Raw genomic sequence first — 115,343 nt, forward strand, 5'->3', positions numbered from 1 at the left:
TACCGCCAATGCCGTAGCCGGCGTTGTTGATCACCACATCTATGCGGCCAAAGGCTCTTTTGGTTTGATGCATAGCGCAGCCAACGCTATCTTCATTTGCAAGATCCACCTCAATTGGCAGGAAATTGTCAGCGGTAGAACCAACAGCAATCACCAGTTCGGCAAGGTGGCGCGACGTGGCAGCAACGTTTTGCCCGGCAGCAAGCAATTGCTTTACCAGGCTGAGCCCCAAACCCTTAGATGCCCCGGTAATGAACCATGTCTTTTTGTTGTTTGTAATATCGGCGTTTTTCATATTACAAAATTAAAACATAAAGCCCCCTAACCGTTTGCATTATTCAAACAAATGATTGCATAATTCAAACAGATCTGAAAGAAGACGGGGTTGAACTGGTTTGTTTTTTGAAAAAGTTATTGAAATGGGCGGGCTCTTCAAAGCCCAGGCTATAGCTAATTTCAGACACGTTCCAGTTGGTGTGCCTTAATAAAGCCTTGGCTTCGCTGGTGAGGCGTTCAGAAATATGGTGGGTAGTGGTTTTACCCGTGGTTTGGCGGATGGCCCTGTTCAGGTGGTTTACGTGGACGGATAACCTGTCGGCAAAGTCCTTAGCCGACCGCAGGTTAAAGCGTTGCGAAGGCGTTTCTATCGGAAACTGGCGCTCAAGCAGCTCGGTAAATACCGATGTGATGCGCGAGTTGGCATCCGGATGCTGATAAATGATTTCCTGTGGCTGCAGCTTTAACGCGTAGTGCATCAGCTCGGTAACGTAGTTGCGCAGCAGGTCGTACTTAAAACGATAATCAGAATTGATCTCGTCCAGCATCTTCTTGAAGATCTGGCCGGCGTACTCATCCTGCTCGCTGTTAAGGGCATAGGTAGGCTTGCCGCTTAACGCGAACATAGGCAGTTCGTATACATTAGCGCGAAGTGCATCCGTAAAAAAAGCCTCTTTAAAGATACAGAAAGCTCCCGATTTATCATCGCTTTTGTGCTCGAAGGTATAAGGTACGTTAGGGTTAAAAAAGATAAGCGTGGCACCATCCACCTCAATACTTTTATCAGCATAGTGGATCACATTTTTCCCGCGTATCAGGCTGATCTTATAGAAATCCCTGCGGGTATAAACAATAGGCTTGGCCCCGGGCGCGTAACAATCCTCCAAACGGAAAACATTGAAGTGCCCTATCTCCTGCCCAAGGTTATCCGGCAGGTAATTAAACTTCTGCCTGTAAAAATCTTCTATTGTTTCTGTAGCAGCCATAAGGCAAAGTTACATAATTCAAACAAAATTTAACAAAATCAAGCGATAAATATGACCTAAAACCGACCTCCAATCACCAAATAACGCCTTCAAAACGACTTTAAAAGGCAAAAAGTCGCCAAAAAATGGATAAAAAAGCTTCAATAAGACTTAAAAACGCCTATCCGAACATCATAAAATCGATCTAAAACAGCCCTTAAAACGTCCATATATATATATACCCAAAAAAATCACCAAAAAGCGGATTTAAATCGCCTAAAAACTATCTCGGAAAAGACAAATTTTTACCTTGTACCTTCTATCAACGTACCATAAAAATCGGTAACGCTCATGCCCGCCGCCCGCACCTGCTGTGGAATCAGGCTATTGGCGCTTTGGCCCGGGGTAGTGTTGATCTCGATGAAATAGAACTCCTGTGTGCCTTCCAGCAAAATAAAATCTACACGTACCATACCGCGGCAATTAAGGCGCAGGTAAACCTGGGTTACAATCTCGGCTATCTCGTGGTTTTTAGCTTCGGGCAGGTCGGCGGGAGTAATTTCTTCGGAAACGCCGGGGGTGTATTTGGCTTCGTAATCAAAGAAGTCCTTAGAGCTAATGATCTCTGTAGCAGGAAGCACTACAATTTTGCCATTTAGCCGGGCAATGCCTATACTAAATTCGCGCCCTTTGATGAACTCTTCTATCAGGATCTGGCTATCTTCTTTAAACGCCTTTTCTATCGCCTCGTGCAGGCCGCCAACGTTGTAAACCTTGCTCATGCCTACGCTGCTGCCTCCATTGTTTGGCTTAATAAAAAGCGGAAATTTTAGCGCAGATGCGATAGTAGCCGTATCATGATCGTCGTGCTGGTGCAGTTGGATGGACTTTGCAGCGTGCAGCCCGTGGATACCATTCACAATAACCTTGGTGTAAGCTTTGTTCATGGTAATGGCCGATGTGGTAGCATCGCAAGTATTGTACGGGATGCCCACCAGGTCGAAATAGCTTTGCAATTTGCCGTCCTCGCCGGGGGTGCCATGCACGGTAATGAACGCGAAATCGAATGTTATCTTTTCATCATTAAGGGTTAGGCTAAAATCGTTTTTATCAATATCAATGGCTTTACCATCGGCTTCGTAAACCCAGTTGTGGCGGTTTATCAATATGGTATAAACCTTGTATTTACTGGCATCCAAACTGGCGGCTATGTTTTTGGCGCTGTTAATAGATACTTCGTACTCGCCGGTAAAGCCACCGGCCAAAAGGGCTACGTTTATGGTTTTCATGATAGCCAAAGATAGTTTTTGATTTTGAATGTGGAGATTGGATGTGATTTTAGGCAATACGCGGAAAATTTGACTGGAGACGCGAACTGATTTGTAACAATAATCCACAAATTTAATCTCATTTGCAGTTTAAACCTAAACATTCGGCAATGATCAGGAAATATTCGGTTTTAATAGGGATAGTAATTTCATTGATCTTAATACTGATAGCTATAGCTGTTTACCCCGGTGGCAACATGCTTAATGAATATGCTGCTGGATATGATTGGACTAAAAACTTCATGAGCAACCTGTTTGGAACGCGAGCGCTTAATGGTGCCGAAAACCCTTCAAGAGTTTGGGCGTGCTTAGGGATGATAGTTCTGCCAGTTACCTACGCCATCTTTTTCATCAATATGTCGAAAAGATACCCGATACGAATGCCGCAATTATCCTCAAGTACGGTGGCATAGCCAATATCTTTTTCACGTTTTTAACTGTAACGGCTTTACATGATGTGATGCTGATTGTATCAACTTCCGTATTCTGGACATGCATAGTTATCATCACAGTTTTTATCCTAAAAACAAAGCTTCATTTATTTAAGTTCTTTTGCATCATTAGCCTTTTAGTGTTTTATTATAGTGTTTACTTATGGGGCATTAGCGATTGGCGTTTACTGCCCATCATGCAAAAAGTAAATTTCGCAAATTCTACCCTGTTGATCTTAGGGCTCGAATATTTTACTAAACAGGAGGATTTTGCTCATATTAAAACAAAGGCCAATATTAGTGATCAGTGACTGGAGAGTAGAGATAGTTTAAAGTCATAAATCAAATCTCTTCCTTCGCAAATCCCAAATCTTAAATTCGAAATCCAAAATCAAATCCCTATGTTTGATTTATTTTTCCTACGCAAAAACATGAGTAATTTTTGGGCTTATTTAAAAACCAGGCAATTCAGAAACACTATATTATTGGTTATAGCCACGGTTATCAGCATTGTTTTGATAGCTTTTTTCAGCCTTAGCTCGTACACCCGCCACGGGCAGGGAATCCCTGTTCCAAAACTTAAAGGCCTTAATGTTGACAGAGCTATGGAACTGCTTAAAGAGCAGGGTTTCAACTTTAAAATAGATTCGGTTTACGTGCCCGACCAGGCACCCGGTACCATTGTGGAGCAAGACCCGGATGCCGGCACCAATGTTAAAGAGAACCGTACCATATACCTTACCATGGTTACCCAATTGGCGCCAAACGTATCCCTGCCCGACCTTACTACCGAGCAAAGCATTTACCGCGAAGCGGTGGCTGTATTATCAAACTACGGTTTAAAAGTTGGTGATACTACCTACCGTTCGGACATCGCCCGCGACCGCGTGCTTGAAGTGCGCTTTGGCGGCCAGATCATAAAACCGGGCACCAAACTACCAAAAGGCTCTAAGCTGGACCTGGTATTGGGTAATGGCGAAGGCGCAAGTGAGGTGGAGATACCGGAGTTAATAAACCTTGACCTTGATGCGGCCAAGTTTTCGATAAAAGGCGCCGGCTTAACTGTGGGCAACATTACCTACGAGGGATCTATAAGCGACTCTACCAATGTAATTGTGGTTTCGCAATCGCCAATGCGGAGCGATTCGCTGAGCAAAACGAGTATTGGCACACGTATTAATTTAACGGTATCGCAAGGTAAAGCAGATAATGCCCCAACAAATTAATGCAGCCCAGTTACAGCAACGTTTGCAGGCAGGCGAAACTTTAAACCTGCTTGATGTTAGGGAGGTTATTGAATACCATACCTATAACATTGGCGGGCAAAACATCCCGGTAGGGAAACTAAAACAGCACATCAAAAACATTGATTACAACAAAACCGACAAGATAATCGTTATTTGCAGTGCAGGTATCAGGAGTGAAACGGCACAGGCTATTTTAACCGAAAGCGGTTTCACGAATGTATTAAACCTTAAAGGCGGCCTTAAAGCCCTGCAAAAACTAAATATTAACAATACTACTTAGCCTCACCCTGCCCTCTCCGAAGTAGAGGGTTCTGAAAAGAGGAATTAGGTGAGGCTTAAAACTAAATATTAACAATACATCTTCCTAAACATAGCATGAAAAAATTTTGGATAGCGCTGGTGGTCATCATCCTATTATCATTAGCCGGTACAGGTATATTTTATTACCTGCGCTTTTTTGGGCCAAACGTTACCGATAAGCAGGAATACCTTTACATTAAAACAGGTGCTACGCTTGATGACGTTTACAAGTCGATAACCCAGCAGGGCATCGTTAAAGACACTACTTCGTTCCTGCAATCGGCTCAAAGCATGAAGTTTGTAAAGGTAAAACCGGGTAAGTACCGCCTAAAAAGCGGCATGAGTAACCGCAATTTTATCAACATGCTAAAATCGGGCAACCAGGAGCCGGTTACATTTGCCTTCCATAACATCAGGCTGAAGAACCAGTTCGCGGGTTTTGTTTCCAAAAAGATCGAGGCCGATTCGGTTTCGGTATTGCGCCTATTAGATTCTTCCAAGTTTGCCCAGCAATACGGTTTTACTACCGGTAATATTTATACCGTTTTTATACCCAATTCTTACCAGCTATACTGGAATACATCGGCAGAAAAACTATTTACGAGAATGTATGCCAACTACCAAAAGTTTTGGACGCCCGAGCGGAAGCAAAAAGCCGAAACCTTAAAACTTACACCCCAGGAAGTTTCTGTTTTAGCATCAATAGTTGATGCCGAAGCTTTGCATGACGATGAAATGCCCACCATTGCAGGCCTTTACCTTAACCGTCTTAACAAAGGCATGAAGCTACAGTCCGATCCTACCGTTATCTTCGCTTTGAATGATTTTACCATTAAACGCGTGCTTAATCGCGACTTAATTACTAATTCGCCATACAATACTTACTTTTATAAAGGTTTGCCCCCCGGCCCTATCATGATGCCATCGGTAAACGCCATTAATGCGGTGCTTGATTATAAGAAAAACAACTACCTATATATGTGCGCTAAGGCGGATTTTAGCGGCAACCATGCTTTTGCCACTAACGAGGCTGAACACAGAGTTAATGCCAAAGCATTTCAGCAAGCCCTTAACGACAGGAATATAAAGCGCTAATGTTTCAGAACGCTACCAAATTGAGAGTGCGCTACGGCGAAACCGACCAGATGGGCTACATGTATTACGGCAACTACGCCGAGTTTTTTGAAGTGGGCCGTGTAGAAATGCTGCGCAGCCTTGGCCTAACCTACAGCGGTATGGAAGCATCGGGTATTATGATGCCCGTACTTGAACTGAAATGCAAGTACCTTAAACCCGCCCGCTACGACGAGGAGATCACCATTAACGTTATTATGGATAAGATGCCCGGCGTTAAGATCCATTTCCGTTACGAGCTGTTTAACGAGCGTGAGGAACTGATCCACCTTGGGGAAACTTTGCTGGCCTTCGTTAATATGAAGAGCAACCGCCCCTGCCTGCCCCCTGCCGATTTTATTGAAAAACTAAAGCCTTTTTTTGAGTAATTTTAGCCATAATGAAATGGGCCCACAAATTTTTACTGCGTTTTAGATTTTACCAATACCTTACCGACTGGGCCAAAACCGTTTACATCCCGGGCTTTAGGCCGCTGCCTTTGTACACAGTAGTGGTGTTTTTTATCTTCGAGATACAAAAAACGTCGCTGGCTAACCGCGCGGCTGCCCTGGCTTATAATTTTATGCTGGCGTTGTTCCCTGCCATTATCTTTTTATTTACGCTGATAGCTTATATACCCATTAAAGGATTTCAGAAAAACCTGTTAGATCTTTTCTCTTTGATCATGCCTACAAATGCTTATGCTGTTTTTGAAAGCACCATTGTAGATATTGTTTCCAGGCATAACGGAAAATTACTTTCTGTAGGGTTTTTAACGGCATTATACTTTGCAACCAACGGAGTGAGCAACCTGATGCAGGCGTTTAACAAATCGTCGTTAATACTGGAGACCCGCACCTGGCTGAAACGCCGCTTTGTAGCGCTGTTACTTACTATTGTAATAAGTATATCCCTCCTCATAGCCATAGTTATCATGACGGCCGGTCAATCGGTAATATATTTTATTATGCACGAACTGGATAGCAAAGCGGCCTTTTGGACATGGCTTATAGCCCTCACACGCTGGTTAATTATCCTGGTGATATTCTTTACCACCATTTGCATATTATACCGCTACGGGCCTTCAAACAAGCGCAAATGGAAGTTCATCAACCCCGGCTCTATCCTGGCAACATCTCTGGCTATATTAACTTCGATTGGGTTTACTTACTACACCAATAACTTTTCATCATACAACGCGGTTTATGGTGCCATTGGTACACTCATCGTAGTAATGATATATCTGTACCTAAACTCCATGATTTTGCTCATCGGGTTCGAATTAAACGCCAGTGTTGACCTTTCCAAGCGCGCCATCCGCATCCAAAAACCAAGGTTTAACGCCTTCCGAACCAAAAAAACCAACAATTTGGCTAAATAAGCCAATGACAGTCAACCCATTACAATTAGTTTAAAAAAAGTTAACATCAAGTTTGGCAATTCGCCCCGGATTTGTACTTTTGTCCCCGGAGAGCTGGCAGAGTGGTCGATTGCGGCAGTCTTGAAAACTGTTGACTGTAACAGGTCCTGGGGTTCGAATCCCTAGCTCTCCGCTGATTACATTAACAAAAATATTTAAAGCCCCTTAATTGCGAAATTAAGGGGCTTTTTCTTTTACAGAATAGGGTTATGTATTTAGTTCTGATCTCCAAACCATTGATCACCATCTGATTACAAATAGTTCAAATTAAATTTTATGCCTTAAGAACAAAATTATACCTTTAAGAACAAAACCTAAATTTTAATAACGAGCTATGTACTGTTTGCCTATCACAAATCGCTCCCGATCTTTCAAAAACAAAGTTTTCCTGATCAGTTTAATTTTGACTATCGGCCTTGATTCCTGCAGGCAGTTGCCTAAAGAAAACCCCAATCATACTGCTCATGCCGACAGCCTCATTTGGCGTGCCGATGAGTTGCAGAACAGCGATCATCCCCTGCGATCCCTGGTTTATCTTGATTCCGTTTACCGGGTTTTTCCTTACCCGGGCCCGGTAGATCTATGGAAAAAATACCGGCAAAAAAGTTATTATTATTTAAACTATGATTTTAATCCGAATAAAGCCCGGTTTTACGCGGATAGTATGGCCTTGGTGTTGAATGGTGAAAAAACAGCCCCTGATGAACATTATGCCTACGCCTGGACACTTTTTACCATGGGAAATATACTCCTGGCCGAAAAGAAATATGCCGAGGCTTTTAAAAACTTTTATGACGGTCGGGTATCCGCGAAAAAGAACTTGGACAACTGCAATTACTGCCAGTTCAGCTATCAGTTGGGCCTGGTCAGGTTTAGGCAGGGACAATACGGGAAAAGTATGCCTTATTTAAAACAGGCACTGGCCGAAAATGGCCAGTGCAAAGCCAGTCCAGGTTCCTATAATGCCTTTTATTTCCCGCAGACCACGCTCAATACGATTGCCTTGTGCTATGAACGTATAAACCAGCCGGACAGCGCGGTAGCTTATTACCGGCACGCACTTGACCTGATCGATCGACAGTCTTCCGTATCTACTCAAGGGCAGCGGTTTACAGCAACAGCCAGAGGCGTGGTCTTGGGTAACCTCGGCGGTGTTTACGTCAAATTAAATAAATACCGGGAAGCTGAAAAATACCTGAAGGAAAGTATCCGGATCAATGACCGGCCCGGCTATGCCGTCGATGATGCACAGACGGCTAAGCTCAAGCTGGTTGATCTTGATATCCGGTCAGCGCATTATCCCGCAGCTGACTCTCTATTGAGGGCACTGGAAGCAATCATTGCCCACAGGCCGGAGCAACACATGCGCGGTGAAGATATCCGCATCAAATGGTTGCGGCTCAAATGGGCTTATTATGACCGGACTGGGAAATCCGCCCTGGCCTATGCCTATGTGCAAAAATATGATGTTCTCCGCGACTCGGTGGCCGATGCCAATAAGGGGCTGGATAACGCCGATATGGAAGCGGCCTTTAAGAGTAACGAACAACAATACCAGGTGGCCCTGCTCAACAAAGAAAACCAGACCAAAAAAATATCCCTGCTCAGTATCATCGTGTTTGCCGTGATGGCCTGCGGCATCCTGATGTGGCGGAGCCTTAAACGCTCCCGGATGGTCAATAAGCTGATCCTTGCGCAAAACAAAGAGATCATCACGCAGAATGAGCAGCTGCAAAAGGCGCTCAGCGCCCTTGAACAGAGCCAGGCAGACAATACCCGGATGATGAAGATCGTGGCTCATGACCTGCGCAATCCCATCAGCGGCATGTTTTCCATCGCATCCATGATGCTTGATGATCCGAAACGCGCGGAAGAGGATAAAATGTTGCTGGAACTGATCACAATCTCCGGGCAGAATTCCCTCGAACTGGTGAGCAACCTGCTCCAGGTGCATATGAAAGTGGAGGAATTAAAAAAAGAACCGGTTGACCTCGGCCAGTTGTTACATTATTGCGTTGACCTGCTGCGTCATAAAGCGGAAGCGAAAGGACAGCAAATCTATTTACAGGGAACTGCTGTTATGATACCCGTCAACAGGGAAAAGCTATGGCGGGTCGTCAGCAACCTGATTGCAAACGCCATCAAATTCAGCCCTACAGGGGCTATTATACGTGTGAGCTTACAGGAGGAAGCGGACCATGTACGAATTACCGTGGAAGATCATGGTATCGGGATCCCGCAGGAAATAGGGTCAAAAATATTTGATATGTTCACCGAAGCAAAAAGGGTCGGTACAGGCGGGGAAGAATCATTCGGTCTGGGGTTGGCGATCGCCAAACAGATCGTGGATGCCCATGGCGGTAAAATCTGGTTTGACAGCAAACCGGGAAACGGGACGACCTTCTTTGTCGAACTGCCGCTGTAATGGATATAGCAATTAATTGACCATTTTAAAAAAAGTTTAAAAAACCTCATTTATCGGGCGGCCTGTTTAGGCGTACTATACAGGCATTTGTAACAGTGTAAAAATACCTCCTTTGTAATGCGCGGGAAGATCTGGGGTGTAATTAATACTGGTATTTCCAATAAGGGTAAAACCACTGTTTACATAGTAGTTTATGAGCCTGTCGTTTCCGCTACCCGTATCTATACGGATGTATAAAAGATGGTTGGCCCCGGCAAATTCCCGTGCCCAATCAATAATATGTTTAAGCAGGTTATGCCCGCGGAAGGATTGGCTGTTAGCTATACGGTGAATATAAATAGCAGGCGTAGTGGCCGAATCTTTCCAAATAAGCGGGTCACTGAGGGTGATGCAAAAAGTGGCGACTATTTCACCATCAGCTAAAATTTTAAAATGCCGATTTTCGTCTATTTCTTTTGCTATCAGTGCCGGTTCAAACCCCAACCAATGGTTATTACCAACCTTTTTCTGGTAGACAATAGCATCATCATAAAGCGCGAAAATTGTTTCTGAGTCGTTTTGTTGGGTGTGTTTTATTTCTATTTGCATGGGGCTATTTAGGGTTAATGCTTCGCCCTCAAAAGTTATCCCCTTCCAACCGTTTATCATAAACTGCCTGATGTTTTGGTGGTCTGTTGCATCGGGCGTATTTAAAACAGCCTGGTAATGCTCTGCAAATAATTGAAGTGTATCTGCTTCGTTCAAATTATTCAATTGCGCGAATGTGAAAACCTTCGCGCTTCCCTGGTTTTGGGTAGCTCCATTATAAGCCTCACCATTTTTAAAGGCGGTTGGCTGGTGGTTGTAGTAAGTTTCGATAAAACCGATAACATCGGTAAACTTAGCGGTATTGTTTTTAAGGGATGTAATCAGGCCAGATAATTCGTTTTTCATTAGTTTATTCTATCCTTCAAAAGTAATAAATCTATCTTAAACTTGTCGGTTACAGTCGCCAAATGTTCACGTTCACGCTTGTGAACACACATCAAACATCCTTTAATAACTGATAATCAGAAAATTGAAAAATATTGTGCTGACAAAACGCTGCCACCATCAGTTATGTAAAATTGCTTATAGTTGCTTAATCCGCATTGTGTAAACAGGCGATGCCCAAGCCATTCCATAGCACTTGAATAGGTAACACCTGCGTTATTTTATCACCGAAAAACGACTTTATAACGCCTGTAATAAAAATAATTAGATAGCAAATGCATGTCGAAATATAATTTTTTTCAGTTGAAGCAACGTTTGTCGTATTTTCGCCGCACTCTTTGGATTAAGTCTAGATAAAAATAATGTTAAAGATACTCATCGCCGATAATCAGATACTTACCTACAAAGGCATTGTTGCTTTAATTACCGATGTTAAAGATCTTAAGGTTATTGGCAGGGCTAAAAACTTTAAAGAACTGGAGTTGATGATAGGTAAACACCAGCCTGATGTTATTATTATCGATCATCACCAGGGCGACGATCTTGAAGCGAATTTTTTGCAGGACACCCATATTCCATTCAATCATACCCATATTGTTCTTATCTCTAACAAACAAAACCGCAACGAAATAATTGAACTGGCCGACCTTGGCCTTAAGAACTATGTAAGCAAAGAATGTACTCACGACGAATTAATACAAGCTATCCGCAGCGCGGCAAAGGGCGAACAGTTTTATTGTGAGATAACCATGCATACTATTTTTGGTAAAAGCGTCCCCACAAAAAATGGCGACGCCGTGCCTGTTTTATCTGTTAGGGAAACCGAGATAATCAATCTCATTGCCGAAGGTTTAGCCAATAAAGATATTGCCGAACGCCTTTTTTTAAGCGTGCATACCATTAAAACACATCGTAAAAACATCATTAAAAAATTGGGCTTCACTTTTAAAAACGCCTCCGAATTGGTTTTATTTACCGATTATCTTAAGTAAATTTATTTAGACTAATTATAAATTACCCCCGAGGGGGTATTGCCCCGCCTTGCCATACCCCATAGTTTTGTAGCCAGAAACAATACTCAAATCCTGCAAAATGAAAAGATCCTTTACCGTACTAACCGTACTATCTGCGGCATTGTTATTTACAGCAAGCTGTACAAAAAATGATGACTTGGTTACAGCACCTGTTGATGAAGCAGTTACCCCATATGATGTACCAACTACTTACAACTTTGCTAACGCCGATTTTTTAAAAGCAAGCCAGCGTGTTAAAATGGGTGCCGAATTAAACAGCTACCTTGGCACTGCAAACAACGCGGTTATCACATCTGCAAAAGCAAACGATTATTTCGATAATAAAAACAACCTGTTTACTACTGATGCTTCTTTAAATGCATCGGGCGTTACACTTGCCGAAAAAACTTCTGATGCTGCTTACTTCAGAGGCCACTTTGCTACACTAGCAACAAACAGCTTAAGCAATACGGTTACTGCTGCCGATGGTACTGCAGGTATTATAGTTGTTGGTACTACCAAAAGGTTAGTAGGCCCAACCGGTTTAGAATCTAACCAGGCAGTTGCTAAAGGTATGATGGGTGCTTTATTTTTTAAAGAAGCTGTTACGCTTTTAACCAACATCCCTAACGATGATAACAAAACAGTAACCAACGGTACTACTTTGGCACAACGCCACTGGGATGAAGCTTTTGGCAACTTAGGCGTACCTGTTAATTACGACCCAACCGTAACTTACGTTAATACTGATCCTCTCCGCCCTTTATTATGGGGTGGTTACCTTGCGGAGCGTGGTAAAGAGATCCTTGCCGGTAAAACTATTTTTGATGCATTCCTGAAAGGCCGTGCTGCCTTAGGTGGCCATGATAAAGTTGTTGTTGCCGCACAGGCTAAGATCATTATTGATAAATGGGAGCAATTAAACGCTGCTGCTGCTTTAGAGTATTCAACCATCCCAACCCGTTCGGTTAACGTTGGTAACCTGGCAACTCAGTTCCACGCTTTATCAGAAGGTTTCGGTTTCATTCATTCTTTACAGTTCCGTGCTACAACAAGCAAACTTAGCGCTGCTGATTATGCTACGTTGAAAAGCATCTTCGCAACCAACTTCTACACACTTATCAACGAGCCGGGCTTTACCAAATTGGTACAAGCCCAAACCATTCTTAAAACAACTTATGGTTTGTAATTAACCATATTTTAATAAAAAATTACCCAGTAAGCTCTTTGGTTTTAAACACCAAAGAGCTTCTGATATAAAAAAAAACACCATTATGATGATCATAAACAGATTAAGGGCCGGGATATTTTTAGGAATAGCCGCGTTTGCAATTGGATTTGTAGCCTGTTCAAAATCAGACAATTCAACAACCAAGCCCGACCCAGCCGAGAACGGTTTTGATAAGGCGGCGATGTTAACCAACTATGCCGATAATCTTATCACCCCCGCCTACACCAGTTTACAAACACAGTTAGGCGTGTTCGAAATAGCCGCAAACAGTTTCCTGGCAGCGCCAACCTTTGCCAACAAACAGGCGCTAAAGATTGTTTTTAAGGATACCTACCTGAAATTTGAGCATGTTTCGGTTAACCAGTTTGGCCCTGCCGAAGCTGCATTGTTCACCAACTTTACCAACACCTTCCCTACAGATTCTATCGCGATAGAAGGTAACATCACCCGTGGCACTTACAGCCTTACCGCAAACAGCGCTATAGGCCAACAGGGGTTCCCGGCGTTAGATTATTTATTGTTTTCATCTAACCATTTAAATGAGTTTAGCGCTAATGCAGTTAACCGTAAAAAATATGTACAGGATGTAATTGCCCGTTTAAAAACGCTTACCGGCACGGTATTAACCAGCTGGCAAAACACCTATCGTGCAAGCTTTATAGCCAACACACGGTCAGATTCGGGCAGCCCTATCGCTTTCCTTATCAACCAGTTCGCGTTTGAGATGGACCAGCTAAAAGGGCCGCGCATTGGCTGGCCTTTTGGCAAGCAATCGGCAGGTGTTTTGTTTCCAAATAACTCCGAAGGTTTTAACGCGGGGATCTCTGTGGCCCTTGCTACCGAAAACCTGATAAGCCTTAAAGCCATGTTTAATGGTAATGGCAGCGGCAAAGGCATGTCAGATTATTTGATTGCCCTTAAAAAAGACAAGTTGAGCAGCGATGTTTTGACCCAGTTTGATAAAGCCATTAACGCTTTAAAGGCCGTGCCTGACCCTTACGCTACTTCCATGTCGTTACATAAAACCGAGATCGAGGCCGCTTACCGCGAGATCCAGATCCTGCTAACGCTGATCAAAACAGACGTAGCATCGGCAACAGGCGTGCGCATTACTTACCAGGATACCGACGGCGACTAACAGCATACATTGAAAACATTCTTAAAAGCGCAACTCAAAAACCTGCAACGGCCGGTATCCATTGCCCCATTGGCAACCTTTAGGGTGTTGTTTGGGCTGATGATGCTTGCCGGTACCATTCGTTTTTGGATGAATGGCTGGATAGCCCAGCAGTACGTTACGCCCAAATTTCACTTCACCTATATGGGGTTTGATTGGGTGCACCCATTGGGCAATACCGGCATGCACCTGGTGTTTGCTTTGATAGCGCTTTCCACTCTATTGATAGCTGCCGGCCTTTTTTACAGGTTGGCGGCTATTGTGTTTTTTGTGGCCTTTACTTACGTGGAGTTGATAGATGTTACCAACTATCTTAACCATTACTATTTCATTAGCCTGGTTAGCTTTCTGCTCATCTGGCTGCCTGCCAACAGGTATTTTTCGCTCGATGTCCGCATCTGGCCGAATTTGAAACGTACGCATATCCCCTTGTGGGTTATTGGTGTTATTAGGCTACAAATTGGTGTAGTTTACTTTTTTGCGGGCCTTGCCAAGCTAAACCCCGACTGGATGCTGCAAGCACAGCCCATGAAGATCTGGCTGCCGGCAAAAAGCCATCTGCCTGTAATTGGCAGTTTTATGTACAAAGAATGGGTAGCCTACCTGTTTAGCTGGTTCGGGGCTTTTTATGATGTGTTCATCGCTTTCTTCCTTATCAACTGCAAAACAAGGCCTGTGGCATATGTTTTTGTATTGGGTTTCCATATTGCTACCGCGATAGTTTTCCCGGGGATAGGCCTGTTCCCGTATGTGATGATCATTAGCAGTTTTGCTTTCTTCAGTTCGGGCTATCACCAAAAATTGCTTAACCGTTTCCAAAAAAGCAACCTGAGTAACGGGGTTAAAATTTATAACTACGCCCCTATCCTGCAACCCATACTGGCTATTTGTATAGGCATTTATTTTTTAATTCAGTTCATCGTGCCTGTACGGTTCCTGTTCTACCCCGGCCATTTATTTTGGTACGAAGAGGGTTACCGTTTCTCGTGGCGGGTTATGCTGATGGAAAAATCTGGCAACACTTTCTTCACTGTAAAAGAGCCATCAACCGGCAAAACTTACGAGGTAGAGAACCGTGAGTTCTTAACCCCTTTACAAGATAAAATGATGAGCACCCAGCCAGATATGATACTGCGTTACGCGCATTATTTGGCTGATGTTTACGCTAAACGCGGATTGAAAAAGCCCGCGGTTTATGCCCAATGTTTTGTAGCCTTAAACGGCGAACGCTCCCGGCCGTATGTAGATACTGCCGTTAACCTTGCTGTACAGCCGCTTAGCTGGCAGCATTATAACTGGGTTTTACCCTTTACCGATCATGAAAAATAGACTATTACTTTTTATATCTACCATTGTATTTGTGCTGATAACCGGCACTGCTTTCGCGCAGCAATTGCAGATAAGCGGTACTGTAAAAACAGGCAATAAGGTAATTGAAGGCGCAACAGTAACGTTACTGCCCGATACCTTAAAAACTGCAAGCGATGCCGCCGGGCACTTTGCATTTAACAGTTTAAAACCCGGCAGTTACGAAGTATTGGTGACCTATTTAGGTGCCGAAACTTACCGCAAAAAAGTTAACCTTAAAGGCCAAAGTATCACCCTATCTGTCAATGTAAAACAGGAAGATACCCGCGAGCTTTCGGAAGTTAATGTGCAGGATACCGCCTTTAAACAGGCATCGGGTAATTTGCGCCAGATAGAGGGCACCGCTATTTACGCCGGTAAAAAAACCGAGGTGATCAATATAGGTAGCCTTAATGCTAACCTGGCTACCAATAATACCAGGCAAATTTATAGTCGCGCGGCGGGTATCAACATTATAGAATATGATGGCGGCGGCCTGCAATTAGGTATTGGCGGGCGCGGGCTAAACCCAAGCCGGGTATCCAACTTTAATACCCGCCAAAACGGTTACGACATTAGTGCCGATGCGTTGGGCTATCCGGAGAGTTACTACACCCCCACTACCGAAGCTGTGGACCGGATCGAGATCATCCGCGGGGCGGCAAGTTTGCAGTACGGTACACAGTTTGGCGGCCTCATAAACTTTAAAATGAAGCAGGGCCCGGCTAATAAACCTTTTGAGATAACCAGCAGGCAAACCGTTGGCTCGTTTGGGTTCTTCAATACCTTTAACAGTATTGGTGGGTCTACCAAAAAACTAAATTATTACGCTTACTACCAATACAAACGCGGTGATGGCTGGCGACCAAATAGTCGCTTTAGCCAGCATGGCGCATACATCCACCTGGATTACGCCATAAGCGACAAGCTAAAAATAACCGGGGAGTATACCTATATGGATTACCTTGCGCATCTGCCGGGAGGATTAACTGATCAGCAATTTGCAGAAGACGCACATCAATCTGTACGCGCCCGTAACTGGTTCAAGGTAAACTGGAACCTGGCCAGCATCAGCCTCGATTATAAATTTAGCGATAACACAAAACTTAATTGGCGCACCTACCATTTGGATGCAGGCCGTACGGCACTTGGCATACTCGATTTTATTAACACTGATGATGATGGCGGCCCGCGCGATATGCTTAAAGACCATTACGATAATTATGGCACGGAGTTGCGCGTGTTACATCAATACAAATTGGGTGGCACACAAATTAATTCGTTACTTACAGGCGTGCGTGTTTATAAGGGCAAAACCCTGCGCAGCCAGGGCGCGGCAGATGCCGGCAGCGGCCCTGTATTTGAGTATAGCAGTGCTTTCCCAAGCAGTTCGCAGTATACTTTCCCGGGTATAAACGTAGCCGTATTTACCGAAAATATCTTCCAGATTACCGATAAATGGAGCGTAACGCCGGGCGCGAGGTTCGAGTTTATTTCAACCAAGGCCGATGGGTACTATACAAAACGATCAAGCCCATACCCGGATTACTACCTTATTCAAACCCCCGAAACCAAAGTCAACAACCGCTCCTTCGTATTCTTTGGCATAGGTACATCCTACAAACCGGCCAAAGGGGTTGAGGTATATGCCAACATCTCGCAAAACTATCGCTCTGTAAATTTCAATGATATCCGCGTGCTTAACCAGAATGCCCGGGTAGACTCAAACCTAACCGACGAGCGTGGTTATACCATTGATGGCGGTGTGCGTGGTAATATCAACAGCTTTATGCGTTACGATGTAAGCGTATTCTATTTAAAATATAACCGCCGTATAGGCTCTGTATTTACGGCCAGCGATGATTATACCGTTGCCTATCGTTTCCGCAAAAACATTGGCGATAGCCGCAATATAGGTTTAGAAAGCTTATTGGAAGCCGATCTGCTGAAAGCATTTACACAAGGCACAAGCAAATACAAACTATCAGTTTTTACCAACTTTGCCCTAATAGATGCAAAGTATGTGAACAGCCTGGATAAATCTGTTTTAAAAGGCAACAAGGTAGAGTTTGTACCACCGGTGTTGTTCCGCACGGGCCTGTCGTTCGGCAATAAGCGCTTTGATGTGAGCTACCAGTTCTCGTATGTAGGCAAACAATACTCTGATGCAACCAATACAGAGTACTCTCCAAGGGCAGTAGACGGCGTGGTACCTGCTTACAAAGTGATGGACCTAAGTGCCAGCTATAACTGGAAATGGTTTACCCTATCTGGCAGTATCAACAACCTGGCTAACGAAAAGTACTTTACCCGCCGTGCGGATGGTTACCCCGGCCCCGGTATTTTACCATCAGACCCACGGGGATATTATATGACCCTGCAAATCAAATATTAAGTAAACAATAAAGGCGAACCAAATGGTTCGCCTTTATTGTTTGGATGTTATACTGCCCATTCCGGCCGTTCCCAATGGCAGGTATAACCGTAAGGGTTTTTCTGCAGGTAATCCTGGTGCTCGGCTTCGGCATCCCAAAAATCGGTTGCGGGCACTACTTCAGTCACAATTTTACCCGGCCATTTGCCCGATGTATCCATCTCTGCAATTAGCGTGTTCGCTGTTTCACGCTGCTCTTCGCTCAGGTAAAAAATTGCCGAGCGATAAGATATGCCAACATCGTTTCCCTGCCTGTTGCGGGTAGTAGGGTCGTGGATCTGGAAAAAGTATTCTAATAGTTTGCGGTACGATGTTTTATCAGTGTCTAAAGTTATCGCTATACCCTCGGCATGTGTGCCATGGTTACGGTAAGTAGCATTGGGCACATCGCCCCCGGTATAACCCACTACGGTTTTTATAACGCCCGGTTGCTGTCTTATCAGTTCTTCAACGCCCCAAAAGCAACCGCCGGCCAATATGGCTTTTTCAGTATTCATATAAATGTTATTATTAGTTTATCAGAGTATTAATCCTATTCGTCAATTATAAATAGAAGTGGTGTAAGGCGCAAATTGTTTTTTACAAACAGAGGGTAAAATTCGTCGCCCCCCAATATTTACCGTCGGAACAAAGCACACAAACGCCACTACCATTAAATTGAATGTACCTGCTAAATTATTAATATTAGGCTTAAGCTCTATCATTGCCTTGTCATCGTTTACGGGCAAGCTAAAACCAAGGGTTAAGCTTAAAATAGTTAACATCGTAAATCTCATTCGCCTGCTGTTACCGAAGATGTTTTGTACCAAACGGAAAGCAGGTGCAGATCATGAACAAATATAAACTGCGCGGCACGTTCCTGTTGCAGTACGATGCGCTGATGGATGCCCGTTATCAAAAATTACTTAAAAGCCTTGCTCCCGGTTCTTTTGAGATGGGCGGCTGGTGGGAGATCCCGCAGCCAATTGGTTTTTAGACCTCAATGTAGCCCCGAAAGCGGAGTTGCCATTTATTGCGGTTAACAAAACTGATATCAGCAGCAAATTTCATGGGTTGAATTATGAAGTAACCACACCCGATGGGGAATTTTCAAAACCGGATAACTGCAAGGTGTTCCGTATAAAGCCCGGCAAAAACACGTTAACGCTAAATTTTGCCACAGGCAAGTAGCCTTATGATGCGATATTATGTTGATAGTTTTCTGTCTCGCATGATAGCATTTATTTTACTTTTGCAGCATGACTGATGAGGAGCTGATCGCTTATTTTGAACACGCTAAATTACCCGAAACTATACGTTTAGATAGGGCTACCACCCAACATAACCTACCGCAGGCCGTGCAAAATAATATAGAGCTAATGAGCGACCCGGCTAACCACCGTTGCAGGCACCGTTTACGCAGGATTGCCGCCGCATTTGAGAAACCTTACGACGGACCGGAGATCCCAAGATTTTAATATAAAAAAAGCCTTTAGAAATACATCTAAAGGCTTTTTACTTTTGAAAAGAGATCCAACTATAAGTTTAAGCTTTCAATCTTCTTTACATATTCGGTTGGGATATCTTTAGGGTTTATCTCTATAGCGATGATCACCGGGCCATCCTTATAAGCAAAGGCCAGTTCAAGTGTCTCGTAAAATTTATCGGTATCGTTTACCCTAAAACCTTTACCGCCGCCAAAAACCTCTGGGAAATTCTCATACTTCCAGCGGTTAAGGGTATTAAAGCCGATAGACGGCGTAGATGGGTCGGTGTAGAATTTCTTATCCAGCAAAAACTGCTCAATCCCATACAAACCGTTATCAATAACCGCTATAATGGATGGAATCTTATATTTCACCATAGTAGAGAACGTTTGCGCTATCATCTGGAAGCCGCCATCACCGCTAACAATTATCGGTCTTTTGCCGGTGGCCAAATGCGCGCCTATGCTGGCAGGTGTGCCCTGCCCAATGGAAAGCCATACCGGGTTTGCCAAAAACATTTTGGTTGCCGGCATTTGCAGGTCTGATGCAGGGTAACTGCTTAAACAGGTATCGGCCACCATCAGCATCTGATCACCTTTATCGCTCAGGAATTTATTGATGGCTTTAAAAACACCATCGTGCGTTGGCCTTTCGGTAGGTTTACGCATAAGTTTTTGATTGTCAATTCGTTTAGATCTATTGACTATTAATAATTGGGCTTGCTTATGCGATAAAATGCCTTCCAAAAACCCTTTCAACACCACGCCTTCAAACGCTGTTGATGCTATCCGGGCTTTGCCGTAAGACACATCAACCATCGTTTTATACTGGGTTTTTACCAATGAGCCATGGTCTATCCCGAAGATGCAGCCAAGCGCGATAAAGCAGTCCGAAGCTTCGGCGTAGCGGCGCGGTGGCTTGTTTACCAGGTCGCTGTCGTATGTGCCGATGAATAATTCGTGCCCTTCATCTATTACCGATTTAGACAGCAGCGTGGTGCAAAACGGGATCTTCAACTTCTCGATAACCGCCAGCGCTTGTTTGGCAAGCCCCCTCCTGCAGATCTCTGATCCTAACAAAATAACAGGTTCTTTCGCGACCGAAATCCGCTCAAAAAACGCTTTTAAAACGTCCTCGTTAGCTATAATTTCTTCCTTAGCCGGTTCCTCTTCTACAACTTCAATTTCTTTATCCCAAAAGTTGTTGGCAACCTCCAAATAAACCGGGCCGGGTGTTTCGGATGCTTTTTTGAACAAGCCGGATATCAGCGCCTGCGCGGTCGACAGATCGGTTAGCATATCGGCAGCCACGGTAACATTTTTGTAGATCTCCAGATCGGCGTTGCGTTTACCCGTGGAGTGCGAGAACAGGATGCCGTAATCGTCCTGGTCAGCCTGCTCGTTTGCGGTTGGGCCACCGTTCAGCACGATCATGGGTACCTTCTCGGTATAGGCACTGGCTATAGCGTTGATCATGCTCAGGTTACCCACCCCGTAAGAAACCGCCACTGCCGACATAGGCGCGAACCGCCCGTAACCATCGGCAATGTACCCTGCTTCCAGTTCGTTTACGGTAACCAGGTATTTCATCTCCGGGTCGTTATCAACCGCGAAGTAAATGCCCGCGCATGATGTACCGGGCACTCCAAAAATATGATGGCAGCCATGTTTCTTCAGGCATTGCAATATGTATTGTGCTACAGTCATGATGGGTAAGGCTTAAGAATTGTTAACAATATAGGTACAGGCATCAATGGTAGATTCCAGCGAGCCCTGGATCCAAGAATGGGTAAGGGAACAATGCTCGCCCGCGAGCAGCACCTTGCCATCGGGTGTTTTCAGTTCCTTATATAAAAACTGGTGCTCGCCCGGGTTAAAGAACGCGAACGCGCCCGAGCTCCAGGGGTGGGTTGTCCAGCTCCAGCGCCTAAGGCCTATAATATCTTCATCTAATACGTAAGGATGCACTTTCCTTAATTCTTTTAGCACAAAGGCTTTCAAAGCTTCTTCCGGCAGGGCATCCACACGCCTTGCCTGCTGCCCCCAGGTGTATGATGCCAGCAGGAAAGATGGCGAATTAGAGACTTTAGGGTCGCGGGCTACGCTGTTATCTGATGGGTACCAGGTATGCCCGGCTGGGCCGTCGTAAATGGTACCGCCGCCAAAAATACCATCCTTTAGTTCCCAAAAGCGGTTACGGGTTTTTACTACAATTTTGGTTGATGAATCGTAATTCACCCTGCGGATGGCCCGGATCTTTTGTGGGGATAATGCGCCGCCCACATCCATTTTTGATACCAGGCCAAGCGGCGCGGTACAAATCACCCAGTCGCCCGTAACTTTAACCTCCTTGTCCGCTGCATCTTTATAATATACATCGGTAGTATTTTCATTCTGATGGATCTTAAATACTTTGGCCGATATGATGGTCTCCTTTTTCAAGTGCTCGTAAACTGCGGTAGCGAGGCTATCGGTACCGTTCTCCAGTTCGGCAAAATCTGTGGGGTCCCAGGTGGCATCCATCTCCTCGCGGATGTGCTCGGCCAGTGAGGTTTGCAGGTAAGTTTCCAGCCCAAAATGCGTTAGCACATATTCAGACGCCTCTTCGCTCAAACCAGCTTTTTTAAAGGCATCGTTCAGGCTGCTGCGGTCGAGCTGTTTGATCTTATCAGTAGTAGGTGTTACGCTGAAAATATCCTCGCGTTCTTCCTTGGTAAAGTTGCTGATGATACCTAACACGGCCTCCGTCCACAGTTCCGATAAATTTTTACCCTTTTCAACATCCGACAGGTTAAACAACCGCTTTGATGCCTGGATACCTTCATCGGTACGCTGGAAACGATGGCCGCGGATATAAGAAAACGTTTTTTTACTATCCTGCACAAAAGGTCGCAGTTTTAACCCTTGCTCGCTAATGTAAAGCCGGGTAAGCGTATGGCTTTTAGGGATGCGCATGGCGCCCAATTCGGCATGCAGGTCGCCTTCGCGCCAGGTGCGTAAGCGTCCACCAATATGGTCGTCCTGTGCTTCCAACAGGGTTACATTGTAGCCAAGTTTTTTCAGTTCGTGCCCTGCGCTAAGGCCGGCAATACCCGCCCCTATGATAATCACTTTTTTGCCTGCCTCAACTTTTGATTTACGCAGTTCTTTAAGTTTTTCGATATACTCATCCCCCCTGAATTTCGCGGGGTCTTCAACGGATGATTTGAATAATAGCGGGGCCGGTTTAAAACGATAAAATCTCATGGTGTGGGTTTGGATTAGGTTGTTGTATTCGCATTAATAACTAATGCACAGCAATTTAGCACAAAAAGCAATAAAAAGGAAAAGAGTATTTACTCTCCTCTGCTTATTTTTATAAATACTATTGATAAAATGGGTTTCCGTCGGGGGGGGTGTCCATCCGTTACCCTATAGATCACGTCTGTTAGGGTATTAAAAATATTTTCAGCACCATCCACCATATAGTGGTAAAGATCTTCGAATGCTTTGCCGATGTCGTCAAAAATGCTCATGATAGTTAGGGTTGTGGCTTAGTAAATATATAATTTAAAAAGCACTAAAGTACGTGGACAGGCAAAAGCTGCCAAGGCCAGTTTGGGCTTATTAAAAGGGGGTATCTCAGCTTTTTTAATGGTAGAATTAATACGGACCATCAACCTGCACAGTAACCAGGTCGAGGCTTTCGAAAGTAAGGTTAACCGACCTGTTCCCGTTTGGGCGGGTGCGATGTATTGTATATTTAGGAATGGTAAAAAGCTGATTTTGGAATAATTCGATTGTTTTATCTTCCAAATCGATGAATATAGAGCCCGCTATCACCAGGAAGCTCTCATCTTAATTTGGATGGAAATGCCAGTAGTAGGCCTCTGTCATCACACTCATCCTCACAACATGGTTGTTTACCAGCGCAACCGGGAAATTCTTGTAAACATTTGTCGCGGAGTTTTGGGCGATATCAATTACGGTAAGGTTTTGGGCGTCCATGGCTTGAGGGATCTAATCCTAAAGGTCGACAAAAACCGATAATTAATATGGCAGTAAGAGAGAATAATTAAGCTTATGGATTATATTTCCAGCATCCGGTGCTGCAAAATACCAACTACGTAAGGCGATACAATTTTGATAGTATGCTCTACATTAAGCGGAATTTCCAGAAAGCTGCCGCCATACAGGTGAAAGGTATCCTCACCAACAGTACACACGCATTCGCCTTTCAGGATGAAGAAACTTTCGATCAGATCGCCGTGGGTTTCCTCGGGAACATCACATTTGGTTACTACCAATACTTGTGATACTAGCGGCGAATTAGTTAAAACCTCGGCAAAAATATCCTGATCAGGATTTTCCGGGATCAGGTGCTTCAATGCTTCTATCCATTGCAGGTGGTTGGCATCCGCATTGGTTAAAGGAAGGTTATTCAGATCTAAAGCAGGTAAGGCATCAGCAAAACCAAGGGAAGCAAGCAACCTGTTTTTTGAATGATCTGATGGAGCGATGGCAGTTAAAGCGGCTAATTTTTCAACAGCAACTTCAATAGCGTTTAGTTCCGCTTTTACTTCGGGATATAGCAAGCTCAAGCGAACAACATCTTGCTGATCTTCGCTGTTTAGCAACCCTAGGATATACTCCTCCAGGATGCCACTTTCTATATATCGTTTAATCTCCATTAATTACCAAGGTACGCCAATGTTATATTGATACAAATATAAGTATTTGGCAATTAGTATTTTTTTCATTCTTAACCGTTTTAAGAGTAAATTATTCGAACAAGTTGTGCCGGTTTTATTCGCAAAAAAACCCCGGAAATAACTCCCGGGTCAACCTAAACCAATTATTACCTGTAAACTATCCTTCATCATCATAAAAGCCCGGCGCAATGGCTAGGGCCGCGCTTACACCACCAAAAAAATTAGCGGTGTGCAATGGATCGCCATCGTAATAAAAGACCCCGGCACCTGCATCAAATATGGTGGCATTTGTGTTCAGGAAATTCTCGTTACCTGGTAAGGTGGGGTCAAAGCCGCTGCCGGGGTTAAACTGCCTGCCGTTCAAATTGATGGTCAACTATATCATAAAACACGAAAAGCCGCATGATCATGCGGCCTCTTTATTATAGTTTCTTATAAAAAGATCAATCTATCCCCTTCCAAACTTCCTCATCACCCATTGCAAACTTGTATACACATAACATCCCACACAAAACCCACTGAACGATTCCAGGAAGGCGAAAATGCATAACAACACAGTAAGGGGCAACAATACTACCGCCCACTCTGCAATAGTAGCTATTAGGATAATGGATACAAAAGTTAAGCCCATCCCGGCTGCAAAACGTTTTGGGCCGCGGTCGGTAGGTTTGTAGGGGATCTTGAAACGGAATACCAGCCTGTCGGCTAACCAGCCCAGCGGGCTGTATTTTTGCTTGTTAAAGGTCCGTGTGAAAAAGTCGAACACCAATAGGATGATGAGCAAACTATAGCTTGTAAACAAAAAGAACAAGCCCAGCACCAATACCAGCAAGGCAATCATTCTAACTTTATTTTCGTTCACTTTTACATGGTCTACCGGGCATTGCAGGTCGTTATTCATTATATTTAATTAATAGGTACTAAACTTAGCGTAAAAATAAACATATGTGTTTATAATGTTAAATAATGTAAAATAAGTGTGTCATTTTTGTAACACATTTATTAGTTAGTATATTTATCAGATAATGCTTTGCAATGGTTGGCAAAGTGTTTACTTAACCATATTGTTGTTGCTTATAGGATTTCCCCCGCCTAAACTCGTTACCTTATCAATTCACAATATTAAAAAATGAAAAGCACAACACAATCTATTTTATTTAAGCCGATACTTTTAGTACTGCTCATCATCAGCAGCTTTACAACAGCCCGTGGCCAATTATCGGCATCTATGCCATACCGCGCCCCAAGGCCAGATACCACCACCCAGCCCCTGCCATTTACCGAAGCTAAAGAAACTGCCTACGCCGCCACTACCGCCACTAATATTTTTGATGACGATGATGATAACAAACTACAAAAAACCATCTCGCTAAACCTGAACAAAACCCAGGAACGCAAGCAGCTAATGGGTTACCTAAAACAGCTTGAATTAGGCAACTCCGTAGCCGAGAACGAAAAAAACAATAAAGCACTATACCGCTTCGCAAACCTTTTTGCAAGGTTAAAATTGTACCCGCTGGCTATGAAATGCTTTTTTAAAACCATTGATAAGGCAAATAAAAAAGCAAGAAAAACCGAGATCCATTTAGCTGATGGCGATGATGATGTTAATATTAACGAATTGCCCATTAACGCCAAAGATGATTCGCTGCTTAACGCGCAAAACGAAGTTTTAAAAAGATCGAAAAGCAAATACACAAACTATAAACGTATTGCGGGCACCTTTAACGATGGTAAGCCAACTGTGGCTTACGCCTTACTTTTCCACGTAAAGCAGCCGGTATCGGGTAAACCACAAGTGTTTAAATTCAGCAATACAGGGCATACTTTTATTACGCTGATAAAATATAATTCCGATTCTACCTATGTATCATGCTCTTTCGGTTTCTATCCAAAAAAAGAAAAAATACTGTTTGCCACTCCGTGGGACCCATCTGCCGAAGGGCAACTGAAGGATGATGCCAGCCACCAATGGGATGAAGTGGTTGGGAAATTTATTTCTAAAAAGAGTTTTGAACGAATCCTGAACCTCACCAAAAAATACAGCGACTTAGATTATCATCTGAGTAATAACAACTGTACAGATTTTTGCCTGCAGGCCGCTTCTATGGCCGGTTTAAATATCACCAAAACCAAGGATAAATGGCCTTTAGGTTATGGTGCCAACCCGGGTACAACGGGCCAAAGCATTATTAATGGCGGCTATAACAATACCGATAAGCAGCCCAGTACCAATATATTCAAAAGCCTGAATATTGACGCTCTGATAAAATAATTACCTCCCCGCCGCCCAAAAAATAGCGTTGCTGAACAGCCTGGTGTAAGCCGGGTTATTAAACAGGTTTGGCGAATGCCCCATAAAAATATAAACGTTTCGTGCGTTATAATGCTCATTCGTCCACACTATGGGATGGTCGCCCATGGTAACTTTGGTTTGTTTGGGCTGATAGGTTGCTTCATCCACACTGGCCAGCACATGTACGTTTGGCCTTGGGCTTTTATCATAAGTGTACCACTCCTCCTGCTGGATAATAAACGATTGGGGTACGCCTTTCATCACGGGGTGTTGCTTGTCTTCTACATTCACAGTTCCTTTCGCAAAAGTTTCGATATAATCCTTCCACCTTATGCCACCCATAAATTGCGAGAACCAATCCCACATAGGGTAGCCATCAAACTCGCCCAGTAATGTAGCATGATGAAAGCCTATCCATCCCCCCCTGCCCTCGTTAATGTATTGCTCAAACGCGGCGGCGGCTTTCGGTTTCCAGGCGTAAGGGGCATAATCCAGTTGGATGAAGAGTTGGTAATTGGCTAAGAAAGCGCTGTCGATCTTATCAGTATTCTGAATATAATTGATAGTAAATCCCTTTTTGGCTGCGAGTTGATTTAGCCACAGTTTCGCGTGTTTGGAGTACTCCACGTGGTGGCCGCCGTTCTCGTACAATGCAAGCACTTTAAACGGTTTAATTTTTTGCGCGCAGGCAACAAGGCCAACACAAGCGACACACAAAAGCAGGATTATCTTTTTCATTCCCGAAATTTAGAATATTCCGAGGAACTTCTTGCGCTTTTTCTTTATGGGAACGACAGGTTTTATAATGGAAGAATCTGTACCGGCAGCAAGTATCGCCCTGGTTGCGGCAGCTCTTTTCGCGGCGTTCAACTTGCGGTTATACGCCCTCATAACACTATCATGCGCATAGGGCCTTAATATCATAGGCGGTTTCAAATAATTTGTAGGGCTTATGTATACCGTTTTAACATTCACAGACGCGGGCTTATTAAAATAGGAATACACAAACAATGCGACAAACACCAGCGCCACCATTACAATACCCGCAAGTGCTTTCTTTGGCAGAAATACCAGTGAATTGTTCCGCTCGTACACACCTTTAGCTTCGTTGAAACGTGCACCGGTTTCGTTGGCGTAATGTTTAAGGGAGAATAGTTGCTCTTCCTTTTTAACCTCATCTTGCTGATACTGGGCTACTATCATTTCAAGTCGCTCATTCTCTACCTGTATAGCCGCGGTACTTACTTTACCATCTGCAGATAGGCTTCCGTTAACGATTGCGTCATGCAGTTCCATCCCGTTTTTAAAACGGGCATTGGGCAATTTTTGCAGGCATTTATCAATCACATCCAGTAGCCATTGGGGCACTTGCAGTTCCTGGGTTTGTTTCAGGGTTGTCCAGGCATCGGTCATGCTCTTTTTACGGGCCTCGCGCAGGTCGGGCACCAGGGCTTCCATATGGGCAAGCATAATAGCGTTGCGGCCTGTTTCTCCATTGCCCGTAAGGGGGAACGGAACTTGACCTGTTAGTAATTCGTACAGGATAATGCCGTAGCTGTAAATATCCGTCTGCAATAGCATCGCGCCGTCATGCTGCTCGGGCGCCATAAATTCTATTGCTCCTGCGTGGCGGATGCTGCTGCGGCGTTCCTCCTCGCTCATGATGGCCAGGCCAAAATCCAGCAGTACATAATTACCTGTGTGGATATTGTATTTTACATTATTGCTTTTAACATCGCCATGCTTTACACCTACTTTATGGCAATGCGCCAAGGCACCCGCAAGCTGGTCGGCAACACGGATAGCTTCTTTCAGCATAAAGATCTTTTCGTTCGGTGGCTGCAATAACTCGCAAAGGTCCGGCCCCTCAATGTACTCCATCTCGATATATGGCAGCGAGCCGCTTTCGGTTATGCCCGAGCTTAAGATCTTTACAACGTTGGGATTTGGTTCTTCGTTTACCTTTTTCAGCTTGGCAACTTCGTTACTAAAGTTGCGGTAATTTTTATCATCTTCACTTTCGGAGTGGATAGGCGTTGGCAACAGTTTTACAGCCGTTAGCACAGGCCCCATGCGGCGGCCTTTATATACTGAGCCCTGCCCGCCGGTACGCAGCGCGCCAAGGTTCTCTAAGCCTTCTGTAATGGTAAAAACTTTACTCATTTGCTGCCGGTTGGTAACTAAACTCTAACACTGCCGATTCGCCCAGTATAATCTGGTCGCCTTCCTGTAACTGGTGGCCAATATGGGTAGATGTCAGTTTGATAATATCTTCACTCTTTTCTGAACGGATCTTGATCTTATTTCGTGGTGGTACGCCGCCTTCATCCGCAAAAAGCATAAACCTGCCCGCGTCATTATTCCATTCGATGCGTGCATGCTGGCGGCTCACATATTTATTGCCATCGCTTTGGCTTTCGCTGGGGAACGCGATATGATTGGTGCGGAAGAACCCGTCATCGCCCTGCGCTTTTTTATCCCTGCCAATGTGGATCTTCTCCCCTTCGGACGTTAACTGATATTCTTTTTGCTCGGTCTCTCCGCTTAAAGGGCGGATATAAGCAGTAGCGCTTTGCTTAATAAAATTCTTACTTGTTTTGATAAAAAACGCGGCGTCAAGCTTGGTAGCCCTGATCGCCTCCGGCGGAAATTCCTCTGTAAAAACCACCTCCATCAGCCACCTTTCGGGCAGGTTTACGGCATAATCATCTGCAATGCGCTGTACCTCGTCTTTAAAAACTTCGGGTTCTTCAGTATAAACAGAAGCCTCGTACATGGGGATGTCAGACGCAGGAGCGTTCACGTAAAGGGTTAATCCTTTAATGTTGCCGCCTTCTCCGCCTTCGGCCTTTTGCAGTTCCTGTTTGATAAATTGTAACAATTCATAACGGATGCTTTTCACATCAGCAGGCCTGTCGGCTTTATCACTTTTAAACAAATTGAACATAATGCTGCGCTGTACTACTTATATTGAACCCTAAAAACCATTTTATATTATGTTAAACCCAAGCCTTATTCACTTGTTTGCTCTTTAATACTTTTAATGTATCCTTTTTCTTTCAGGAACGGAATTACGTGCTTTGCAGCCAATCGTACTGCATCTGATGACCCTTTTGTCGATTCTATCCGCACACAAACCACCACATTTCCGCTTCCATCCGCCTTCGGCGCAAAGAAAACGTACCAGCCATCATTTATCTGCTGTTTCTTCCAGATCCTTTCGGGCGTACCGGTTTTACCTGCTACCGCAAGGCCCAGGATCCATTCCTTTGGCGCGCTTTGCTCTATCATATATTTGCGAAGCAATGCCGCGTATTTAGGGTCGTTAGTCAATTTAATCCCTGGCTTAACCGTGGTTGCCGAATCAGCTACCTTTAACACATACCTGTTCGGCAGAATAGTACCATGATTGGCAATGCCTGATGCCATCCGCGCGACAGATGCCGGTGTAGCTATCAACTCACCCTGCCCCCATGCCATACCCGAGATACCCTTAGCACGTGTTTTACGGATATTGTCCGGGTTGTATTTCGGTTTGGTGTTGAACTCCGTTTTACGCCATAGCTCGCGCCATTTTTCTTCCTGCGCGGCGTTCTCTTTACCGCGGCCATAATAATAACCACCCACCCCATGCAGGAACATGCCCGTTTTTAAATATACGGTAGCCATATCTTCCTGCAAGTGCTCCTGGTTGGCGAGCTTAATGAAATATACGTTGTTTGATTTGGCAACGGCACGTTCCAAGGTGATCAATCCCGTTTCATCAGGCTCCAAACCTTTGGTACGGATGCGCTCGTAACTTTCTACATTGTACTTTTTATCGGCAGCTGCCAGCCCCAGTTTATTGAACGATGCGATAGATGTAGCCAGCTTTGCTGTTGAGCCCGGTTGCGTTGCGAGGGTAAAACCAAGATCTTGCGTGGTTGTCCATTGCGAAAGCTGGTTTTGATCGTAATAACTCATGGTAAGCTTTTCCCAATCATGCACGGGCGGCAACGGGTAATTGGCGGATGTAAGCACATCGCCCGTGTTAGATTCCATCACCACAACCGACACGCGGTTATCCAACAGAGAAGTATCCGTTGCCATAGAGGTTTGAATACTGGTTTGCAGGCCGGCATCCATCGTCAGCTTAACATCCCTGTTACGGTTTTTAAAGGCTTCCACCTCCTTGCTGTTGATGCCCGCGATGAGTAATGGCGCTATCTCGCTGTAGTCTTTCTTCACCACTGCCATTTCTTTTACGCCACGCGCCAAAAAGCGATCTTCTCGGTAGTGGTTGGCAGTCACGTTGTATTTCTCTGTCGGCATTTTAAAGCCGCGCAGTTCGGCTGCGTGTTCGTACTCGGCAAAGTAACCGTTAGGGCTACCGTTGAAAACGCCCGTATTGGCATCGCCCGTCCAAAAGAACATTTGCGCATCAAACGGGTAATACCTGTTTAACCGCTTGTGCATGGCAGAATCGATATTATAATCCTGCGCTCCGGCCAATACCAGTTTACGATGCTGTTTTTTAACCATTTCGGGCTTGCTGGTTGCCAGTAGCGTACCGGTACGGTCATACAAATCGCCGGCTTGCAGCCTGTTCATCAATATGGCTATCCGCGGGTTATAACTAAACATTCTGGCGCCGCTTTTATCGGCTACCAAAGCAGGTTGAACCACCCATTTTTTATTATTAGACAAATAGCGCGATACGTTGACCGTTAATAACGTAACCGCAACAAAGGCGGCTATCAAGGCAGGCACCAGGTTTTTATCCTGCTGGCGCGATATATAATTCATTTGAACCGGCGTACCCCTCACCAGTGATGCGGAGAGCAAAAAGCCCGAAGCCATCAAGTTTGCCACCAACGACGACCCTCCATAACTCTGGAATGGCAGCGAAACGCCCGATAAAGGCAATGCACCCGTTGAACCACCCGCAATGAGCAGAAACTGCACAAAGGTGGAAACGCCTATCCCAGCGCATAAATAGAATAGGAACGGTGTACCTGTTCGCCGCCCAATGAGGATGGAACGATGCAGGTAAACCAAAAACAGCACAAAAATGCAGACAATACCCGTCCACCCAAACTCCTCGCCCATGGATGGTAAGATCATATCGGTATGCGCCTCCGGGATGGTTTTGGCAAAGCCCTCACCTACACCCTGGCCGCTTACGCCGCCGCTGCTCATAGCCCAAAGGCCGTTTGCTACCTGGTCGCCACCGTAAACCTCGTTATTCCAGGCATCTTGCCAAATGGCCTTACGATCCACCAACCTTTGTACCGGGCCGGGAAATAGTTTGCCTAAATAAGGGATCTGGTCGATGGTTAAAAATGCGGCCATAATGATGAGTACCATCATTGCCGATTCGCTCAATTGCTTACGTTTAAACAGCATGAATAGCGCCGCGATAGCCGCGGTTATCAATGCCGAAAGCCAAACGTTCTTCACCACCCACGATACAATAACGTACAGCACCACCGCCCCCGCCATGAACATAAAATCGCCACGGGAGAAGGAGAATAGCACAATGAAGGTAAAACACACCACCATCGCCGGGCCCAAATCTCCCAGTAAAAGAAACAGCAGTAGCGTTACCAAAATAGCTATCAGCGCGAAGGAGAAGAAAGACCAGCGTTTGCTCCAGCTGGTGTATTCGCTGATCAGTTTTTCGTTGGCGGCAAAAAAGCCCGCCAGGAAAAGGATGATAAGATATTTTACGATCTCGCTAGGTTGGAAACCAAAGAGGTTAACCTTAACGCCGCTACCTTCGGGGCCTGTACCAAATTTGATGGTCATGGCCAGTAGCGTAGCCGCCAGTACCACCCAAGGCCAGCCGTTTGCCGCGTTGCGGTTGTTTTTAAATATCAGCATGCGGTAGATCCACGAGTCGGGTGTAAAGCGGCGTAGTTTTAATTGCAGCATCACCAGCATGGCTACCAAACCAATACCGAGAAATACCAGCATATCTTTAGCCAAAAACCTATCGCGAAGCGGGTCTTGTAAACTTAATAAGGTGAGGAAAGACAAGCCGGTAAGGATCATCACCACGGGCAGTATCAACTGATCTGACGTGCTAAACTTCCACGACAGTAGGATATGTACAAACAGGAAAGCCCCGATAAACACGCACGAAATAATTAGGAACCACTTATTAAACTCAACCGGGGTACGAATAATGAGGGATTTTTCCTTCTTCAGGATATTAAAATCGCGGGTAGAAAAAAGCCTGATGGTATGCGGCGCCTGGCTAAACGTCAAGCTCGCGTCATCATCCAGATTTTGCACGCCCTGCGATGTACCAAACTGAAAGCCGGGTTGTAAGGGCAATATTTTAAAGGCCTTGCCCTCGGGTAGATTTTTAAATTCGGCAATGCCTTGCTCATTGGTACGGGCATAGGCGGTTAAGGCCTGCAGGCGTTTTTTGCCGGCACTATCGGGCAGGAAAGTTTTTTTATAACCATTACCAGTCTCAGTAACTGGTTTTAATTCGTCAAGTTCTTCATCGGTAAAAATGCTATCCTGCGGCAATATCATATCCATGCGGACCAGCACGCCGGCAATAGGTTGCTTTTTATTGGTGATGACACCGCTAATGCTGTACCCGCCCAGCGCCAGGTTGGTAACATTGGGTGCTTTTATCGGGTTGCTGCGCTCGTTTACAAACAACGTGGAATCCTCACCTGTATATCCTAATAAAGATCGCGAAGCAGCAACACGCGCCTTAAACGACTCGCCGCCTTGCTGGAAGGCGTCATCGGCAGCAATAAAATACTTGCGCTTGTTTAGCTCGCCTATGTTATCAATTTTTTGCCCGGTGCCTATATTGTTGGCAACTGTTTGGGTGATGAGGTTGATGTCGCGCTTATCTTCAAAATAATAGCCTTTGGTTAACAAGGTTTTTAGCTGCCCGGCGGGATCAGGCGCATTCAGGTTGATCATCGTGCCATCCTGCAGGCGCTTATCCACATCGGCAAAACGTTTTTGCACAACGGTATATAGTCTAAAGAAAAGAAATACAAATAATACGCTTATTAGCAACAGGAAAGCCCTCTCCTTCCAGCGGGTTTCCGTTTGGATCTTATCGGGCTCCATTTGGCTTGGCAGGGGTTTGGGGTTTAGCAGTTTGCGGGTTAACTTTTGTGGCTGGGAAATAGGCGGTTACGGGTTTATCTGCAAGCAGTTCGTACTTACGCTGAACCGGCAGGCGGCAGTTCATAAACAGTGTGTTTTTTAAAGAGAAAGCCGTGTTTTGCAGATCGATGGCCGTATCAAAACCCTCAAACTTAAAGTTCTCTAAAACGATGACCTTACTATTCTTACCAATAGCTAAAGCCGGGCCTTTATAGGCCGTATCGCGCTGCAAAACAATATCGCCTTTCACGCGGATGTATAAAGTATCATGGTCGATGTGCAGTGTATCGGTAAGCACTATGGGTTTCTTGAATGATGTATCAGACAATACCAATGTATCTCCTTTAAAGGCATCAATGGCATCCTGCAATTTAACTTCATCGCCGTTGCGTAGCTTTTCTGTAGGCCTACCCGATTGCGCGGTTGGTTTGCCAGCGGGTTGTTTGGACATGTACAGCCAAATGCTGGTAGCTAAAAATACCAGGCACAGCAGCCCGAGCAGAATGGTTAAGCCATTACTTTTATGTTGAGCCATAGGTGGTTCGGTTTGTAGTCGTGATTTGGGTTGGTTACGGGCTGAAGTTATCCCATCATCGGTTTCATCATTCCTCTTTACGGGCGATGATACAGGCATGGTAACCTGCGGGCGTTGCTGCGGTTTATCGTTTTGTACCAATACAACCGTAACGTTATCGCGACCACCGTTATCATTAGCTGTATTGATCAGCTGGATAGCCTTTTCCCGCAAAGGAATATTTTGAGTGATGATATCCAGGATAGCCGTTTTATCTACCAGATCCGTCAGGCCATCGCTGCACAGCAGCAGCATATCGCCCGGCAAAAACGGCGACTGCCCTGTTTCGATAAAACTTTCGTCGGTATCTATCTGGCTGGTAAAACCAAGGGCCTTGTTGATCTCGTTACGTTTAGGATGGTTCATGGCCGCGGTTTCGGTTAACCTTCCGCTGTCTTCCAGGAAACCTACAAAGGAATGGTCTTTAGAGATCTTCACCAACGAATTATCGCGCAGCAGATACAAACGGGTATCGCCAACGTGGGCGTAAAAAAACTGGTTATGCTCCACATCTACCAAAGCAATGGTAGCTACGCAGGCCATACTTTCCAGGTCTTTGTCGCTTGCTTTTTTGTCGGAGATCTGGGCGCTTGCCAGTTTAAAGGCATCTATCATCCCGGGGATGATCTCGCCCTGAAGGCCGCTCAGCCGCTCAATAAAAACATCTTTTGCTATCGCGGCAGCAACTTCGCCGCCATTGTAGCCACCCACCCCATCAATTACCGAAGCCAGTAACATGCGGCCGCCCATCACCTTTTGGGTGATAAAGGCATCCTCGTTATTGGTACGTACCTTGCCGGTGTCGGTTAATCCAAAATAGTTTTCAGCCATTGCGTTTACCAGATTTTTTAATGTCAATAAAATGGGTTACCAACAGGCAAAACCCTATTGCCAACAGGCCTATAGATAATATTTGCGACATCCCTATCATCCTTTAAACAGGTTTAAACCAATGATACCATTCAGCAACATGCGCGAGTTTACGGGCAATTCCACCCATTTTGGCGAATTTATCTCGCTGCGTTCAACCGCAACTTCATTCAATGTAGTTATTTCGCCAAACGATGCCAGGTAAAATTTACCAGCGGCCTTGTTATACCTAATGTGCAAGTGCGGCGCGTTCACCCAATCGCTCGGGATGGTAAAGATGTTAGAATCCTCACGGGTTTCTTCGCTGCCGGATACGATGAGGTCTTCATCCGTCATAAAATATTCCACCTTTTTGCCTGCAAATTGCTGATCGGGTATAATGGTCTCCAGTCGTGCTATATTGGCTTGCGCCTTGGCGGCCTTTTCTTCCTGGGGTTCCAGTTCTTCCTCGTATGGGATCTCGAAATAACCTTCGCTGTAATAAGTAAAGCCTTTTAAAGCTTCCTGGCTTACATCAAAAGTTTGGGCGATACCCGTTTGGCGTGGAATGAATGTTACACGCAGGTTCTGCTCTTTTTGGTTATTGTCCGGTAGTAATTTACCGATGAAGCCTTTATCGCCGCGGGCATAATCCGGGTGCGATACCAAACGGAACACCCATTTAGAGCCCGACGGCTTTACGGTTTTACCCTGCGCGCGGTATTCTTTCAATATCTCGTAGAACTTGGTAACCGTTTCCTGTACGATGAGGCCGAAGATGCCTTGCTTATCGGCGACAAACTCCTTGTAATCATCGGCATTAAAACTGATGATGAACTCGTGGTAAAACACCACCCGGTCGGCAAAAGAAAGGTCTTTGATAGAATCGCGGAACTTCTCTACAATGTAGCTGTAAACCGTATCTGGCGTAAGGGCTTTCGCCTTGGCCTTCTCGGTGCTTTCGTTGGTTAAAAACCAATCCTGGATCCCTATGCGTTGCCAAAAATTTGGTGTTGATGCCATTTATATATCTTAGAAATACTGCCTTACGGCAGATGTTTAATGGTTTAATTACTTATTGTGTCCGGCTCTGTTCTGGTCGTATCAGGCGCGGGCTTTTGCGGTATTACTACCGGCTTTTTAACAACCGTATCTTTAGCTACGCGTATGCTATCCGCTTTTGCAGCATTATCCGTTGGGAATTTGGAGCCGAAGTTTACGCCTGTATCGCCTTTGCTCGCGCCACTGTTCTGTAACGAATCCTGGTTGATCTGTTTTGGCGGGCCTTGCTTTTTCAACAAGGTCGAGTAAACCGAAAAGCCCATGAACAGCACCAGCAATGTTATCACCGTATAGTAATATGGTTTTGACAGCGACACGCGCGATGCATCTTCTACCGGTTCGGCTATAACCTGTGCAGGCGGCGGACCAGCCTGTTGGTAAAGCATCAACTGATTATGCAGGCGTTCGTTCTCGCTACGCAGGGCGGCATTGCTTAACCCTCCCGTCAGGTCGAACCCATCAGATGCGCTGATGCTGCCTTTTATTATGGCGTCATGCAATTGTATACCATTGCTAAACCTATCTTTAGGTGCTTTTTGCAGGCATTTCGCGATCAGGTTTAACAACCATTTTGGTACCTGCATTTCGTGGCCTTTCATTTCATCGTCCCAGCTATCGGGCAACGATTTACGGCGGGCGTTCAGCAGATCGGGCACGGGGGTTTCTATATGGGCAAGCATCACCGCGTTACGGCCCGCATCGCCACCGCCATGAAGCGGGAACGGCACTTCGCCGGTTAGCAGTTCATATAAGATAATGCCATAGCTATATATATCCGTTTCCATCAGCATTTTGCCATCGTGCTGCTCGGGGGCCATAAATTCGATAGCCCCTGCATGGCGGATGCTGGTACGGCGCTGCTCTTCGCTCATTATCGCAAGGCCAAAATCCAGCAGTACATAATTGCCCGTATGGATATTATATTTTACGTTATTGCTTTTTACATCGCCATGCTTTACCCCTACTTTATGGCAATGTGCCAGGGCGCTCGCCAGCTGATCTGCCACGCGGATGACCTCTTTAAGCATGAAGATCTTTTCGTGAGGTGGTTTCAGCAGTTCGCAAAGGTCGGGGCCCTCAATGTACTCCATCTCGATGTAGGGGAAAGAGCCGCTATCGGTAATACCCGAGCTTAATATCTTCACCACGTTGGGGTTTGGCTGCTCGTTTACCTTTTGCAGCTTGGTAACCTCGTTGCGGAAATTACGGAAGTTCTTATCATCCTCACTTTCGGTATGGATAGGTGTTGGCAGCAGTTTTATGGCCGTAAGTACAGGCCCCATGCGGCGGCCCTTGTATACCGAGCCCTGCCCACCGGTGCTCATGGCGCCTAAGTTTTCAAGTCCCTCTGTTATTGTAAATACTTTACTCATTCGTAGATATTGTGCCGTAAATTATATAAACAGCATTTTACAGACTAAAGTACATTTATTACGCCTGTTTGTTGTAGGTTTTTATTAAGATGTTGAGATATATCCACAAAAAAGCCCGCTATCCTTGCAGATGCGGGCAGTATTTTCTGTTAGGTAATTAAGCTATAGGCGCATAAGCCGATGTACGGATAATATCAGCAAAAACCTTATAGGAGTACATGCGGGATTGATGGTCGAAGATATGCGTAGTTGCCATGATCTCGTCGATGCCGGTTTCTTCTACAAAAGCGCTTAATTCTGCCTTGATCTTTTCGGGCCCGCCAATGAACGAGTAGGCCAGCATCTGCATTACGGCTTCTTCTTCAAACACATTCCAAACGCTGTCCATGTGTTTAACTGGCGGCGGCAATAACTGACGCTTACCGGTTACTACACCCATGAAAAATTGCTTAACGGAGGTAGAAAGGTATTCCGCTTCGCCATCGGTATCGGCAGCTACTACGTTTACACAAGCCATTACATAAGGCTTTTGTAAATGTTCCGACGGTTTAAAGTTGTCGCGGTAGATCTGAATAGCTTCTTTAAAGTAAGTTGGTGCAAAGTGGCTGGCAAACGCATATGGTAAACCAAATGCGGCAGCAACCTTTGCGCTATCGGTACTGGATCCTAAGATCCATATCGGTACATCTAAACCCTCGCCGGGGATAGCCCTTACTTTGCTGTTGGCATTATCTGCCGAGAAATAGGTTTGCAGCTTTACAATATCCCTTGGGAAATTATGCGCCGCGTTAAAATTTTCGCCACGGATGGCAAGGGCAGTTACCTGGTCGGTACCCGGCGCGCGGCCAAGGCCCAGGTCTATCCTATCGGGATATAGCGATGCAAGCGTACCAAACTGCTCGGCTACAATAAGTGGCGCATGGTTTGGCAGCATAATACCACCCGAGCCAACACGGATCTTGGAAGTACCACCCGCAATGTAACCGATCAATACCGACGTTGCCGAACTGGCTACGTTCATCATGTTATGGTGCTCGGCAAACCAGTAACGGGTGTAGCCAATCTTTTCGGCAAGCTGCGCCACATCCATGCTTTTTTTAAAGCTCTCTGCGGGTGTGCTGCCCTCGGTTACCGAAGCAAGGTCTAAAACCGAATATTTTATATCTGCTATTTTTTTTGCGCTCATGTTTGTGTAATTCTGTAGATATAACACCCGTTTTTGGCATATATTATCCAATAATACGCCGAATTTGATGCTGTTAGGCCTATTTTGATGTTATATGACGTTGCGGTCACAAAACCAGAAAGGGATGACAAAAAGGGGCCTTTCCCCGGCCCGGCCCGAGGGAGAGGGAGGAAAATACTTTTAAAAGTCCTCTGCTTTGGAGAGGATTTAGGTGAGGCATTTCCCTTCAAATTAATATCTTAGCGCAACAATGATGGATCTGGTTGAGAGCCCCGAGGGTAAATATATTTTAGACAGGCTGCGGAACGAATTGCCCGTGCAGTTCCATTACCATAACATCGACCATACTCTTGATGTATATCGTTCTGCCGCTGCCATCGCACAGCAGGAAGATATAGATGAACCCGATACCAAACTTTTACTTATAGCCGCCCTTTACCACGACAGCGGCTACCTCAAAAGTGTTAAAGACCATGAAATGGCTTCCTGCCATATTGCCCGGGAGGCTTTACCACAGTTTGGTTACGATCAGGATTACATAGAGCAGGTTTGTAAGCTTATCATGGCAACCCAGTTGCCGCAGCAGCCTACCACGCTGTTGGAGCAGATCATTTGCGATGCCGATCTGGATTACTTGGGCCGACAGGATTTTATCCCCACAGGTAATAAGCTTTTTAAGGAGATGCAGGCGCTTGGATCGGGAGATAATATTAATGACTGGGACAAAACACAGGTTAGCTTCCTACAAAACCACCATTATTTCACACCAACATCATTGAAAAATAGGGAGCCGAAAAAACAGGAAAATTTAAGAGATTTACAAACCAAAACTTCCATCGCCGAAATGAATACAGCCACCACCACACGATCTATAATTATAGACACACTTTATGCCATTGTAGGCATTTTGTTTTGTGGGTTTGCCTTAAAAAGTTTCCTGATCCCCAATGCCTTTTTTGATGGTGGGGTAACGGGTATCTCCCTGTTGATCCACGAGCTTTACCATGTTAACATTGCCTACGTAATTATCCTGGCTAACATACCATTCATTATTATGGGCGCGTTGCAGGTAAATAAAACCTTTGCCATACGCACCATGATGGCTATCATCGGCTTAGCGCTATGCCTGCTTTATTTGCCTTATCCCGATAAAATCACATCAGATAAATTGCTGGTATCAATCTTCGGCGGGGTGTTTATGGGCACCGGAATTGGTTTAGCTATACGGGGTGGCTGCGCGCTGGATGGCATCGAAGTATTAGCACTTTATACCGGTAAGCGCATTAGCTTTACCATCAGCGAGATCATATTGGGTATCAACGTGATTATCTTCCTGATAGCTGCCTTAGAGGTCGGCTTTATCACCTCCCTTTACTCTATCATTACTTATTACACCGCATCGCGGATGATCAACTTTGTGATAGAAGGCCTGGAAGAGTATACCGGTGTAACCATCATATCCGGCCAAAACGCATTAATTAAAGAGATGCTGGTGAAGCAGCTTAGTCGAGGTATTACCGTTTACAAAGGCGAGCGCGGTTTCCTGAAAGAAAGCTTTGACGTGAGCCACCCGGTTGATATTGTGTTTACCGTAGTTACCCGTTTAGAGTTGAGACGCCTGCGCAATATGGTGCATGAGATAGACCCTAAAGCGTTCATCTTTACCAGTATTATTAAAGAAGCCGCTGGTGGGGTTTTGAAGAGAAGAGCAAGACATTAAATGCCTTTTTTGTAGAGACGCGATACTTCGCGTCTTATTTAACCATGCCCGGATTTGCATGCGGGAGACGCGAAGTATCGCGTTTATTAAATCATGATCGGATTTGCATGCGAGAGACGCGAAGTATCGCGTCTCTACGGTTTTATTATATCCGAAATCAAATTACTCCACCACCTCGTAAGTATTAACCGGCTTTATCTTATTCTTTAGCGCAAACTCTCCGTTCACTTTGCACTGGAACGATTCTTTTGCTTTGTGGTAAACATCCTCAGTAATGATGATCTGGCCGGCGGTGGCTATGCCCTGCAGGCGCTGGGCAAGGTTTACCGAATCGCCTATCACCGTATAATCCAGTCGTTTTAGGGAGGCCGAACCGATGTTGCCCGATACCATTTCACCGCTATTAATACCCACAGAAATATTTGGTTTAAAGATCTTGCCGTTGCCTGCATCTATCTCCGGCTCGTCAGCCAGGTGGGATTTTACCGATAGCGCCGCATCTATGGCCCTATCCAAATGGAACTCGCCACGGAATACTGCCATGATAGCATCGCCCATAAACTTATCTACGTGGCCACCCTGGGCTATAATTTCTTTTACAATTTTATCGAATAAGCCGTTAAGCAGGTTTACTACCGTGTTGGCCGGGATATGCTCGGTAATGGCTGTAAAACCGCAAACATCTACAAACATAACGGTAGCTTCCAACAGTTCATTTTTCATGAGGCTGCCTTCAAACTCCTTGTGTGCCATAAAATTCAGCACGTTCTCATCCACATACATCTTTAGGATGTTGTTCTCTTTAATGGCCTTAAAGGTTGCCTGCAATTGCCTTACATAGGCAATGGTACGCTGCATGGTCAAGTCCAGGTCTTCAAAGTCCACAGGTTTCATCACAAAATCATAAGCGCCACGGTTCATGGCGGTGCGGATGTTTTGCATATCGCCATAGGCCGATACCACTACCGCTTTTAGCATCGGGTTGGCATCGGGCAGGTGGGTAAGTAGGGTAAGTCCGTCCATCACGGGCATGTTAATGTCCGACAGGATAATGTCCAGGTCAGGGTGCTCTTTGATGCGCACTAAAGCTTCTTCCCCGTTTGCCGCGAAAATAAATTCGTACTCGTTCTCCCTTATTTTACGGCGAAACTTTTGTTTTACCAGCACTTCCAGGTCGGCCTCGTCATCCACTACAAGTATCTTAGCCATTGTGCTATAAGTTTTTAAGTTTTTCTTTCAGTAAATTAAAATCAAGCGGCTTGGTTAGGAAATCATCCGCGCCTTTAGCCATCGCCTGTTGATAGTTTTCGTCGTCGCCATAGGCGGTTATCATCATTACTACGGGTGGTGGCGGGTTTGGGAAATCTTCGCGGATGTGCGTTAGCAACTCTATCCCGCTCATGCCCGGCATGTTGATGTCCGACAGGATGAGCACCACCTCCGAATGTTTGTCCTTTAGGTAGTCCAGCGCTTCCTCGCCCGACTGGGCAAAGTTAAATTCTACTTCATGGTTTTTTATTTCCTTGCGGAATCGCTGTAAAAAAAGCGGCTGAACGTCTGCTTCGTCGTCTACAACTAATATTTTCATATGGTGGTTAAAGATAGATAAATCAATTTTGTGCTAAGTAATTAAATCATGTAGAGCATAACAACGTTACGCCAAAGGCAGGGTAATGATAAATGACGTACCGTCGCCCTCTTTACTTTGGATATTGATATGGCCTTTGTGGGCTTTTACAATAATATCGTAGCTTAAAGATAAGCCCAGACCGGTACCCTCACCTGCCGGTTTGGTGGTGAAGAAAGGCTGCATAATTTTATCCTTGATAGCATCCGGGATACCGCTGCCGTTATCTTTTACGGTGATCTCTAACTCTTTACCATTTGCGGCCGATATAACCCGTGTAGATACCTCTACCTTCGGTTTAAAGTCGCCACCAATCGTTTTTTGTTTTTGATGCACGGCGTAAAACGCGTTGGTAAACATATTAAGCAATACGCGGCCAACATCCTGCGATACGATGTTGATCTCCGGTAAATTCGGGTCGAAATTGGTTACCAGGTCGGCGTTGAACGACTTATCCTTGGCGCGCAAGCCGTGGTACGCCAGGCGGAAATATTCATCGGCAATGGTATTTAAATTCGTAAGCTCTTTTACGTTACTACTGGCACGGCTGTGCTGCAGCATACCTTTAACTATGCCATCGGCACGTTTGCCATGGTGGCGAATTTTTTCGAGGTTTTGTTTGATATCATTGGCAATAGCGGTGGCTTCTTCCATATCGCCTTTGGCCATTTCCTCTTCCATCTCGTCAATCAATTCCATACTCACCTCAGAGAAGTTATTGACAAAGTTTAGCGGGTTTTGAATTTCATGGGCAATGCCGGCGGTAAGTTCACCTAAGGATGCCAGTTTTTCCTGCTGGATCAATTGTGCCTGGGTGGCTTGCAGTTCTTTTACAGTTTCTTGTAGTTCGTTACGTTGCTTGGTGATCTCGGTGGTACGCTCGGCAACTAAAATTTCCAGTTCATCTTTACGCTCGCTGATGCGTTTGAGTTCGCTTTGTTGTTTTTTAGAAGTTGCTACGCGAAGGAAGATCCAACCGAAGGAAGCCAATTGTGCACTCTCAAAAAAGTTATCGTATTTGTTGTAGAACTTAATGTTTATCAGCGCTGTTAAATTGGCTATTAAGGCTATCGCGATTAACGGGTAATGTGCGTTTATCAATACACCAAACCCTTTAAAATCGGGTTCCTTGTTAAAGAAAAGCACCACACCCAATAATACCATGGCGATGATTATACCGTTTATTTCATCCCTCGGAACAAGGTTATTTACCAAAAAATATAAACCAATGGCGCTCAAAGTAATGCCATAGAGCGGCGTATTCCATTTTGGCGCTATAGGTAATAGCTTTATGGACCTGCGCAGGCGTATAGCAAGCAATAACAGCGCGGCATAGATAAAAAAATACATACCTTGATAATGGTTAAAGTTTAAAAACTAAGGTAATTATTATTGCTGAACAACGTAAATGTATCGCTTAAAACTTAACAAAGTGTACCACAACCTGCAGTACAATATTGCCGTACACGCCGGCCAGCACATCATCCATCATAACACCTGTGCCGCCCGGCAGGGCTTCCATTTTACGGATACCCAATGGTTTTACAATATCAAAAAAGCGGAACAGCACCAGGCCTATCAACAGGTAATACAAATTTGGCGGGATAAATAGCATGGTTACCAGCATGCCGGCAACTTCGTCTATCACCACGCGGTAGCTGTCTTTTCCCCAGGCGGGTTCTACTTTGTCGCCAACGTAAATGCCTAACAGGGTTATGATAATGGTAACGCCTAACAAATACAGCGGACTATGCATATCAGACCGCCACAAAAGCCAGATGAACGGGCAGGTAACAATAGCGGCAAGCGTGCCCCCACCCTTTACGTAGCCAATACCAAATATAGATGCGATGAGTTTATTCATTATTAAAAATTAACCATGTCATTGCAAGCGATAGCGCGGCAACCTCATAGGATATGCAGATATGCTGAGATTGCCGCGTCGCTACGCTCCTCGCAATAACATGCTGTTTTATTGTTTAGCCCAATTAGCTTTTATCTAACACGCCCTCGGCCTCTTCGGCTATTTCGGGTTTGATGATGTTCTTTTTAGGGAAATTAAACAGGATTGACGTAATTACCGGAATAATAAACACTGCCACCGTAAATATCGATACAGCGATATCTGCAGTCTCGCCTTCCATAAATTTGGAGAAACCTGCCTCCGGAAAGAAATGCACATACAGTGAAGCCGTAAGCTTGATACCCAACACACCTATCACCATAAAGGCGACTGTTTCCAGGAAGGTAAATTTTTCCATCAGTTTCACAAAAGCCTGCGCTACAAAACGCATAGCCAAAATACCGATGAACACCCCGGTATAGATCAAAAATACGTGATCTGTAAAGGCCACGGCAGCAAATACGTTATCTATCGAGAAGGCTAAATCCATCAGCTCTACCAATGCCACGGTTGCCCAAAAGGTACCGATAAGCCCAACGGTTGATTTGTACAGCCAATTCTTGTTCTTATCTACCGATTCATCGCCGCCATCGGCATGTTTTTTAGCAAGCTTGCCTTTAAAATAATCGAACGCCAGATAAAGCAGATACAAGCCGCCTAATGGCTTTAACCACCAGATTTTCACCAGCCACGCGGCCAGGAACAAACATACCCCACGCAGCACGTAAGCGCCAATGATACCATAACGTAAAGCACGGCTCCGCTGCTCCTTAGGCAGGTCGATAACCATAGTAGCCAGCACCGCGGCATTATCTACCGAGAGCAGGCTTTCTATAACGATCAGGTTTAAGACAATTAGCAAGCCTGCCTTTATATCTTCACCAAGTAAGGTGTGTAAAAAATCCATTGTGTTTAGTTTAAAGTATATCGGTGTTTAACATCGTTTTTAAAATATTAGCCTGCACGTCAAACGCGTTCATGTGTGCCATAAAGTTCACATCAGATATCTTTTTATAGTCCTCGGCCAGCAGGGCCGTAATGTTTTCTGGCAGGTTGGTTTTTATTAAACCGGCCTTGCCTGTTAGCTGCACGTTCTTATCGCGTAGTTCGCGCATTATGCGCTCGCGTTTGCTCACGGTGTTCTTCAGGTCAATATCGCCCAGTTTGGCTACATCGCAAAACAGCAAAACATTGTTCAGCGGCGAAAACAGGAAATATTTGTTTACATCCGCGAAGCGATAAACCTCCAGTACAATATCGTTTGCCCTTACGCCGCAGTAAAACTCGATCTTAAAATCGTACTTGCAAAGGCTGCCCATAAGCTTACGCTGTATGGTGGCATATTCATTTGAGTAAACATCAGCCGGGTTATAAACCAGCAGCTCGTAAACCAGCTCGGTAGAGATGCTGTAAAAGTAATCGGCCGAAAAATGCGCGCTAAACTTATTGATATTTGCCGCGAACGGGTACTCCGCCGAGTTATCTGAAAGTACCTGGAACAGTTTGCGTAACGATTGGCTCATTTTTAGCGCCTGCCGCTGTTTATCGTTCACATAACTTTGTTCGCTATATGCCGAACCTTCCATCTGCTCTATCAGCTGGTGGTTTAGGTGTACTTCATCAAGCAGCAGGTCGGCCCGGGCCTCATTGTTCTTTTTGATCTTCTTAAGCAGATCAATAAGGGTTTGTGTAAACTGGAGATGAAACATCTCCAGTTGGTTAATATCAAGTTCGGGGTTGGTTTGAAACAGCTGGTGCAGAACTTGTGTACGCAGGTAAATCCTATAAATAACGTCGTTATTAAAAAAAACCGATAGCAGCTGTAATTTGCTGATATCACGCGTGGACGCATTTAATATGTTTAGCCTGTTTTCATCCATATGCCAATTAACGTGTATTGGTCACATTCTTTTTCAACTCAGTTTCTAAAGTTTGCAACTCCGTATTAAGCGTTTTCCTGTTTTGTGTCCCCTCGTCATGGATGCGTTTAACCTCGGTTAAAGTCTCAATTAACGATTGTGTGGTACGTTTTAAAGTATCCAAAGATACCACAGTTTTCTCATTTTCGCGGGCAACATCTATGCTGTTTGTTTTTAACAGCTCGGCGTTTTTTAGCAAAATGGTATTTGTAGTGTCCGAGATCTTTTTCTGCATCTCTACATTGGCCTTTTGCCTGTTCAAAGCCACGGCAATGGTGAGCTGGTTTTTCCAAACCGGGATGGTGGTAGATACTATCGACTGCGCCTTTTCTGCAATGGTGGTATTGTTGTTTTGCACCAAGCGGATCTGGGCAAGCGATTGCAGCATAATAAAGCGCACCACCTTTAAATCGGCAAGGCGTTTATCCAAACGGTTCACGTAATCGCGCAGGTCGGCAATCTCGTAATCCTGGTAGGCAGATGGGTTGCCGTCCATTACCGCCAATTGCTCGTTTAGTTCCGCATAGCGTAACTGGCCGGCAATAATAAGCTCTTCCATCTGGTGGATGTAGTCTACATTGCTATCAAACATGGTTTGCAGCGATGCATTATCTTTAATGGAGTTTACGCGGCCCGCTTTTATTTTATTGGTGATCTTGTCAACGTTGTTAACCACCAGGTCGTACTTGGCAAACATCTTTTTGGTATCCATAACCAGGGTACGCAAAAGTGGGATGCGGGATATGATCCTTACAAAAGCGTTTTGCTCCAGTTCGTCCACATCAATATAATTCAGTTCGTGCAGCAGGTCGGTAATTAAAGTACCTACCTCGCCCGAATCAAAGGTACGTACCGATGTAAGGAAAGTATTACTGTAACGCTCCATAGACGCCTGCACATCGGTACCATAATTCAGGATCGAGTTTACGTCGCTTGGGTTTAAGTCCTTGCCTTTTTCACTAAACTTTTTAACCTCATCCGGCGTAATGTTGGTTAGGTCTACGTTGCCTTCTTTATCTAATTTAACCGGGGTGTTAGTGCTTGCCGCAGCCGGTGTAGCTGCAAAATCCGGCAGGCCGGCACCCTCGTTGGTTAGGTTGGTTTCCATTGTTTTTGATTAAAATATATGTTTGGCACATTTTTACGTAGAGACGCGATACTTCGCGTCTCCTTTAGGACGGTGACAAACGTTTTATAAATATATTCAATAAGACGCGAAGTATCGCGTCACTACATTCAATATCGCCGCATTCAATAAGACGCGAAGTATCGCGTCACTACGGTTACAAATAATTACGCATTACCGTGTTCACGGTTTCTTCCAGCTTGCGGTCTTTGGTTGGTTCGCCAATGGCGTTAAACTTCCATTCTCCGTTTTTGTTGTAGAAGATGCCCATCACCATTGATACGTGGCCCTTAAAGTCGGATCCGTTGGCAATATCGTACGTTGCGAAGATCTCGTTCACACGTTTTGGCGTGCCTTCGTAAATACGGATAGACGCGAAAGGTATGGTACCAAAATCCTGGCCTTTGAAGCTATTAAGCACAAATGCCGCGTGTTTAACCGCCGGGTTAAGGCCGCCCAGGTCAAGCGTGATCACTTCATTATCTAAACCATCATCGCCGCCCATATCACCGGTAAGGTCATCGCCACTGTGGCTTACGGCGCTGTCTTTCGATTTTAGGTTACCGAAGTACACTACGTCTATCAGTTTTTTATTCTCATCAAACAAAGCGCAGCTGGCGTCAAGGTCAACCGCTTCTTTGCTGCCACCAAAGCCAAATATGCCCTTTTTCTCTATAGCGCCCCAGTTTATACCCACACAAACGTTTTGCAGTTTGCTGCCGTTAGTTTTTTCGAGGCTGATGCGTTGCCCCTTTTGAAGATTAATTGCCATGATTTAATTTTGTTTATGTTAAGGGTTGTCCATAGTCGATGGTCGATAGTCCATAGCCTGATTTTTACTATGGACTATTGATTATCGACCGTCTTAGTTGTACTTATTTAAATAATCTTGCAGGCCGCCTTTCATGCCGGCGCCTACTGCTTCAAATTTCCATTTGTTATCGCGTTTGTAAATACGGCCAAATTCTACAGCTGTTTCTATCGAGAAATCCTCTTCCAGCTCGTATTTCAAAATATCGGCGTTGGTAGCCGTATCAAAAATGCGTACGAACGAGTTGCGCACCTGGCCAAAATTTTGGCGGCGGCTTTCCGCTTCGTGGATGGTTACTACAATGCAAATTTCGGTTACGCGCGGGTCAATTATGCTCAGGTCTATTTTTACCTGCTCATCATCGCCATCACCTGCACCGGTAAGGTTATCGCCTGTGTGCTCAACCGCGCCATCCGGCGATTTTAGGTTATTGTAGAAAACAAAGTGCTCGTCGCTCAAGATCTTTTTGTTATCACCCATAATAAATATAGATGCATCAAGGTCAAAAGCAGCCCCTGTAGATGAAGTATTGGTATCCCAACCTAAGCCTATGGTAAATTTGGGAGCGTCGATAGCTTCGCGCTGCCCTTTTTGAAGATTAATTGCCATTATGTTGTTATTTTATAATTGTTAAAAAGTAAGTTTTCTTTAATATTTAGCCTCATCCTGCCCTCTCCAAAGGAGAGGGTTCTAAAACCCCTCTCTTTAAAGGCCTCTCCCTTAAAGAGGATTTAGGTGAGGCTAATAATTGTTTTTTTATAAATATAAGGTTCTGTTCGTACGCCTCTATAGTATGGTAACCGTTGCCCAAAGCCATATTGTAAAGCAGTTCTGCAAAATCGGCAGTTTGGTTTTGGATGAACACCCTAAAGCCATCAAAACTATAGTTTAATATGTATTTTACAATACGTGTGTTGATGCAAAAATTGCCGCTTTTGATAATGCCATCCAAATCAAAAATAGATTTTACCTGGTGATAGTTAAGGTGGTTCTCTACATTGGGGTGGATATTTTTATTGATCAGTTCGGCAAAGTACAGCATGTGGATGTCGTTCTTTAGCCCATAAGCATCAACCATCTTCATGATCATGCGCTCGTGGCTGCCGGTGATGCGGATATCATCTAAAAACACCAGCGTTTTACCAATCAGGAACTCCTTATCAATATGGAACTTATCGTTACCTATCAGGTTCATACGCTGCTCGGCATCCAATTCGCCATAATCCTCTTTGTAGGTTATGGTACGGTGTACCTTGGTTTCCTGCACCACGGGTAAGCCCTGCTCTGCCAGCCAATTGTTTAGGCGGTAAACAAACCAGGTTTTCATGGCGAAGGTTGCCGTTGGGATAAACGAATACGGGCTCGAGATTACCACGATCTGTTTGGTGACGGGGTTATTGGTTAAGTACTCATTTATAAAACCATCCGCCAGGGCAATACCAAAATCTTTTGATACAGCGCCATCGCCAAACTTAAAACGGCTATAATCATCGGCATCAAAGCCAAAAGCATCATCGTGGTGGATATGGTGTAATGAATAGGTAGTGGTTATCATGCTTAGTTTAAAAGGCTTAAAATGCTGTTTTGGTTTGAATTAATAAGCATGGAGCTGATGCCTAATTCATTGGCTGGCTTAACATCATTTTTAGGGTTATCGCCAACGTGGATAATGTTTTTCAGCGGGATGTTTTTGCCCCCGTTACATATATCTATGTTGTTTAGCATCGCCTTAAAAAATTCGGGGTTTGGTTTTGACATCCCTGCCTCGTCTGAGTACAGCTGAAAATCGAAATAGGTATCCAGCACATAAAGTGCCAATACTTTTCTTAATGTTTTCCCGGTGATGTATCCTGTGTTGCTCAACAAACTAAAAGTTGCTCCGCTTTTTAGCTTTAGATGCTGCAGGGTATCAATTGTTACATCGGCATACATGCGGGGCGGGTATTTAAAAAGCAACTCCTCCATTTGCAGGTGTAGCGCGGGATAGTCTATATCATCGATATTTAACCGATCGCCATTGATGAGGCTGATTACCATCAGGTACATTTCATCAGCATCAATGTTCTTGCCTGTTTTCTCGTTCACGGCGTTGCACATCAGGTCCACCTTACGGAAAACCCCGGCGACATCATCAACCGATAAGCCTGTATTATTAAACTTTTGGTGGAAGAACCGCGCGCGCTGAATTTTAAATTCGGGGTCGGATTTGATGAGTGTTAACCACAGATCAAAAGAATAGTGCTGGTAATAATAAGGCATTAAATAAATGTATACAGGTTACAGTAAGGAGCGAAACCCGCAACCCTAACTTTATCTAATATATACCTTTTATGCATATTAGTTTTAAAATTAAAATAAAGTTTATGTTAAAGTTAACCTCATCCCAACCCTTCTCTAAAGTAGAAGGCCTAAAAAAGGAAATTATGATTTGATGGTCAAAGTCCTCTCCTTTGGAGAGGATTAGGTGAGGCTTTTACTGCGCCATTTGTGCCGCCCTATAAGCCATAATAGAGCGAATAATGGTTTGCACGATCTGCGCCTGTCCTTCGTCCGAGTTTAGGAATGTCTCTTCTTCGGGGTTATTGATAAAGCCTGTTTCTACAAGCACCGCGGGCATACCGCTGTTAGCCAGCACATAAAGGCTTTGCTCGCGTACGCCAATGGACGGGCGACCGTCAGTTTCTGTAAATTCCTGGTTCAAGAACTCGCCGAAACGAATGCTTTGCTTACGGTATTTTTTGGTAAAGGCATCCAGGATAATGGCATTAGCCGGGTCGGCAGCATCCAACGCTTCGTATTTTGTTTGGTCTTTTTCGATCAGGATAGATGCATTCTCGCGCACAGCCTCCAATTGTTCCCCGGTCCGTTTTGAAGCATAAACCAGCAGCATTACCCCGCTTTGCTTGTGCGCGCGGTAGGCGGTGCCCTCGGCAGATGAATTACAATGGATAGAGACAAACAGGTTGCCCTGCGATTTATTGGCAATATCCGACCGACGCCTCAATTCGATAAAGGTATCGTCAGAGCGTGTCATTACGGTACTCAGATCGGGGATCTGCGCCTTGATGGCGTTCTGCAATTTTTGGGCGATGGAAAGGGTTACGTTCTTCTCAAATGAGGTTAAGCCTTTTGCACCGGCATCCCTACCGCCGTGGCCTGCATCGATAATAACGGTTTTAAGTTTAAAGCCTGTAGCCTGGATGGTATCTGCCGCGGGCGTAAACGAACACAGCAGCAAGTAAAAACACAATATGCTAACCGAAAATATCGGCCCAATACTTTTTTTAATCATTTATTTTATTAAGGAACGCTAAAATAATCAACATTGTATTAATAAGGAAAATAAAGTGCGTTTTTGGGTGATTGAAAGTCGTTTTTTGACGTTTTTTTTGCCGCAATGGTTTAATAGCAATTTTGTTGCAAATCAATTCACTTTAGCCTGTTCCTTTTTACTGCATTTAGGGCAAAGGCCCGATGCATAAAGCGTAAACCCTTGCGCCTCGAAACCCGCGGGCAGGGTAAGCTTTGGCATATTTAGCTCGTTAATACAGTACACGTTTTTACACAGGGTGCAGTTAAAATGCAGGTGTTCGTCGTGGTGGTGGTTCTCCCGGCAATCCGAGTGGCAAACGGCGTAATTGGCCGTACCGTTCAAGTCAAATACTTTATGGATGATGCCTTTTTCCTCGAACGTGTTTAAGATGCGGTATAGCGTAACGCGGTCAATATCATTCATTACGCTCTCCAGGTCGGGCTGCGAAGTGGCCGTATTTTTGGAATACATCATGGACAGCACCCTTAACCGCGGCGCAGTTTTTTTAAGATTATGCTTCTGCAGCATATCTTCAAACTGGTAGTTATTTTTTACTTGTGCCATTTCAATACAAATCTAACAAAAAATGCAATTACGCCGCCTTGTGACTTTCGTGTTCATGTGCATGATTGTGCGCGTGTTTTATGTGGAAAAAGTTATCGCCCGCCCTGCAAGTACCCGCGTATTTGTAATTGATGAAATGCGCCAATGCTATGGTAAAACCGCCCACAGGCACAACAACGGCCTCTATCCAGCCTTTTGTAAATAAATGGCCGATGATGATGATCAGAAAGCCAGTTATTAGCAAAGCCAATGGCAACACGCGGTGATGCTCTTTAAAATAAGAATTACCGATAGATGAGATGCCCACAAACAGGGCGGTGATGATCATGATCCACTCTACCCAGGGGTTAGCCAAAAAGCCGAGGCCCACCAACGGCAAACTGGTAAAAAACACCGGTACCGCCGCGCAATGTATAGCACAAAGCGTAGACGCCGTCATTCCAATATTGTCCAGTTTTATGGTTTTTAACCTCGAGATCATGTTGCAAAGATAATACAAATGCAACATTATTGTATTTAGAATTGTTTGCGATTTGTCAGAAGATAATATTTAACCCCTATTTCATAACAAAAAAAACAGCGATTTTCAGTGCAAATAATTGACCAAAAACCGCATAAAAATAACCAAAAACGCCATCTAATGATTACTAATTATTGTATTTTAACCGCCAATAAACAAATTATGAAATACATCCTGCTGCTATTGCTACTGCCTGTTTTCGCGCAGGCGCAAACCCGGCCGTCGAACCAAAACCTGTTTGATACCATCCCTTTTATACCCGACCATACTACCGACCGGCTGGAACAATTTAAAAAGCAACCCATAACCAAAGGCGGTATCATCTTCCTGGGCAACAGCATTACCGAAATGGGCAACTGGGCCAAACTACTAAATGATACCACTGTGGTAAACCGCGGCATAGGCGGCGATATCACCTACGGAGTACTAAGAAGGCTTGATGATGTAATTATCCGCCAGCCCAAAAAACTGTTTATTTTGCTGGGCATCAATGACATTGGCAAGGATATCCCCGATTCGGTGATCGCTTACAATTACTTCAAGATCATCAAACGGGTAAAAGCGGGTAGTCCGGCTACCAGGATCTTTGTACAAAGCATCCTGCCGTTAAACCCAACGGTCAAAAACTTTCCGCAGCATTACGATAAGGCCGAGCATATCCCGCGGGTAAACGCTATGCTCAAAGCGCAGGCGGCAAGCATGGGGTATACTTATATTAACCTGCATCCGCTCTTCCTCGATAAACAAAACCGACTGGACGCCGGATATACCTTTGAAGGCCTGCACCTTAAACCCGAGGCGTATGTAGTTTGGGTCGCTTACCTAAAAAAAATGAAATACCTGTAATACTCTATAACATGACTAAAACCAAAGTTGCCATACTTGGCGCCGGATTTATATCTGACATCCACGTAGAATCGTACCAGCGCTTTATACCCGAGGCTGAGATAGTAGCCGTTTACGCCCGCAATATAGATAAGGCCAAAGCCTTTGCCGAAAAGCATCATATCCCCGCTTATTTTGATGATGTAGATAAACTACTTGCCGAAACAGATTGTGAAGTAATAGACATATGCGTTCCTAATTACTTGCATGCTGTAAATACCATTAAAGCCGCAAACGCGGGCAAGCACATCATCATCGAAAAACCACTTGCCGTTACTTTAGAGGAAGCCGATGAGATGATCGCTGTTTGCAAAGCCAACAATGTAAAGCTGATGTATGCCGAGGAGCTTTGCTTCGCCCCTAAATACGAACGTGCAAGGCAGGTAGTAAAAGAGGGTGCCGTTGGCGAAGTGTACATGCTTAAACAAGCCGAAAAACACTCCGGCCCACACACCGATTGGTTTTATGACATCAACCTTGCCGGCGGAGGTGTGCTGATGGATATGGGCTGCCACGCCATGGGCTGGTTCCGCTGGATGCTGGGCAATGCTAAGGTTAAAAGTGTTTATGCCACTATGGATACAGTTTTCCATGGTGCCCGTACCAAAGGCGAGGATAATGCCGTGGTAATAGTTGAATTTGAGAACGGCGTTACCTGCGTTGCCGAAGACAGCTGGGCCAAACACGGCGGCATGGACGACCGTTGCGAGATCTACGGTAAAGGCGGCGTTATTTATGCCGACCTTTTTATGGGCAGCTCGGCGCTTACTTATAGTCGGGAAGGTTATGGCTACGCGATGGAAAAGGCAGATACTTCTGCCGGATGGAGTTTTACCATTTTTGAGGAAGTGTTTAACCAGGGCTATCCGCACGAACTGAAACACTTTATAGAATGCGTGCGCGAGGATAAAACCCCGCTGGTAACCGGCGAAGATGGCCGTGCCGTGCTGGAAATGTTATATGCCGCCTATGCATCTGCCGGGCAGGGTAAAAAGATAATGCTGCCATTCGCCCCAAAGGTTGACCGCCCTATTGATTTGTGGCTTAACGCAAAACAAGATTAAAATGAAAATATCAATATACGACACCAACGACGAAATGTCGAAAGCGGCAGCCGAACTGGTTGCCAAACAGTTGGCTCAAAAGCCCGCTTCTGTAATTTGTTTCCCTTCGGGCGATTCACCTACCGGGATGCTCAACTACATCGTGCAATGGGCAAACGATGGCAAAATAGACCTGAACCAGAGCTTCTTTATCGGCCTTGACGAATGGGTGGGCATGGACGAGAACGACCAGGGCAGCTGTAAATATTATCTAAAGCATAACTTTTTTGATAAGCTAAATACCAAACTAACCAACATCACCCTGTTTGATGCCAAGGCAGAAGATCTGGATGCCGAATGCGAGCGCATGAACAACTTCATCAGCAGCAAGGGCGGGCTGGATATCATGATGGTAGGCATTGGCATGAATGGCCACTTAGGCTTAAATGAGCCCGGCACACCTTTCGACTTGTATGCACACAGATCGGAATTAGACCCGGTTACCGTGCAGGTAGGTCAAAAATATTTCACTAAAGAAACCGCGTTGACAGAAGGCATCACCCTTGGCTTAAAACATTTGGCAGAAGCTGGCAAAGCTGTACTGATCGCAACCGGCGCTAAAAAAGCGGATATCATCCACGAAAGTTTGCAGGGTTTGGTGGGTACTGAAGTACCTGCATCCATTTTACAAACGCTATCAAACGCGTTCATTCTACTGGATAAAGATGCCGCTTCGGAACTGGAACACGGTGCCTGATATGGACGAAAAGTTGCAACATATCCAACAAGCGCTTCAAAATGCATCCACCTCATTGGCAAATAAAAAAGTTGCCGCCGGGTTTGATGGCTTTGTAGATTCTATTGTAAAAGTGGTTAACTACAAGAACGACGACGGCACGGTATTCTTCCGTACTATTAGCGAGTTTGGCACTTATATCAGCAGTAAAAGCGGCTCGGGTTTTAGCTTAGAAAGCGAGGAACTGATACAAAAACTTGGCGGCAACATGCCTATTATGGCGAACGCACTGGCAGGCATGGGCATCGGCGTAAATTGTGTTGGCGCATTTGGGGTTCCGACCGTTGCCCCGGCTTTTACAGGCATGCATGCCAATTGCGAACTGCACAGCTATACCAACCCCGGCTTTACCACCGCCATGGAATTTGCCGATGGCAAGATCATGCTTGCCCAAATGACCGATCTGAACCACGCCAATTGGGATACCATTAAACAAACTGTCGGGCTGGATAAACTTACAGCGGTTTTCACCCACGCCGAGCTTATTTGTCTGGTAAACTGGAGCGAGCTTGACCATAGCAACAGCATGTGGCAGGGCTTATTGGACGATGTTTTTACAGGCACACAATCAACCCAAAAGCAATTCTTTTTTGACCTGTCCGATTGCTCTAAACGCAGCGCGGGGGCTATCACATCAGCCATAAAATTGATTGAACAATTTGGTACTTATGGGCAGGTAACATTAAGTTTGAATAGAAACGAGGCCAATATCCTTTACAGAACATTCATAGATGATGTTCTGCCTGAGGATATGCAGTCAATTGGCGAAAAACTGTTTGCTGCGTTGAAAATCGATACACTTGTTATTCACAACTCAAAAATTTCAATTGCCTGGGATAATAATGGCACTTACATTAACGAACCTACCCTTATAACCGATCCGAAGATCTCTACCGGCGCGGGCGATAATTTTAACGCGGGTTATTGTTTGGCTATGTTGTTAGGATTGGCCGCCGAAGCCGCCTTGATGATGGCAAATTCGACATCGAATATCTATATGAATACGGGCAAAAGCCCGGGGATAACGGAGTTGGCTGCTTATTTTAGCGGATAACGTCGGTAGACTTCATTAACTATTCTTGATGTCAAAACATTTCATTCATTGCCGTTGACTTTAGTCAACGGATAATAAACAAACAAATCTTTTTTGTCGCCGCAGGGTCTCACATCGTGGACCCTGCGCTGCCTTGCATACATGCGCAGGGTCTCTTTCAGAAGACCCTGCGAGGACAAAAACGTCGGTAGACTTCATTAACTATTCTTGATGTCAAAACATTTCATTCATTGCCGTTGACTTTAGTCAACGGATAATAAACAAACAAATCTTGGCTTTAGCCAAACTAAGTCTTTGGCTAAAGCCAATGCCTTTTTATTAACTATCCGTCCCATAAATTGGGCGGCAATGATGAGCATGATGGCTTTACCCTCGCAGAATTTACTCACCCCGACTACGCTACGCTGGTCGACCCTCTCTGCTCCGCAAAGAGGGTAAGAACTGCAGCTACACCCTCTTTCCGCGCAGCGAAGAGAGGGTCGCGCACGAAGTGCCGCGGGGTGAGTAAATTCTTCGATTTTTGTCGCAGCAGGGTCTCACATCGTGGACCCTGCGCTGCCTTGCATACGTGCGAAGAGCCTCTTTCAGAAGATCCTGCGAGAACAAAATTTTTACTTTTTCCGATAAATTATTGCATCTTTAGGATACCAAAATTATAAACTTTCATGTCAGCAAATTCTACCGATAAAGGTTCGGGCGCTTTGGCCGCGAACACATTTGATGCAATTGTTATCGGCTCGGGTATCAGCGGAGGCTGGGCTGCCAAAGAGCTTTGCGAACAGGGACTAAAAACTCTTGTATTAGAACGTGGCCGCGATGTAAAACACCTTAAAGATTACCCTACCGCTACCACCCCGCCATGGGAATTTCCCTACCGTGGCCGCATGAACCTGAAGCATAACAAAGAAAACCCGCTGATCAGTAAAGCTTCCGGCTACGGTGATGACTGCGACCATTTCTTTGTGAAAGATGCCGACCATCCCTACGTACAGGAAAAACCTTTCGACTGGATCCGCGGGTACCAGGTTGGCGGCAAATCGCTCACCTGGGGGCGTGCAACACAACGCTGGAGCGAGTTTGAATTTACCGCACCCGAACGTTTTGGTTATGGCATTGGCTGGCCAATTGGCTATAAAGATGTGGCGCCATGGTATTCGCACGTAGAAAAATTTATAGGCATCTGCGGCAGCAAAGACGGCTTAGAAGCTATGCCCGATGGTGAGTTTCAAACTCCGTTTGATATGAACGTGCCCCTGCAGCACATCAAACAATCATTAAAAGATAATTATACCGACCGCCACCTGGTACATGCTCGTTGGGCGCACCTTACCGAGCCGCAACAAATTCACCTTGACCAGGGCCGCGGTAAATGCCAGGCGCGTAATATGTGCGTGCGCGGCTGCCCGTTTGGCGGGTACTTTAGTTCGGTAAGTTCTACCCTGCCCTGGGCGCAAAAAACGGGAAACCTGACCATTCGCCCGCATTCTGTTGTCCATTCTGTTATTTATGACGAAAAACTGGGCAAGGCAAGTGGCGTTCGCGTTATAGATGCCAACACCAAAGAGGTTATTGAATACCATGCCAAGGTGATCTTCATGAATGCCTCGGCACTAAATACCAACCTCATCTTACTCAACTCAAAATCAAACCGTTTCCCTAATGGTTTGGGTAACGATAGCGGTATGCTGGGTAAATACATAGCCTTCCATAATTACCGCGCATCGGTATCGGGCACGCTGGATGGTTATCTGGATAAATACTATTTCGGCCGCAACCCTACCGATCTGATATTGGTGAATTACCGTAACCTGCATAAACGCGACACCAATTATTTTGGAGGCTACACCACCTTTATGAATGCTTATCGCGACCAGCACCCTAACGACAGCGAGCAAGGCCAGGTTGGCGCGCAATACAAGGATGACCTTTGCGAACCGGGCGGCTGGCATGTATTTGCCTATCTACAGGGCGAAACTGTACCTGTTGAGAGCAACCACGTCCGCCTCAGCGAAACTGAAAAAGACCAGTGGGGTATCCCGTTATTGGTGACATCGGTAGAATACCATCCCAATGACGACCTCATGACCGAAGACTTTTTGAATACCACAGCCGAGATGCTGGAAAAAGCCGGTGTAAAAAACATCAGCAAACACAACAATAAGCAATCGCCGGGGTTAGATATTCATGAAATGGGCGGTGTACGCATGGGTAAAGATCCTAAAACATCCTTACTAAATGCCAACAACCAGCTGCATGCCTGCAAAAATGTATTTGTAACCGATGGTGCATGTATGGCAAGTACCGGCAACCAAAGCCCATCAATATTGTACATGGCGCTTACGGCAAGGGCCGCCACTTTCGCTTTTAACGAGATTAAAAAAGGTAACCTGTAAAGATCATTTATGAGAAAACTGAGTTTTGTATTATTAGCAGCTATCGCGATAAGCGGCTGTAAAGGCAAAAGGGCGGCAAATTATCAGGACAGCACAACTGCATCATTAGATAAACCCGGCGAATGGGTAAATCTCTTAGACGATAGCACCATGGCCGGCTGGCACGCCTATGGTAAAAGCGCGGTTGGTAGTGCATGGAAATTAAAAGATGGCGAACTGCACCTAAATGCATCCAAAAAAGCCGACTGGCAAAGCGCGGGCGGAGGCGATATTGTTACCAATGACGAGTATGAAAACTTCGACCTAAAAGTGGAATGGAAGATAAGTCGCGCGGGCAATAGTGGCATTATGTTCTACGTGCATGAGGATACCACCCAATACAAATACCCATGGCAAACCGGGCCCGAAACGCAGATCGCTGATAACAAAGAGAACGAAGACGGTAAACTGATCAAACACCGCGCGGGCGACCTTTACGACCTGATGTCGATAGATAAAGAGATTGTGAACAAAGCCGGCAGCTGGAATAAAACTGAAGTGATAGCCAACAATGGCAGCTTAACCATATTGGTTAATCACGAGGTTGTTTTAAAAACCACGATGTGGGATGCTAAATGGAAAAAGCTAATAGCAGGCAGCAAGTTTAAAGAATGGCCCGGCTTTGGCACTTATAAAAAAGGCCGCATAGCCTTGCAAGACCATGGAGCTGACGTATGGTTCAAAAATGTAGAGATCAAAAAACTATAGAACGATTGAGAGACAAAGCCTTTCCTGCACACAGGGGAGGCTTTGTTGTTTTTATGAGACAGCGGGTAACAGTGTTTATTCGAAAACATTCTATCTTAACCCGATTAAAGCTAACCAAATTTAAACCCATCTTTACGCTATGCGCCTATTTCAGAACATACTGATTGGTACTTTTTTGTCTTTTTCGTTATCAACACAAGCTGCAACACCTGCCAAAGCTATTGGTTTGCGTATAGAATACCTTGTAAACCCAATTGGTATAGATAACACGCATCCCCGTTTAACCTGGATGCTTGCGGATAGCCGCCAGGGCGCAAAACAAACTGCCTATCAGGTTTTTGTAGGCATGGATTCGATAGAGGTTAGTCGCGGTAAAGGCGGCGACTGGACATCGGCCAAAACAGCTTCATCAAATATATTAGCCACTTATAATGGCAAGGCATTACAGCCTTTCAAAAAATACTATTGGAAGGTTGATGTTTGGGATAAGGATGGCGTAAAGGCTATATCATCTGCCGTTAGCAGTTTTGAAATGGGCATGCTTAAAATGACCAACTGGAAAGGCACCTGGATAAGCGACGAGCAAGGTATAAATGTAAAACCTGCACCCTATTTCCGCACCACATTCGGCACGGGTAAAAAGGTAAAATCGGCAAGGGCTTATATTGCTGTTGCGGGTTTGTATGAACTTTATATCAATGGCGAAAAAATTGGCAACCACCGATTAGACCCTATGTACACCCGTTTCGACAGGCGTACCTTATATGTTACTTATGATGTTACCAAGAATATTATGGCCGGTAAAAACGCCATTGGCGTACTGTTGGGCAATGGCTGGTACAATCACCAAAGCACCGCCGTTTGGGATTTCGATAAGGCATCTTGGCGTAACCGCCCAACTTTTTGTTTGGACCTGCGCATCACTTATGAAGATGGCACTTTTCAGATAGTACGCTCGAGCGAGCAATGGAAAACCAGCTTTAGTCCCATTACTTTAAACAGTATTTACACTGCCGAGCATTACGATGCCCGCCTTGACCAGCCCGGATGGAACACCATCAACTTTGACGATACCAAATGGAAACCGGCATTTGCCCGCCCTGTGCCATCGCAAAATGTAACCGCACAGGCATTGCACCCCATCCGTAATGTAGATGAGATCCCCGCAAAAACCATGAATAAAATGGATGATGGCGCTATCGTTTTCGATTTGGGAAGGAATATATCCGGCGTTACAAAATTCACCGCAAAAGGTAAAGAGGGTACGGTTATCCGCTTAAAACATGGCGAAAGACTTTATAAGAACGGCCACGTGGATCTCTCGAACATCGACCTGCATTACCGCCCTACCGATGATAAAGACCCTTTCCAGGTGGATATATTTACGCTGAGCGGCAAAGGCGAGGAAACCTTTATGCCCAAGTTTAACTACAAAGGCTTCCAGTATGTAGAGGTTACCAGCAGCGAGCCTATTGAACTGAGCACCAAAAGCCTTACCGGATATTTTATGCACAGCGATGTGCCGCCGATTGGTAAAGTAAATTCATCGAACACAACCATTAACAAGATCTGGGCTGCTACCAATAACTCGTACCTGAGCAACCTGTTTGGCTACCCTACAGATTGCCCTCAGCGCGAAAAGAACGGCTGGACAGGCGATGCGCACATAGCTGCCGAAACCGGCCTTTATAACTTTGATGGCATCACCGTTTACGAAAAATGGCTGGCCGATCATCGCGACGAGCAGCAGCCAAATGGTACATTGCCATCTATCATCCCAACTGCGGGATGGGGTTACGAGTGGGGTAACGGGCCGGATTGGACCAGCACCATCGCGCTTATTCCGTGGGATATTTACCTGTTTTATGGCGATACCAAGATCCTGAAGGATAATTACGAGAACATCACACGCTACGTAAACCACATTAACGACCTGTACCCTACCGGCCTTACCACCTGGGGCCTTGGCGACTGGGTGCCTGTAAAATCGGTATCGCCCGTGGAGGTTACTTCTACAGCGTACTACTTTGCAGATGTTACCATTGCGGCCAAAGTGGCCGGCATTTTGGGCAACAAAGCCGATAAGCAGAAATACATCGCGTTAGCCAGTAAAATTAAGAAAGCGTTTAACGATAAATACCTGAACGAAAAAACAGGCTCTTATAATAAAGGCCTGCAAACAGAACTTGCCGTGCCGCTTTACTGGGGCATGGTTCCTGATGCTTATAAAGCTAAGATCGCCGCGCGACTTGCTGAGCGTGTAAAAGCTGATAACTTCCATTTGGATGTGGGGATCTTAGGTGGCAAAGCCATTTTAGGTGCTTTAAGCGACAACGGTTACCCAGATGTTGCCTACAAAATTGCATCGCAGGAAACCTATCCTTCATGGGGTTGGTGGATGGTGAACGGCGCTACAACCCTTTACGAAAACTGGAATATAGATGCCAAGCATGACATATCACTTAACCACATCATGTTTGGTAATATTGGTGCATGGCTTTACAGCGGCATTGCAGGTATTAAACCCGATGAAAAACAACCGGGCTTTAAAAACGTGATCCTGCAGCCAAACTTTGTTCCCGGCTTAGACCAATTCACTGCCGAGCATACAAGCCCTTATGGCAAGGTTGTTTCCTCGTGGAAACGCAATGTGGATGCGGTAGAGTATTCGGTAACCGTACCTGCTAATACATCAGCAGATATTACTTTCCCGCTGAATGGTGGTAAAAAAGCATCTTTAGGTGGCAAAGCAGTTGCCAGTGTTTACCATGTGAGTGCGGGGTATTATAAGTTTGTGGTGAAGTAAACGCACACACCTCTCCGCGCGTCATTGCTACGAAACAATCTTTTTAGGACAATTACACACCATGCATGCGGATTTGCTTAAAGAGATTGCTTCGTACCTCCAATGACGATTTTGGATTAAAGTCGTATTTTTACACTATGCCCCAAATTCAAATATTAACCATCGACGATATCAAACTGCTTGTTGATACTTTCTACAAGCGTATTCAGTCTGACGAGTTATTGGGGCCGATATTTAACGAACGAATTGGGGACAAGTGGCCTATCCACCTCGAAAAAATGTACCGTTTCTGGCAAACAGTACTGCTGGAAGAATATACTTACAATGGCAGGCCTTTCCCCCCGCATGCACAGCTACCCGTAGGGCCCGAGCATTTCGCCCTATGGCTTGCGCTCTTCACTCAAACGGTTGATGAACTATTTACCGGCGACAAAGCTACGGAAGCAAAATGGCGTGCAGCTAAAATGGCCGAGATGTTTCAGCATAAGATCGCTTATTTGAAGAATAACCCGTTGAATATTGTTTGACAGCCCTTTGTCATCCTGAGCGATAGCGAAGGATCTAATGTACATCATACATGTCGGTGAATAGATGCTTCACGATGTTCAGCATGACAAACCAAACATGTCAGTATGAGCTTGTCGAAGATTTTTATACTTTGCGAATGGTTCTACAGGCTCACCATGACACATCAGAGCGTTTCCACCTCATTCGGGTGCCTTGGTTGCCAGTAGGCGTAGTAATAAGCCAGGCAAAAAACACCCATTATAAAAGGGATTATAGCCAGGTGTTTGTAGATGATCAACCCATAAACGGAGTGCCCGTAGAAACCCATAAATTCGCTTATCATCCAATAGGAGTTTGCACTGATCCCAGAAAGTGATTGCCAGGTTGTGGCAAAGCTCAGACACCATATCTCGGGTACGGTATGCTATCATGATGTAGATAAACAACGTCGGGATGATCATGACCAGCCCCAGCGGTTTCCAAAAAAGGCACCCGCCTATATCTTTAAAAAGCCAGAAACGATGTGCGGGTTTTCCATCCTGCGTTACTTTAGGGAAAAGGTAAATTGTGATATGGTAGTGCTAAAATAATAAATTATTTTATTTGCAAACCGTGCTATTTAAGCCATTCGTACCAGTTTTTAATGTGGTATTCGTAGCCTAAAAACTTGTCGTTATTTACGCTGAAGATGATCTTCCACTCCTTCAGTTCGGTTAAGAATTGAGGCGCTTCCAGTCCGGCTTTAGCGGCGGCCTGGGTGTAGAAAGCGAATTTAGGTGGGTGATGCGGAGTGCAGGCATTCATAGTATAACCAAAGGCATCCTTATCCATCACCGCAAGGGTAAAGCCTACACAATCCTGTTGATGGATCATGTTTACAGGCGCTAAACCGTTCGGAATATCTTTCTTCCCGGCAAAGAACCTACCCGGTTCGCGGCCGGGGCCTATTAACCCGCCAAAGCGGATAATGGTGGTTTTAAAAGCTTTTTGAAGTTTAAAAAGTTCCTCTGCCTCAAATAAAACCTGGCCTGACGGGGTATTTGGCTTGGGGTCGCTTAGCTCGTTCATTTCATGGTTCTGGTCGGCATAAACACCTGTAGAACTAATGAGGATAACTTTTTTTATCCCATGCTGATCGATGGCCTTAATGACATTCTTTAACTTGGGCACGTAATCCGCCCCTGCTCCCGAGCGGGCTTTGGGCGGGATGGCAATTACCAAAACATCGCAGGTAAAAAATTCAGTATCGTAATTTGAATGGTCGGCTGCGAGGTCTATTAAGAAGGAGTTAATGCCTTCTTCATTAAATATTGGCAGTTTATCCGGCGAAGTAGTAGAGCCGTTAACCGTTACGCCACGGGCAACAAGCGCTTTAGCCAGTGCCAATCCGTACCATCCGCAACCTAAAATACTAACCGTCATACAAGGGCGAAGATAAGGAGCATCAAGCGAATGCTAAAACAAAAACCAATGTTATATTTGTGCATGGATACTCCGCAAACTTTACCTGTTTTAACCGATACCGAACTGCGTGTGCTTGGCTCGCTGATGGAAAAAAGCAAAACCACACCCGATTATTACCCCATGACTTTAAACGGCCTTACCGCTGCCTGCAACCAGAAAACGGCACGCCGACCGGTAGTAGATTATGACGAGAACACGGTAATGCTGGCATTGGATACTTTGAAACGTAAAGGGTTGATCTCTACCGCTACAGGTGGAAGCAGTCGTTCTACTAAATACAAACATAATTTTGGAATTGTGTTCCCGGTTGTACCATCAGAGGTAGCGGTGATCTGTTTGCTGATACTGCGCGGACCGCAAACACCGGGCGAGATCAACACCAACTCGGGCAGGTTATATGAGTTTGAAGACCTGGACGAGGTGCAGGCGATGCTGGAGAAACTGGCTACCGATGAAACGCCATTTATAGTACAATTACCCAAACGCCCCGGCCAAAAAGAAGTGCGCTACCGCCACCTCTTAGGCGGCACAATTATAGAAGACGATGCACAGGACGAGCCAACCCGCAGGGCAAATACATCTGAATTGGAAGGACGCCTGAGCAAGTTAGAAACCGAACTGGCCGAACTAAAAGAGGCCTTTGATAAACTAATGAAAGAACTTAGCTAACATGATAAGCGGCGTTATCGTCGATTAGTTTACGTTCGATGCGTTTATCGGGCACCAGCCAGATCAGCGCCACAATAAAGTACATGCTAAAGGCACTCCACGAGTGAATAAATGAAACCGCGATAGCGGCAGCATAAATACCCGTAGAAATTTTTCCTTTGGTATCGCTACTCATTGTCAAATTGTTTTATTTAAGATCAATAATGGCAATGGCTTCCATATCGGCATAGTCGAGGTTTTCGCCAGCCATACCCCAGGTAAAACTATAGCTTGCCGTGCCACTACCCGAATGGATGCTCCACGGCGGCGAAACGATCGCATTGTAATTATCCATTACCACGTGGCGCGTTTCCTGTACCTCACCAACGTAATGAAAAACCCGTTGTCCCTCGGGCAGGTCGAAATAGAAATAGGCTTCCATCCGCCTGTCGTTTATCCATTAAAAACCGCTCCCTTATCAGTTCGGTTTGGTAAGTTTTAAAATCTTCATGGTGTACAGCATGTAATACTTTCAATGCAAGAATATTTTATACAGCAAAGTAAACAAATAATATTTGCCTGAAAATTCCTTTAGGCTTTCCCGGCGGAGTTTAGGTTGCCAACCGAAATATCAAAAACATCCTTTAAAGCTTTTTTTGCGGCATAATACCCGCACATGCCATGCACGCCACCACCCGGCGGGGTTGATGATGAACAAATATACATGCCTTTCTCAGATGTTTTGTATGGCGAATAACGCAATGCGGGCCGGGTAAAAAGCTGACCAAGGTCTATCACGCCGCCATTGATATCGCCGCCTATATAGTTGGGGTTATACTCTTCCATCTGCGTTGTATCCATGGTGTGTTTGGCAAGGATGGTGTCTTTAAAGCCCGGTGCGTAACGTTCAATTTGCCTTTCGATGATCTCCGTCATATTTTTGGTGGAGCCATTGGGCACATGGCAATATGCCCAGGCGGTATGCTTGCCTTTTGGCGCGCGCGTGTCATCATACAAGCTTTGCTGGGCTAACAGCACGTATGGTTTATCGGGGTGTTTACCGTTCCATGTTTGCTGCTCGGCATCGCGGATCTCGTTTAAGGTATTACCTAAATGAACGGTGCCTGCTTTACGGCATGCTTCGGCCTCGAAAGGGATCTGCTCGCTAAGCGCCCAATCTACTTTATAAACGCCCATGCCATAGCGGTAGCGTTCCAACTGCCACTTGTAAATAGATGAGAATTTATGCCCGGCTATTGCCAATAATTGTTTCGGGGTAATGTCGAACAATATCGCATGCGTGGATGGTAACTGATCTAATGACTTAATGTAAGTATCTGTCTGGATATTCCCGCCTATCGATTCAAAATAGGCAGCCAGCGCGTTGGCTATACTGTTGGAGCCACCTTTAGGTATAGGCCAGCCTTGCAGGTGCCCCGCAGCCATCAATACCAATGCAATTGCCGATGTGGCCAGGTTGGTGATGGGTTGAATAGCATGCGCCGCCATACCGGCAATTAGGGCCTTTGCTTGTTTGGTTTTGAACTGATTTGCCAGCATGGTAGCCGATTTTATGGCATCCAGCCCAAAGCTTGCCAACGCAAGCGGGTGTTTAGGAAAATGCAGCGGGCCTAATATATCGGCATCTATCAAAGGCCAGTTTTTAGTGACTGATCCCATCAATTTGCGGTAAGTCTGCTCGTCCTCTCCTAAATGCTGCGCGGTCAAGTCAATACTCCGGCATAGTATGGCGGGTTTGGCGTGTTCTAACGGGTGGGCAGCATCAATTTCGGGATAGATATAATTCAAACCAAAATCTGCCAGCGGCAAGGTTTTCAAAAATGGCGACGCGGCTGCCAGCGGGTGAATGGCCGAGCAGATATCATGCTTAAAACCGGGTAGGGTAAGTTCGGCCGTGCGTAAACCACCCCCTATCTCGCTTTTAGCTTCGAGCAGTAGAACTTTTAGGCCATTTTGCTGCATGAGTATAGCGGCAGCCAACCCGTTAGGGCCCGAGCCTACTATAATTGCATCAAAATCCCTTTTTTCAAGCACCTTAGTTCAAATTAAAAGTCCGAGTAATCTGTAGGGTATAAAAATGTGATCTCCGCTTTGGAAACACTATTTTGGAACTCCTTACGTGTCGAAAGATCCTTCCATTGCGCATCCTTTCCAAATGCATCCCAATGTTTATCCCTGTCCGCTTTATCGTTAAAAGTGGTGAGGTACATCAGGTTAGGCATTTTACTACCTGCAATAACGTTGCCATAAAATACTGAATTGAAGTTAAGGCGGTCGAACAGATCCGTTTCGCCGCTATTGAACATTCGTACTTTATTAAAGTTTAAGGCTTCTGTCGGGCTCTCATAACTGCGTAGTTCATATACGCGTTTAGCGCGTTCGCCGGTTAATTTTATAGCCGAAGGATGCGGACGGGTCACAAAGGCTGTCAGGATAATGGTTTCTACCCGGCTGTAAGGCGCCTTGTTGTAAGCGGCGTTTGTATAATCCTGGTTGTTGGTTGCAAAAGCATTTGGTTCTTCTGCGGATGCATTGAACGTTTCAAGGGCCTTCCAATTTTTAAAGGGTATAAAAACATAGATCTTCCTGTCGGCAGTATCGGTTTCTACCGGCTTTAGTACGCCAACATTGGTAAATCCTTTTTTGTGCAGCATGGGGAGGTATGCGCTTTTTAGATAGCTATCCAATATACCCTCCTGCACCGGGGTTTTAAAATGGTAAACTTTTATCTCGTAATAATTACCGGTGCCGGCAGATTGTGCTTTTAATATCATTGACGATACCACCAAAAGCAACGTCAATCCCGCGCAGCGGAAAAAGGTTTTATAATATAGCATAATGGGTTAGTTTAAGACTGCTAATTTATTCAAAAATAACGCAGTTGCATCTTTTAGCATGCTGCTTATTTGAACATATTATCAGTACGTTTTAAACAAAAAGCCCACCGTTTTCGCGGTGGGCTAATCTTATATTTTTAGCAGGTTAGCTTATAATTCCCTAACCCAAATATTACGGAAACTAAGCGGTTCGCTTTTGTCGCCATGCGCCTGTAATTTAATTGGCGACGGGCCATGTGCTTTCCTGTAAGCAGGTGTACCTATGTACTGCGTTGGGCCTAACAACTCAATGTTGTTTTCTACCAACACACCGTTAAATAATACGGTTACACGTGCCGGGGTTTTAATTTTATCACCATCAAATGTCGGTGCAGTCCAGATCACATCATAAGTATTCCATGTGCCCGGTGGCTTGGTTGGGTTTGCCAAGGGTATAAATTGCTTGTAGATGCTACCCGCCATACCATTAACGTATGTTTTGTTGTTATACGAATCTAAAACCTGCAGTTCGTAACCGTCATCACCTTTACCAATAGAGGCTAAGAAAACGCCGCTGTTACCGCGTGCCTGGCCTGTACCGCTGATGTTTGCGGGCACTTTCCACTCAATGTGTAACTGGTAACTGCCAAATAATTTTTTGGTTTCGATGTTACCCGATTGTTTGTTAACGGTTAAAACATCGCCTTTAACATTCCATTTTGCTTCGCCGCCACTGGCAACGTCTTTCCATTCGCTAAGGCCGGTTTTGCCGTCAAATAAAACGGTTGCATCAGATGGTGCATCTGTAGTTACTTTACCTGCCGTTACAACTTTAGGAACAGGCTCCCATTTTTCGGTATCTTCCGGTTTGCTTTGCGCATTTGCCAAATAGGCTGTGCCTGTTAACAATGCGGTTAAAATCACTTTATACTTCATAGTTTTTGGATTTGATGGTTGGCTTATAAGTAAAGCTTGTTTTTTAAGTAAGCACTACTTTGCGCGATGCTTTTGTAAGGATCGATATTGGTAAAGTTTTCCTGTTCTACCAGGTAATGTTTAATACCTGCCAGTTTTGCCTTAGCCAAAATGGTTTTAAAATCAATACTGCCCGATCCTATCTCTGTGTTCAATTCAGGGTTGGTTTTGTCCATATCCTTTATGTGTACCATGGCGAAACGGCCCGGGTGTTTTTTAAAGATGGAAACCGGATCATGCCCTGCACGCACTACCCAATAAATATCCATTTCCATGGCTACTAATTTAGGGTCGGTTTTAGCAAGGATGGTATCGTAAAAGGTTGTGCCTTCTACTTTCTCCCACTCAAAATTATGGTTGTGGTAACCTAATTTCAATCCTTCTTTTTTACAAACCTCGGCTGCTTTATTCATCTTGTCGGCTATCGAATTAAAATCGGCAGCGGTTTTGATGAAATCGTGGTTTAATGATGGGATAACGATATAATTTTGGCCGGTTGCATGGGCTGCTTCGATGTAGCTGTAAAACACATCTGTTTTGCCGGTGCCAAAAAATTCGTCCATACCGTAGTGGCCGCTTGGTGTTTTTAAGCCGTTCGCTTTTAATACGGTGCTAAATTCTTTCGCGCTTAAGCCCCAAAAACCGTTTTGTTTTGAGTAGCCAAAAGTTTCTACCTCTTTGTAACCTGCTTCTGCGATTTTTGCTAATACGCCTTTAGGATCTTTTGGTAACTGATCGCGTAAGCTATATAGTTGGATCCCTACGCCATTCACGCTTTTTGCCGATAGTAACGATGGTGCAAGCACCATACCTGCCGACGCTAAGCCCGCCTGCGCTAAAAATGTTCTTCTGCTTGTCATTATATTTAATTGGTTGATGTAAGTGTTGTAGCCCCTCTAAATCTCCCCCGTTAGGGGAGACTTTAAAAAGTTATTTTTAAGTTAAACATCGCAAATATGTACCGCCTTGCGTAAGGATGCCAGCTTGTCTTTTTGCTTAGGGATAAACTCCTGCGCAACAAAGCCTTTATGCCCAACCTCTAACACCGCGCGCATAATGGCAGGGTAAAAAAGTTCCTGGGTTTCGTCAATCTCGTTACGGCCCGGTACACCACCTGTGTGGTAATGTGCAATGTATTGGTGATGATCGCGGATGTTACGGATAACGTCGCCTTCATCAATCTGCATGTGGTAGATATCGTAAAGCAATTTAAAATTCTCTGATCCTAAACGTTTGCAAAGCTCGGCGCCCCATGCGGTATGGTCACACTGGTAATCTTTATGGTCTATTTTGCTGTTCAATAGCTCCATCACCAAAACAACGTTGTGCTGCTCGGCCAGTTTCACCATTGGTTTAAGCCCTTCCACGCAGTTCTTCCATCCTTCTTCATCGGTTTTTCCTCTGCGGCTGCCACTAAAGCAGATGAGGTTTTTATACCCTGCTGCCGCAACTTTAGGGATCATGGCTGCATATTGCTTGTGCAACTGCGCGTGAAACTGTGTATCACCAAAACCATCCGTAAGGTTAATTTCGGCACCATTGCACATGGAAGAGAACAGGCCGTGCTTTTTAAGCGTAGGCCAATCTTCGGGGCCAACCAGGTCGATGCCTTTTATACCTATGTCTTTTGCGGCAACACAAAGCTGTTCTACAGATATATCACCATAGCACCAGCGGCAAACCGCATGGTTAATGTTTCCTTTTAATTTATCAGCCACGGCTTCTTTATGTTCCGACTTAAAAGACGACAGCATGCCCGATGCGCCAATGACCGCCGACCCTGCCAGCAAACTCTTTATAGCCGATCTTCTGTTTGTATTAGCCATAGTTATACTTCTACCCTGCCGGTACCCGGTTCTTGAATATCCAATCCCGGTTTGGTTTGGATCTGGTTAGTATCCTTAAATGCCAATAGGAATACTACTAACACTACAGCCGCTATACCCGCAGGTATCAACCATATTGTTTGCCAGTTGTGTGTAGTTGCTGATACTTTAAATTTATCAACTATAGGGCCCGATATGTAAGAGCCGATAAGCATCCCCACACCGTATGTAGCTAAGGTAATAAAACCCTGTGCAGCACTTTTGAATTTCTCGCCTGCAAGGTTATCGGTATAGATCTGACCGGTTACGAAGAAGAAATCGTAACAGATACCGTGCATTACTATACCTGCTATTAGCATCCAGTAGTTTGCACCCGTATCGCCGTAGGCAAAAAAGATGTAACGGATCACCCACGCCAGCATACCTACTGCCAGCATCTTTTTAACGCCAAGGCGCACAAAGAACAGCGGCATTAACGCCATGAATAAGAACTCGGACACCTGACCCAAAGATTGTACGCCGGCAGCTGCCTTCATACCTACTTCGTTAAGGAACGGGTTTGTAAAGTTGTAGTAGAATGCCAGCGGGATACAAATTGCAACCGATGCCAAAAAGAACGTTAGGTATGATTTGTTTTTTAGTAACCCTAAAGAATCGAGGCCTAATATATCGCCAAGGCTTGCTTTCTGGCCTTTTTTTGCAGGCGGTGTAGCAGGTAAAGTAAAGCTTAGTAAACCTAAAATTAAAGATGCACCTGCAGCCATTTTAAAAGTTAATACTAAGGAGTTGCTTTGCTCCCATCCTAACCAGCCAATTACCAAACCGGCTATGATCCAGCCTAATGTACCAAATACGCGTATCGGCGGAAACTCCTTGCTTGGGTTTGCCATTTGTTTAAACGACACCGAGTTTACCAACGCGAGGGTAGGCATGTAAACGATCATGTAAGCAAATATTATTGGGAAAAAGCCTTCGAAATTCGTTTGTGTTGTGATGTAAAACAACAAAGCTGCACCGGTAAGGTGCAAAATTCCCAGTACTTTTTGGGCTGAGAAAAACCTGTCGGCTATTAATCCAATAATAAAAGGCGCTATAATAGCACCCCATGATTGTGTGGCATAGGCATTACCATTTTGCACGCCTGTAGCGGCCAAAGTTTTGCCTAAATACGTCCCCATAGTTACAAACCATGCACCCCAGATAAAAAACTCCAGGAACATCATGGTAGATAACTTAACGCGCGTTGTTACGGTCATAATTGGTTTTGGTTTAAATTAATTGGTTAGGTTGGTTTACTTATTTTACGGTTAAGATGTACTTAACCATTTCTTTTGCATCGGCTAAAGGCAGGTCAGGGTGGCCTGTCATACCAACGGTTCCCCAGTTACCGCTACCACCTTTTATTATTTTTCCTGCCAGCATATCAATATCGCTTTCTTTGTATTTTTTGGCGATATCAACCAGCGCAGGGCCAATAACTTTACTTTGCGCGTTGTGGCAGGTGTTACAATCGCTGTTTGCCATTAATGCTTCGCCTTTGTTGGCCGGTGTACCGCTGTTGTTATCGGTACCAATTTTATTTGCTGCCGTATTGTTAGCCGCATTGCTTTGTTGTGCTATAGCGTTGTTGTTGCTTGATGCTGCACTGTCCGTTTTATCACCTTGCGTTGCGTTGCCACCGCAGGCAGCCAATGCCAAGCTTATACCTAATATTAAGAATACCTTTTTCATTTTGCGTTGTGTTTATTTTAGAGCGTTTTTATTACGTTTTATTTATAATCCAATTAGTGATCTGTTAAATGCGTCATCGCTGCCCGATGCCGCGAAATCATCAAAGGCACGATCTGTTATCCTGATGATATGGTTTTTGATGAATTGCGCGCCTTCGCGGGCGCCATCTTCCGAGTTTTTTAAGGCACACTCCCACTCCAGCACTGCCCAGCCTTTGTAATCGTACTGGGTTAGCTTGCTAAAGATACCTTTAAAATCAACCTGCCCATCTCCTAACGAGCGGAAACGGCCTGCACGGTCGATCCAGTCGGCATAGCCACCGTAAACACCTTGCCTGCCCGTAGGGTTAAACTCGGCATCCTTTACGTGGAACATTTTGATGCGTTCGTGGTAAATGTCGATGTATTCCAGGTAATCCATCGCCTGCAATACAAAGTGCGACGGATCATATAACAAATTAGCGCGCTTATGGTTGTTTACTTTGCTCAAAAATCTTTCGTAGCTCACACCGTCATGCAGGTCTTCGCCCGGGTGGATCTCGTAGCAAAGGTCAATCCCGTTCTCGTCAAATACGTTCAGGATCGGTTCCCAGCGTTTGGCAAGCTCGTCAAAAGCAGCATCAACCAAACCTGCAGGGCGCTGCGGCCATGGATAAACCATGCCCCAGATAAGCGCACCGCTAAAAGTAACGTGTGCGTTTAAGCCCAGGTTTTTTGATGCTTTGGCTGCTGCATGTAACTGCGATACCGCCCATTTTTGCCTTTCGGCAGGGTTGCCTTTAACCTGAGCGGGTGCAAAGGCGTCGAACAGGCTATCGTAAGCAGGGTTAACCGCTACTAACTGGCCTTGTAAATGTGTAGACAGCTCGGTAATTTCTAAACCGGCTTCGTTCACAATACCTTTTATCTCGTCGGCGTAGGTTTTGCTATCGGCCGCTTTTTGCAGGTCAATAAAGCGCAGGTCATTGGTTGGCAACTGCACACCTTTGTAACCCAAGCCGGCTGCCCACTGGCAAATCGACTTCAGATCGTTAAACGGTGCTTCGTCACCAATAAACTGGGCTAAAAATATGGCCGGTCCTTTAATGGTAGTCATGTGTTAGATAGTATATTTTGTCCACTTCTCGTTGCTCTCGTTTGATGCAACAACATTGTTTATAAATGCCATGCCCCTGATACCATCGTCGATAGACGGGAAATCGAGCCATTCGGCGTTAGGTTCCACACCTTCTATTTTAGCACTAAGCGCTAAAGCGAAGTTGCGGTATAAGTTACCGAAAGCCTCTAAATAGCCCTCAGGGTGGCCTCCCGGTGTGCGGCAGTTTGAAGTAGCGTAGGTTGATAACCTGTCGGCATAGTTGCTGCCTGCGCGTAAAGTTTCGGCAGGTTTGTCTATCCATTTTACGGTTAGGGTATTTGGCTCCATCTGGGCCCATTCTAAACTACCTTCTTCACCGTACACACGGATCTTAAGGGCGTTCTCCTCACCTGCTGCAACTTGCGATGCGATCAGTGTACCTGTCGCGCCTTCTTCAAAGCGTAAAAGTACCGCGCCGTCATCATCAAGCATACGGCCATCAACCACAATATTTAAGGAAGCATTAAGCTCCGTAATCTTCAAACCTGAAATATATTCGGCAAGGTGGGCTGCGTGTGTACCAATATCGCCCATGCATCCACTTTTGCCCGATTTTTTGGGATCGGTACGCCATGCAGCGCCGGCATTTCCCTCACGTTCGGACAAGCGGCTTAACCAGCCCTGGATATACTCAACATAGATCTTTCTTACTTTACCAAGCTTACCACTTTTAACAAGCTGCCTGGCCTCTTTAACCATTGGGTAACCAGCGTAAGTGTGAGTAAGTAACAACATCAGGCCGGTTTCTTCAACCTTAGCTTTTAGCTGCTGGGCTTCTTCTAATGTAAAGGTTACGGGTTTTTCTACCACCACGTTAAAGCCATTCTCTAAAGCCTGCATTGCCGGGGCAAAGTGGGCAAAGTTTGGTGTAACAATGGTTACAAAGTCCATACGTTCATCCGCCGGCTTTTGAGCCTCAGCTTTAAACATATCATCATAGGTATCGTAAATTCTGTCGGGAGCTAAAAAAAGCAGTTTACCGCTTTCCTGTGCTACATCGGCATGCATGCTTAGTGCACCGCATACTAAATCAATTTGGCCGTCCATGTTGGCTGCAATACGGTGGATGGCCCCGATAAAGGCATCCTTTCCGCCCCCGATCATGCCCATGCGCAATTTTCTGTTACTCATATTATGGTAGATAAACTTTTAAGCCCTGCCCCGCGAGTTAGCAGGGAGGGTTTAAAAGTATAAAATTTAGAATTAAAACAAAAGCCCTTCCGTAGGAACGGAAAGGCTTATTTATAACGTCCTATGAAAGTGCCCAGGCCCTGTCGCCTTTTTTGTAGGGGTAGTTTCCATCATATTTTCCCGGTACCGCTACGTAGCGTAATGCTTTTGTAGCGCCTACTTCTGATGTGAAGAAACCCAGCAGGGTTAATTGTTTAATCATGGTGAAGTAGTGGTTAGGATCCTCAGGTTTTTTAGTTTTTGAGTATTCCTTTGCTTCTTTGTCAAGGTCGGTCAAAATCTCGGTGCGTTGCTTGGCATCTGCTTCCATAAAGCTCTTTTTAAACTTTTTATCGGTTGCTTCGTTCAGCTGAGATAAACCTTTTTTGAAGATCTTCTGGTCGGCTGCCGTATAACAATCGCGTACCATAATGGCCATAAAACCACCAACGTTTGCCGCTTTGGCGCCCGGAGTTTTGGTTTCAGGTAAAATGGTTTCGCCAACCTCATTTAAAAATGCGGTAGTTTCTTTTGCAAAAAGGTCGTCGGTATTAACCTTGCTGCCAGATTTACAGCCTGATATGAAGAACTCGGCACCTATTACCGTTCCTCCAAGTATCAAACCAACTCTGCTTAACGCGTCTCTTCTATTCATTTTTTTAATTATTGCCCCGATAGCTACCGGGATTGTGATTTAATAATAAATAACTAAGCTTTCAGCTCAAATCCTGCCGGGTATTGGCGTTTAACATACTGGTTAACATCGTCAAAATTGGTAACCTTCATGGCATTGTTATCCCATGTGTATTTGAATGCACCGCCTTTAAGATCGTGGCCACGTACAGCTAAGTTGGCCATCAGTAACGCCTCGGTAAGCGGGCCGGCAACTTCAAACGGAGAGCTTACTTCCATTTTACCGTAACCTGCTAAACAAGCCTCAACCCATTGCGCGTAGTGGCCGTTAGCACCACCCGGTACACGTTTGTATTTTTGAGGTACTTTCGCATCTTTTGTACGTTCTTTTGGCAACAAAGTAGCCGCATCAGAATAAGTGCTGGCGTACATTTTACCTTTTGAACCGATGAATAAGGTACCGTTACCTTCTTCGCCGCCCCATTTTTCGTTAGGGCCAAGCTCTTCGGGTCTTTCGGGCTCTATGCCACCATCCATCCAGTGAAGGGTAACATCACCTTTGGTTTTAGCTGTTTTGGGGAATGTTAAGGTGATATGACTTGACGGAGGGCAGCTCTCAGGGAACGATCCTTTTCTAAACGAATCAACATAAACACTACCAACACTTGCCTGTACATCTTTAACATACTGAAGGCCTAACACACGGAAAGGGGCTTCAACCAGGTGGCAACCCATATCGCCAAGGGCGCCGGTTCCATAATCCCACCAGCCACGCCAGTTAAACGGAACAAGTTTTTCAACGTAATCCTTTTTAGGTGCAGTACCTAACCACAGGTTCCAGTCCAGTTCTTTTGGTATATTTTGGCTTGGATCGGGCCATTTGATGCCTTGCGGCCATACCGGGCGGTTAGTCCAGCAGTAAATAGTATCCACATCGCCAATAAGGCCTGCATCGTACCATTCGGCCATTAAACGGGTACCATCATTTGATGCACCCTGGTTACCCATTTGGGTTACCACTTTAAATTTCTTGGCAGCATCCGTTAATAAACGAGCTTCCCAAATATCATGCGTTAGGGGCTTTTGCACGTAAACGTGTTTGCCCTGCGCCATAGCATTGTAAGCTATAATAGCGTGGTTATGATCTGGAGTTGATACAGACACGGCATCAAAGTGCTTGTGTTCTTTATCATACATCTCGCGCCAGTCTTTATAGTACTTAGCTTTGGGGAATGCCGCCCTTGATTTTGCTGCGCTACGGTCGTCAACGTCGCACAGGAAAGCAATGTTAGCTTTTCCGCTTTTAGCAAAGTTCGCGATATCGCTTTCGCCCTTACCGCCGGCACCTACACCTGCAACATTAAGCATATCGCTTGGTGCTGTGTAACCGGTTCCGCCTAATACAAAACGTGGCACAATCATAAAGCCCGCGGCGGCTAATGCACCCGATTTTATAAAATTCCTTCTCGAGGGGTTTGATTCTTCGTTCGTTATGGTTTCTTTCTCTTCAGTCATTGTTAGTCGAATTTCAATACTGTTAAATATTACCTTTTTTAAGTTCTTTTACCGCGAAGTCTACCGCACGGGCTGTAAGCGCCATGTAAGTAAGCGACGGGTTTTGGCAGGCTGACGATGCCATTGCCGCACCATCTGTAACAAATACGTTTTTGGCATCCCAAACCTGGTTGTTGCCATTCAGTACAGATGATTTTGGATCGCGGCCCATACGTGCCGTACCCATTTCGTGGATACCACGGCCTAATACAGGGTCAGTTGTATAAGATTTTACATCTTTAACGCCTGCATTTTCCAGCATTTCTTTTGCATCGTTCATCATATCGATACGCATCTTACGCTCGTTATCTTTACACTCTACATCAAAAGCCAGGATTGGCAAGCCCCATTTATCTTTCTTGGTTTTGTCGAGAGTGATCTTGTTTTCGTGATACGGCAATGTTTCACCAAAACCGCCCATACCAAAGCCCCAGCTTCCCGGTTCAGTTAAAGCATCTTTAAAATCGCCACCGATGTTTAATTCGGCAATATCTCGGCTCCAACCGCTGCGGCTACCGCCACCCTGGTAACCAAATCCACGAATGTAATCGCGTTTTTCGCCATTTAAATTACGGTAACGTGGTATGTATATACCATTAGCCCTGCGGCCAAAAGTGTATTTATCTTCAAAGCCTTCTACACGGCCGCCTGCACCAACACCTAAGTGGTGGTCCATCACGTTATGACCAAGCTGGCCGCTGCTGCTGCCTAAGCCGCCTTCCCATACGTCGGTAGCAGAGTTCATTAATACCCAGGCGCTGTTTAGTGCCGATGCGTTAACGAAAACTATCTTCGCGAAAAATTCATATGTTTTGTTGGTTTCAGCATCCAATACTTCAACACCTTTAGCTTTCTTGGTGTTTTTATCGTAAAGGATCTTGGTTACGATAGACCATGGGCGAAGGGTTAAGTTACCAGTTGCCACAGCAGCCGGTAAAGTAGCAGATTGTGTACTGAAATACGCGCCAAACGGACAGCCTAACCAACACTTGTTACGGTACTGGCAATTTGTACGGTTGTTATGCGGCACGGTGATGTTGGCTGTACGGCCAATAACAAAGTGACGAGTATCTTTATAAAACTCTTTATAACGTTTCTGAACATCTTTTTCAACAATATTCATTTCCATCGGCGGCATAAAATCGCCATCCGGAAGAATTGGAACGCCATCTTTATTACCGGAGATACCTGCAAAACGCTCTGCATAACCATACCAGTCATGCAGGTCTTTATAACGGATAGGCCAGTCGGTACCTATACCGTCTTTAGCGTTGGCTTCAAAATCGGTATCGTGCCAGCGGTAAGATTGACGGCCCCACATTAATGAACGGCCACCTACGTGGTAACCCCTAAACCAGTCGAAACGCTTAATTTCTGTATACGGACTTTCTTTTTCGTTGGTCCAGTAATCCAGATTGGTCTCATTTAGTGGGTAATCGCGTTTTAATACCGGGTAATCATCAATCATTTGCTGCGTACGGCCGCCCCTATGTTCAAATTCCCACGGGCCTTTGTTTGCGTTTACGTAATCTTTGATGTGCTCGATATTTTTACCGCGCTCCAACATTATGGTTTTTAATCCCTTCTCGGTCAGTTCTTTAGCAGCCCAGCCGCCTGAAATTCCTGAACCAATGACAATAGCGTCATAAGTGTTTGTAGACATAAAAGTATAGCGTTTAATAAAATGTTTTAGTAATTGGTTGTTCCGTCTAATGTATGAATAAAAATTATTTAACAAACTTTTTCATTGTGTTTTTTATACACAATCAGCCTCTCCCCAACACCTCTCCGGTAGAGAGGGGCTTTTTTTTAAGTCCTCCCTTCCGGGGAGGATTTAGGTGGGGCTATATATTCCCCTTTTTCATTTCGCCTATTGCATGGTCTACCGCGCGGGCGGTAAAGGCCATGTAGGTAAGCGATGGATTTTGGCAGCCTGTTGATGTCATGCTCGCGCCATCTGTAACGTAAACGTTTGAACAGGCGTGCAGGCGGTGCCATTTATCAAGCATTGATGTTTTTGGGTCTTTACCCATTCGTACGCCACCCATTTCGTGAATATCTAGCCCCGGTGCCCGGTGGTCGGTTGATGCCTGGATATTTTTGAAACCGGCCGAGGTAAACATTTCTGTCATCTGCTCCACGTAATCCTTTTTCATTTTCTCGTCGTTGTCGTCATAATCAACCGAAATTCTCAATTGAGGTACGCCGAAAGGATCTTTCAGCGATTTATCTAACGCTACGAAGTTCGTTTCCTTAGGGATGGTTTCGCCCATCATGTGCGAGCCTACGTGCCAGCCGCTCAGGTCTTTTTTAACGAGGTTCTTTTTCAGATCTTCGCCAATGCCGTCGCTGCTGTGCTGCTCCCAGCGATAAGCGCTAAAGCCTGCCGCGTAACCGCGTAAAAAGTTAGTTTCCTGCTTATAAACATTCCTGAAACGAGGCATATAACCACCGCCCGCCGGGTTACGGCCATCAGTGGTCCATTCCTTGGCGCCATCGTATTCGGCATTTATATGTGCCGAATAATTATGGAATGCTACGTATTTACCCAACGTACCGCTATCGTTACCCAAACCATTAGGGAAACGGTGCGATGTTGAATTAAGCAGTATGAGGTTACTATTTAAAGCCGCCGCGTTAACAAAAATAACGTTGGCATAATATTCTATCGCTTCTTTGGTGTTGGCATCGATAACCCTCACGCCCGTAGCCTTGCCCTTTTCCTCATCGTAGATGATAGACTCCACAACCGAATGTGGCCTCAACGTACAATGGCCCGAACGCAAAGCCCATGGAATAGTAGACGAGTTGGCGCTAAAGTAGCCGCCAAACGGGCAGCCGCGCTGGCAAAGTGTACGCTCCTGGCATTGCCCCCTGCCCTGGTCCAAATGGATCTGGTTAGGTTTTGACAAGTGCGCGCAACGCGCGCTTATTACGTGCCTGTTCTTATAATTCTTTTTGATGTGGTTACTAAAAAATGTTTCCACCGCGTTTAACGGGAATGCAGGTAAAAACTCACCATCGGGCAGTTCTGCCAGGCCATCGCGGTTACCCGAGATACCCGCGAATTTTTCTACATAGCTATACCATGGTGCAATATCCGCGTAGCGGATAGGCCAGTCTACCGCGAAGCCATCACGTGCGGGGCCTTCAAAATCAAACTCGCTCCAGCGTTGGGTTTGGCGTGCCCATAAAAGGGATTTACCACCGGTTTGGTACCCGCGAATCCAGTCGAAAGGTTTTTCCTGCACATAAGGGTGCTCGGCATCCTTCACAAAAAAGTGGGCCGCATCCTCGCCAAAGGCATAGCAACGGTTCACTATGGGGTTTGCTTTCTGCACATCATCGGGCAAAACGCCATGATGCGGAAACTCCCATGGATATAAGTTTGTTGTTGGGTAATCTTTTAAATGCTTTACATCGCGGCCGCGCTCCAAAACCAGGGTTTTAAGGCCTTTATCGGTAAACTCCTTCGCGGCCCAGCCACCACTCATGCCAGAGCCTATAACAATGGCATCAAACGTACGGTCCTTAACACTATCTATATTTAAATTTGCCATTATTATACTACTGCAAGCTTTTTAACAGGGAAGTACGCATTGTACCTGCCCGGGACCAATTCATAAACTATTTGTTTCGTCATAAAATATTTGGACGTGGTGTAACCAAACACGGTTTGGTCTTTCACCATTTTGTAAAAAGCGGTAAGCTTAGTAACATCCTTGTATTTTTCGTCTTTAGCGTTCTTATCAACAGTATTTACAAAAGCTGTGCGTTCTGCAACGGTGGCTTCGTTAAACGATTTACCGAGTTGTTTTTTGGCGGCATCCGCAAAATCGCCAAGGCCTTTTATAAAATCGGCCTGGTGCTCTTTGTCGTAGCAATCATCTATCATTTTAAAAACAAACAGGTTAATGCCTAACTCGGCAGCGCCCGGGGTATCTGTTTTTGGCAGGATGGTTTCGGCAAGGTTGTTAACCACTTTTTCCTGATCGGCATCTACCTTCAGCTTTTTTAGCTGTACAACAGGTTTACCCTTATCCGTTAGGCACGACGGCAAAATTGCCGCGCTGCCTAAAATAAGGGCCATGTTCCTGATGGCGATGCGCCGGTTCATATTTAAATTCAATGGTGAGGGATTAAATGTTATAAATACGGTTACGAGAGTGTAAGGTAGTTTTTAACTCCTAATATCCCCACTTTTTCATGGTTTGTAAGTTAATTTTTACACAATCCATCGGGTCAAGGCCCTGGTATGATTCCTGTTCGATGATCAGATACACCGTACCGCCTACCTTTTTAGCTGTTTTCAGCACTTCTTTAACAGGTAAAACACCTTTACCAAGGATGGTACTTTCGTAACCGGTACCTTCGTTTTTATCGGCGCTTTTTATCTCGTCCTTCACGTGCATGGAGATAAACCTTCCCGGGTATTTCTCAATAATACCCATGGCGTTGTTCTCGCGGCCGTACATGTTACCAATATCCAGTTGCTGCGATACCTTGTTAGGGTCGGTGTTTTGCATGATGTAGTCGAACAGGCGGATATCGCCTACCATGGTGGTAAATTCAAAATCGTGGTTGTGGTAACCAAACTTCATGTTATACTTTTGGCAAAGCTCGCCACTTTTGTTAAACTGATCCATGGTGCGTTTAAGCAGGTCGGTATCGTGCCTAACCTTATCATCCATCCACGGGCTGATCACAAATTTTTGGCCCATGGTGGCTGCGTCTTCAACGGTAAGTTTCCAAACGTCGGTAAAATCGTTGGTGGTAGCGTCCCAATGCGCAGATGTCATCACGGTGTGGCCGCTCGGCATTTGCATGCCCAGGTCGTCCAGGCGCTTTTTAAATTCTTTTGCTGTCCAGCCGTAAAACTTGCGGTTTACATAATTGGCGTGCTCTACATGCTGGTAACCCATATCGGCCAGTTTTTTAAGCGTGGCGGCAGGGTCTTTCATCATGGCATCGCGTACCGAGTAAAGCTGTAAGCCTACCCTTTGGATCTGGGCAGGCGCTGCAAATATACTTTTAGGCATTATTGCTGCCGCTGTGGCTGCAATGGCACCAGTTTTTAAAAAACTTCTGCGTGATGGATTCATTTTATTTGAGATTTAATTGAACTTAGTTTTTACTTATAGGGAACGTTGGGAAAAGCAAACTGGTATTACTTACAAAAGCAATATGCTTACTATCTGGCGACCATGACGGCGTATTGATGGTACCCTGCCCGCCATAAAGGTAGGCAACCACTTTTGGCTCGCCACCGCCTATTGGCATTACACGTATATAAACATGTTTATAAAAAGGATGCGCCCCCGGCTCCACTTCGTTTTTAAGGAAGGTGATAAATACGATGGACTTGCCATCGGGCGATACATGCGGGAACCAGTTATTATTATCGTCGTTGGTTATTTGTGTTTGATTAGTGCCATCGGCATCCATGCGCCAAACCTGCATCAGGCCGCTGCGTACCGAATTAAAGTAGATGTGTTTGCCATCCGGTGTATATTCCGGCCCGTCATCAAGGCCTTTGGTTGTGGTAAACCTTTCTTCGGCGCCACCTGCAACCGGTATGCGGTAAACATCATATTCGCCACCACGCTCACCGCAAAATACCAGGTATTTACCATCCGGCGACCAGCCATGCATGTACGACGCGCCTTTACCAAAAGTAACTTTGCGTGCTTCGCCACCTTTAATAGGCACCACGTAGCCTGTTGACGGGCCACCATCGCCACTGCTAATGGTGAGCCATTTGCCATCGAAAGATATTACGTGATCATTATTGTTATTTTTTGCTTTGCCTGTGTTGATGGCTTTGGGAGTACTGGTAGCCAGGTTGAAATTGTACAGTGTGCCCTCGCTGTTGTAGATAAGCGATTTATTATCAGTTGCCCAGTTTGGTGCCTGTAATGATTTTGGAGATTGATATACAATGCGGCTGTTATGGGTTTCCATATCCAGCAGTTCAATACTGCTGCCAATGTATTCCTTATCGCGCACCAGGGTTGGCGGTGCAGGCACCACAATGCGAACGTTATTGAAAACAACCTTCTCTGTAACATCAGCATTGTGCGAACATACAAATACACCTACGTATACATCCTCGCCCAGGTTAAGGTCTATTTTTTGCGGCGGGCCAAATAATTCGCCTTTGCGCGCTACCGACATGGTAAAACTATTACCAACCCTTTCTAACTGTAATACGCCGGCACTAATAATCTCACTCTTTTGTTCTCGTGTGCTATCCCCGGCTGTTTTACGGTATTGTAACGAGGTTAGGCCATCACCATGCACAACAGTGTTTATATGGGCCGAATTAGCTGCTAACGTTGTGCGTACCATTAAACCAAACTTACGGTGTGCTTCTTTTCCGTTGCTTGTAAAAGCCGCGTTTGTTCTTAGTAAAAAATCGCCTTTTATTTTTTTCCAAACGAAGTAAAACTCGTCCTTGTCAAGCCAAATATTTGTGCCGGAGCCCGAAACCGTATACTGCTGCGATTTGGCGTCGTAAGCCACCGTACCCGGATGTTTTATCACCCCAATATCTGTACTGCCATCAAATATGCCGACGGGTTTGCTTTGCGCACATACATGTGCGGCAAAAATAGAAGTTACCAGCAAGCCGGTAAAAACACAAATAGATTTTTTAAACATCAGATTATTAGGTTATGAATAATTGGTTGCCTAAGGTATATATTCATTTCTAAAAACCACAGCGCTAAATCGCTTTTAAACAAAAAAAGGGGCACTTTCGTGCCCCTTTTTTTATGTATGCTGTTTATTAAATCTCTGTAGCAAAGACCTGCTTGCCTGTTGTTGGGCAAAACTCCGGTTCTGCAACAAGCTTAACAGGTTCGGCCTTAATATAATCTTTATAGAATTGTTTTTTTGAATCGTGGTAGTGGCTTACTGCACCTATTGTGTGCATAAACTTAATGTAATACCAAGCGCTATCAACCTGGTGCGGCTTAAAGCCCGAACGCGCGCTTTTTGGGTACAAGTGGTGGTTGTTATGCCATTCGCCGGCAACAATGCCCGGCCAAAGCTGGTTAACCGACATATCCTTGCGGTTATGGTCTACACCTTCGCGGCGTTTGTCTTCGCCTTTACCATGGCCTTCATAATTAAAGGTACGTACACCTACAGCCCAAAAACCGGCCGCGCCAAATATAGCGCAAGCTAAGCCTATGCCGCCAAGCAGGTAAAATACGGTGAACCAAAATGCCCAGTTGGCAATTACACCCAGTACCATGTGGAACGGGTTTGCTATCGATCCCCATTTTTTATACTGCGCGTAAGTGTTACAGGTAACACCGGTATGTTTCATTAAGGTGATACAACGGTTAAAGCCTTTTTCATCCAAATTACGGTTAACCGGCTGGTGGTTCGCATCTGCCAAAAAGCAGTACAGGAAACCGCCCTGCGCGTTGTATGGGTCGCCCGGGGTATCAGATAAAGCGTGGTGCACGTGGTGCGATATCGCGTAGATCTCTTCGGGGATAATTTTAAGGGTAAGGTTTTGAGTTACAAAACGCCAAAAGTTATTACGGAATTTGAACGCGCCGTGTGTGCAATACCTGTGGTACCAAATGGTACCGTGGGTACCCATCACCATCATGCTGTAAATAAAGGCCACAACAAGGCCGGTGATAGAAAAGTACTTAAAAAGGAACAAAAATAAAAACGGCGCAAGGAACAATACCATGCCCCAGCTCATGAAAGAAAGCCAGTTTTTTTTATCCTTAAATATGTTTAGTCGTGTAAAAAGTTCCGAGAAGATCTGTTTCGGCGTAGGCTTAAATAGTTCGCCATTCGCATCCTTCCATCCGTAAGATGGTTCCTGTAGCACATCATGTATAAATGCCATTCGTATCGGGAGTTAGTTTAATTAATATAGGTTAATCATGTGGAATTTACGCAATAAAGATAGCCATTGGTTTTGAAAACCCGCTAAAAAAATCAAAAAATAATTAAATTATCAGTTAAATACGTGCCCTATTGCAACAATTATATGACCACTGCACAACTCCCTGCAACAATCATATGACGAATAATATAATGCTCAAACTTTCCTAATAACTTCATTGTAGTAAAGCTTAATAACGGCATCTATAGCAAATTATTTCCTCCTCGCGCTTTTCGGCATATTTTTTACCGGAAGGGCATTCGCGCAGCAACCGCGTGATGTTAATGGTACGGTTACCGATACCCTTGGCAATGTAGGGGGAGTCACGATTAAACTAACCTCGGCGACGGACAGCATCGTTGTGGGCAGCGACCTAAGCGGCAAGTTCCATTTCCCGCAGGTAATGGATAACGATACCAAGCCCATTCAACTTGCCCCTATCAAATTAACCATACAAGTAAACAAATTAACCTACGTGGAATAACAGTTTATGAAAAACCATTTGGCGGCCCTGCGTTTCCAGGTGTTTGACCTGTTCAACCAAAACACAGGGATTACGCGCTCGGTTAGCGGTAACCAGATCATCGATACGCGCACCAACCGTTTGGGCAGGTACTTTATGTTATCGTTTACCATGCGCCTGCAGCAGTTTGCCGGGAGGCAGGGCCGTGGCGGTGGTAGTGGCGGTGGTGGGGGTGTACGAGGTGGGGGTGGTGCATAATTTTAGGTTTTTACCTATCTTTATAAAATGACAACCGCTGATAAAGTTTATCCTACTAAAAAAGGATTCATTATTTACATTGTAATTGGCCTGTTGCTTATTATGGAGGTAAGTTACTTTTTTAACGGGCTGTATCTATCGGCAGTGTTGCTGATCGCTTTAACAGGCGTTATCGTTTTCCCGTTGTTGAATACCCGCTACACCATTACCGCAGATAACACCCTTAAAGTTAAATGTGGCTTTTTTGTGAACCTTACGATCCCAATTGAAGGCATCCGCAAAATCACCTCAACCAAAACAATTTTAAGCGCCCCTGCCCTTTCTTTCGACAGGTACGAGGTGTTTTATAACAAGTTTGATTCGGTGGTGATATCGCCCATCAATAAAAAAGAATTTATTGCCGACCTGCAAAACATAAACCCGGCTATTGAGTATATTCATGGAGTTAAATAACCATATCCTACCTGCTAAAATGTTAAAAAATTACCTGCTACTATTTGCTGCTATAACCTTTGTAAATACCTGCATGGCGCAGGATACCGTTGAAATAAAGCGCAAGATATCTACCGATGTAACCGAAGTTTACAAAGTGTTAGCCAAAGACGTTAACACGCGCCAGGGTTTATTTAAAGCGCTCTATAAAGGCAAGATCCCGGTAGCCAGCGGGCTTTATGTAAATGATAAAAAAATAGGGTTATGGAAATTTACAAACCGCGATGGAGTGACCGTACAAACATATGATTATTCAAATAACCGCCTGTTTTATGAAGCGAAGGAAGACACCACATCTCGCCTTAGATATTTTGTTGATAAGGAACTTAAAGAGGGTGATAAAGTTACAAAACCTATTAAAATTGGCGGCGTTTTTTTTGGTTACCTCCCTTATCTCACCTTGTTTACACTCCCAAAGGAATTTAAAGAAATTGACCGCGATGCGGTTATAGCAACTGTTGAACTGCTGATAAGCCCTGGCGGACGACTCGCGGATTATAAGGTAAACCTAATGCAATATGCAAATGTAGAACCTTTTAAAACCATCAACATGAATATTAAACTGCCTGACCCTGCCGACCTTGTTTTTACACCTGCTACCCTAAATGGTGAAGCAATTGCATGCAGGGTGATCATCCGGTGCGTGGTAAACAGCAGGTTACATTTGGATTTTGAATAGCCCACCACCACCCGGAAGGGGGAGTAAAATATAAAAAAGACCGAACAGCAAAAAGCCGAATGAAATTTATCATTCGGCTTTTTTGTCAATTTATCCTGCTCCTCCGTTAACTAACGGAGGCCGGGGGCTCTGATTAATGATCTGCGTGACCATCCGGGCCGTGCGCGTGTCCGTGAGATAACTCTTCGGGCGTTGCGGGGCGAACGTTCAGGATCTCACCTATAAAGTGAAGGTCCTGACCCGCCATCGGGTGGTTAAGGTCAGCAATTATGGTATCCTCGTTTATAGATACCACCTGGCCCTGGAAACGGTTGCCATTATTATCCTGCAAAGGCAAAACCTCGCCAATTTGCGGCAAATCTTGTCCCTGGAACATTTCTTTTGGCAGGTTAGCTACAGCTTCTTCGTCAAATTCGCCGTAAGCCTCTGCAGATTTAATATGAAAATCGTAAGTATCACCTGTAGACAGGGTGCTTAATTCCTCTTCAAATTTTGGGATCATCTGGCCTGCGCCAAACAAAAAGGTAAGCGGCTGCTCTTGTGTCGCGCTTTCTTGTAAGCCTTCGGTTCCGTCTTCTTTTTTAACATACAGGTCGTATGTTAATGATACTACGTGTTCTGGTTGAATTTTCATTGGTAATAGTTTTTGTAGGCTTGGAACTCCATCCCGGCGTTGGCCGGGTTATCACAATGCCTGTTTATTTGTATAAGCAATTAATTATTTATTTGTTTTAACGCGTCGCTGATATTGTATGCCGGCAAGCCGCAGGTTTTATCCCTGCATACAAATATCCGCGTTTGGCTGTTAAACTTTTCTGCCAGCAAAGGTAAACTTCCATCTTTACCGCCCAAGATAATTTTATTGGGAATGTAATTTTGTTCCATTTCAATCCGCTTGGCTTCAGCATTGTTACCGGTGATGGCTACCTCGTAGGTGCCAAAAACCTCATCGAGCAGTAATACCTGCCAATTGGAGTAAGCTGTGCCATATTTAGCCAAGTGCGGCACAATATTTCGCAGCAGCTGTGCCGATACCTCCAGGTAGCCTTCGTTATCAAAAAATAGTCCCAGCTTTTTAAGGTTGCGCGCCATTACCGAGTTTGATGCAGGGATCACCCCATCCATAATTTCGGATTTACGGGCGATAAGCACCTCATCATTATCAGCTGTGTAAAAGAATATGCCACCCTCCTGATTATAATAATGGGCCAGGGTATAATCGGTAAGCTTTTGCGCCTGGATCAGCCATGTTTCGTCGAATGTGACTTCGTACAGGGCGATGAAGGCATCTATGACGTTGGCATAATCGTCGAGGAATGTAGCGACCTCTCCAGCCCCACCCCGGCCCTCTCCGCTGGTTAGCGGAGGGGAGCTTTTGTAAACCCTGCTGAGTTTTGCGCCATTTAATAAATTACTTGTTATAAATTCAGCGTTTTTTAGCGCCAGTTCCAGGTATTGGGGTTTATGGAATGCGCGATAGGCTTCGCAGAGGCCTTTTAGCATGAGGCCATTCCATGATGCAAGGATCTTATTATCCAGTCCCGGGCGGATGCGCTTGCCGCGGGCATCCAACACTTTTTGGCGGGATGCGGTTATCCTGCTTACCAGGTCATCAACCGTTAAGCCGAGCAATTTTGCCAGTTCGGCATCCTCTTCGCGGCGGTAAAAAACGTTGGATCGCTCTTCCTCCCAGTTGCCATCTTCGGTAACGTGGTAATAGATGTTGAACACGTCGGCATCGTTGCCCAATATCTCTTCTATCTCTGTTTTTGTAAAGATGTAAAACTTACCTTCCTTACCCTCGCTATCAGCATCAAGCGCGGAGTAAAAACCATTTTGGGGCGATGTTAATTCACGATTGATGAAAGTGATGATCTCATCTGCGATGGTTTTGTAAAGCGGGTCGGGCTGCCAGGTGTAGGCCTCAGCGTAGAGGCTCAGCAACTGCCCGTTATCGTATAGCATTTTTTCGAAGTGCGGCACATGCCAAACACCATCCACCGCGTAACGGGCAAAGCCGCCGCCAATATGATCATAAATGCCACCGAATGCCATTTTTTTGAGGGTGAGCTTAACATTTTCGGCAAGTTCATTGTCTTTCATCAAATGCACGTAACGCATCAAAAACAGCGAATTATTCGGCATCGGGAATTTGGGCGCGCCGCCAAAACCACCCTCAACCGGGTCTATGTACCTGCGCCATGTAGCGAGGATAGTTTCCAGGTCGGCTTTAGTGTATTCGGGATGCTCGGTCACAAAGGCGACTGATTCGTATTGTTTGATGCCATCGGTTAGGCGCACGGCGTAATCTTCGGCTTCTTCGGGTTTGGTTTTGTAGAAATCGGCCAGGTTAAACAGCAGGCTCGTCCAGTCATTTTTACGGAAGTAGGTACCACCGTAAATAGGCCTTTGGTCGGGCAGGCAAATGCAGTTTAGCGGCCAGCCACCACGCCCACTCATCAATTGAATGGCGCTCATGTAAATCTGGTCGACATCCGGGCGCTCCTCCCTGTCCACCTTAATGCATACAAAGTATTCGTTCATTACCCCGGCAACGGCCTCGTCCTCAAAGCTCTCATGCTCCATTACGTGGCACCAGTGGCAAGCCGAGTAGCCAATGCTCACCAATATCAGTTTGTTCTCGTCCTTAGCTTTTTGCAGCGCTTCGGCCCCCCAGGGGTACCAGTTAACCGGGTTATTGGCATGCTGCAGTAAATATGGGGAAGTGGAGTTGGCGAGTTTGTTCATGCGGGTGGATGTAAGTGGCGCTGTTAATGAAATTAACAAGCATGCAATTTGTTTTGTAAGGAATGCAAATCTGATACTTATTATTGAAGATATTATCAGCAAAAAATTAAAAGTTGATTACAATTATACATTATACTTGCGTAAGTAAATCCTATTATGAAATTAACCACCTTGCCTTATCTAATTTTATGCTCATTGTTTTTTTTAATCATCGCTTGCCAACAGAAAAAATCCGCCGTACCAATTAGTAGCGGCTTAGATATAGATAGCGCACGATTAAACGAATATCAAGAGGTTTCGCTTATATCATTAATTGCCAATCCGGAAAAGTATAATAAACGGCATGTGCGTGTTATTGGTTATTTAAATCTTGAGTTTGAAGCTAATGGATTATATTTTCACAAAGAAGATTATGATAGGGCGATTGAAAAAAACGGCTTATGGGTAGAGATGTCAAGAGATAGTATTTTTTCGCCCCAAATAAAGAAATGCAATCGTAAGTATGTTTTAATTGAAGGTACATTTGATAGCGAAAATACCGGGCACAAAGGTATGTGGAGTGGTTCATTGAAAGATATTAAAAGGTTAGAAGTATGGCAAAGCTTAAGTACGCTTCCTGCAAGTAAGCCTTAACCCTTACACTAATGAATACCAAACTAAAAGCCGCTAAAACCATCATGTTCCTGGCGGCGGTCTATAATATTTTCTGGGGTATAATAATATCCGCTTGTCCGCAAATAATACTTTTTGGCAACCCGCCTACAGATTTCGTGCTCATCATTTTGCGTTGTGTAGGGATGCTGGTTGGGGTTTACGGCATCGCCTATTATTTTGCATCCAAAGACCCGGTAGCTTACTGGCCGCTGATATTGGTTGGCTTTATTGGCAAGGTGCTTGGGCCTATAGGTTCGGTGTATTACATCTGGCTGGGCAAGCTGGCCCCATCCTTTTTTTGGGTGAATATTTGGAACGATATGATCTGGTTGCTGCCCTTCGGGTGGATCATTTGGCAGGCGGTAAAAAAGAAGTTGTAAAACCTACAAAAAAACAGTTCGGCAGGGGTTGTTTTTTAAATTTAAAATACAGTGCAAAATCAGTGGTTTTTAGATCGTTGCAGGGCGTTTCAAAGTCGTTTTTTGGTGGTTTAAGGGCGAATAATTTTGATAATTTTCGCCGCATTTTTAACTATTAAGAAACATGGACTTTCGCCGATGATTCTTCAATCGTTAACAAAAATCTTTACGTTGAAAATTTCAGTTGCCAATTTATTTAGCTTTCCGGCGCAAAACACTAATTTCGCGGTACAAGAAAAGAGGAAAAGGATTTGGATTATTTAGAGGGGTTAAATCCCGAACAGAAAGCAGCAGTATTACAAATAAAAGGCCCGGTAATGATCATTGCCGGCGCGGGTTCGGGTAAAACACGGGTTATTACATTTAGGGTTGCGCACCTTATCCGCAGCGGTGTGGATAGCTTTAATATACTGGTACTTACGTTTACCAACAAGGCCGCCCGTGAGATGCGCGAGCGTATCAACCACATATGCGGCCCCGAAGCCAAAAACATTTGGATGGGTACCTTCCACTCCGTTTTTGCCAAGCTTTTAAGGGTGGAGGCCAACCGCATTGGCTACCCAAGCAACTTTACCATTTACGATACCGACGACAGCAAGAGCGTACTGCGCGCCATATTGAAAGAGATGCAGCTGGACGATAAGATGTATAGCGTAAACTTTGTTTTAAACCGCATTTCTGCAGCAAAAAGCAGCTTGCTTACCCCCGGTGAATATCAAAATAATGCACAAATACAAGCTGACGATGATTCGGCGAAACGCCCGTTAATCGGAAAGATATATGAAACTTATGCGCAACGCTGCTACCGCGCGGGTGCTATGGATTTTGACGATCTACTGTTCAAAACCAACCAGCTGTTAAGAGATCATGCGGATGTGCTTAATAAATATCAGCACAAATTTAAATATGTTATGGTTGATGAGTACCAGGATACAAATTACTCGCAATATATGATTGTTAAAAGGTTAGCCGCTGTGTATGAAAACCTTTGTGTTGTTGGCGATGACGCGCAGAGTATCTATGCTTTCCGTGGAGCAACCATTCAAAATATCCTCAATTTTGAGAAGGATTATCCTGATCTTCAAATATTTAAGCTAGAGCAAAATTATCGCTCTACCCAAAATATTGTAAACGTTGCCAACAGCATTATAGCCAACAACAAGGACCAGCTAAAAAAGAATGTGTTCTCTGAAAAAGAAACAGGGGACAAAATAAAGGTAATGCGCGCTTTTAGCGACAATGAGGAAGGCAAACTTGTGGCTGATGCCATTATGTTTCAGCGCAGCTCAAACGGCCTTAAATGGCACGATTTCGCCATCCTGTACCGCACAAACGCCCAGTCGCGCTCTATGGAGGAGGCCTTGCGTAAGAATGGTATCCCATATAAAATTTATGGTGGCCTGTCGTTTTATCAGCGTAAAGAGATTAAAGACCTTATCGCCTACTTCCGCCTAACGTTTAATCCTAATGATGAGGAGGCGCTTAAACGGGTTATCAACTACCCAAAACGTGGCATTGGAGATACCACGCTAGACCGGATCATTGTTGCTGCCGATAAAAATAATATCACCCCCTTTGAGGTGATCCTGGAATCACCAAGATACATCGAGAAGGCACCTGCATCACTTAGCGCCTTTGCGGCCATGATCCAGAGTTTCCAGGTGATCACCAAAAACCAGACTGCTTACGAGGCGGCATTGCACATCGCACAGCATTCGGGCTTGCTTAAAGACCTGTACGAAGATAAATCGGTAGAAGGCCTAAACCGGTATGAAAACATACAGGAGCTGCTAAACGGGATCAAAGAGTTCTCGGAACGGGAAGATATCGAAGAAAAAGGACTTGACATTTTTATGCAGGATGTTGCCTTGTTAACCAATGATGACAAGGATAAAAACAAAGATGCTGATACAGTATCGTTGATGACCATCCACTCATCCAAGGGTTTAGAGTTTCCGCAGGTGCATATTGTGGGGCTGGAAGAAAACCTGTTCCCGTCGCAAATGTCGCTTAACTCGCGCAGCGACCTGGAAGAAGAACGCCGCCTGTTTTACGTAGCCATCACCCGTGCAGAGTACAAATTAACCATCAGTTACGCCACATCGCGTTTTAAATTCGGCACACTTATTAGTTGTGAGCCAAGCCGTTTCCTGGATGAGATAGACGCCAAATACCTCGAACTTGATTTTACAGCCAAGCCGGCGTCATCTTTTGACGATGAACGCAACGCCTGGACACGTAAAAACGACACCTATTCTAAACCAAAAGCAGCCACTGCGCCTCCTGTAAAAACAACATCTATACTGGCTAAAGCGCATGTGCCATCGCCCGATTTTAAACCGTCTGACACCTCAAATTTACAGGTAGGCATGCAGGTAGAGCACGAGCGTTTTGGCTTTGGCAAAGTACTTACGCTGGAAGGTAACAAGCCGGATATTAAAGCAACCATATTTTTTAAAGAAATTGGCCAGAAACAATTGCTTTTAAAATTTGCCAAACTGAGTATAATAAGTGGGGTGGAGTAACATATTATTCCCAATTTGTGTGGAAGTAATTCCACAGTTTCCCACAAGGCAACATTAACTATGTGTTAATTACACACAATAAGCGTATATTTAATATATGGCATTGGGTTTGATTAATAGTTAATACCCTTTTTATCTAATTAACTATTATTATGTACATGATGAGCGAAATTATCAAAAAGAAAACGAATAAATCGGCCGGTAAAAATATTCGTACCCTGCGCCATGAACATGGCTGGAGCCAGGAAGATGTTGCAAACCGTTTAGGCATATCTATCCCCGCATTCTCAAAAATTGAAACCGGAGTAACGGATATTAACCTATCGAGGCTTGAGCAAATTGCCAATATTTTTGAGGTAAGTGTTGTTAACCTGCTATCGCTTGAATATACCGAAGAGCCAAGCACGCAAGATGTAAGCCTGAGCATCATCCAGAAAAAACTGGTTGACAGGGAAGCCGAGATCACCAATTTGCAACGTAAGGTAATTTTACTTTATGAAGAATTGCTGAGCAAAGGCAATGTTGCTATCTAATTCCACAAGTACTGTTCAATAAATACAACAGTTAGTCGCTATTTTATTACGGTGATAGCTCGATTTTTATTCACTTTCATTTAATTATTTTAAGTTAATATTAATTAATTAAGCGAGATGAAAATAAAGGCCGATTTATTACCGTTTTACGTTTAAAACCAATCCAATTGCCCCAATTGGATTTATAATTGCAATGGCATAAGTATAACACAGAAGTGAACTACTATGTCAAACTACATGATATCTATTGCCAATACCGACCAGCAAACCATAGGTACTATATACGATAGGCGCAGTAAGCTAAAGGTTAAAGCATTCGGGCTATTCAGATCCCATTTAAAACCGCGTGAAGGCGAGGTGAGGTTTTTTGTTACTGCCGGCGATGAGACCTTAGCGTTTGAAACAGAAGGTTATAAAAGGCACAGGCAATTACTTATCCTGCAAATGATATCACGGTATTGCATGTACTTAGGGTTGATTGAAGCACAGATCCATAGCACCTATCCGGGGCTATAATATATCGCTTAAACTATAGTCCTGCCGGTATCGTTAAGCATTTCGCTCATTTCGATGATCTTTTGGTCGATATCAGAAACGCACTTATCCATCATATTGATACATTCTTTTTCGTCCACCAGGCCTTCTTTCTCCAGGTTCATTAAACCGCGCAGGGTGGCAATAGGCCCACGGATCTGGTGCGAAAGATAGGATGAATATTCGGAAAGTTTCTTGTTCTTTATCTGCAGATCCTTGGTACGCTCATCAATAATTTCTTCGAGATGATGGTTCACCCTATCCAGGTTATCTTTCTGGCGCGAAACTTCTTCGTTCAAATCGGTAAGCTTTGTATTAGTAATGGTTTTGCGTTTAACGTTGCTCACCAGCAACACTATAACTACCAACAAAAGGCCTGCTACTACTGTAACGGCCCAAAACTTAATCCGGTCATTTTGCTGCCGCTGAATAGTTAGTTCATTTTCGCGTTGCCTTGCCTGCTGCTTAAACTGTTCCTGCAGCATGTTAATCTGGGTAGATTCGTTGGAGGCGTAAATAGTACTATCCTGCCTGAATATCGTTTGTAAATACGTGAGGGCTTTCTCGTAGTGTTTCTGCTTTGCCTCTAACTGGTAGTTGGTGTAATTGTAATCAGATTCCAGCTTTTCATCTTTAAGGGCCTTTGAATAAGCCTGGCCTTCTAATACTACCTTAGTAGCATCAGCAAAGCGCCCTTGCGCTATGTATAGGGATGCAAGGGTAAGGTTGGTACTGGCAACAGGTTTGTTCAAATCCTTTTCTTTAGCGGCTTTATTGGCAGCCAGCAAAAGCTGTTCGGCTTTATCATACTGGTTTAGGTTAAAGTAAATTACCCCCCTGTTTTGCAAGGCCTGTATAGTGTTAAATGTATCTTTTATTGCTAAAAATATGGTGTTACCCTTGTCGTAATAACTTAACGCCTGGTAAAAGATCTTCTTACGGTAATAAACGTTACCAATGTTTAAATAGGTGGATCCTATAAGTTGCTGATCGTTTAATTTTTGACCGATTGCCAGCGATTTTTTCAGGTACTCTAATGAGCTTGTATAGTTATTATCGAGGTATAAGTTACCAATGTTGTTGTAAACTTTAGCCTCGCTGCGCAGATCTTTGATTTTTGCAAAACTTGCAAGGGCCTGTAAGTAATCGCGGATAGCGGCGCTTGCCTGGTTCAAATAATAATTACCTATCCCCCTTACGCGGTAAGCCTCACCAATACCCTTTTCATAACCCGCCTTTTCTGCAAGGGTTAAGGCCTTATTAGCAAAGGCAACCGTTTGTTCGGGATTTGTACCGCGGTTATCATAAGCCAGCTTATTAAGCTTAATTACCTCATTAGTATCCTGCGCGGCAACGTTGGTTTTATCTACGGCGCGTGCAGCAGTACAGCTAATCAGAAATATAAAAAGCAGCGTAAAAATTCTATTCATTAGGGCTCTATACGTTGATATAATGGTGAAAGTTATAAAATAATTACAAACTATATCTTATTAAGTTAAAGTTAATAAAAAACAGCATGAAAATTTTTTTTTCAACATTGCATAATAATTAAAAAACATAATTATATTTGTGATGTTAATTTACTGATTCTTAATAAGTTACACAGTTATTAACACATTATCGTAATATACGATAATAGCTAAAACACAACTGCTTTATTAACTAATAGTTAGTAAAAACTAGTTAAACTATAGCAAATGGTTGTATAATTAAAAATTGCTTAAGGGCTAAGTAAAATTGGCAAATTAAGAGGTAAATAAATATGAAAAAAACAGTACTTGCATACGTAGTTCTACTTGGTGGATTGTTAGTATCCAGCTGTGTAAAGCCCGCAAATGTTCGCATTACGATGGACATGTTTTTAAAGGCGACCACAGGTATCAGGAAAGATATTGGTACGGCAGACTAATTTTAGACAAACAGGAATAAAAAAATATTAAAACAAAGCATATGAAAAAGTTAATTATCGCAGCAGCATTAATCTTAGCAACCGGCGTTTTACCGTCATACACCAAACAGGTTAGTGTAAAACCGGCGGCATCAATTGTGCAAAACAACATCACATTCAGAAAAGACGTTGGCACTGCCGATTAATTAACCCAATCGAAATATTAAATACCCCTAAAAATTATATAATACAGTTATGAAAAAGATATTAATAGCAGCAGCAATCATTTTATCAACAGCGGTTTTACCATCGTACACCAAACAGGTTGCTGTAAAACCAACTGCCAACATTTCAATTGACCCAAGCCTGGCGCTTGTTAAAAAAGACATTGGCACTGCCGACTAATTATCTAACATCATAACAATAACAACCCCTAATTAAAAAATAACGACCATGAAAAAATCAATCATAGCAGCAGCAATCATCATCTTAAGCGCAGGCGTGTTACCATCGTGCACAAAAAACGCCGAGGTTCAACCAACTGCAACTTTTGAAAAAAGCACAGTAGCCAACAAAAAAGACGTAGGCACTGCAGACTAATTAACAACAGCGATAAATAACAATAACACAAATAATACAACCACAAATAACACAACCACAAAACACATAACACATAACACATATCATGAAAAAATCAATCATAGCAGTAGCAATCATATTCAGCACTTTAACAGCAACTACCGTTAACGCAGCAACTTTCACAAACAAAAAAGACGTTGGCACAGCTGATAACAAAAAAGATGTTGGCACTGCAGATAATAAAAAAGACGTAGGCACTGCCGATGCTAAAAACAAAAAAGATGTTGGTACCGCAGATAACAAAAAAGACGTAGGCACTGCAGACTAATTAACAACAGCGATAAATAACAATAACACAAATAATACAACCACAAATAACACAACCACAAAACACATAACACATAACACATATCATGAAAAAATCAATCATAGCAGTAGCAATCATATTCAGCACTTTAACAGCAACTACCGTTAACGCAGCAACTTTCACAAACAAAAAAGACGTTGGCACAGCTGATAACAAAAAAGATGTTGGCACTGCAGATAATAAAAAAGACGTAGGCACTGCCGATGCTAAAAACAAAAAAGATGTTGGTACCGCAGATAACAAAAAAGACGTAGGTACTGCAGACTAATTAACAACCACAACATATATCAACCAAACTCACAAATAACACAACCACAAAACACATAACACATATCATGAAAAAATTAATCATAGCAGCAGCAATCATATTCAGCACTTTAACAGCAACTACCGTTAACGCAGCAACTTTCACAAACAAAAAAGACGTTGGCACTGCTGATAACAAAAAAGATGTTGGCACTGCAGATAATAAAAAAGACGTAGGCACTGCCGATGCTAAAAACAAAAAAGATGTTGGTACCGCAGATAACAAAAAAGACGTAGGCACTGCAGACTAATTAACAACCACAACATATATCAACCAAACTCACAAATAACACAACCACAAAACACATAACACATATCATGAAAAAATTAATCATAGCAGCAGCAATCATATTCAGCACTTTAACAGCAACTACCGTTAACGCAGCAACTTTCACAAACAAAAAAGACGTTGGCACAGCTGATAACAAAAAAGATGTAGGCACTGCAGATAATAAAAAAGACGTAGGCACTGCCGATGCTAAAAACAAAAAAGATGTTGGTACCGCAGATAACAAAAAAGACGTAGGTACTGCAGACTAATTAACAACCACAACATATATCAACCAAACTCACAAATAACACAACCACAAAACACATATCATGAAAAAATTAACCATAGCAGCAGCAATCATATTCAGCACTTTAACAGCAACTACCGTTAACGCAGCAACTTTCACAAACAAAAAAGACGTTGGCACAGCTGATAACAAAAAAGATGTTGGTACTGCAGATAATAAAAAAGACGTAGGCACTGCAGACGCTAAAAACAAAAAAGATGTTGGTACCGCAGATAACAAAAAAGACGTAGGCACTGCAGACTAACTATAAGTACCATATCGTAGATATCATGAAAAAGATCATCATAGCCGCAGCATTAATATTAACATCAGCAGTAACCGCATATTCGCTTACAATTAAAACTGATAATAAAGCTGAAGTGAACAAACTACAGCAGGATGCTATAACAACTTCTGTTAAAAACACCGCCGCCCCAAAATCAGACATAGGCACTGCCGACTGATCTTCGCGTTAGACTTGTATCAACATAAAACAAAAATGCCCCGCTATAAATAACGAGGAATTAAATAAAGTAGGAGTTACTAAAAACTCAATTGTTCATTTATATATTATAAGGCCGGTTTGGCAGCAGTTTTAAATTTGCTACAATTATCAAGCTTATATATTATAGTATAACCCGCGGCCCCGTCAGTTTCCTGGCGGCCATCTTTAGTAACCTTAAATGGTTTCTGGCCCAACTCCTGCGCAGATAGTTGAAACGCAACAGCCATTGTATCTTTCGTTCCTTCCTGCATAAAAGTCCACACCGCTTTAATATCGTTACCTTTCATAGTACCTTCAAGGGTTCCCTTACGCGCATCCTTCTCTTTGGGTAGCCATTGCATTTCGCCGTTTACCTTTTCGGCATTAATAATTAAATGTATTGCTGTAGTATCCTGGTTGCTTGTGCCCTCGGTAAGCAAAAAGCAATACTCCATATTTTGGGCGGGTGCATTCAGTGTAGCCGCTTTAGAGGTATCTTCTGCAACTGTTTTAGTTGTATCCGTCCCTTTGTTTCCATTACCTGTACACGAGGCCAGGGCCAGCGCGCATATGCTTAATATAGTGTATAGTTTCATGCTAAATATTTTATTGTTTGATTAATAAACGTCGGGGTTGGTAAAAAGTTCGATACCTTATTATACATACATCATTTCAGACAACTTATATTAAAGGTATAAATTATGCTGATATAAACCTTTACCACATTATGCTGGTGCCTGCCTATCAGGGCCGGGGCTTGATGACCGAAGCTATTAACGCTACAACCCGCTATGCTTTTGACAAAATTATGCTGCATTATACCGAATGCTAAAGTAAATCCGTCCAATCTACCTTGTATAGCTGTATTAGAGAAAACAGGCTTTGTAAGAGCGCGTTACTTTAAGCAGAGTTTCTATTATAGTGGTAAATTTCTCGATTCGGCCATTTATTCGTTAATATGTGCAAAAAAATCACCTTTTGTATAATTTGTTAGTTAAGTATAAATACATATATTGCCTTCATTATTATAAACATTACCTGTTAGGGTGCTAAACAAACTAACAGATAATAAAAACAAAAACATAATTAATCCAGTTACAATTAAAAAACTTAAAAAAACTAAACATGGCAGCTTCAGGAATCACAGCGTATTCAGTAAAGACTAAAACTAAAAATGTTCCAATGATCGATCCGGTTATCGACATCAAATCTGGCAGATACATTGCTACAGGTAAAGATGCAGAAGGTAACAAAATGGCAGCTATCATGGGCAAAGCTACAGCAGAAGAGCACGTTAAAGCAGGTAATGCAAAAAAAGGTTCTGGCTGGTAAATAATATTATCTCCAATAAAAAACCTGCCTCAATGAGGCAGGTTTTTTATTGGATTAATTTTTAATACGGTTAGGCCCACACCTTATATGGATTTACTGACAGGCTGGCGTTGGTATATCGGCCATCGTGGCTTACCTCTTCCCCTACCCAGTCGGGTTTTTCAAATTGTTCATCTTCGCTGTTAAGTTCTATTTCTGCAACAATAAGTCCGTTGTTTACGCCTCTAAAAACATCCACTTCCCACAAATGCCCTGCATAGTTAATGTCATAACGTATTTTCTCTATATATGATGTAGCAAAGTTTTGCAATATCTCGTTACCCTCGATAACAGGTATAGTATACTCATACTCGCTTCGGCTAATGCCTGTAGATGCCCCCTTTAGCGTGATATAAGCGACTGTATCCGTAACACGAATCCTTACCGTGCGTTTTTCTTCACTTAATATATAGCCTTGCTTATACAGCTTACCATTGGGTTTTATAACCTTTTCCCATTTGGCATGGTCTATCAAAAATTTCCGTTCTATTTCTGTTGGCATAAGCTTATATTTTGTAGCACTTAATTTACAATAATACTATTTTTAAAAAACCGTTTATACGGTACATTTAATCTTCAATTTCATCAGCCTAAAAGTTAATGAAATGTTAAAACTTAAACCGCTTAACATGCGGTAAAGCTAAATGTTTATATTAGCCAAACTACTTTAACTATTATAATGAGCCTGAAAAAACTCGCGCTGACCACACTTTTGTCCACCTGTTTAATTGCCCCTGCCTTTGCCCAACGTGATACTGTTGCCCTAAGTACCATTATTACCAAAACGGCCAACTACATCACCAACTTCCCGATAGAGAAAGTTTACCTGCATTTAGATAAACCCTATTATGCCGCCGGCGATACCATTTGGTTTAAAGCATACGTATCGCTTGATAAGCATCAGCCATCAAACCTTAGTAATATAGTGTATATAGATATTGCCGGCCAGGATTCTATCATGAAACTGGTTAAACTGCCGGTTGTAAATGGCGTAGCCCATGGTAACATCATCCTATCGCCCGATACCTACAAACAAGGCAACTATCATTTAAGGGCCTATACTAACTGGATGCGTAATTTCGAAACGGATTATTATTACAATAAAACCATTGCCATTGGCAATGCCATACAAACCCAGGTTAACACCAGTATTGTATTTAACCGCACAGCAGGCCAACCCAAAGTTAGCGCTACTATCACCTACACGCAACCCGGTGAAGTATTAGCCAACAAAAAAGTAAACTGGAGCATAACCAATCCCACCGGCGATGAATTAAGCAAAGGCAAAGGCACTACCAACGCCAACGGCGTACTAAATGTTGTACTTACCGAAACTGCCGCTGCGTCGCTAAAAACCGCCACGCTAACAACTAATTTAGAACTGCCCGGCAAAAAAGAAACGCTTAATAAATTCCCGCTAACCGCCGCCGCCGCTGACCGCGACGTGCAGTTTTTCCCCGAAGGTGGCGAGCTTACTCTTGGCGTACGCTCAAAAATTGCGTTTAAGGCCATTGGCGCTAATGGGCTTGGTGTAAATATTAAAGGCACCATTACTGATAATGCGGGTGCAGTTATAGCAAATTTAGAATCGGCCCACATGGGCATGGGTATTTTTGCGCTAATGCCTGAGGATGGTAAAACCTACAAAGCCAACGTCACCTTTGGAGACGGGGTTACAACAACTTACGATATGCCGCGGATAAAACCTGCCGGCATTACGCTATCCGTTTACAATACCGATGCGGATAACATTAATATAAAACTATCTGCAAACGATCCGTATTTTAAAGCCAACCAGGGCAAGATCTATTACGTAGCGGCCCAAAACGGCGGTGCTATTTATTTTGCGGCCCAAACTGCTTTAGAAACGCTAACCTACAGCGCGGCCATCCCCAAAAATAAATTCCCAACAGGGCTTATTCAATTAACTTTATTTAGCGAGCGTGGCATTGCCCTGGCCGAGCGTATTGTATTTATTAAACGTAATGACGCGCTTAACCTAATCATGGCACCAGATCGTAAGGCGTTCTCGGTAAGGCAAAAGGTAAAGTTTGCAGTATCTGCAAAAAATAATGCTATACCTGCCGAGGGAGAATTTTCTGTAGCAGTTATTGATGAAACCAAAGTGCCGGTTGATGAAGACAGCGAAACCACTATTATGAGTAACCTTTTGCTAACATCAGACATTAAGGGTTACATCGAAAAACCAAACTATTATTTTGTAAGTAAGGATCCTAATGTAGATGCCAATTTGGATATTCTGATGTTAACGCAGGGGTACCGCCGCATTTCGTACCGTAATATTATAACCGGCAAGTTCCCGCAGATCATACTTACACCCGAGCAGCAGGGCCTGGAAGTGAGTGGCATTTTACGCAATAATACAGGCATGCCAATTTCTAAAGGTAACCTGCGTATCCAGATACCGGCTAAAAATTATTTTGCCGAAACCGTAGCAGATATGAGCGGCAATTTCAGGTTCTCCAAATTAACCTTCCCCGATTCGGCACAGGTAATTATCAGCGCGCGTAATAATCCCAATAGCAGAAGTATGATGATATCGGTAACCGGAGACAGCTACCAACCGGCTACAAAAAATACAAACGCTTTAGATGAAGTTACCAATATAGACAGCACCTACAAAAATTTAATGTTAAACAGTAAGCGCCAATACGATAATTTGCACATTTTAAAGGAAGTGGTTATTAAGTCTACATCTTTAGTGAAAAAAGCTACCCATAGTGACTACGGCACCCTATCTGCCCTGCCTATGATGGCCGACCAGCAACTTACCGGCGAACGTTTTAAAGATTGCCCAAACCTATATGTTTGCTTGCCTACAATGTTATTAGGCGTATCGGCAGAAAATAATGCCCTCTATTTCACAAAAAACATATCCAATCAAAACAAACTACCACTGCAGGTATTTTTGAACGGTAGCCCCGTGGACTACCAAACGCTTAACGGCTATCGTGGTAACGATGTAGAAACAATAGAGGTATTTAAATCTGACGGATTAAGCAACATCAACAAAAATTACATGTCTGATGGTATTATATCCATTATTACTCGTAAGATCAAAACCGATAAAATAACCTTCGCACAACTGCAAGAGATGCTCCCTAAAGGCAACTTACTTAGTTACAATGCGCAGGGCTACAGTATCCCGCGTGAATTTTACTCCCCTAAGTACGACCCTTTAAAATCAGGCACCTTTGGCGGCGATCTGCGCAGCACAATTTTTTGGAGCCCTAAAATTAAAACCGACAAAACAGGTTTAACATCTTTCGAGTACTTTAATTCGGATAGCAAAGGCAGTTACCGCGCGGTTATAGAAGGTATGGACAGCGAGGGTAACCTGGGCAGGTATATATTTAGGTATACCGTAAAGTAGATCGGCATCTTACGTTTGCATTATTAATTAATTTACATACATTTAGGTAAACTAAACCTAACCCGTATGGATGCATCACTAATTAACTGGCCTGCCGTTGCTGTAGCAGGTTTATCGGGCTTTGCTGTTGGCGGTATCTGGTATGCACCTCCCGTATTTGGCAAAGTATGGATGGCAGATAGTAACAACGGAACTGTTACAAAAAGGCAACAATGCGAAGACCTTTGGTTTCACGTTCTTTTCTCGCTGATAATGGCGGCAAACCTCGCGGCTTTTTTAGCCGATGCTAAAACAGATGTTGCCTGGGGCACTACGGCGGGTTTCCTAGCTGGTATATGGACGTTTTTTGCTATCGCCACCGCATCATTATTTGAACTTAAAAGCTGGCGCTACATTTATATAAATGGTGGCTATAGCGTGGCATCATTAACCATTATTGGTGCCATATTAGGTGCCTGGCGGTAAGCATCAGTATTAAAATTTCCTATATTTGTTATCATTTCAATTACTCCAACCGGGCGATATGACACTTCTGTGAACCCTTGCCCCGAACAATAAGCCTTACTTAGCGTTTATTCATTTTACTATGAGAACTAATATTATGAGTGACGCAACAACATCAACATCCCCAAAAACATTTAGCATAGGCGGCGACCTGGAGATTAACCGCATAGGGTACGGCGCAATGCGCATTACCGGCAAAGGCATCTGGGGCCCGCCAAAAGACCACGACGAATCTATTGCCGTTTTAAAACGCGCGGTAGAACTTGGAGTGAATTTTATTGATACTGCCGATAGTTACGGCCCGCATATTTCAGAAGAATTAATAGCCGAAGCATTATATCCATACCCTGCCGATTTGATCATTGGTACAAAGGGTGGCTTGCTACGCACCGGGCCCGATCAATGGCCGGTAAATTCGAGCCCCGCGCATTTAAAAGAAGCGCTTGAAGGTAGCTTGAAACGTTTAAAACTTGATCAGATAGACCTTTACCAATTGCACCGTATTGACCCTAACGTACCTGCCGAGCAAAGCTTTGAATTTTTAAAACAAGCACAAGCCGAAGGAAAGATCCGCCATATTGGTTTATCTGAGGTTGATATCGACGATATTAAAAAAGCACAGGACTATTTTGAGGTGGTATCGGTACAGAATATGTACAGTGTGGACAACCGTAAGTGGGAAGGTGTACTAAATTATTGCGAGGATAACGACATAGCATTTATTCCATGGTTCCCGCTAAATGCCGGTAATGTGGCAACACAGGAAAAACTCCAAAAGGTAGCTGAGAAACATGGTGCAAGCGTACACCAGGTGGCTTTGAGTTGGTTACTAAACCACTCTAAAAACATCCTGCTGATACCGGGTACATCAAGCGTAGCCCACCTGGAAGAAAATATGAAAACAGCCGGCGTAGTGCTGGATGCTGAGGACATTGACGAACTGGATGGCATATCGCCTCCTGTTGGATAATTCCAAAATATCTACTATAACAAAAAAGGATGCTGAAATGATCAGCATCCTTTTTTGTTAATATGTATTTTTGTGCCGATGAAAAGCAAAGAGGAAATATTAAACAGCTATTATTCGCATGCCGCGGATGGCACACCAGAAATAGCAGCCTATGGTTTACTACAAGCCATGGAAGAATACCGCCAGCAAGTAGAAGAAGCCGCTTTTAACGCAGCACGCGAGCTTAATGGCGATAAGCCAATCTTTTCCATCTTTGCAGACTATCAAGCCAGCCTTCAAGCTAAAACAGAACAGCTACCCAAAGAAGATACAGTACGCTTAGTAGCTGACAGCATCATAGAACAATTCCTGCCCGATGACCCCGCCGAGCAAACTTTTGAATTTAGCTTTAAAGCCGAAGGCACAAACCAAACCGTTATTTACAAAAGAAACGCCGCCGGCCAATGGGTATATGCCGGAAAAGTATAATCTTTCTTTTCCAAGTAGTCTTGTTTCCTGACTCTTAATTTCTTGTCTCTCTCCTAAACAGTTGCTACCTTAAACGGCTTTACATCCACCGTTTCCCAGATCTTTTGGGTGATGTAGGGTTCGCTTTGCTTCCAGGCTTCGAGGCCGTCTTCGCTCTCAAATTGCAGCACCATTACCGATCCTATCATCTTGCCTTCGTCGTTTAGTACGGCGCCGCCTAAAACGTAATTGCCGCTTTCCTTTAAAGCTTTGGCGCCATCAAGATGGTGCGGGCGGATGTTCATACGGCGTTCAAGGGCGCCTTCGTCGGTATAGTCGTAGCCGGTAACAATATATTGGTTCATAGTAGTTGTGTTTAATAACGGATAATTAACAAATAACTGCAAGTTCTGTTTAGCATGCAAATTTATTGTTCTAAAAAAACTTTTGCCTATCATTACGGAATAACTGTATAATTTACAATATTTGTTTCCCCAACTATAAAACCAATTTATGAGAGCTGATCTGAAACAAGAATTTGTTAAACAGTACGGTAAAGAAGCAAGCGAAACCTACTTTTCGCCCGGCCGCGTAAACCTTATTGGCGAGCATATCGACTATAACGGTGGCCTGGTTATGCCATGTGCCATCACATTCGGCTCGTACTTACTGGTATCGCCCAATAACGAAAACGTGTTCCGTTTCAAAAGTCTCAACTTTAACGAACAAGCCGAAGTACCTTTAGACTCCGAGCATAAAAAAGTTGGCGAGGTTTGGTATAACTATCCTGTTGGTGTGATTGCCCATTTTTTGAAGGATGGTAAAAAGCTGCAAGGCATTGATATGCTGTTTTATGGTGATATCCCTATTGGCTCGGGCCTTTCCTCTTCTGCATCCATAGAGGTGGTTACCGCTTTTGCGCTCAATGACCTTTTTACGGCAGATTACAGCCGCCTTGACCTGGTTAAGCTATCGCAATCTGTTGAGAATAAGTTCATTGGCGTAAACTGTGGCATTATGGACCAGTTTGCCGTTGCCTTTGGCGAGAAGGATAAAGCCCTGATGCTAAACTGCGATACGCTGGACTACCAGGCAGTCGACAGTAACCTTGGCGATTACCTGCTGGCAATCATCAATACTAACAAACCTCGTAAACTGGCCGAATCTAAATACAACGAACGCGTACAGGAATGCCAAACCGCCCTTGTTGCCCTAAAGCAGGAACTGGACATCAATTACCTGTGCGATATTGATGGCGCAACGTTCGAACAATACAAACACCTCATAACTGACGCCACTGTACAGGACCGCGCCAAACACGTGGTAGAAGAGAACGACCGTGTAAAACTGGCCGCAAAAGCGCTAACCAATAATAACCTTACCGAGTTTGGTAGGCTGATGTATGCTTCGCACCAATCCCTGCGCAACCTTTACGAGGTAAGCGGCATAGAACTGGATACCGTGGTAGATTATGCTAAAACAAACCCCGACGTAGCTGGCGCACGTATGACCGGTGCAGGCTTTGGTGGCTGTGCCATAGCATTGGTTAAAAAAGATACCTTTGATAAATTCAGCGAAGAAGTAAGCGCTTATTACACCGATAAAATTGGTTACGCGCCATCCGTTTATGCATCATTAATTGGTGATGGTGTAGGTACATTGAATGAAGTGGTGAGCAGTAAATAGTGAATGGTGAGTAGAGAGTGGTTAAAAACGATAACCATTGATATATTTGCACTTTATTAATACCCTTCTATGCGCAAGTTAAAACTGGACGAATTGAAACGTGCTACTGTAGATGAATTTAAGGCTCAGGACAAATTACCTGTGGCCGTAGTGCTGGATAATGTACGCAGTATGCATAATATTGGCTCCATCTTCCGCACATCTGATGGGTTTGCAGTTGAACAGGTTTGCCTTTGCGGCATAACCGCCCAGCCTCCGCATCGCGAGATAGAGAAAACCGCCCTTGGTGCCACACAATCCATCAACTGGACATATTTTGAAACACCCTTGCATGCTGTGGAAGCCCTCCGTGCAGATGGTTATAAAATAATAGCTATTGAGCAAGCCGAAAACAGTATTATGCTCAACACTTTTACCCCTGCATCAAACGAAAAATACGCGCTTATCTTCGGCAACGAGGTAAATGGAGTAAGCGACGAGGTAATGCAAAATATAGATGCCTGCATTGAAATTCCGCAGTTTGGCACCAAGCACTCGTTCAACATTGTGGTATCGGCAGGTATTGTTTTGTGGGATTTCTTCTCGAAGATAGTTCGCTCTTAGTTCATGGTTCATGGTGGGAAGCTTAAACAAGCTGGAAAGTTTGCTAATTTGCAGCTACCATTAACTATCAACCATTATCTGTTAACTAATGAGCCTCCTTGCCAAGCATCCGCAGCTATAAATAACATCTGGACCACCCTACGTTTATCTATCGGAAAAATAGGCACATTCAGACAGGTGTCCCACTATTTATATTAGAAAACGGTACACTTTTAATAAGCGTCTGATAATCAATTAATTAAAAATTTACTTTATATATTAAAAAGTTAGCATAAAATTTAAAGTAGTTGATTATTAGCTATTTAAATTTTCAAAATGGTGTCCCACTATTTTCTGAATGGGACGGAATGGGACACTCAAAAACCGCGTTATATTTCGCCTTTATTTCACTTTTAAACGCCTTTCATTCGCTAATAAAACCACTTATTGGGATACCAAAATCAGCCTATTTAAAAAATATTTTCACTCAGCTCTTGCACCATTCATTTATTACTCTACATTTGTAGAGTAAACTTTAGCATTGTAGAGCAATATGCAACTATCAAAAAAAGAAGAGGAATTGATGGAATACCTTTGGTCGCTGAAAAAAGGCTTCATGAAAGACATCCTTGACATTTACCCCGAGCCTAAACCAGCCACTACCACCATTGCAACTTTACTAAAACGAATGGCCGATAAAGGATTTGTCAATTATACTACCTATGGCAACTCCAGGGAGTATTACCCGCTTAAAGCCAAGGCCGAATATTTCTCCACCCATGTAAACGGCCTCATCAAAAGCTTCTTCAATAACTCGGCATCACAGTTTGCGTCCTTCTTCACCCGCGAAACTAATTTGACGGAAGCCGAGCTGCAGGACCTTAAAAAAATCATCGACCAGGAAATTCAAAAAAAGAAAAAATGATAGCATACCTCATCAAATCAGCCCTGTGCCTTGTGGTACTGCTGGCCGCGTATCACCTGTTATTAGAAAAAGAAAAGATGCACCGCTTTAACAGGTTTTTACTGCTGATAAGCCTGGTGTTTAGCTTATTTGTCCCGGCAATAACTATCCAGTTACCGCAAGCTTCCGTGCCAACAATTTTGCCAATAACTTATGTTATTAACGAAGGCATCCCGCAGCAGATCCATACCGAGACCCAATCAGTACAGGTACAAAATATAGTTGTTGCCCATTCGCTTACAATTACCGATTACTTACTGATTGTTTACAGCATTGGCATTACAATCTTGCTTATCCGTTTTGCCGACAACCTGCTATCGATCTATAAAACCATCCGCAGGAATAAAAACATACCTATTGAATACGCTACATTAGTTTTGGTGCCTGAGGAGGTTATCCCCCACAGCTTTTTCAATTACATATTTGTGAATGAAAGCGATTACGAAAATCCGCTGGAAACACAACTGCTACAGCACGAACTTACCCATGTCCTCCAAAGGCATTCGCTGGATATCCTGTTTATCGAACTGTTAAAAATTGCCTTTTGGTTCAACCCTATATTCATCCTTTACAAACGCGCCATCCAGTTAAATCACGAATTTTTGGCGGATGAAAATGTGCTGTCGGCAGGTGATGATCTGCAAGGCTACCAATACCTGCTGCTATCAAAAGCAGGCCTTAACCCGGCGATTAATTTAACAAGTAACTTCAATTATTCCATAACCAAAAAACGTTTAATGATGATGACCCACACCACCCCAAAACTGAGGGCAATGCTAAAGGGAATTGCATTGGCACCTGTGATTACTGCTCTGGTATTTTTTTTATCTACCAAACCGGAAACCGCTACAGCTAAAAGCGCGCTGCCTGTTGTTGACACTGTTCCGCAAAAAGCGCAGGTACAGTTCCCAAAACCGACAGGCAAAGGCCCCTACATTTCGCGCCGCGGTAATGACGGTAAAGCTGTATTTTATAAATATGTTGCCGACCTCACCCCTGCCGAAAAGAAGAAATTCAAATTTCAGGCACCGGGCAGCTTTACCAAACCGGAAAAACAATCGCCAAACGAGCGCCAGCTGCAATCATGGACAACAAAATCCATCTATGGCATCTGGGTCGATGGTAAACATGTTACTAACGATGCGCTTGCAAGCTACACCACAAAAGACATAGTGTATTACACCAGCAGCCCATTAACCAAGTACGCTATAAATTATCCTAAGAATTTTTTCCAGATCGATCTTTACACCGAGGATGGCTATAAGAAAGCTTTTAAAACGTGGAAGGATAGGAAGAATAAGTAAGTTACTTCTCAGCGCGTCATTGCGAGCGTAGCGTGGCAATCTTCGATAGAACAGTCGACGACATACCTATCGAAGATTGCCACGTCGCTACGCTCCTTACAGCAATGACGTTTTTCGAAATTCCCCACCAAAAAAGCCCTTGCAGAATTAACTGACAAGGGCTCGGGATTATAACTAACTGACTAATTATTCTTAATAAAACACCTGGTCGAACTGGTTAACCGCGTCCTTACTTTCCAGGTTGGAGTGGCCCATCAAAAACTCATCTACCTTGCGGGCAGCCTCGCGGCCTTCTGATATGGCCCAAACAACCAATGACTGGCCGCGGCGAATATCGCCCGCTGCAAACACTTTGCTTACATTGGTGCGGTAAACACCCTCTTTGGCTTTAACATTCTTTCGCTCATCAAGCTCTACGCCTAACTGCTCCAGGGTGCCTTCAAACTGCGGGTTAACAAAACCCATCGCCAGGAATACACGCTGGCAAGGTATCTCGCGCTCGCTGCCTTCAACTTCGTTGAATTTGATAGGGCGGCCCATTACATCAATCTCCCAGCTTACATCGGTCACTTTAAGGGCTCTTAGGTTACCTTCAGCATCGCCTAAAAACTCTTTAGTGTTAATACCCCATGAACGTTCAACGCCTTCCTCGTGCGAGCTGGTGGTCTTTAAAACCATTGGATAAGTTGGCCATGGCATGTGCGGTGTACGCTGCTCCGGTGGCTGCACCATTACCTCAAACTGCCTTACAGATCGTGCGCCCTGGCGGTTTGATGTGCCCACGCAATCGCTGCCGGTATCGCCACCACCAATAACAACTACATCTTTGTCGGTAGCAAAAATATCTTCCACTTCAACAGCAATGCTGCTAACGCGTTTGTTTTGTTGTTTCAGGAAATCCATGGCGAAGTATACGCCTTTAAACTCCCTGCCGGGGATAGGTAAGTTACGCGGGATAGTAGACCCACCTGCCAGTACTACCGCGTGGTGGTTACGCAATACCTCATCGGCAGCTACGTTTTTACCTACTTCGGCATTGCATTTAAACTCGATGCCATCCTCTTCCATGATCTGGATACGGCGGTCTATCACCCATTTCTCCAGTTTAAAATCGGGGATACCGTAACGCAGCAAACCACCGGGGCGGTCGTCGCGTTCAAAAACGGTAACGGCGTGGCCTGCTTTGCTCAATTGCGCGGCGGCGGCTAATCCTGCCGGGCCGGAACCTATTACGGCTACCTTTTTGCCTGTTTTGATCAACGGGGCAACAGGTTTAACCATGTTTTTAGAGTAAGCAACCTCTATAATATGTTTTTCAATTTCCTCGATAGCTACCGGTGGTTTGTTGATGCCCAGTACACATGCAGACTCGCATGGCGCAGGGCAAATACGGCCGGTAAACTCCGGGAAGTTATTTGTTGATGATAAGATCTGGTACGCTTCGTCCCAGTTTTTGCGGTATACGGCATCATTAAACTCGGGGATAACATTGCCAAGCGGGCAACCCGAGTGGCAGAACGGAATCCCACAGTTCATGCAGCGTGCCGATTGCTGGTTTAGTTTTTCATCAGAATACAAACCAACAAATTCATTATAGTTTTTTACCCTTTCAACAACAGGCGTTTTTTGGGGAAGCTCCCTGTTAAATTCCTGAAATCCTGTAACTTTTCCCATTCTGATATTTAGCTTACGGTTTGATACTCTAATTTTTCTAACACTTTTTTGTATTCCTTAGGGAATACTTTTACGAATTGCGATGATGCCTTACCCCAATTCTTCAAGATGCTTTGCGCCAGCTTGCTGCCGGTTAGGCTAACATGCTTCTTCAGCAAGGCGGTTATCTGCTCTTCGTCTTTTAACGATAGCGGGTCAAGGTCAACCATTTCGGTATTGCAGTTTTCTGCAAAGTTGCCCTTAGGGTTGTAGATCCACGCTAAACCACCGCTCATACCTGCCGCGAAGTTCCTTCCGGTTTCGCCCAGGATAAGTGCGCGGCCGCCGGTCATGTACTCGCAACCGTGGTCGCCAATACCTTCTACAACCGTTGTAGCGCCAGAGTTACGCACCGCGAAACGTTCGCCTGCCATACCCCTTACATACAACTCGCCGCTTGTTGCACCATATAGGGCAACATTACCTATCAGGATGTTATCCTCTGGTTTAAAAGTAGCGTTTACAGATGGATAGATGGCTAATTGCGCGCCGGAAAGGCCTTTACCAACGTAGTCATTGGCTTCGCCCTCCAGCTCAAAAGAAATTCCTTTTGCAGCGAAAGCGCCAAAGCTTTGCCCTGCAGATCCTTTAAATTTATAGTTGATGGTATTATCAGGCAAGCCCGCAGAACCATAGATCTTCGAAATTTCATTCGATAATAAGGTACCTATGGTACGGTTCACGTTGATAACATCAAACGTAGCGAATACCGGCGTTTTATCTTCCAGCGCTGCTTTAGCGGCTTTCAACAATTCCCAGTCGATGATCTCCTCCATACCATGGTCTTGTTTTTCGCTATTATAAAGCGTGCTGCCTTTGCTCACCGTAACAGGGTGCAGGATAGCCGACAGGTTAATGGTTTTCGCTTTCCAGCTTTTTAAGTTTTCTTTAACCTTTAAGAACTGTACGCGGCCAACCATTTCGTTAATAGTACGGAAACCAAGCTCGGCCATGATCTCGCGCAACTCCTCGGCCATAAAGCGGAACAGGTTTACAACATGATCCGGGCTACCGCTGAACAATTTCCTTAACTCAGGGTCCTGCGTGGCAACACCAACCGGGCAAGTGTTTAGGTGGCATTTACGCATCATTATACAGCCGCCGGCAACAAGGGCCGCGGTTGCAACACCCCACTCCTCGGCACCCATTAAGGTAGCAATAGCCAAATCGCGACCGGTCTTCAGCTGACCGTCCGTTTGCAATACTACTCGGCTGCGCAGTTTGTTACGTACCAATGTCTGGTGCGCTTCAGCAAGGCCAAGCTCCCATGGTAAGCCGGCATGTTTAACCGAACTTATTGGTGATGCACCTGTACCGCCATCATACCCGGCGATCAGAATAACATCCGCATGTGCTTTGGCAACACCCGCCGCTATAGTACCTACCCCTGCTTTGGATACCAACTTAACATTGATACGTGCAGCACGGTTAGCGTTCTTTAGATCGAAAATTAGCTGCGCCAGATCTTCGATAGAATAAATATCGTGGTGCGGTGGTGGCGATATTAAACCAACACCCGGTGTAGAGTGGCGTGTTTTAGCTATCCAGTCGTCAACCTTATGGCCCGGCAGTTGCCCGCCTTCGCCCGGTTTTGCACCTTGCGCCATTTTTATCTGTAACTCATCGGCATTGGTAAGGTAATTTGAGGTTACCCCGAAACGTGCCGATGCAACCTGCTTAATAGCCGAGCGCATCGAATCGCCGTTCGCCATTTTTTCGTAGCGCATCTCATCCTCGCCACCCTCGCCGGTATTGCTTTTACCGCCTATGCGGTTCATGGCAATTGCCATAGTGCTATGCGCTTCGTGCGAGATAGAACCGAACGACATCGCGCCTGTTGCAAAACGGGTCATGATGTTTTCTATAGGCTCAACCTCGTCAATGCTTATCGCTTCGCGGTGATGGGCAAAATCAAGCAAGCCACGGATGGTGTAATGCTTGTCTGCCTGCTCATTTATCGCGGCAGCATAATTTTTATATACCGTATAGCTGTTGCTGCGGGTTGCATGCTGCAGCAAGTGCACCGTGGTTGGGTTAAACAAGTGGGCTTCGCCACGGCGTTTCCACTGGTAAATACCACCCTCGGGCAATAAATGATTTTCTGTTTTAGGGCTGTTAAAGCCAATTTTGTGCTTGCAAAGCGATTCTTTAGCGATCTCGTCCAAACCTAAACCTTCTATACGGGTAACCGCGCCGGTAAAGTAATGGTCAACCACCTCTTTATTCAATCCCAAGATCTCGAATACCTGCGAACCGTGGTATGATTGCAGCGTAGAGATCCCCATTTTAGAGAAGATCTTCAACAAGCCATCGTTAACCGATTTTACGTAGTTTTTGTAAAGGGTTTTTATATCAAGGCTGGTTTCTAAGTGGCCATTATTCTTTAAAGTTTCAATAGTAGACAGCGCCAGGTACGGGTTGATGGCCGTAGCACCGAATGCCAGCAAGGTAGCAAAGTGGTGTACTTCCCAAACGTCGCCGGTTTCGGCAACAATACCTACCGCGCCACGGCGGCCTTTTTTAATTAAGTGGTGATGCACGGCAGATACCGCTAATAGCATCGGGATAGGCGCGTGTTCCGAGTCGATAGCACGGTCGCTTAGTATCAATACCTCAAAGCCATCATCAACGGCGTCTTCGGCATAGCGGCAAAGCCTTGCAATACCTTTTTGCATCGATCCCGGGTTGCCATCTGCATTATAATAAGTTTGCAGGGTTTTAGCGTGAAACATCCCGGTATCTATAGAACGCAGTTTTTCTAACTGGTGATTTTTCAATATCGGGTGGTTTAGCACAACGCAATGGCAGTGCATTTTATCCTCGTCCAACAAGTTGCCGTTGTTACCGATGAAGGTAGCCAAACTCATCACCAAACGCTCGCGGATAGGGTCTATCGGCGGGTTGGTAACCTGCGCGAAGAACTGCTTAAAGTAGCTGGAAAGGTGCTGTGGCTTGTCAGACAATATCGCCAAAGGCACATCGGTACCCATTGAGCCAATCGGTTCTTTACCATCCAAAGCCATTGGTTTGATGATGGTGTCGATATCCTCGCGGCTGTAACCAAATACCTGCTGGTAACGGTAAACAGCATCAGCACTAAGGCTGGCGAATGATAAACGCGGCTCAGGCAAATTACCTAAACGGATCTTATAATTATCAAGCCAGGTACCATAAGGCTGCTGGCCGCTGATTTCTTTTTTAATTTCTTCATCTGTTATGATCTTACCTTTTTCGGTATCTATCAATAACATTTTGCCCGGTTGCAGGCGCCCTTTGCGTATAACTGTACTTTCGTCGATCTTTAAGGTACCTGCCTCTGATGCGGCTATAACGCGGCCATCATTGGTGATCACAAAACGAAGTGGGCGAAGGCCGTTACGGTCAAGCAAGGCACCAACCAATTTACCATCGGTAAAGCTGATAGCGGCCGGGCCATCCCAGGGCTCCATTAAAGTAGCGTGGTATTCGTAAAATGCTTTTTTAATTGGGTCCATCTGCTCGTTGCCGTCCCATGCCTCAGGTATCAGCATCATCATTACGTGTGGTAACGAACGGCCGGTGTGCAGCAAAATTTCGATGATGTTATCCAAACAGGCACTATCAGACTGGTTGTTATCTATAACCGGCAAAAGCATCTCCATTTCCTCGTTGGTGAAATAGGCAGACGCGAAAGATTTTACGCCCGAATAGAACCAGTTAAGGTTACCGGTGAGCGTATTTATCTCGCCGTTATGCGCAATTAAGCGGAAGGGCTGCGCCAGTTTCCACGACGGAAAGGTATTGGTTGAGAAACGTGAGTGGATCAAAGCCAGGCCCGATGTAACGCGGGGATCGGCCAGATCAGGGAAGTACTTACGCAATTGGTAAGTGGTTACCTGCCCTTTATAAATAATGGTTTTACAAGAGAACGAGGTAAAGTAAAAATGCTCTGCCGCTGCCGGGATAGTTTCGGTAACAGTTTTATTGATATAGCGGCGCAAAACGTAAAGTTTACGCTCAAAATCTTCGGTGTTGGTTACCGCGCGGGGGCGTGCAACAAACAGTTGTTCGCTATCCGGCTCTGCCTGGCGGGCGGTTTCGCCAATTACAGATGAATTAACATTTAGCTTACGGTAACCAAGCAAAGTAAAGCCCAGTTTTTCGATAGCAGCGGCAATAATTTTGCGGCTGGCCTTCTTCAAAGCAGGCTCTTTTGGGAAGAATAACATACCTACACCGTACTCGCCCGGCTCGGGTAAACTGATCTCCAGATCAGAACATTCTTCCATTAAAAACTCGTGTGGGAGTTGAATAAGGATACCTGCGCCATCACCACTTTCGGGGTCGCAACCACATGCACCACGGTGCTCCATGTTCTCTAACATGGTTAAGGCATCGCTAACAATAGCATGCGATTTATGACCGTTTATATGTGTAATAAATCCTGTTCCGCAGGAATCGTGCTCAAATTCTGACCTGTATAGGCCCTGCTGGTTACAATCAGTTTGGTCCATTCTTTTATCCGCTTATTAGTGATGCGGGTAATAACGAAATTACCAAATTTTCATATTTTTATAAAATAGATGCTTATTTTTTTAAATTTATCAAAACAATGCCGTTTTTTTGCAATTCAATTATTAAGTCGACAATAATCATATACTTTATGTATGAATTTAATAATTCTTAACGTTTATTTAATATGCACACATAGCAAATTAACATAATAATCTAATTTTGCCGATACCCCTCCCAACCCTCCCGTAAGGAAGGGCTTAAATCCGCCCCTATCGGGGTAGATATAGAGGGGACTTATTTATACCTTATATTAACATGGCCGAAAAAATTAAAGCAGTATTTTTAGACAGAGACGGGGTTTTAAACCGCGAAATGGGTGATTACGTTTGTAAACTGGAAGATTTCCACGTATTGGATAATTTTGACGCGCTTAAGGAACTGCAAGACCGTGGCTATATGCTGCTGGTAGCTACTAACCAGGGTGGTTTAGCCAAAGGCTGGTATACCGAA

At 44.5% G+C, this 115,343-nt stretch carries 120 protein-coding genes and 1 tRNA gene (2 of these 121 cut by a window edge); 56 read left to right on the top strand and 65 right to left on the bottom strand.

Features of this window, described 5'->3' with window-relative positions; genetic code table 11:
- From RHM67_RS14815 to RHM67_RS14825, 3 genes are all read right to left on the bottom strand, one after another.
- On the bottom strand, positions 1–295 hold the beginning of the coding sequence (locus RHM67_RS14815) for an SDR family NAD(P)-dependent oxidoreductase (RefSeq protein ID WP_322227605.1). Its footprint begins 563 nt before the window's first position; the window shows 295 of its 858 coding nt (coding positions 1–295); its start codon is at positions 293–295; its stop codon lies off the left edge, out of view.
- A 64-nt stretch (positions 296–359) separates the two neighbouring features.
- Positions 360–1,262: an AraC family transcriptional regulator gene (locus RHM67_RS14820; protein WP_322227607.1), complete on the bottom strand. Its 903-nt coding sequence runs from the start codon at positions 1,260–1,262 to the stop codon at positions 360–362.
- A 284-nt stretch (positions 1,263–1,546) separates the two neighbouring features.
- On the bottom strand, positions 1,547–2,530 hold the full coding sequence (locus tag RHM67_RS14825) for a D-alanine--D-alanine ligase (RefSeq protein ID WP_322227609.1): 984 nt from the start codon (positions 2,528–2,530) through the stop codon (positions 1,547–1,549).
- A 149-nt stretch (positions 2,531–2,679) separates the two neighbouring features.
- Here RHM67_RS14825 and RHM67_RS14830 point away from each other — a divergent pair, with 149 nt between their 5' ends.
- The 8 genes from RHM67_RS14830 to RHM67_RS14865 all read left to right on the top strand — a co-directional run bounded on the left by RHM67_RS14830 (position 2,680) and on the right by RHM67_RS14865 (position 9,505).
- On the top strand, positions 2,680–2,982 hold the full coding sequence (locus RHM67_RS14830) for a hypothetical protein (protein WP_322227610.1): 303 nt from the start codon (positions 2,680–2,682) through the stop codon (positions 2,980–2,982).
- Between the two features lie 419 nt (positions 2,983–3,401).
- Positions 3,402–4,226, top strand: coding sequence for a PASTA domain-containing protein (locus RHM67_RS14835; protein ID WP_322227611.1), 825 nt, complete (start codon positions 3,402–3,404; stop codon positions 4,224–4,226).
- Positions 4,210–4,527: a rhodanese-like domain-containing protein gene (locus RHM67_RS14840; protein ID WP_322227612.1), complete on the top strand. Its 318-nt coding sequence runs from the start codon at positions 4,210–4,212 to the stop codon at positions 4,525–4,527. Before RHM67_RS14835 ends, RHM67_RS14840 begins: the two co-directional genes overlap by 17 nt.
- Before the next feature lie 95 nt (positions 4,528–4,622).
- Positions 4,623–5,642: an endolytic transglycosylase MltG gene (gene mltG / locus RHM67_RS14845; protein ID WP_322227613.1), complete on the top strand. Its 1,020-nt coding sequence runs from the start codon at positions 4,623–4,625 to the stop codon at positions 5,640–5,642.
- Positions 5,642–6,049 (top strand): thioesterase family protein, encoded by a 408-nt coding sequence (locus RHM67_RS14850; RefSeq protein ID WP_322227614.1) that lies wholly within the window; start codon positions 5,642–5,644, stop codon positions 6,047–6,049. The genes mltG and RHM67_RS14850 overlap by 1 nt, the downstream gene beginning before the upstream one ends.
- Before the next feature lie 11 nt (positions 6,050–6,060).
- Positions 6,061–7,041, top strand: a complete 981-nt coding sequence (locus tag RHM67_RS14855; RefSeq protein ID WP_322227615.1) for a YihY/virulence factor BrkB family protein — start codon at positions 6,061–6,063, stop codon at positions 7,039–7,041.
- Positions 7,042–7,128: 87 nt separating this feature from the next.
- A tRNA-Ser gene (locus RHM67_RS14860) sits at positions 7,129–7,213 on the top strand.
- Between the two features lie 270 nt (positions 7,214–7,483).
- Positions 7,484–9,505: a tetratricopeptide repeat-containing sensor histidine kinase gene (locus RHM67_RS14865; protein ID WP_322227616.1), complete on the top strand. Its 2,022-nt coding sequence runs from the start codon at positions 7,484–7,486 to the stop codon at positions 9,503–9,505.
- Positions 9,506–9,580: 75 nt separating this feature from the next.
- Here RHM67_RS14865 and RHM67_RS14870 read toward each other — a convergent pair whose 3' ends face one another.
- Positions 9,581–10,438: a HopJ type III effector protein gene (locus RHM67_RS14870; protein ID WP_322227617.1), complete on the bottom strand. Its 858-nt coding sequence runs from the start codon at positions 10,436–10,438 to the stop codon at positions 9,581–9,583.
- Positions 10,439–10,839: 401 nt separating this feature from the next.
- Between RHM67_RS14870 and RHM67_RS14875 the strand changes: the two genes are divergently transcribed.
- The 5 genes from RHM67_RS14875 (at position 10,840) to RHM67_RS14895 (ending at position 17,640) form a co-directional block, all read left to right on the top strand.
- Positions 10,840–11,469: a response regulator transcription factor gene (locus tag RHM67_RS14875; protein WP_322227618.1), complete on the top strand. Its 630-nt coding sequence runs from the start codon at positions 10,840–10,842 to the stop codon at positions 11,467–11,469.
- A gap of 100 nt (positions 11,470–11,569) precedes the next feature.
- Positions 11,570–12,679 carry a DUF4856 domain-containing protein gene (locus RHM67_RS14880; RefSeq protein WP_322227619.1) on the top strand — a complete coding sequence of 370 codons (1,110 nt, stop codon included), beginning with the start codon at positions 11,570–11,572 and terminating at the stop codon, positions 12,677–12,679.
- Positions 12,680–12,764: 85 nt separating this feature from the next.
- Positions 12,765–13,859, top strand: coding sequence for an imelysin family protein (locus tag RHM67_RS14885; RefSeq protein WP_322227620.1), 1,095 nt, complete (start codon positions 12,765–12,767; stop codon positions 13,857–13,859).
- A 9-nt stretch (positions 13,860–13,868) separates the two neighbouring features.
- Positions 13,869–15,227, top strand: coding sequence for an HTTM domain-containing protein (locus tag RHM67_RS14890; protein WP_322227623.1), 1,359 nt, complete (start codon positions 13,869–13,871; stop codon positions 15,225–15,227).
- Complete coding sequence (locus RHM67_RS14895) at positions 15,217–17,640, top strand: TonB-dependent receptor domain-containing protein (protein WP_322227624.1); 2,424 nt, start codon at positions 15,217–15,219, stop codon at positions 17,638–17,640. The genes RHM67_RS14890 and RHM67_RS14895 overlap by 11 nt, the downstream gene beginning before the upstream one ends.
- Positions 17,641–17,687: 47 nt before the next feature.
- Here the strand turns inward: RHM67_RS14895 and msrA are convergent, their stop codons facing one another.
- Positions 17,688–18,176, bottom strand: coding sequence for a peptide-methionine (S)-S-oxide reductase MsrA (gene msrA / locus RHM67_RS14900; protein WP_322227625.1), 489 nt, complete (start codon positions 18,174–18,176; stop codon positions 17,688–17,690).
- Positions 18,177–18,218: 42 nt separating this feature from the next.
- Positions 18,219–18,443, bottom strand: a complete 225-nt coding sequence (locus RHM67_RS14905; protein ID WP_322227626.1) for a hypothetical protein — start codon at positions 18,441–18,443, stop codon at positions 18,219–18,221.
- A 65-nt stretch (positions 18,444–18,508) separates the two neighbouring features.
- Here RHM67_RS14905 and RHM67_RS14910 point away from each other — a divergent pair, with 65 nt between their 5' ends.
- From RHM67_RS14910 to RHM67_RS14920, 3 genes are all read left to right on the top strand, one after another.
- Complete coding sequence (locus tag RHM67_RS14910) at positions 18,509–18,655, top strand: hypothetical protein (protein ID WP_322227628.1); 147 nt, start codon at positions 18,509–18,511, stop codon at positions 18,653–18,655.
- Positions 18,625–18,849 (top strand): hypothetical protein, encoded by a 225-nt coding sequence (locus tag RHM67_RS14915; RefSeq protein WP_322227630.1) that lies wholly within the window; start codon positions 18,625–18,627, stop codon positions 18,847–18,849. The genes RHM67_RS14910 and RHM67_RS14915 overlap by 31 nt, the downstream gene beginning before the upstream one ends.
- Before the next feature lie 68 nt (positions 18,850–18,917).
- Positions 18,918–19,136 (top strand): DUF6965 family protein, encoded by a 219-nt coding sequence (locus tag RHM67_RS14920; protein WP_322227632.1) that lies wholly within the window; start codon positions 18,918–18,920, stop codon positions 19,134–19,136.
- A gap of 59 nt (positions 19,137–19,195) precedes the next feature.
- On the opposite strand, the gene RHM67_RS14925 is transcribed toward RHM67_RS14920, so the two are convergent.
- From RHM67_RS14925 to RHM67_RS14960, 8 genes are all read right to left on the bottom strand, one after another.
- Positions 19,196–20,851 (bottom strand): thiamine pyrophosphate-binding protein, encoded by a 1,656-nt coding sequence (locus RHM67_RS14925; RefSeq protein ID WP_322227633.1) that lies wholly within the window; start codon positions 20,849–20,851, stop codon positions 19,196–19,198.
- 12 nt (positions 20,852–20,863) lie between these two features.
- On the bottom strand, positions 20,864–22,390 hold the full coding sequence (locus tag RHM67_RS14930) for a flavin monoamine oxidase family protein (protein WP_322227635.1): 1,527 nt from the start codon (positions 22,388–22,390) through the stop codon (positions 20,864–20,866).
- Positions 22,391–22,479: 89 nt separating this feature from the next.
- Positions 22,480–22,659 (bottom strand): hypothetical protein, encoded by a 180-nt coding sequence (locus RHM67_RS14935; RefSeq protein ID WP_322227636.1) that lies wholly within the window; start codon positions 22,657–22,659, stop codon positions 22,480–22,482.
- A 127-nt stretch (positions 22,660–22,786) separates the two neighbouring features.
- On the bottom strand, positions 22,787–22,939 hold the full coding sequence (locus tag RHM67_RS14940) for a hypothetical protein (protein WP_322227637.1): 153 nt from the start codon (positions 22,937–22,939) through the stop codon (positions 22,787–22,789).
- Positions 22,940–22,981: 42 nt separating this feature from the next.
- Positions 22,982–23,131 carry a hypothetical protein gene (locus RHM67_RS14945; protein ID WP_322227638.1) on the bottom strand — a complete coding sequence of 50 codons (150 nt, stop codon included), beginning with the start codon at positions 23,129–23,131 and terminating at the stop codon, positions 22,982–22,984.
- 80 nt (positions 23,132–23,211) lie between these two features.
- The gene (locus RHM67_RS14950) at positions 23,212–23,814 is read right to left on the bottom strand and encodes a hypothetical protein (RefSeq protein WP_322227640.1); all 603 of its coding nucleotides are present in this window, start codon (positions 23,812–23,814) and stop codon (positions 23,212–23,214) included.
- Between the two features lie 178 nt (positions 23,815–23,992).
- The gene (locus RHM67_RS14955; RefSeq protein ID WP_322227642.1) at positions 23,993–24,211 is read right to left on the bottom strand and encodes a hypothetical protein; all 219 of its coding nucleotides are present in this window, start codon (positions 24,209–24,211) and stop codon (positions 23,993–23,995) included.
- A 72-nt stretch (positions 24,212–24,283) separates the two neighbouring features.
- Positions 24,284–24,736, bottom strand: a complete 453-nt coding sequence (locus RHM67_RS14960) for a DUF4395 domain-containing protein (protein ID WP_322227643.1) — start codon at positions 24,734–24,736, stop codon at positions 24,284–24,286.
- Between the two features lie 228 nt (positions 24,737–24,964).
- Between RHM67_RS14960 and RHM67_RS14965 the strand changes: the two genes are divergently transcribed.
- Positions 24,965–26,110, top strand: coding sequence for a hypothetical protein (locus RHM67_RS14965; RefSeq protein WP_322227644.1), 1,146 nt, complete (start codon positions 24,965–24,967; stop codon positions 26,108–26,110).
- Here the strand turns inward: RHM67_RS14965 and RHM67_RS14970 are convergent, their stop codons facing one another.
- The 8 genes from RHM67_RS14970 to RHM67_RS15005 form a co-directional block, all read right to left on the bottom strand.
- Positions 26,111–26,869, bottom strand: coding sequence for a ThuA domain-containing protein (locus RHM67_RS14970; protein ID WP_322227645.1), 759 nt, complete (start codon positions 26,867–26,869; stop codon positions 26,111–26,113).
- Between the two features lie 9 nt (positions 26,870–26,878).
- Positions 26,879–28,294 carry a serine/threonine-protein kinase gene (locus tag RHM67_RS14975; protein ID WP_322227647.1) on the bottom strand — a complete coding sequence of 472 codons (1,416 nt, stop codon included), beginning with the start codon at positions 28,292–28,294 and terminating at the stop codon, positions 26,879–26,881.
- Complete coding sequence (locus RHM67_RS14980; protein WP_322227648.1) at positions 28,287–29,078, bottom strand: FHA domain-containing protein; 792 nt, start codon at positions 29,076–29,078, stop codon at positions 28,287–28,289. The genes RHM67_RS14975 and RHM67_RS14980 overlap by 8 nt, the downstream gene beginning before the upstream one ends.
- Before the next feature lie 65 nt (positions 29,079–29,143).
- Positions 29,144–33,214, bottom strand: a complete 4,071-nt coding sequence (locus RHM67_RS14985; protein WP_322227649.1) for an FtsW/RodA/SpoVE family cell cycle protein — start codon at positions 33,212–33,214, stop codon at positions 29,144–29,146.
- Positions 33,201–34,658 carry a protein phosphatase 2C domain-containing protein gene (locus RHM67_RS14990; RefSeq protein ID WP_322227650.1) on the bottom strand — a complete coding sequence of 486 codons (1,458 nt, stop codon included), beginning with the start codon at positions 34,656–34,658 and terminating at the stop codon, positions 33,201–33,203. Before RHM67_RS14990 ends, RHM67_RS14985 begins: the two co-directional genes overlap by 14 nt.
- A gap of 96 nt (positions 34,659–34,754) precedes the next feature.
- Positions 34,755–35,699, bottom strand: coding sequence for a hypothetical protein (locus RHM67_RS14995; protein ID WP_322227652.1), 945 nt, complete (start codon positions 35,697–35,699; stop codon positions 34,755–34,757).
- Between the two features lie 44 nt (positions 35,700–35,743).
- Positions 35,744–37,111: a serine/threonine-protein kinase gene (locus tag RHM67_RS15000; protein WP_322227653.1), complete on the bottom strand. Its 1,368-nt coding sequence runs from the start codon at positions 37,109–37,111 to the stop codon at positions 35,744–35,746.
- 157 nt (positions 37,112–37,268) lie between these two features.
- Positions 37,269–38,297 carry an LLM class flavin-dependent oxidoreductase gene (locus tag RHM67_RS15005; protein WP_322227655.1) on the bottom strand — a complete coding sequence of 343 codons (1,029 nt, stop codon included), beginning with the start codon at positions 38,295–38,297 and terminating at the stop codon, positions 37,269–37,271.
- Between the two features lie 250 nt (positions 38,298–38,547).
- On the opposite strand from RHM67_RS15005, the gene RHM67_RS15010 reads away from it, so the two are divergent.
- Positions 38,548–40,017, top strand: a complete 1,470-nt coding sequence (locus tag RHM67_RS15010) for a YitT family protein (protein ID WP_322227656.1) — start codon at positions 38,548–38,550, stop codon at positions 40,015–40,017.
- A gap of 162 nt (positions 40,018–40,179) precedes the next feature.
- Here RHM67_RS15010 and RHM67_RS15015 read toward each other — a convergent pair whose 3' ends face one another.
- The 14 genes from RHM67_RS15015 to RHM67_RS15080 form a co-directional block, all read right to left on the bottom strand.
- On the bottom strand, positions 40,180–41,226 hold the full coding sequence (locus RHM67_RS15015) for an adenylate/guanylate cyclase domain-containing protein (RefSeq protein WP_322227657.1): 1,047 nt from the start codon (positions 41,224–41,226) through the stop codon (positions 40,180–40,182).
- A gap of 4 nt (positions 41,227–41,230) precedes the next feature.
- The gene (locus RHM67_RS15020) at positions 41,231–41,605 is read right to left on the bottom strand and encodes a response regulator (RefSeq protein ID WP_252756569.1); all 375 of its coding nucleotides are present in this window, start codon (positions 41,603–41,605) and stop codon (positions 41,231–41,233) included.
- Between the two features lie 66 nt (positions 41,606–41,671).
- Positions 41,672–42,994 (bottom strand): sensor histidine kinase, encoded by a 1,323-nt coding sequence (locus RHM67_RS15025; RefSeq protein WP_322227658.1) that lies wholly within the window; start codon positions 42,992–42,994, stop codon positions 41,672–41,674.
- A 67-nt stretch (positions 42,995–43,061) separates the two neighbouring features.
- On the bottom strand, positions 43,062–43,508 hold the full coding sequence (locus RHM67_RS15030) for a phosphatidylglycerophosphatase A (protein ID WP_252756567.1): 447 nt from the start codon (positions 43,506–43,508) through the stop codon (positions 43,062–43,064).
- A 124-nt stretch (positions 43,509–43,632) separates the two neighbouring features.
- Positions 43,633–44,454 (bottom strand): TerC family protein, encoded by an 822-nt coding sequence (locus tag RHM67_RS15035; RefSeq protein ID WP_322227659.1) that lies wholly within the window; start codon positions 44,452–44,454, stop codon positions 43,633–43,635.
- Between the two features lie 10 nt (positions 44,455–44,464).
- Positions 44,465–45,427 carry a hypothetical protein gene (locus RHM67_RS15040; protein WP_322227660.1) on the bottom strand — a complete coding sequence of 321 codons (963 nt, stop codon included), beginning with the start codon at positions 45,425–45,427 and terminating at the stop codon, positions 44,465–44,467.
- Between the two features lie 7 nt (positions 45,428–45,434).
- On the bottom strand, positions 45,435–46,574 hold the full coding sequence (locus tag RHM67_RS15045) for a toxic anion resistance protein (RefSeq protein WP_322227661.1): 1,140 nt from the start codon (positions 46,572–46,574) through the stop codon (positions 45,435–45,437).
- Between the two features lie 175 nt (positions 46,575–46,749).
- Positions 46,750–47,364, bottom strand: coding sequence for a TerD family protein (locus RHM67_RS15050; RefSeq protein WP_322227663.1), 615 nt, complete (start codon positions 47,362–47,364; stop codon positions 46,750–46,752).
- A gap of 93 nt (positions 47,365–47,457) precedes the next feature.
- Positions 47,458–48,015, bottom strand: a complete 558-nt coding sequence (locus tag RHM67_RS15055; protein WP_416182875.1) for a TerD family protein — start codon at positions 48,013–48,015, stop codon at positions 47,458–47,460.
- Positions 48,016–48,064: 49 nt separating this feature from the next.
- Complete coding sequence (locus RHM67_RS15060) at positions 48,065–48,958, bottom strand: phosphoribosyltransferase family protein (RefSeq protein WP_322227665.1); 894 nt, start codon at positions 48,956–48,958, stop codon at positions 48,065–48,067.
- Between the two features lie 2 nt (positions 48,959–48,960).
- Positions 48,961–49,662 (bottom strand): HAD family hydrolase, encoded by a 702-nt coding sequence (locus RHM67_RS15065; RefSeq protein WP_322227666.1) that lies wholly within the window; start codon positions 49,660–49,662, stop codon positions 48,961–48,963.
- A gap of 214 nt (positions 49,663–49,876) precedes the next feature.
- Positions 49,877–50,695: an N-acetylmuramoyl-L-alanine amidase gene (locus RHM67_RS15070; protein WP_322227667.1), complete on the bottom strand. Its 819-nt coding sequence runs from the start codon at positions 50,693–50,695 to the stop codon at positions 49,877–49,879.
- Between the two features lie 132 nt (positions 50,696–50,827).
- Positions 50,828–51,280 (bottom strand): Fur family transcriptional regulator, encoded by a 453-nt coding sequence (locus RHM67_RS15075; protein ID WP_322227668.1) that lies wholly within the window; start codon positions 51,278–51,280, stop codon positions 50,828–50,830.
- A gap of 28 nt (positions 51,281–51,308) precedes the next feature.
- Complete coding sequence (locus RHM67_RS15080) at positions 51,309–51,761, bottom strand: MerC domain-containing protein (RefSeq protein WP_322227669.1); 453 nt, start codon at positions 51,759–51,761, stop codon at positions 51,309–51,311.
- A gap of 201 nt (positions 51,762–51,962) precedes the next feature.
- Between RHM67_RS15080 and RHM67_RS15085 the strand changes: the two genes are divergently transcribed.
- From RHM67_RS15085 to RHM67_RS15120, 8 genes are all read left to right on the top strand, one after another.
- Positions 51,963–52,646: a GDSL-type esterase/lipase family protein gene (locus RHM67_RS15085; protein ID WP_322227670.1), complete on the top strand. Its 684-nt coding sequence runs from the start codon at positions 51,963–51,965 to the stop codon at positions 52,644–52,646.
- Between the two features lie 11 nt (positions 52,647–52,657).
- Positions 52,658–53,749, top strand: a complete 1,092-nt coding sequence (locus tag RHM67_RS15090; RefSeq protein WP_322227671.1) for a Gfo/Idh/MocA family oxidoreductase — start codon at positions 52,658–52,660, stop codon at positions 53,747–53,749.
- Between the two features lies 1 nt (position 53,750).
- A complete protein-coding gene (locus tag RHM67_RS15095; RefSeq protein ID WP_322227673.1) occupies positions 53,751–54,485 on the top strand; it encodes a glucosamine-6-phosphate deaminase in 735 nt (244 codons plus the stop codon).
- Positions 54,454–55,578, top strand: coding sequence for a hypothetical protein (locus tag RHM67_RS15100; protein ID WP_322227674.1), 1,125 nt, complete (start codon positions 54,454–54,456; stop codon positions 55,576–55,578). Before RHM67_RS15095 ends, RHM67_RS15100 begins: the two co-directional genes overlap by 32 nt.
- Positions 55,579–56,243: 665 nt before the next feature.
- A complete protein-coding gene (locus RHM67_RS15105; RefSeq protein WP_322227675.1) occupies positions 56,244–57,971 on the top strand; it encodes a GMC family oxidoreductase in 1,728 nt (575 codons plus the stop codon).
- Positions 57,972–57,980: 9 nt separating this feature from the next.
- Positions 57,981–58,718 carry a DUF1080 domain-containing protein gene (locus RHM67_RS15110; protein ID WP_322227676.1) on the top strand — a complete coding sequence of 246 codons (738 nt, stop codon included), beginning with the start codon at positions 57,981–57,983 and terminating at the stop codon, positions 58,716–58,718.
- A 139-nt stretch (positions 58,719–58,857) separates the two neighbouring features.
- Entirely contained in the window at positions 58,858–61,524 is a 2,667-nt protein-coding gene (locus tag RHM67_RS15115; RefSeq protein ID WP_322227677.1) for an alpha-L-rhamnosidase, read from the top strand.
- A gap of 137 nt (positions 61,525–61,661) precedes the next feature.
- Positions 61,662–62,051 (top strand): group III truncated hemoglobin, encoded by a 390-nt coding sequence (locus RHM67_RS15120; protein WP_322227679.1) that lies wholly within the window; start codon positions 61,662–61,664, stop codon positions 62,049–62,051.
- A 164-nt stretch (positions 62,052–62,215) separates the two neighbouring features.
- Here the strand turns inward: RHM67_RS15120 and RHM67_RS15125 are convergent, their stop codons facing one another.
- Together RHM67_RS15125 and RHM67_RS15130 are read right to left on the bottom strand one after the other, a co-directional pair.
- Entirely contained in the window at positions 62,216–62,374 is a 159-nt protein-coding gene (locus tag RHM67_RS15125) for a hypothetical protein (protein WP_322227681.1), read from the bottom strand.
- Between the two features lie 272 nt (positions 62,375–62,646).
- Positions 62,647–63,453 carry an SDR family oxidoreductase gene (locus tag RHM67_RS15130; protein ID WP_322227683.1) on the bottom strand — a complete coding sequence of 269 codons (807 nt, stop codon included), beginning with the start codon at positions 63,451–63,453 and terminating at the stop codon, positions 62,647–62,649.
- A gap of 63 nt (positions 63,454–63,516) precedes the next feature.
- Between RHM67_RS15130 and RHM67_RS15135 the strand changes: the two genes are divergently transcribed.
- Positions 63,517–64,164, top strand: a complete 648-nt coding sequence (locus tag RHM67_RS15135) for a YceH family protein (protein ID WP_322227684.1) — start codon at positions 63,517–63,519, stop codon at positions 64,162–64,164.
- On the opposite strand, the gene RHM67_RS15140 is transcribed toward RHM67_RS15135, so the two are convergent.
- The 19 genes from RHM67_RS15140 to RHM67_RS15230 all read right to left on the bottom strand — a co-directional run bounded on the left by RHM67_RS15140 (position 64,157) and on the right by RHM67_RS15230 (position 83,879).
- Entirely contained in the window at positions 64,157–64,339 is a 183-nt protein-coding gene (locus RHM67_RS15140) for a hypothetical protein (protein ID WP_322227686.1), read from the bottom strand. The genes RHM67_RS15135 and RHM67_RS15140 overlap by 8 nt on opposite strands.
- Positions 64,340–64,351: 12 nt before the next feature.
- A complete protein-coding gene (locus RHM67_RS15145) occupies positions 64,352–64,585 on the bottom strand; it encodes a 5-deoxy-glucuronate isomerase (RefSeq protein ID WP_322227687.1) in 234 nt (77 codons plus the stop codon).
- A 149-nt stretch (positions 64,586–64,734) separates the two neighbouring features.
- Entirely contained in the window at positions 64,735–66,198 is a 1,464-nt protein-coding gene (locus RHM67_RS15150; protein ID WP_322227688.1) for an NAD(P)/FAD-dependent oxidoreductase, read from the bottom strand.
- Between the two features lie 11 nt (positions 66,199–66,209).
- Positions 66,210–67,001: an NIPSNAP family protein gene (locus RHM67_RS15155; protein WP_322227689.1), complete on the bottom strand. Its 792-nt coding sequence runs from the start codon at positions 66,999–67,001 to the stop codon at positions 66,210–66,212.
- Positions 67,002–67,151: 150 nt separating this feature from the next.
- Positions 67,152–67,916: a DUF1080 domain-containing protein gene (locus RHM67_RS15160; RefSeq protein WP_322227691.1), complete on the bottom strand. Its 765-nt coding sequence runs from the start codon at positions 67,914–67,916 to the stop codon at positions 67,152–67,154.
- A gap of 23 nt (positions 67,917–67,939) precedes the next feature.
- Positions 67,940–68,815, bottom strand: a complete 876-nt coding sequence (locus RHM67_RS15165) for a sugar phosphate isomerase/epimerase (RefSeq protein WP_322227692.1) — start codon at positions 68,813–68,815, stop codon at positions 67,940–67,942.
- 81 nt (positions 68,816–68,896) lie between these two features.
- A complete protein-coding gene (locus tag RHM67_RS15170) occupies positions 68,897–69,781 on the bottom strand; it encodes a hydroxypyruvate isomerase family protein (protein WP_322227693.1) in 885 nt (294 codons plus the stop codon).
- A gap of 2 nt (positions 69,782–69,783) precedes the next feature.
- Positions 69,784–71,037, bottom strand: coding sequence for a nucleoside permease (locus RHM67_RS15175; RefSeq protein ID WP_322227694.1), 1,254 nt, complete (start codon positions 71,035–71,037; stop codon positions 69,784–69,786).
- A 40-nt stretch (positions 71,038–71,077) separates the two neighbouring features.
- The gene (locus RHM67_RS15180; protein WP_322227695.1) at positions 71,078–71,512 is read right to left on the bottom strand and encodes a c-type cytochrome; all 435 of its coding nucleotides are present in this window, start codon (positions 71,510–71,512) and stop codon (positions 71,078–71,080) included.
- A gap of 42 nt (positions 71,513–71,554) precedes the next feature.
- Positions 71,555–72,607, bottom strand: a complete 1,053-nt coding sequence (locus RHM67_RS15185) for a sugar phosphate isomerase/epimerase (protein ID WP_322227696.1) — start codon at positions 72,605–72,607, stop codon at positions 71,555–71,557.
- Positions 72,608–72,610: 3 nt separating this feature from the next.
- Positions 72,611–73,780 carry a Gfo/Idh/MocA family oxidoreductase gene (locus tag RHM67_RS15190; protein WP_322227697.1) on the bottom strand — a complete coding sequence of 390 codons (1,170 nt, stop codon included), beginning with the start codon at positions 73,778–73,780 and terminating at the stop codon, positions 72,611–72,613.
- A 121-nt stretch (positions 73,781–73,901) separates the two neighbouring features.
- On the bottom strand, positions 73,902–74,474 hold the full coding sequence (locus RHM67_RS15195) for a gluconate 2-dehydrogenase subunit 3 family protein (RefSeq protein WP_322227698.1): 573 nt from the start codon (positions 74,472–74,474) through the stop codon (positions 73,902–73,904).
- A gap of 53 nt (positions 74,475–74,527) precedes the next feature.
- Positions 74,528–75,967 carry a Gfo/Idh/MocA family protein gene (locus tag RHM67_RS15200; RefSeq protein ID WP_322227699.1) on the bottom strand — a complete coding sequence of 480 codons (1,440 nt, stop codon included), beginning with the start codon at positions 75,965–75,967 and terminating at the stop codon, positions 74,528–74,530.
- A gap of 22 nt (positions 75,968–75,989) precedes the next feature.
- Positions 75,990–77,669 carry a GMC family oxidoreductase gene (locus RHM67_RS15205; RefSeq protein WP_322227700.1) on the bottom strand — a complete coding sequence of 560 codons (1,680 nt, stop codon included), beginning with the start codon at positions 77,667–77,669 and terminating at the stop codon, positions 75,990–75,992.
- A gap of 181 nt (positions 77,670–77,850) precedes the next feature.
- The gene (locus RHM67_RS15210) at positions 77,851–79,566 is read right to left on the bottom strand and encodes a GMC family oxidoreductase (RefSeq protein ID WP_322227701.1); all 1,716 of its coding nucleotides are present in this window, start codon (positions 79,564–79,566) and stop codon (positions 77,851–77,853) included.
- Between the two features lie 2 nt (positions 79,567–79,568).
- A complete protein-coding gene (locus RHM67_RS15215) occupies positions 79,569–80,123 on the bottom strand; it encodes a gluconate 2-dehydrogenase subunit 3 family protein (RefSeq protein WP_322227702.1) in 555 nt (184 codons plus the stop codon).
- A gap of 70 nt (positions 80,124–80,193) precedes the next feature.
- Positions 80,194–81,108 carry a sugar phosphate isomerase/epimerase family protein gene (locus RHM67_RS15220; protein WP_322227704.1) on the bottom strand — a complete coding sequence of 305 codons (915 nt, stop codon included), beginning with the start codon at positions 81,106–81,108 and terminating at the stop codon, positions 80,194–80,196.
- 22 nt (positions 81,109–81,130) lie between these two features.
- Positions 81,131–82,666 (bottom strand): hypothetical protein, encoded by a 1,536-nt coding sequence (locus RHM67_RS15225; RefSeq protein ID WP_322227705.1) that lies wholly within the window; start codon positions 82,664–82,666, stop codon positions 81,131–81,133.
- Positions 82,667–82,793: 127 nt separating this feature from the next.
- Positions 82,794–83,879: a fatty acid desaturase gene (locus tag RHM67_RS15230; RefSeq protein WP_322227706.1), complete on the bottom strand. Its 1,086-nt coding sequence runs from the start codon at positions 83,877–83,879 to the stop codon at positions 82,794–82,796.
- Between the two features lie 400 nt (positions 83,880–84,279).
- Here RHM67_RS15230 and RHM67_RS15235 point away from each other — a divergent pair, with 400 nt between their 5' ends.
- Genes RHM67_RS15235 through RHM67_RS15250 form a run of 4 tightly spaced genes read left to right on the top strand, consistent with a single transcriptional unit; the run spans position 84,280 to position 85,810 of the window.
- On the top strand, positions 84,280–84,402 hold the full coding sequence (locus RHM67_RS15235) for a hypothetical protein (RefSeq protein ID WP_322227708.1): 123 nt from the start codon (positions 84,280–84,282) through the stop codon (positions 84,400–84,402).
- Between the two features lie 6 nt (positions 84,403–84,408).
- Positions 84,409–84,639, top strand: a complete 231-nt coding sequence (locus tag RHM67_RS15240; RefSeq protein ID WP_322227709.1) for a hypothetical protein — start codon at positions 84,409–84,411, stop codon at positions 84,637–84,639.
- 27 nt (positions 84,640–84,666) lie between these two features.
- Positions 84,667–85,092 (top strand): PH domain-containing protein, encoded by a 426-nt coding sequence (locus tag RHM67_RS15245; protein ID WP_322227710.1) that lies wholly within the window; start codon positions 84,667–84,669, stop codon positions 85,090–85,092.
- Between the two features lie 19 nt (positions 85,093–85,111).
- A complete protein-coding gene (locus RHM67_RS15250) occupies positions 85,112–85,810 on the top strand; it encodes a hypothetical protein (RefSeq protein ID WP_322227711.1) in 699 nt (232 codons plus the stop codon).
- A 133-nt stretch (positions 85,811–85,943) separates the two neighbouring features.
- On the opposite strand, the gene RHM67_RS15255 is transcribed toward RHM67_RS15250, so the two are convergent.
- Together RHM67_RS15255 and RHM67_RS15260 are read right to left on the bottom strand one after the other, a co-directional pair.
- Positions 85,944–86,444, bottom strand: a complete 501-nt coding sequence (locus RHM67_RS15255) for a peptidylprolyl isomerase (RefSeq protein ID WP_322227712.1) — start codon at positions 86,442–86,444, stop codon at positions 85,944–85,946.
- Between the two features lie 80 nt (positions 86,445–86,524).
- Positions 86,525–88,558 carry a thioredoxin domain-containing protein gene (locus RHM67_RS15260; protein WP_322227713.1) on the bottom strand — a complete coding sequence of 678 codons (2,034 nt, stop codon included), beginning with the start codon at positions 88,556–88,558 and terminating at the stop codon, positions 86,525–86,527.
- A gap of 156 nt (positions 88,559–88,714) precedes the next feature.
- Between RHM67_RS15260 and RHM67_RS15265 the strand changes: the two genes are divergently transcribed.
- The 5 genes from RHM67_RS15265 to RHM67_RS15285 all read left to right on the top strand — a co-directional run bounded on the left by RHM67_RS15265 (position 88,715) and on the right by RHM67_RS15285 (position 93,205).
- Positions 88,715–89,191, top strand: a complete 477-nt coding sequence (locus RHM67_RS15265) for a hypothetical protein (protein WP_322227714.1) — start codon at positions 88,715–88,717, stop codon at positions 89,189–89,191.
- 11 nt (positions 89,192–89,202) lie between these two features.
- Entirely contained in the window at positions 89,203–89,592 is a 390-nt protein-coding gene (locus tag RHM67_RS15270; RefSeq protein WP_322227715.1) for a hypothetical protein, read from the top strand.
- Positions 89,593–89,882: 290 nt separating this feature from the next.
- A complete protein-coding gene (locus RHM67_RS15275) occupies positions 89,883–92,156 on the top strand; it encodes an ATP-dependent helicase (protein WP_322227716.1) in 2,274 nt (757 codons plus the stop codon).
- A 158-nt stretch (positions 92,157–92,314) separates the two neighbouring features.
- The gene (locus RHM67_RS15280) at positions 92,315–92,689 is read left to right on the top strand and encodes a helix-turn-helix domain-containing protein (protein ID WP_252756519.1); all 375 of its coding nucleotides are present in this window, start codon (positions 92,315–92,317) and stop codon (positions 92,687–92,689) included.
- A 225-nt stretch (positions 92,690–92,914) separates the two neighbouring features.
- On the top strand, positions 92,915–93,205 hold the full coding sequence (locus RHM67_RS15285; RefSeq protein ID WP_322227717.1) for a hypothetical protein: 291 nt from the start codon (positions 92,915–92,917) through the stop codon (positions 93,203–93,205).
- An 8-nt stretch (positions 93,206–93,213) separates the two neighbouring features.
- Here the strand turns inward: RHM67_RS15285 and RHM67_RS15290 are convergent, their stop codons facing one another.
- Positions 93,214–94,653: a hypothetical protein gene (locus RHM67_RS15290; protein WP_322227718.1), complete on the bottom strand. Its 1,440-nt coding sequence runs from the start codon at positions 94,651–94,653 to the stop codon at positions 93,214–93,216.
- Between the two features lie 520 nt (positions 94,654–95,173).
- Here RHM67_RS15290 and RHM67_RS15295 point away from each other — a divergent pair.
- The 9 genes from RHM67_RS15295 to RHM67_RS15335 all read left to right on the top strand — a co-directional run bounded on the left by RHM67_RS15295 (position 95,174) and on the right by RHM67_RS15335 (position 97,384).
- Positions 95,174–95,317: a hypothetical protein gene (locus RHM67_RS15295; protein ID WP_322227720.1), complete on the top strand. Its 144-nt coding sequence runs from the start codon at positions 95,174–95,176 to the stop codon at positions 95,315–95,317.
- A 49-nt stretch (positions 95,318–95,366) separates the two neighbouring features.
- A complete protein-coding gene (locus RHM67_RS15300) occupies positions 95,367–95,516 on the top strand; it encodes a hypothetical protein (RefSeq protein ID WP_322227721.1) in 150 nt (49 codons plus the stop codon).
- 48 nt (positions 95,517–95,564) lie between these two features.
- Positions 95,565–95,711: a hypothetical protein gene (locus RHM67_RS15305; protein WP_322227722.1), complete on the top strand. Its 147-nt coding sequence runs from the start codon at positions 95,565–95,567 to the stop codon at positions 95,709–95,711.
- 85 nt (positions 95,712–95,796) lie between these two features.
- Positions 95,797–96,018, top strand: coding sequence for a hypothetical protein (locus RHM67_RS15310; RefSeq protein ID WP_322227723.1), 222 nt, complete (start codon positions 95,797–95,799; stop codon positions 96,016–96,018).
- An 85-nt stretch (positions 96,019–96,103) separates the two neighbouring features.
- Positions 96,104–96,325 carry a hypothetical protein gene (locus RHM67_RS15315; RefSeq protein ID WP_322227723.1) on the top strand — a complete coding sequence of 74 codons (222 nt, stop codon included), beginning with the start codon at positions 96,104–96,106 and terminating at the stop codon, positions 96,323–96,325.
- A 67-nt stretch (positions 96,326–96,392) separates the two neighbouring features.
- Positions 96,393–96,614: a hypothetical protein gene (locus RHM67_RS15320; protein WP_322227725.1), complete on the top strand. Its 222-nt coding sequence runs from the start codon at positions 96,393–96,395 to the stop codon at positions 96,612–96,614.
- Positions 96,615–96,681: 67 nt separating this feature from the next.
- Positions 96,682–96,903: a hypothetical protein gene (locus RHM67_RS15325; RefSeq protein WP_322227725.1), complete on the top strand. Its 222-nt coding sequence runs from the start codon at positions 96,682–96,684 to the stop codon at positions 96,901–96,903.
- A 60-nt stretch (positions 96,904–96,963) separates the two neighbouring features.
- Complete coding sequence (locus tag RHM67_RS15330; protein WP_322227726.1) at positions 96,964–97,185, top strand: hypothetical protein; 222 nt, start codon at positions 96,964–96,966, stop codon at positions 97,183–97,185.
- Positions 97,186–97,210: 25 nt separating this feature from the next.
- A complete protein-coding gene (locus RHM67_RS15335; RefSeq protein ID WP_322227727.1) occupies positions 97,211–97,384 on the top strand; it encodes a hypothetical protein in 174 nt (57 codons plus the stop codon).
- Between the two features lie 106 nt (positions 97,385–97,490).
- Here RHM67_RS15335 and RHM67_RS15340 read toward each other — a convergent pair whose 3' ends face one another.
- On the bottom strand, positions 97,491–98,000 hold the full coding sequence (locus RHM67_RS15340) for a hypothetical protein (protein ID WP_322227728.1): 510 nt from the start codon (positions 97,998–98,000) through the stop codon (positions 97,491–97,493).
- 113 nt (positions 98,001–98,113) lie between these two features.
- Between RHM67_RS15340 and RHM67_RS15345 the strand changes: the two genes are divergently transcribed.
- Complete coding sequence (locus RHM67_RS15345; RefSeq protein WP_416182876.1) at positions 98,114–98,236, top strand: GNAT family N-acetyltransferase; 123 nt, start codon at positions 98,114–98,116, stop codon at positions 98,234–98,236.
- 293 nt (positions 98,237–98,529) lie between these two features.
- Entirely contained in the window at positions 98,530–98,736 is a 207-nt protein-coding gene (locus RHM67_RS15350) for a hypothetical protein (protein ID WP_252756506.1), read from the top strand.
- A gap of 70 nt (positions 98,737–98,806) precedes the next feature.
- On the opposite strand, the gene RHM67_RS15355 is transcribed toward RHM67_RS15350, so the two are convergent.
- On the bottom strand, positions 98,807–99,277 hold the full coding sequence (locus RHM67_RS15355) for a CYTH domain-containing protein (RefSeq protein WP_322227731.1): 471 nt from the start codon (positions 99,275–99,277) through the stop codon (positions 98,807–98,809).
- A gap of 177 nt (positions 99,278–99,454) precedes the next feature.
- Between RHM67_RS15355 and RHM67_RS15360 the strand changes: the two genes are divergently transcribed.
- The 4 genes from RHM67_RS15360 (at position 99,455) to RHM67_RS15375 (ending at position 104,111) form a co-directional block, all read left to right on the top strand.
- Positions 99,455–102,169 (top strand): carboxypeptidase regulatory-like domain-containing protein, encoded by a 2,715-nt coding sequence (locus RHM67_RS15360; protein ID WP_322227733.1) that lies wholly within the window; start codon positions 99,455–99,457, stop codon positions 102,167–102,169.
- Between the two features lie 66 nt (positions 102,170–102,235).
- Complete coding sequence (locus tag RHM67_RS15365; protein ID WP_322227734.1) at positions 102,236–102,634, top strand: DUF1761 domain-containing protein; 399 nt, start codon at positions 102,236–102,238, stop codon at positions 102,632–102,634.
- 136 nt (positions 102,635–102,770) lie between these two features.
- Positions 102,771–103,643, top strand: coding sequence for an aldo/keto reductase (locus RHM67_RS15370; protein WP_322227736.1), 873 nt, complete (start codon positions 102,771–102,773; stop codon positions 103,641–103,643).
- Positions 103,644–103,721: 78 nt separating this feature from the next.
- Positions 103,722–104,111, top strand: a complete 390-nt coding sequence (locus RHM67_RS15375; protein ID WP_322227737.1) for a hypothetical protein — start codon at positions 103,722–103,724, stop codon at positions 104,109–104,111.
- Positions 104,112–104,164: 53 nt separating this feature from the next.
- On the opposite strand, the gene RHM67_RS15380 is transcribed toward RHM67_RS15375, so the two are convergent.
- Positions 104,165–104,455 carry a YciI family protein gene (locus RHM67_RS15380; protein ID WP_322227739.1) on the bottom strand — a complete coding sequence of 97 codons (291 nt, stop codon included), beginning with the start codon at positions 104,453–104,455 and terminating at the stop codon, positions 104,165–104,167.
- A 148-nt stretch (positions 104,456–104,603) separates the two neighbouring features.
- On the opposite strand from RHM67_RS15380, the gene RHM67_RS15385 reads away from it, so the two are divergent.
- From RHM67_RS15385 to RHM67_RS15400, 4 genes are all read left to right on the top strand, one after another.
- Entirely contained in the window at positions 104,604–105,776 is a 1,173-nt protein-coding gene (locus RHM67_RS15385; protein WP_322227740.1) for a galactokinase, read from the top strand.
- A gap of 69 nt (positions 105,777–105,845) precedes the next feature.
- The gene (locus RHM67_RS15390; RefSeq protein ID WP_322227741.1) at positions 105,846–106,379 is read left to right on the top strand and encodes an RNA methyltransferase; all 534 of its coding nucleotides are present in this window, start codon (positions 105,846–105,848) and stop codon (positions 106,377–106,379) included.
- Positions 106,380–106,911: 532 nt separating this feature from the next.
- The gene (locus RHM67_RS15395; protein WP_322227742.1) at positions 106,912–107,283 is read left to right on the top strand and encodes a BlaI/MecI/CopY family transcriptional regulator; all 372 of its coding nucleotides are present in this window, start codon (positions 106,912–106,914) and stop codon (positions 107,281–107,283) included.
- The gene (locus tag RHM67_RS15400) at positions 107,280–108,626 is read left to right on the top strand and encodes a M56 family metallopeptidase (protein ID WP_322227744.1); all 1,347 of its coding nucleotides are present in this window, start codon (positions 107,280–107,282) and stop codon (positions 108,624–108,626) included. Before RHM67_RS15395 ends, RHM67_RS15400 begins: the two co-directional genes overlap by 4 nt.
- A gap of 192 nt (positions 108,627–108,818) precedes the next feature.
- Here RHM67_RS15400 and RHM67_RS15405 read toward each other — a convergent pair whose 3' ends face one another.
- Positions 108,819–110,300, bottom strand: a complete 1,482-nt coding sequence (locus tag RHM67_RS15405) for a glutamate synthase subunit beta (RefSeq protein ID WP_322227746.1) — start codon at positions 110,298–110,300, stop codon at positions 108,819–108,821.
- An 8-nt stretch (positions 110,301–110,308) separates the two neighbouring features.
- Complete coding sequence (gene gltB, locus RHM67_RS15410; protein ID WP_322227747.1) at positions 110,309–114,832, bottom strand: glutamate synthase large subunit; 4,524 nt, start codon at positions 114,830–114,832, stop codon at positions 110,309–110,311.
- Between the two features lie 316 nt (positions 114,833–115,148).
- Between gltB and RHM67_RS15415 the strand changes: the two genes are divergently transcribed.
- Positions 115,149–115,343: the 5' end (the start) of an HAD family hydrolase gene (locus RHM67_RS15415; protein ID WP_322227748.1), read on the top strand. It continues 297 nt past the right edge of the window; the window shows 195 of its 492 coding nt (coding positions 1–195); the start codon lies at positions 115,149–115,151; its stop codon lies off the right edge, out of view.

Origin of the sequence: Mucilaginibacter sp. 5C4, from assembly GCF_034345625.1 — a bacterium.
Classification (GTDB): Bacteria; Bacteroidota; Bacteroidia; order Sphingobacteriales; family Sphingobacteriaceae; genus Mucilaginibacter; species Mucilaginibacter aurantiaciroseus.

Excerpts from the sequence above, each read along its gene's own strand:
- RHM67_RS15360 (WP_322227733.1), top strand. The coding sequence starts at position 99,455 with ATGAGCCTGAAAAAACTCGCGCTGACCACACTTTTGTCCACCTGTTTA.
- RHM67_RS15125 (WP_322227681.1), bottom strand. The coding sequence starts at position 62,374 with ATGATAAGCGAATTTATGGGTTTCTACGGGCACTCCGTTTATGGGTTG.
- RHM67_RS15000 (WP_322227653.1), bottom strand. The coding sequence starts at position 37,111 with ATGAGTAAAGTATTTACAATAACAGAGGGACTTGAAAACTTAGGCGCC.
- RHM67_RS15395 (WP_322227742.1), top strand. The coding sequence starts at position 106,912 with ATGCAACTATCAAAAAAAGAAGAGGAATTGATGGAATACCTTTGGTCG.
- RHM67_RS15320 (WP_322227725.1), top strand. The coding sequence starts at position 96,393 with ATGAAAAAATTAATCATAGCAGCAGCAATCATATTCAGCACTTTAACA.
- RHM67_RS15020 (WP_252756569.1), bottom strand. The coding sequence starts at position 41,605 with ATGAAAATATTAGTTGTAGACGACGAAGCAGACGTTCAGCCGCTTTTT.
- RHM67_RS15195 (WP_322227698.1), bottom strand. The coding sequence starts at position 74,474 with ATGAATAGAAGAGACGCGTTAAGCAGAGTTGGTTTGATACTTGGAGGA.
- RHM67_RS14825 (WP_322227609.1), bottom strand. The coding sequence starts at position 2,530 with ATGAAAACCATAAACGTAGCCCTTTTGGCCGGTGGCTTTACCGGCGAG.
- RHM67_RS15015 (WP_322227657.1), bottom strand. The coding sequence starts at position 41,226 with ATGGCTAAGATACTTGTAGTGGATGACGAGGCCGACCTGGAAGTGCTG.
- RHM67_RS15040 (WP_322227660.1), bottom strand. The coding sequence starts at position 45,427 with ATGGATGAAAACAGGCTAAACATATTAAATGCGTCCACGCGTGATATC.
- RHM67_RS14840 (WP_322227612.1), top strand. The coding sequence starts at position 4,210 with ATGCCCCAACAAATTAATGCAGCCCAGTTACAGCAACGTTTGCAGGCA.
- RHM67_RS15045 (WP_322227661.1), bottom strand. The coding sequence starts at position 46,574 with ATGGAAACCAACCTAACCAACGAGGGTGCCGGCCTGCCGGATTTTGCA.
- RHM67_RS15035 (WP_322227659.1), bottom strand. The coding sequence starts at position 44,454 with ATGGATTTTTTACACACCTTACTTGGTGAAGATATAAAGGCAGGCTTG.
- RHM67_RS15240 (WP_322227709.1), top strand. The coding sequence starts at position 84,409 with ATGAAAAACCATTTGGCGGCCCTGCGTTTCCAGGTGTTTGACCTGTTC.
- RHM67_RS15340 (WP_322227728.1), bottom strand. The coding sequence starts at position 98,000 with ATGAAACTATACACTATATTAAGCATATGCGCGCTGGCCCTGGCCTCG.
- RHM67_RS15350 (WP_252756506.1), top strand. The coding sequence starts at position 98,530 with ATGGCAGCTTCAGGAATCACAGCGTATTCAGTAAAGACTAAAACTAAA.
- RHM67_RS14870 (WP_322227617.1), bottom strand. The coding sequence starts at position 10,438 with ATGAAAAACGAATTATCTGGCCTGATTACATCCCTTAAAAACAATACC.
- RHM67_RS15165 (WP_322227692.1), bottom strand. The coding sequence starts at position 68,815 with ATGACAAGCAGAAGAACATTTTTAGCGCAGGCGGGCTTAGCGTCGGCA.
- RHM67_RS14905 (WP_322227626.1), bottom strand. The coding sequence starts at position 18,443 with ATGTTAACTATTTTAAGCTTAACCCTTGGTTTTAGCTTGCCCGTAAAC.
- RHM67_RS15170 (WP_322227693.1), bottom strand. The coding sequence starts at position 69,781 with ATGGCTAATACAAACAGAAGATCGGCTATAAAGAGTTTGCTGGCAGGG.
- RHM67_RS15215 (WP_322227702.1), bottom strand. The coding sequence starts at position 80,123 with ATGAACCGGCGCATCGCCATCAGGAACATGGCCCTTATTTTAGGCAGC.
- RHM67_RS15100 (WP_322227674.1), top strand. The coding sequence starts at position 54,454 with ATGCCGCTTCGGAACTGGAACACGGTGCCTGATATGGACGAAAAGTTG.
- msrA (WP_322227625.1), bottom strand. The coding sequence starts at position 18,176 with ATGAATACTGAAAAAGCCATATTGGCCGGCGGTTGCTTTTGGGGCGTT.
- RHM67_RS15200 (WP_322227699.1), bottom strand. The coding sequence starts at position 75,967 with ATGACTGAAGAGAAAGAAACCATAACGAACGAAGAATCAAACCCCTCG.
- RHM67_RS15290 (WP_322227718.1), bottom strand. The coding sequence starts at position 94,653 with ATGAATAGAATTTTTACGCTGCTTTTTATATTTCTGATTAGCTGTACT.
- RHM67_RS14830 (WP_322227610.1), top strand. The coding sequence starts at position 2,680 with ATGATCAGGAAATATTCGGTTTTAATAGGGATAGTAATTTCATTGATC.
- RHM67_RS14930 (WP_322227635.1), bottom strand. The coding sequence starts at position 22,390 with ATGAGATTTTATCGTTTTAAACCGGCCCCGCTATTATTCAAATCATCC.
- RHM67_RS15005 (WP_322227655.1), bottom strand. The coding sequence starts at position 38,297 with ATGAGCGCAAAAAAAATAGCAGATATAAAATATTCGGTTTTAGACCTT.
- RHM67_RS14820 (WP_322227607.1), bottom strand. The coding sequence starts at position 1,262 with ATGGCTGCTACAGAAACAATAGAAGATTTTTACAGGCAGAAGTTTAAT.
- RHM67_RS15245 (WP_322227710.1), top strand. The coding sequence starts at position 84,667 with ATGACAACCGCTGATAAAGTTTATCCTACTAAAAAAGGATTCATTATT.
- RHM67_RS15220 (WP_322227704.1), bottom strand. The coding sequence starts at position 81,108 with ATGAATCCATCACGCAGAAGTTTTTTAAAAACTGGTGCCATTGCAGCC.
- RHM67_RS15285 (WP_322227717.1), top strand. The coding sequence starts at position 92,915 with ATGTCAAACTACATGATATCTATTGCCAATACCGACCAGCAAACCATA.
- RHM67_RS15090 (WP_322227671.1), top strand. The coding sequence starts at position 52,658 with ATGACTAAAACCAAAGTTGCCATACTTGGCGCCGGATTTATATCTGAC.
- RHM67_RS15385 (WP_322227740.1), top strand. The coding sequence starts at position 104,604 with ATGAGAGCTGATCTGAAACAAGAATTTGTTAAACAGTACGGTAAAGAA.
- RHM67_RS15175 (WP_322227694.1), bottom strand. The coding sequence starts at position 71,037 with ATGACCGTAACAACGCGCGTTAAGTTATCTACCATGATGTTCCTGGAG.
- RHM67_RS15135 (WP_322227684.1), top strand. The coding sequence starts at position 63,517 with ATGGATACTCCGCAAACTTTACCTGTTTTAACCGATACCGAACTGCGT.
- RHM67_RS15390 (WP_322227741.1), top strand. The coding sequence starts at position 105,846 with ATGCGCAAGTTAAAACTGGACGAATTGAAACGTGCTACTGTAGATGAA.
- RHM67_RS15280 (WP_252756519.1), top strand. The coding sequence starts at position 92,315 with ATGATGAGCGAAATTATCAAAAAGAAAACGAATAAATCGGCCGGTAAA.
- RHM67_RS14850 (WP_322227614.1), top strand. The coding sequence starts at position 5,642 with ATGTTTCAGAACGCTACCAAATTGAGAGTGCGCTACGGCGAAACCGAC.
- RHM67_RS15065 (WP_322227666.1), bottom strand. The coding sequence starts at position 49,662 with ATGCCTTATTATTACCAGCACTATTCTTTTGATCTGTGGTTAACACTC.
- RHM67_RS15105 (WP_322227675.1), top strand. The coding sequence starts at position 56,244 with ATGTCAGCAAATTCTACCGATAAAGGTTCGGGCGCTTTGGCCGCGAAC.
- RHM67_RS14885 (WP_322227620.1), top strand. The coding sequence starts at position 12,765 with ATGATGATCATAAACAGATTAAGGGCCGGGATATTTTTAGGAATAGCC.
- RHM67_RS15080 (WP_322227669.1), bottom strand. The coding sequence starts at position 51,761 with ATGATCTCGAGGTTAAAAACCATAAAACTGGACAATATTGGAATGACG.
- RHM67_RS15365 (WP_322227734.1), top strand. The coding sequence starts at position 102,236 with ATGGATGCATCACTAATTAACTGGCCTGCCGTTGCTGTAGCAGGTTTA.
- mltG (WP_322227613.1), top strand. The coding sequence starts at position 4,623 with ATGAAAAAATTTTGGATAGCGCTGGTGGTCATCATCCTATTATCATTA.
- RHM67_RS15010 (WP_322227656.1), top strand. The coding sequence starts at position 38,548 with ATGATGGATCTGGTTGAGAGCCCCGAGGGTAAATATATTTTAGACAGG.
- RHM67_RS14910 (WP_322227628.1), top strand. The coding sequence starts at position 18,509 with ATGAACAAATATAAACTGCGCGGCACGTTCCTGTTGCAGTACGATGCG.
- RHM67_RS14995 (WP_322227652.1), bottom strand. The coding sequence starts at position 35,699 with ATGGCATCAACACCAAATTTTTGGCAACGCATAGGGATCCAGGATTGG.
- RHM67_RS15230 (WP_322227706.1), bottom strand. The coding sequence starts at position 83,879 with ATGGCATTTATACATGATGTGCTACAGGAACCATCTTACGGATGGAAG.
- RHM67_RS15185 (WP_322227696.1), bottom strand. The coding sequence starts at position 72,607 with ATGACTACCATTAAAGGACCGGCCATATTTTTAGCCCAGTTTATTGGT.
- RHM67_RS15225 (WP_322227705.1), bottom strand. The coding sequence starts at position 82,666 with ATGTTTAAAAAATCTATTTGTGTTTTTACCGGCTTGCTGGTAACTTCT.
- RHM67_RS15310 (WP_322227723.1), top strand. The coding sequence starts at position 95,797 with ATGAAAAAATCAATCATAGCAGTAGCAATCATATTCAGCACTTTAACA.
- RHM67_RS15405 (WP_322227746.1), bottom strand. The coding sequence starts at position 110,300 with ATGGGAAAAGTTACAGGATTTCAGGAATTTAACAGGGAGCTTCCCCAA.
- RHM67_RS15160 (WP_322227691.1), bottom strand. The coding sequence starts at position 67,916 with ATGAAGTATAAAGTGATTTTAACCGCATTGTTAACAGGCACAGCCTAT.
- RHM67_RS15050 (WP_322227663.1), bottom strand. The coding sequence starts at position 47,364 with ATGGCAATTAATCTTCAAAAGGGGCAACGCATCAGCCTCGAAAAAACT.
- RHM67_RS14975 (WP_322227647.1), bottom strand. The coding sequence starts at position 28,294 with ATGAGTAAAGTTTTTACCATTACAGAAGGCTTAGAGAACCTTGGCGCG.
- RHM67_RS14970 (WP_322227645.1), bottom strand. The coding sequence starts at position 26,869 with ATGAAAAAGATAATCCTGCTTTTGTGTGTCGCTTGTGTTGGCCTTGTT.
- RHM67_RS15030 (WP_252756567.1), bottom strand. The coding sequence starts at position 43,508 with ATGAATAAACTCATCGCATCTATATTTGGTATTGGCTACGTAAAGGGT.
- gltB (WP_322227747.1), bottom strand. The coding sequence starts at position 114,832 with ATGGACCAAACTGATTGTAACCAGCAGGGCCTATACAGGTCAGAATTT.
- RHM67_RS15120 (WP_322227679.1), top strand. The coding sequence starts at position 61,662 with ATGCCCCAAATTCAAATATTAACCATCGACGATATCAAACTGCTTGTT.
- RHM67_RS15265 (WP_322227714.1), top strand. The coding sequence starts at position 88,715 with ATGAAATTAACCACCTTGCCTTATCTAATTTTATGCTCATTGTTTTTT.
- RHM67_RS15400 (WP_322227744.1), top strand. The coding sequence starts at position 107,280 with ATGATAGCATACCTCATCAAATCAGCCCTGTGCCTTGTGGTACTGCTG.
- RHM67_RS14960 (WP_322227643.1), bottom strand. The coding sequence starts at position 24,736 with ATGAATAACGACCTGCAATGCCCGGTAGACCATGTAAAAGTGAACGAA.
- RHM67_RS14950 (WP_322227640.1), bottom strand. The coding sequence starts at position 23,814 with ATGGAGATTAAACGATATATAGAAAGTGGCATCCTGGAGGAGTATATC.
- RHM67_RS14875 (WP_322227618.1), top strand. The coding sequence starts at position 10,840 with ATGTTAAAGATACTCATCGCCGATAATCAGATACTTACCTACAAAGGC.
- RHM67_RS15075 (WP_322227668.1), bottom strand. The coding sequence starts at position 51,280 with ATGGCACAAGTAAAAAATAACTACCAGTTTGAAGATATGCTGCAGAAG.
- RHM67_RS14945 (WP_322227638.1), bottom strand. The coding sequence starts at position 23,131 with ATGGACGCCCAAAACCTTACCGTAATTGATATCGCCCAAAACTCCGCG.
- RHM67_RS15190 (WP_322227697.1), bottom strand. The coding sequence starts at position 73,780 with ATGAGTAACAGAAAATTGCGCATGGGCATGATCGGGGGCGGAAAGGAT.
- RHM67_RS15210 (WP_322227701.1), bottom strand. The coding sequence starts at position 79,566 with ATGGCAAATTTAAATATAGATAGTGTTAAGGACCGTACGTTTGATGCC.
- RHM67_RS15295 (WP_322227720.1), top strand. The coding sequence starts at position 95,174 with ATGAAAAAGTTAATTATCGCAGCAGCATTAATCTTAGCAACCGGCGTT.
- RHM67_RS15380 (WP_322227739.1), bottom strand. The coding sequence starts at position 104,455 with ATGAACCAATATATTGTTACCGGCTACGACTATACCGACGAAGGCGCC.
- RHM67_RS15205 (WP_322227700.1), bottom strand. The coding sequence starts at position 77,669 with ATGTCTACAAACACTTATGACGCTATTGTCATTGGTTCAGGAATTTCA.
- RHM67_RS14990 (WP_322227650.1), bottom strand. The coding sequence starts at position 34,658 with ATGGCTGAAAACTATTTTGGATTAACCGACACCGGCAAGGTACGTACC.
- RHM67_RS14965 (WP_322227644.1), top strand. The coding sequence starts at position 24,965 with ATGAAAAGCACAACACAATCTATTTTATTTAAGCCGATACTTTTAGTA.
- RHM67_RS15375 (WP_322227737.1), top strand. The coding sequence starts at position 103,722 with ATGAAAAGCAAAGAGGAAATATTAAACAGCTATTATTCGCATGCCGCG.
- RHM67_RS15315 (WP_322227723.1), top strand. The coding sequence starts at position 96,104 with ATGAAAAAATCAATCATAGCAGTAGCAATCATATTCAGCACTTTAACA.
- RHM67_RS14980 (WP_322227648.1), bottom strand. The coding sequence starts at position 29,078 with ATGTTCAATTTGTTTAAAAGTGATAAAGCCGACAGGCCTGCTGATGTG.
- RHM67_RS15250 (WP_322227711.1), top strand. The coding sequence starts at position 85,112 with ATGTTAAAAAATTACCTGCTACTATTTGCTGCTATAACCTTTGTAAAT.
- RHM67_RS15300 (WP_322227721.1), top strand. The coding sequence starts at position 95,367 with ATGAAAAAGATATTAATAGCAGCAGCAATCATTTTATCAACAGCGGTT.
- RHM67_RS15260 (WP_322227713.1), bottom strand. The coding sequence starts at position 88,558 with ATGAACAAACTCGCCAACTCCACTTCCCCATATTTACTGCAGCATGCC.
- RHM67_RS15145 (WP_322227687.1), bottom strand. The coding sequence starts at position 64,585 with ATGGAAGCCTATTTCTATTTCGACCTGCCCGAGGGACAACGGGTTTTT.
- RHM67_RS15255 (WP_322227712.1), bottom strand. The coding sequence starts at position 86,444 with ATGAAAATTCAACCAGAACACGTAGTATCATTAACATACGACCTGTAT.
- RHM67_RS14880 (WP_322227619.1), top strand. The coding sequence starts at position 11,570 with ATGAAAAGATCCTTTACCGTACTAACCGTACTATCTGCGGCATTGTTA.
- RHM67_RS15085 (WP_322227670.1), top strand. The coding sequence starts at position 51,963 with ATGAAATACATCCTGCTGCTATTGCTACTGCCTGTTTTCGCGCAGGCG.
- RHM67_RS15025 (WP_322227658.1), bottom strand. The coding sequence starts at position 42,994 with ATGTATTTTTTTATCTATGCCGCGCTGTTATTGCTTGCTATACGCCTG.
- RHM67_RS15180 (WP_322227695.1), bottom strand. The coding sequence starts at position 71,512 with ATGAAAAAGGTATTCTTAATATTAGGTATAAGCTTGGCATTGGCTGCC.
- RHM67_RS15130 (WP_322227683.1), bottom strand. The coding sequence starts at position 63,453 with ATGACGGTTAGTATTTTAGGTTGCGGATGGTACGGATTGGCACTGGCT.
- RHM67_RS14925 (WP_322227633.1), bottom strand. The coding sequence starts at position 20,851 with ATGACTGTAGCACAATACATATTGCAATGCCTGAAGAAACATGGCTGC.
- RHM67_RS14920 (WP_322227632.1), top strand. The coding sequence starts at position 18,918 with ATGACTGATGAGGAGCTGATCGCTTATTTTGAACACGCTAAATTACCC.
- RHM67_RS15070 (WP_322227667.1), bottom strand. The coding sequence starts at position 50,695 with ATGATTAAAAAAAGTATTGGGCCGATATTTTCGGTTAGCATATTGTGT.
- RHM67_RS15330 (WP_322227726.1), top strand. The coding sequence starts at position 96,964 with ATGAAAAAATTAACCATAGCAGCAGCAATCATATTCAGCACTTTAACA.
- RHM67_RS15335 (WP_322227727.1), top strand. The coding sequence starts at position 97,211 with ATGAAAAAGATCATCATAGCCGCAGCATTAATATTAACATCAGCAGTA.
- RHM67_RS15115 (WP_322227677.1), top strand. The coding sequence starts at position 58,858 with ATGCGCCTATTTCAGAACATACTGATTGGTACTTTTTTGTCTTTTTCG.
- RHM67_RS14895 (WP_322227624.1), top strand. The coding sequence starts at position 15,217 with ATGAAAAATAGACTATTACTTTTTATATCTACCATTGTATTTGTGCTG.
- RHM67_RS15270 (WP_322227715.1), top strand. The coding sequence starts at position 89,203 with ATGAATACCAAACTAAAAGCCGCTAAAACCATCATGTTCCTGGCGGCG.
- RHM67_RS14935 (WP_322227636.1), bottom strand. The coding sequence starts at position 22,659 with ATGAGCATTTTTGACGACATCGGCAAAGCATTCGAAGATCTTTACCAC.
- RHM67_RS15305 (WP_322227722.1), top strand. The coding sequence starts at position 95,565 with ATGAAAAAATCAATCATAGCAGCAGCAATCATCATCTTAAGCGCAGGC.
- RHM67_RS15325 (WP_322227725.1), top strand. The coding sequence starts at position 96,682 with ATGAAAAAATTAATCATAGCAGCAGCAATCATATTCAGCACTTTAACA.
- RHM67_RS15155 (WP_322227689.1), bottom strand. The coding sequence starts at position 67,001 with ATGCTATATTATAAAACCTTTTTCCGCTGCGCGGGATTGACGTTGCTT.
- RHM67_RS15140 (WP_322227686.1), bottom strand. The coding sequence starts at position 64,339 with ATGAGTAGCGATACCAAAGGAAAAATTTCTACGGGTATTTATGCTGCC.
- RHM67_RS15370 (WP_322227736.1), top strand. The coding sequence starts at position 102,771 with ATGAGTGACGCAACAACATCAACATCCCCAAAAACATTTAGCATAGGC.
- RHM67_RS14985 (WP_322227649.1), bottom strand. The coding sequence starts at position 33,214 with ATGGAGCCCGATAAGATCCAAACGGAAACCCGCTGGAAGGAGAGGGCT.
- RHM67_RS15110 (WP_322227676.1), top strand. The coding sequence starts at position 57,981 with ATGAGAAAACTGAGTTTTGTATTATTAGCAGCTATCGCGATAAGCGGC.
- RHM67_RS15095 (WP_322227673.1), top strand. The coding sequence starts at position 53,751 with ATGAAAATATCAATATACGACACCAACGACGAAATGTCGAAAGCGGCA.
- RHM67_RS14835 (WP_322227611.1), top strand. The coding sequence starts at position 3,402 with ATGTTTGATTTATTTTTCCTACGCAAAAACATGAGTAATTTTTGGGCT.
- RHM67_RS15060 (WP_322227665.1), bottom strand. The coding sequence starts at position 48,958 with ATGATAACCACTACCTATTCATTACACCATATCCACCACGATGATGCT.
- RHM67_RS14855 (WP_322227615.1), top strand. The coding sequence starts at position 6,061 with ATGAAATGGGCCCACAAATTTTTACTGCGTTTTAGATTTTACCAATAC.
- RHM67_RS15355 (WP_322227731.1), bottom strand. The coding sequence starts at position 99,277 with ATGCCAACAGAAATAGAACGGAAATTTTTGATAGACCATGCCAAATGG.